The sequence below is a fragment of the Planococcus sp. BI3 genome (assembly GCF_056680115.1).
This window is the reverse complement of record NZ_CM155266.1, coordinates 3,654,267-3,769,609: the sequence shown is the minus strand read 5'-3', so window position 1 is coordinate 3,769,609 and position 115,343 is coordinate 3,654,267. Positions and strand designations below refer to the sequence as shown.

At 45.4% G+C, this 115,343-nt stretch carries 95 protein-coding genes (2 of these 95 cut by a window edge); 23 read left to right on the top strand and 72 right to left on the bottom strand.

Annotation, left to right across the window (positions count from 1 at the left end):
- Positions 1 to 2,672, top strand: partial view of an efflux RND transporter permease subunit gene (locus tag AC1MEO_RS18540; protein ID WP_480333263.1) — the 3' portion only. 493 nt of this gene lie to the left of the window's left edge; 2,672 of the gene's 3,165 nt are visible here — the last part of the coding sequence; the start codon falls outside the window, past its left edge; the stop codon is at positions 2,670 to 2,672.
- 186 nt (positions 2,673 to 2,858) lie between these two features.
- On the opposite strand, the gene AC1MEO_RS18535 is transcribed toward AC1MEO_RS18540, so the two are convergent.
- From AC1MEO_RS18535 to AC1MEO_RS18510, 6 genes are all read right to left on the bottom strand, one after another.
- Positions 2,859 to 2,942 (bottom strand): hypothetical protein, encoded by an 84-nt coding sequence (locus AC1MEO_RS18535; RefSeq protein WP_480336138.1) that lies wholly within the window; start codon positions 2,940 to 2,942, stop codon positions 2,859 to 2,861.
- Between the two features lie 74 nt (positions 2,943 to 3,016).
- The gene (locus tag AC1MEO_RS18530) at positions 3,017 to 3,247 is read right to left on the bottom strand and encodes a DUF1028 domain-containing protein (RefSeq protein WP_480333261.1); all 231 of its coding nucleotides are present in this window, start codon (positions 3,245 to 3,247) and stop codon (positions 3,017 to 3,019) included.
- A 71-nt stretch (positions 3,248 to 3,318) separates the two neighbouring features.
- Positions 3,319 to 4,137, bottom strand: a complete 819-nt coding sequence (gene tagH, locus AC1MEO_RS18525; RefSeq protein ID WP_480333259.1) for a teichoic acids export ABC transporter ATP-binding subunit TagH — start codon at positions 4,135 to 4,137, stop codon at positions 3,319 to 3,321.
- 18 nt (positions 4,138 to 4,155) lie between these two features.
- Positions 4,156 to 4,962 carry an ABC transporter permease gene (locus tag AC1MEO_RS18520; protein WP_480333257.1) on the bottom strand — a complete coding sequence of 269 codons (807 nt, stop codon included), beginning with the start codon at positions 4,960 to 4,962 and terminating at the stop codon, positions 4,156 to 4,158.
- A gap of 117 nt (positions 4,963 to 5,079) precedes the next feature.
- Positions 5,080 to 7,437: a CDP-glycerol glycerophosphotransferase family protein gene (locus AC1MEO_RS18515; protein ID WP_480333255.1), complete on the bottom strand. Its 2,358-nt coding sequence runs from the start codon at positions 7,435 to 7,437 to the stop codon at positions 5,080 to 5,082.
- Between the two features lie 230 nt (positions 7,438 to 7,667).
- Positions 7,668 to 8,792, bottom strand: coding sequence for a CDP-glycerol glycerophosphotransferase family protein (locus AC1MEO_RS18510; RefSeq protein ID WP_480333253.1), 1,125 nt, complete (start codon positions 8,790 to 8,792; stop codon positions 7,668 to 7,670).
- A gap of 325 nt (positions 8,793 to 9,117) precedes the next feature.
- Between AC1MEO_RS18510 and tagD the strand changes: the two genes are divergently transcribed.
- From tagD to AC1MEO_RS18495, 3 genes are all read left to right on the top strand, one after another.
- Entirely contained in the window at positions 9,118 to 9,510 is a 393-nt protein-coding gene (gene tagD / locus AC1MEO_RS18505) for a glycerol-3-phosphate cytidylyltransferase (protein ID WP_480333251.1), read from the top strand.
- 126 nt (positions 9,511 to 9,636) lie between these two features.
- The gene (locus tag AC1MEO_RS18500) at positions 9,637 to 10,680 is read left to right on the top strand and encodes a CDP-glycerol glycerophosphotransferase family protein (RefSeq protein ID WP_480336137.1); all 1,044 of its coding nucleotides are present in this window, start codon (positions 9,637 to 9,639) and stop codon (positions 10,678 to 10,680) included.
- 266 nt (positions 10,681 to 10,946) lie between these two features.
- Entirely contained in the window at positions 10,947 to 11,963 is a 1,017-nt protein-coding gene (locus AC1MEO_RS18495) for a LysM peptidoglycan-binding domain-containing protein (protein ID WP_480333249.1), read from the top strand.
- 80 nt (positions 11,964 to 12,043) lie between these two features.
- On the opposite strand, the gene AC1MEO_RS18490 is transcribed toward AC1MEO_RS18495, so the two are convergent.
- Both AC1MEO_RS18490 and galU (AC1MEO_RS18485) read right to left on the bottom strand, forming a co-directional pair.
- Positions 12,044 to 12,601, bottom strand: a complete 558-nt coding sequence (locus AC1MEO_RS18490; protein ID WP_480333247.1) for a DUF4126 domain-containing protein — start codon at positions 12,599 to 12,601, stop codon at positions 12,044 to 12,046.
- Positions 12,602 to 12,737: 136 nt separating this feature from the next.
- Positions 12,738 to 13,619, bottom strand: coding sequence for a UTP--glucose-1-phosphate uridylyltransferase GalU (galU, locus tag AC1MEO_RS18485; protein ID WP_480333245.1), 882 nt, complete (start codon positions 13,617 to 13,619; stop codon positions 12,738 to 12,740).
- 231 nt (positions 13,620 to 13,850) lie between these two features.
- On the opposite strand from galU (AC1MEO_RS18485), the gene AC1MEO_RS18480 reads away from it, so the two are divergent.
- Positions 13,851 to 15,041 (top strand): processed acidic surface protein, encoded by a 1,191-nt coding sequence (locus AC1MEO_RS18480; RefSeq protein ID WP_480333243.1) that lies wholly within the window; start codon positions 13,851 to 13,853, stop codon positions 15,039 to 15,041.
- Positions 15,038 to 15,712: a class D sortase gene (locus tag AC1MEO_RS18475; RefSeq protein ID WP_480333241.1), complete on the top strand. Its 675-nt coding sequence runs from the start codon at positions 15,038 to 15,040 to the stop codon at positions 15,710 to 15,712. Before AC1MEO_RS18480 ends, AC1MEO_RS18475 begins: the two co-directional genes overlap by 4 nt.
- 30 nt (positions 15,713 to 15,742) lie before the next feature.
- Here the strand turns inward: AC1MEO_RS18475 and AC1MEO_RS18470 are convergent, their stop codons facing one another.
- From AC1MEO_RS18470 to AC1MEO_RS18430, 9 genes are all read right to left on the bottom strand, one after another.
- Positions 15,743 to 17,290: a glycosyltransferase family 2 protein gene (locus AC1MEO_RS18470; RefSeq protein WP_480333239.1), complete on the bottom strand. Its 1,548-nt coding sequence runs from the start codon at positions 17,288 to 17,290 to the stop codon at positions 15,743 to 15,745.
- A gap of 12 nt (positions 17,291 to 17,302) precedes the next feature.
- Entirely contained in the window at positions 17,303 to 19,975 is a 2,673-nt protein-coding gene (locus tag AC1MEO_RS18465) for a bifunctional glycosyltransferase/CDP-glycerol:glycerophosphate glycerophosphotransferase (protein WP_480333237.1), read from the bottom strand.
- Entirely contained in the window at positions 19,965 to 21,140 is a 1,176-nt protein-coding gene (locus AC1MEO_RS18460) for a glycosyltransferase (RefSeq protein WP_480333234.1), read from the bottom strand. The genes AC1MEO_RS18465 and AC1MEO_RS18460 overlap by 11 nt, the downstream gene beginning before the upstream one ends.
- A gap of 42 nt (positions 21,141 to 21,182) precedes the next feature.
- Positions 21,183 to 22,796: an ABC transporter ATP-binding protein gene (locus AC1MEO_RS18455; protein WP_480333232.1), complete on the bottom strand. Its 1,614-nt coding sequence runs from the start codon at positions 22,794 to 22,796 to the stop codon at positions 21,183 to 21,185.
- Positions 22,797 to 22,822: 26 nt separating this feature from the next.
- Positions 22,823 to 23,614: an ABC transporter permease gene (locus AC1MEO_RS18450; RefSeq protein ID WP_480333230.1), complete on the bottom strand. Its 792-nt coding sequence runs from the start codon at positions 23,612 to 23,614 to the stop codon at positions 22,823 to 22,825.
- 36 nt (positions 23,615 to 23,650) lie between these two features.
- Positions 23,651 to 24,664 (bottom strand): UDP-glucose 4-epimerase GalE, encoded by a 1,014-nt coding sequence (gene galE, locus AC1MEO_RS18445; protein ID WP_480333228.1) that lies wholly within the window; start codon positions 24,662 to 24,664, stop codon positions 23,651 to 23,653.
- A gap of 185 nt (positions 24,665 to 24,849) precedes the next feature.
- Positions 24,850 to 26,304, bottom strand: a complete 1,455-nt coding sequence (locus tag AC1MEO_RS18440; protein ID WP_480333226.1) for a trypsin-like peptidase domain-containing protein — start codon at positions 26,302 to 26,304, stop codon at positions 24,850 to 24,852.
- 356 nt (positions 26,305 to 26,660) lie between these two features.
- Positions 26,661 to 27,068, bottom strand: coding sequence for a hypothetical protein (locus tag AC1MEO_RS18435; RefSeq protein WP_480333224.1), 408 nt, complete (start codon positions 27,066 to 27,068; stop codon positions 26,661 to 26,663).
- 116 nt (positions 27,069 to 27,184) lie between these two features.
- On the bottom strand, positions 27,185 to 28,315 hold the full coding sequence (locus AC1MEO_RS18430; protein ID WP_480333222.1) for an IscS subfamily cysteine desulfurase: 1,131 nt from the start codon (positions 28,313 to 28,315) through the stop codon (positions 27,185 to 27,187).
- Between the two features lie 98 nt (positions 28,316 to 28,413).
- Between AC1MEO_RS18430 and nadB the strand changes: the two genes are divergently transcribed.
- From nadB to nadA, 3 genes are read left to right on the top strand one after another with little or no spacing between them, the layout of a single operon-like run.
- Positions 28,414 to 29,952, top strand: coding sequence for an L-aspartate oxidase (nadB, locus tag AC1MEO_RS18425; protein WP_480333220.1), 1,539 nt, complete (start codon positions 28,414 to 28,416; stop codon positions 29,950 to 29,952).
- Complete coding sequence (gene nadC, locus AC1MEO_RS18420) at positions 29,949 to 30,803, top strand: carboxylating nicotinate-nucleotide diphosphorylase (RefSeq protein ID WP_480333218.1); 855 nt, start codon at positions 29,949 to 29,951, stop codon at positions 30,801 to 30,803. Before nadB ends, nadC begins: the two co-directional genes overlap by 4 nt.
- Positions 30,800 to 31,894, top strand: coding sequence for a quinolinate synthase NadA (gene nadA, locus AC1MEO_RS18415; protein WP_480333216.1), 1,095 nt, complete (start codon positions 30,800 to 30,802; stop codon positions 31,892 to 31,894). Before nadC ends, nadA begins: the two co-directional genes overlap by 4 nt.
- 196 nt (positions 31,895 to 32,090) lie before the next feature.
- Here the strand turns inward: nadA and AC1MEO_RS18410 are convergent, their stop codons facing one another.
- Positions 32,091 to 32,642 carry a divergent PAP2 family protein gene (locus AC1MEO_RS18410; protein WP_480333214.1) on the bottom strand — a complete coding sequence of 184 codons (552 nt, stop codon included), beginning with the start codon at positions 32,640 to 32,642 and terminating at the stop codon, positions 32,091 to 32,093.
- Between the two features lie 273 nt (positions 32,643 to 32,915).
- On the opposite strand from AC1MEO_RS18410, the gene AC1MEO_RS18405 reads away from it, so the two are divergent.
- Both AC1MEO_RS18405 and AC1MEO_RS18400 read left to right on the top strand, forming a co-directional pair.
- Positions 32,916 to 35,609: a YfhO family protein gene (locus AC1MEO_RS18405; RefSeq protein WP_480333212.1), complete on the top strand. Its 2,694-nt coding sequence runs from the start codon at positions 32,916 to 32,918 to the stop codon at positions 35,607 to 35,609.
- Positions 35,610 to 35,656: 47 nt separating this feature from the next.
- On the top strand, positions 35,657 to 36,091 hold the full coding sequence (locus AC1MEO_RS18400) for a GtrA family protein (protein WP_480333210.1): 435 nt from the start codon (positions 35,657 to 35,659) through the stop codon (positions 36,089 to 36,091).
- A gap of 162 nt (positions 36,092 to 36,253) precedes the next feature.
- Here the strand turns inward: AC1MEO_RS18400 and AC1MEO_RS18395 are convergent, their stop codons facing one another.
- From AC1MEO_RS18395 to AC1MEO_RS18370, 6 genes are all read right to left on the bottom strand, one after another.
- A complete protein-coding gene (locus AC1MEO_RS18395; protein WP_480333208.1) occupies positions 36,254 to 37,402 on the bottom strand; it encodes a S8 family peptidase in 1,149 nt (382 codons plus the stop codon).
- Between the two features lie 148 nt (positions 37,403 to 37,550).
- Positions 37,551 to 39,227, bottom strand: coding sequence for a glycerol-3-phosphate dehydrogenase/oxidase (locus AC1MEO_RS18390; RefSeq protein ID WP_480333206.1), 1,677 nt, complete (start codon positions 39,225 to 39,227; stop codon positions 37,551 to 37,553).
- Positions 39,228 to 39,776: 549 nt separating this feature from the next.
- Positions 39,777 to 41,279 (bottom strand): glycerol kinase GlpK, encoded by a 1,503-nt coding sequence (gene glpK, locus AC1MEO_RS18385; RefSeq protein WP_480333204.1) that lies wholly within the window; start codon positions 41,277 to 41,279, stop codon positions 39,777 to 39,779.
- A gap of 22 nt (positions 41,280 to 41,301) precedes the next feature.
- Positions 41,302 to 42,135, bottom strand: coding sequence for an MIP/aquaporin family protein (locus AC1MEO_RS18380; RefSeq protein ID WP_480333201.1), 834 nt, complete (start codon positions 42,133 to 42,135; stop codon positions 41,302 to 41,304).
- A 181-nt stretch (positions 42,136 to 42,316) separates the two neighbouring features.
- The gene (locus AC1MEO_RS18375) at positions 42,317 to 42,862 is read right to left on the bottom strand and encodes a glycerol-3-phosphate responsive antiterminator (RefSeq protein WP_480333199.1); all 546 of its coding nucleotides are present in this window, start codon (positions 42,860 to 42,862) and stop codon (positions 42,317 to 42,319) included.
- A gap of 32 nt (positions 42,863 to 42,894) precedes the next feature.
- On the bottom strand, positions 42,895 to 43,170 hold the full coding sequence (locus tag AC1MEO_RS18370; protein WP_480333197.1) for a YciI family protein: 276 nt from the start codon (positions 43,168 to 43,170) through the stop codon (positions 42,895 to 42,897).
- A gap of 307 nt (positions 43,171 to 43,477) precedes the next feature.
- On the opposite strand from AC1MEO_RS18370, the gene AC1MEO_RS18365 reads away from it, so the two are divergent.
- On the top strand, positions 43,478 to 44,185 hold the full coding sequence (locus AC1MEO_RS18365; RefSeq protein WP_480333195.1) for an MBL fold metallo-hydrolase: 708 nt from the start codon (positions 43,478 to 43,480) through the stop codon (positions 44,183 to 44,185).
- A 60-nt stretch (positions 44,186 to 44,245) separates the two neighbouring features.
- Here AC1MEO_RS18365 and AC1MEO_RS18360 read toward each other — a convergent pair whose 3' ends face one another.
- The 3 genes from AC1MEO_RS18360 to AC1MEO_RS18350 form a co-directional block, all read right to left on the bottom strand.
- The gene (locus tag AC1MEO_RS18360) at positions 44,246 to 44,791 is read right to left on the bottom strand and encodes a GNAT family N-acetyltransferase (RefSeq protein ID WP_480333193.1); all 546 of its coding nucleotides are present in this window, start codon (positions 44,789 to 44,791) and stop codon (positions 44,246 to 44,248) included.
- Positions 44,792 to 44,850: 59 nt separating this feature from the next.
- Positions 44,851 to 45,495 (bottom strand): flavin reductase family protein, encoded by a 645-nt coding sequence (locus tag AC1MEO_RS18355; protein ID WP_480333191.1) that lies wholly within the window; start codon positions 45,493 to 45,495, stop codon positions 44,851 to 44,853.
- Positions 45,496 to 45,739: 244 nt separating this feature from the next.
- Complete coding sequence (locus tag AC1MEO_RS18350; RefSeq protein ID WP_480333189.1) at positions 45,740 to 46,723, bottom strand: glycosyltransferase family 2 protein; 984 nt, start codon at positions 46,721 to 46,723, stop codon at positions 45,740 to 45,742.
- Between the two features lie 173 nt (positions 46,724 to 46,896).
- Here AC1MEO_RS18350 and AC1MEO_RS18345 point away from each other — a divergent pair, with 173 nt between their 5' ends.
- The 3 genes from AC1MEO_RS18345 to AC1MEO_RS18335 all read left to right on the top strand — a co-directional run bounded on the left by AC1MEO_RS18345 (position 46,897) and on the right by AC1MEO_RS18335 (position 50,310).
- Positions 46,897 to 48,432, top strand: coding sequence for a glucosyltransferase domain-containing protein (locus tag AC1MEO_RS18345; protein WP_480333187.1), 1,536 nt, complete (start codon positions 46,897 to 46,899; stop codon positions 48,430 to 48,432).
- A 259-nt stretch (positions 48,433 to 48,691) separates the two neighbouring features.
- Positions 48,692 to 49,867, top strand: a complete 1,176-nt coding sequence (locus tag AC1MEO_RS18340) for a DUF2157 domain-containing protein (RefSeq protein ID WP_480333185.1) — start codon at positions 48,692 to 48,694, stop codon at positions 49,865 to 49,867.
- Positions 49,864 to 50,310, top strand: coding sequence for a GDYXXLXY domain-containing protein (locus tag AC1MEO_RS18335; RefSeq protein ID WP_480333183.1), 447 nt, complete (start codon positions 49,864 to 49,866; stop codon positions 50,308 to 50,310). The genes AC1MEO_RS18340 and AC1MEO_RS18335 overlap by 4 nt, the downstream gene beginning before the upstream one ends.
- A gap of 64 nt (positions 50,311 to 50,374) precedes the next feature.
- Here AC1MEO_RS18335 and AC1MEO_RS18330 read toward each other — a convergent pair whose 3' ends face one another.
- The 23 genes from AC1MEO_RS18330 to AC1MEO_RS18220 form a co-directional block, all read right to left on the bottom strand.
- Positions 50,375 to 51,079 carry a CpsD/CapB family tyrosine-protein kinase gene (locus AC1MEO_RS18330; RefSeq protein ID WP_480333181.1) on the bottom strand — a complete coding sequence of 235 codons (705 nt, stop codon included), beginning with the start codon at positions 51,077 to 51,079 and terminating at the stop codon, positions 50,375 to 50,377.
- Between the two features lie 4 nt (positions 51,080 to 51,083).
- Entirely contained in the window at positions 51,084 to 51,809 is a 726-nt protein-coding gene (locus tag AC1MEO_RS18325; protein WP_480333179.1) for a YveK family protein, read from the bottom strand.
- A gap of 265 nt (positions 51,810 to 52,074) precedes the next feature.
- A complete protein-coding gene (locus AC1MEO_RS18320; protein WP_480333177.1) occupies positions 52,075 to 52,788 on the bottom strand; it encodes a sugar transferase in 714 nt (237 codons plus the stop codon).
- Positions 52,789 to 52,807: 19 nt separating this feature from the next.
- Positions 52,808 to 54,133 carry a UDP-glucose dehydrogenase family protein gene (locus AC1MEO_RS18315; RefSeq protein WP_480333175.1) on the bottom strand — a complete coding sequence of 442 codons (1,326 nt, stop codon included), beginning with the start codon at positions 54,131 to 54,133 and terminating at the stop codon, positions 52,808 to 52,810.
- A 15-nt stretch (positions 54,134 to 54,148) separates the two neighbouring features.
- A complete protein-coding gene (gene galU / locus AC1MEO_RS18310; RefSeq protein WP_480333173.1) occupies positions 54,149 to 55,039 on the bottom strand; it encodes a UTP--glucose-1-phosphate uridylyltransferase GalU in 891 nt (296 codons plus the stop codon).
- 241 nt (positions 55,040 to 55,280) lie between these two features.
- Positions 55,281 to 56,261, bottom strand: coding sequence for a mannose-6-phosphate isomerase, class I (gene manA / locus AC1MEO_RS18305; RefSeq protein WP_480333171.1), 981 nt, complete (start codon positions 56,259 to 56,261; stop codon positions 55,281 to 55,283).
- A 63-nt stretch (positions 56,262 to 56,324) separates the two neighbouring features.
- A complete protein-coding gene (locus tag AC1MEO_RS18300) occupies positions 56,325 to 57,710 on the bottom strand; it encodes a sugar phosphate nucleotidyltransferase (protein ID WP_480333169.1) in 1,386 nt (461 codons plus the stop codon).
- Between the two features lie 444 nt (positions 57,711 to 58,154).
- Complete coding sequence (locus tag AC1MEO_RS18295) at positions 58,155 to 59,444, bottom strand: glycosyltransferase family 4 protein (protein ID WP_480333167.1); 1,290 nt, start codon at positions 59,442 to 59,444, stop codon at positions 58,155 to 58,157.
- Positions 59,445 to 59,493: 49 nt separating this feature from the next.
- Positions 59,494 to 60,603 (bottom strand): glycosyltransferase family 4 protein, encoded by a 1,110-nt coding sequence (locus AC1MEO_RS18290; RefSeq protein WP_480333165.1) that lies wholly within the window; start codon positions 60,601 to 60,603, stop codon positions 59,494 to 59,496.
- Between the two features lie 83 nt (positions 60,604 to 60,686).
- The gene (locus tag AC1MEO_RS18285) at positions 60,687 to 62,063 is read right to left on the bottom strand and encodes a hypothetical protein (protein WP_480333163.1); all 1,377 of its coding nucleotides are present in this window, start codon (positions 62,061 to 62,063) and stop codon (positions 60,687 to 60,689) included.
- A gap of 69 nt (positions 62,064 to 62,132) precedes the next feature.
- Positions 62,133 to 63,104, bottom strand: a complete 972-nt coding sequence (locus tag AC1MEO_RS18280) for a glycosyltransferase family 2 protein (protein ID WP_480333161.1) — start codon at positions 63,102 to 63,104, stop codon at positions 62,133 to 62,135.
- A gap of 37 nt (positions 63,105 to 63,141) precedes the next feature.
- Positions 63,142 to 64,206 carry a GDP-mannose 4,6-dehydratase gene (gmd, locus tag AC1MEO_RS18275; RefSeq protein WP_480333159.1) on the bottom strand — a complete coding sequence of 355 codons (1,065 nt, stop codon included), beginning with the start codon at positions 64,204 to 64,206 and terminating at the stop codon, positions 63,142 to 63,144.
- Between the two features lie 11 nt (positions 64,207 to 64,217).
- Positions 64,218 to 65,168: a GDP-L-fucose synthase gene (fcl, locus tag AC1MEO_RS18270; protein ID WP_480333157.1), complete on the bottom strand. Its 951-nt coding sequence runs from the start codon at positions 65,166 to 65,168 to the stop codon at positions 64,218 to 64,220.
- Positions 65,169 to 65,489: 321 nt separating this feature from the next.
- Entirely contained in the window at positions 65,490 to 66,965 is a 1,476-nt protein-coding gene (locus tag AC1MEO_RS18265) for an MOP flippase family protein (RefSeq protein WP_480333155.1), read from the bottom strand.
- A 25-nt stretch (positions 66,966 to 66,990) separates the two neighbouring features.
- Positions 66,991 to 69,108 (bottom strand): protein kinase family protein, encoded by a 2,118-nt coding sequence (locus AC1MEO_RS18260; RefSeq protein WP_480333153.1) that lies wholly within the window; start codon positions 69,106 to 69,108, stop codon positions 66,991 to 66,993.
- A 46-nt stretch (positions 69,109 to 69,154) separates the two neighbouring features.
- On the bottom strand, positions 69,155 to 70,171 hold the full coding sequence (gene rfbB / locus AC1MEO_RS18255; protein ID WP_480333151.1) for a dTDP-glucose 4,6-dehydratase: 1,017 nt from the start codon (positions 70,169 to 70,171) through the stop codon (positions 69,155 to 69,157).
- 13 nt (positions 70,172 to 70,184) lie between these two features.
- A complete protein-coding gene (rfbA, locus tag AC1MEO_RS18250) occupies positions 70,185 to 71,075 on the bottom strand; it encodes a glucose-1-phosphate thymidylyltransferase RfbA (protein WP_480333149.1) in 891 nt (296 codons plus the stop codon).
- A 17-nt stretch (positions 71,076 to 71,092) separates the two neighbouring features.
- Positions 71,093 to 72,244, bottom strand: a complete 1,152-nt coding sequence (locus tag AC1MEO_RS18245; RefSeq protein ID WP_480333147.1) for a DegT/DnrJ/EryC1/StrS family aminotransferase — start codon at positions 72,242 to 72,244, stop codon at positions 71,093 to 71,095.
- Between the two features lie 38 nt (positions 72,245 to 72,282).
- Complete coding sequence (locus tag AC1MEO_RS18240) at positions 72,283 to 73,761, bottom strand: lipopolysaccharide biosynthesis protein (protein WP_480333145.1); 1,479 nt, start codon at positions 73,759 to 73,761, stop codon at positions 72,283 to 72,285.
- 830 nt (positions 73,762 to 74,591) lie between these two features.
- A complete protein-coding gene (gene tnpB, locus AC1MEO_RS18235) occupies positions 74,592 to 75,689 on the bottom strand; it encodes an IS200/IS605 family element RNA-guided endonuclease TnpB (protein ID WP_480333143.1) in 1,098 nt (365 codons plus the stop codon).
- On the bottom strand, positions 75,673 to 75,939 hold the full coding sequence (gene tnpA, locus AC1MEO_RS18230) for an IS200/IS605 family transposase (protein ID WP_480331836.1): 267 nt from the start codon (positions 75,937 to 75,939) through the stop codon (positions 75,673 to 75,675). The genes tnpB and tnpA overlap by 17 nt, the downstream gene beginning before the upstream one ends.
- 103 nt (positions 75,940 to 76,042) lie before the next feature.
- A complete protein-coding gene (locus AC1MEO_RS18225; protein WP_480333141.1) occupies positions 76,043 to 76,954 on the bottom strand; it encodes a glycosyltransferase family 2 protein in 912 nt (303 codons plus the stop codon).
- A 198-nt stretch (positions 76,955 to 77,152) separates the two neighbouring features.
- A complete protein-coding gene (locus tag AC1MEO_RS18220; protein ID WP_480333139.1) occupies positions 77,153 to 78,277 on the bottom strand; it encodes a right-handed parallel beta-helix repeat-containing protein in 1,125 nt (374 codons plus the stop codon).
- A 385-nt stretch (positions 78,278 to 78,662) separates the two neighbouring features.
- On the opposite strand from AC1MEO_RS18220, the gene AC1MEO_RS18215 reads away from it, so the two are divergent.
- Entirely contained in the window at positions 78,663 to 79,649 is a 987-nt protein-coding gene (locus AC1MEO_RS18215) for a peptidoglycan bridge formation glycyltransferase FemA/FemB family protein (protein ID WP_480333137.1), read from the top strand.
- Positions 79,650 to 79,683: 34 nt separating this feature from the next.
- Here AC1MEO_RS18215 and AC1MEO_RS18210 read toward each other — a convergent pair whose 3' ends face one another.
- From AC1MEO_RS18210 to AC1MEO_RS18180, 7 genes are all read right to left on the bottom strand, one after another.
- Positions 79,684 to 81,150, bottom strand: coding sequence for a lipopolysaccharide biosynthesis protein (locus AC1MEO_RS18210; protein ID WP_480333135.1), 1,467 nt, complete (start codon positions 81,148 to 81,150; stop codon positions 79,684 to 79,686).
- A 38-nt stretch (positions 81,151 to 81,188) separates the two neighbouring features.
- Entirely contained in the window at positions 81,189 to 82,154 is a 966-nt protein-coding gene (locus AC1MEO_RS18205; RefSeq protein WP_480333133.1) for a glycosyltransferase family 2 protein, read from the bottom strand.
- 738 nt (positions 82,155 to 82,892) lie between these two features.
- Positions 82,893 to 83,858 carry a UDP-glucose 4-epimerase GalE gene (galE, locus tag AC1MEO_RS18200; RefSeq protein ID WP_480333131.1) on the bottom strand — a complete coding sequence of 322 codons (966 nt, stop codon included), beginning with the start codon at positions 83,856 to 83,858 and terminating at the stop codon, positions 82,893 to 82,895.
- Positions 83,859 to 84,027: 169 nt separating this feature from the next.
- A complete protein-coding gene (locus AC1MEO_RS18195) occupies positions 84,028 to 85,152 on the bottom strand; it encodes a right-handed parallel beta-helix repeat-containing protein (protein ID WP_480333129.1) in 1,125 nt (374 codons plus the stop codon).
- A gap of 135 nt (positions 85,153 to 85,287) precedes the next feature.
- Complete coding sequence (locus AC1MEO_RS18190; RefSeq protein WP_480333127.1) at positions 85,288 to 85,521, bottom strand: hypothetical protein; 234 nt, start codon at positions 85,519 to 85,521, stop codon at positions 85,288 to 85,290.
- Positions 85,522 to 85,701: 180 nt separating this feature from the next.
- Positions 85,702 to 86,190 (bottom strand): VanZ family protein, encoded by a 489-nt coding sequence (locus AC1MEO_RS18185; protein WP_480333125.1) that lies wholly within the window; start codon positions 86,188 to 86,190, stop codon positions 85,702 to 85,704.
- A 176-nt stretch (positions 86,191 to 86,366) separates the two neighbouring features.
- Positions 86,367 to 87,389, bottom strand: coding sequence for a GNAT family N-acetyltransferase (locus AC1MEO_RS18180; RefSeq protein WP_480333123.1), 1,023 nt, complete (start codon positions 87,387 to 87,389; stop codon positions 86,367 to 86,369).
- A gap of 538 nt (positions 87,390 to 87,927) precedes the next feature.
- Between AC1MEO_RS18180 and AC1MEO_RS18175 the strand changes: the two genes are divergently transcribed.
- Positions 87,928 to 88,875 (top strand): polysaccharide deacetylase family protein, encoded by a 948-nt coding sequence (locus AC1MEO_RS18175; protein WP_480333121.1) that lies wholly within the window; start codon positions 87,928 to 87,930, stop codon positions 88,873 to 88,875.
- A 34-nt stretch (positions 88,876 to 88,909) separates the two neighbouring features.
- On the opposite strand, the gene AC1MEO_RS18170 is transcribed toward AC1MEO_RS18175, so the two are convergent.
- A complete protein-coding gene (locus tag AC1MEO_RS18170) occupies positions 88,910 to 91,027 on the bottom strand; it encodes an LTA synthase family protein (protein WP_480333119.1) in 2,118 nt (705 codons plus the stop codon).
- Between the two features lie 262 nt (positions 91,028 to 91,289).
- Complete coding sequence (gene galU, locus AC1MEO_RS18165) at positions 91,290 to 92,171, bottom strand: UTP--glucose-1-phosphate uridylyltransferase GalU (protein WP_480333117.1); 882 nt, start codon at positions 92,169 to 92,171, stop codon at positions 91,290 to 91,292.
- Between the two features lie 301 nt (positions 92,172 to 92,472).
- On the opposite strand from galU (AC1MEO_RS18165), the gene AC1MEO_RS18160 reads away from it, so the two are divergent.
- Positions 92,473 to 94,857: an EAL domain-containing protein gene (locus AC1MEO_RS18160; protein WP_480333115.1), complete on the top strand. Its 2,385-nt coding sequence runs from the start codon at positions 92,473 to 92,475 to the stop codon at positions 94,855 to 94,857.
- 42 nt (positions 94,858 to 94,899) lie between these two features.
- Here the strand turns inward: AC1MEO_RS18160 and AC1MEO_RS18155 are convergent, their stop codons facing one another.
- On the bottom strand, positions 94,900 to 96,093 hold the full coding sequence (locus AC1MEO_RS18155; RefSeq protein ID WP_480333113.1) for a cation:proton antiporter: 1,194 nt from the start codon (positions 96,091 to 96,093) through the stop codon (positions 94,900 to 94,902).
- A 208-nt stretch (positions 96,094 to 96,301) separates the two neighbouring features.
- Positions 96,302 to 96,676: a helix-turn-helix domain-containing protein gene (locus AC1MEO_RS18150; RefSeq protein WP_480333111.1), complete on the bottom strand. Its 375-nt coding sequence runs from the start codon at positions 96,674 to 96,676 to the stop codon at positions 96,302 to 96,304.
- Positions 96,677 to 96,885: 209 nt separating this feature from the next.
- Here AC1MEO_RS18150 and AC1MEO_RS18145 point away from each other — a divergent pair, with 209 nt between their 5' ends.
- Entirely contained in the window at positions 96,886 to 97,644 is a 759-nt protein-coding gene (locus AC1MEO_RS18145; protein ID WP_480333109.1) for an SGNH/GDSL hydrolase family protein, read from the top strand.
- Positions 97,645 to 97,716: 72 nt separating this feature from the next.
- On the opposite strand, the gene AC1MEO_RS18140 is transcribed toward AC1MEO_RS18145, so the two are convergent.
- Both AC1MEO_RS18140 and AC1MEO_RS18135 read right to left on the bottom strand, forming a co-directional pair.
- Positions 97,717 to 98,691, bottom strand: a complete 975-nt coding sequence (locus AC1MEO_RS18140) for a N(5)-(carboxyethyl)ornithine synthase (protein WP_480333107.1) — start codon at positions 98,689 to 98,691, stop codon at positions 97,717 to 97,719.
- A 492-nt stretch (positions 98,692 to 99,183) separates the two neighbouring features.
- A complete protein-coding gene (locus AC1MEO_RS18135) occupies positions 99,184 to 99,567 on the bottom strand; it encodes a VOC family protein (RefSeq protein ID WP_480333105.1) in 384 nt (127 codons plus the stop codon).
- Between the two features lie 174 nt (positions 99,568 to 99,741).
- Between AC1MEO_RS18135 and AC1MEO_RS18130 the strand changes: the two genes are divergently transcribed.
- A complete protein-coding gene (locus AC1MEO_RS18130; RefSeq protein ID WP_480333103.1) occupies positions 99,742 to 101,358 on the top strand; it encodes an aryl-sulfate sulfotransferase in 1,617 nt (538 codons plus the stop codon).
- A 62-nt stretch (positions 101,359 to 101,420) separates the two neighbouring features.
- Here the strand turns inward: AC1MEO_RS18130 and AC1MEO_RS18125 are convergent, their stop codons facing one another.
- The 3 genes from AC1MEO_RS18125 to AC1MEO_RS18115 all read right to left on the bottom strand — a co-directional run bounded on the left by AC1MEO_RS18125 (position 101,421) and on the right by AC1MEO_RS18115 (position 104,940).
- Complete coding sequence (locus tag AC1MEO_RS18125; RefSeq protein WP_480333101.1) at positions 101,421 to 102,374, bottom strand: hypothetical protein; 954 nt, start codon at positions 102,372 to 102,374, stop codon at positions 101,421 to 101,423.
- A 341-nt stretch (positions 102,375 to 102,715) separates the two neighbouring features.
- A complete protein-coding gene (locus AC1MEO_RS18120; RefSeq protein ID WP_480333099.1) occupies positions 102,716 to 103,366 on the bottom strand; it encodes a DUF4352 domain-containing protein in 651 nt (216 codons plus the stop codon).
- A 155-nt stretch (positions 103,367 to 103,521) separates the two neighbouring features.
- A complete protein-coding gene (locus tag AC1MEO_RS18115) occupies positions 103,522 to 104,940 on the bottom strand; it encodes a TcaA 3rd/4th domain-containing protein (RefSeq protein ID WP_480333098.1) in 1,419 nt (472 codons plus the stop codon).
- A gap of 158 nt (positions 104,941 to 105,098) precedes the next feature.
- On the opposite strand from AC1MEO_RS18115, the gene AC1MEO_RS18110 reads away from it, so the two are divergent.
- From AC1MEO_RS18110 to AC1MEO_RS18100, 3 genes are all read left to right on the top strand, one after another.
- Positions 105,099 to 105,611, top strand: a complete 513-nt coding sequence (locus AC1MEO_RS18110; protein ID WP_480333096.1) for a zinc ribbon domain-containing protein — start codon at positions 105,099 to 105,101, stop codon at positions 105,609 to 105,611.
- A complete protein-coding gene (locus AC1MEO_RS18105; protein WP_480333094.1) occupies positions 105,601 to 107,175 on the top strand; it encodes a zinc ribbon domain-containing protein in 1,575 nt (524 codons plus the stop codon). Before AC1MEO_RS18110 ends, AC1MEO_RS18105 begins: the two co-directional genes overlap by 11 nt.
- A 100-nt stretch (positions 107,176 to 107,275) precedes the next feature.
- Entirely contained in the window at positions 107,276 to 108,676 is a 1,401-nt protein-coding gene (locus AC1MEO_RS18100; RefSeq protein WP_480333092.1) for a TcaA 3rd/4th domain-containing protein, read from the top strand.
- Positions 108,677 to 108,775: 99 nt separating this feature from the next.
- Here the strand turns inward: AC1MEO_RS18100 and AC1MEO_RS18095 are convergent, their stop codons facing one another.
- The 6 genes from AC1MEO_RS18095 to AC1MEO_RS18070 all read right to left on the bottom strand — a co-directional run.
- Positions 108,776 to 110,056, bottom strand: a complete 1,281-nt coding sequence (locus tag AC1MEO_RS18095) for a trypsin-like peptidase domain-containing protein (RefSeq protein WP_480333090.1) — start codon at positions 110,054 to 110,056, stop codon at positions 108,776 to 108,778.
- Positions 110,057 to 110,397: 341 nt separating this feature from the next.
- Entirely contained in the window at positions 110,398 to 111,339 is a 942-nt protein-coding gene (locus AC1MEO_RS18090; protein ID WP_480333088.1) for an acetamidase/formamidase family protein, read from the bottom strand.
- Positions 111,340 to 111,673: 334 nt separating this feature from the next.
- Positions 111,674 to 113,092 (bottom strand): amidase, encoded by a 1,419-nt coding sequence (locus tag AC1MEO_RS18085; RefSeq protein ID WP_480333086.1) that lies wholly within the window; start codon positions 113,090 to 113,092, stop codon positions 111,674 to 111,676.
- Positions 113,089 to 113,268 carry a hypothetical protein gene (locus tag AC1MEO_RS18080; RefSeq protein ID WP_480333084.1) on the bottom strand — a complete coding sequence of 60 codons (180 nt, stop codon included), beginning with the start codon at positions 113,266 to 113,268 and terminating at the stop codon, positions 113,089 to 113,091. Before AC1MEO_RS18080 ends, AC1MEO_RS18085 begins: the two co-directional genes overlap by 4 nt.
- 411 nt (positions 113,269 to 113,679) lie before the next feature.
- Entirely contained in the window at positions 113,680 to 114,462 is a 783-nt protein-coding gene (locus AC1MEO_RS18075) for an ABC transporter ATP-binding protein (RefSeq protein ID WP_480336136.1), read from the bottom strand.
- A gap of 2 nt (positions 114,463 to 114,464) precedes the next feature.
- On the bottom strand, positions 114,465 to 115,343 hold the 3' portion of the coding sequence (locus tag AC1MEO_RS18070) for a DNA/RNA non-specific endonuclease (protein WP_480333082.1). 858 nt of this gene lie beyond the right edge of the window; the window shows 879 of its 1,737 coding nt (coding positions 859–1,737); its start codon lies beyond the right edge, outside the window; its stop codon occupies positions 114,465 to 114,467.

Here is a 115,343-nt window from a genome sequence, read left to right as displayed (position 1 = left end):
AAGGCGTACCTGGTTTGTCCGATGCTCAGGTTTCCGGACAGCGTGTACAAAAAGTCACCATGGCCTTTGATCAGGAAGCTTTGGCACAATACGGCTTGACTGAAGAAACGATCCAACAATTGATTCAGGGATCGAATCTGACCTTCCCATTAGGGTTGACGGATTTCGGCGGAGAACTTAAAAACCTGGTCATCGATGGCGATATCACCACTGTCGATGACTTGAAAAATCTGCAGATTCCAGCTGTTCCTCAAGCGGTATCGGCCGCACCAGATGCCGCTGCTGGCACTGAAGCACCTGGAGCTGGAGCGCCTGTTACCGAAACACCGGCTGCTGAAATGCCCGCTGCTGCGCCGACCGCCATTCCTACCGTTGCATTAAGCGAATTGGCTGAGATTGAAGTAGTCAGCGAAGCGGAATCAATTTCACGCACAAACGGTGAAGAATCAATCGGTATTTCAATCGTCAAATCACCCGACGCCAATACGGTTGAAGTGGTCAATGGCGTCAAAGATATCGTTGCAGATGTAGAAGAAGAATACGGCTTGACCTTTGCATCTACTTTTGACCAAGGTGAACCTATCGAGAAATCGGTGGAGACCATGCTCAGCAAAGCACTATTCGGTATTTTATTTGCCGTCGTCATCATTTTGCTGTTCCTGCGCAGCTTTAAGACGACCTTGATTTCGATCATCTCCATTCCCTTGTCATTATTGATGGCGATTTTCCTGTTGAACCAACTGGACATCACCTTGAACATCATGACACTCGGCGCATTGACGGTCGCCATCGGCCGCGTCATCGATGACTCGATCGTCGTCATCGAAAACATTTACCGCCGCATGGCATTGCCTGGTGAGAAATTGCGCGGCAAAGAATTGATCCGTGAAGCCACACGCGAAATGTTCCTGCCGATCTTCTCATCCACCGTTGTCACCATCGCGGTATTCCTGCCGCTTGCACTTGTCAGCGGACAAATTGGCGAATTATTCCTGCCGTTCGCTTTGGCAGTCGTCTTTGCATTATCAGCGTCGTTATTGGTCGCTGTAACCATCGTTCCAATGATGGCGCATTTGATGTACCGCAAGCAATTGCAGAACCTGGGTACTGCTAAATCCAGCCAAAAAGAACATAAGCCAGGCAAAATGGCTGCCGGCTACAAACGAATTTTGGAATGGTCATTAAACCATAAGATCATCACGTTCGGAGGAGCTTCTGTAGTCCTCGCGGCAAGTTTGTTCCTGATTCCCGTTATCGGCGTCAGCTTCCTGCCTGAAGAAGAACAAAAAATGGTCATGGCCACTTATAGCCCGGAACCTGGCCAGACGCGTGAAGATGTGGAAGCCATCGCACTTGATGCAGAAGCTTCCATCGATGGACGAGACGGCGTTACCTCATACCAATATTCTCTTGGCGGAGGAAATCCGATGGCCGCAATGGGCGGCGGCGGAGATAATTCCGCATTGTTCTACATTGAGTATAATGACGACTTTGAAGCGTTCAGTGACGAAAGCGCGAAACTGATTGAAGACTTGAACGGCTCCACTGAATCTGGAGAATGGGCAAGCCTGGACTTCGCAGCAATGGGCGCAAGCGGCCTGGAAATGTTCGTCTACGGCGACAATGTTGAAGACATCCAAACCGCAATTGATGAAATCCAGCCATTCATGGAAGATAACGATGGCCTGGAAAATACCGAATCCAGTTTAACTGAAGCCTATGACCAATTCACGTTAATGGCCAACCAGGAAAGCTTGAGCGAAAACGGGTTGACCGCAGCTCAAATCGGCATGGCATTAAGCGGAGTCGGTGAAGCACCTGTTTTAACGACCGTTACGAATGAAGACAAAGAACTTAATGTCTATATCGAAACAGAAGAAACCGAATATGCTGGAATTGAAGACGTAACAGCTATAGAAATTCCAACAGCACTTGGAACGACTGTTACGGTTGGGGATGTCATGGAAGTGGAAGAAGGCAAATCGCCGGATACCATCAACCGCAGAGATGGGCAGATGTTTGCTTCTCTAACTGCAGACGTCCTCGGCAACAACGCCGCTGAAATCACGGCTGAAATTGATGAACAGGTGGCAGAACTTGACCTGCCGGCCGGTGTCACGACAGACCACGGCGGCGTGACCGAACAGATCAATGAATCGTTCACGCAGCTTGGCCTGGCCATGCTTGCAGCCATTGCGATCGTTTACTTTGTACTGGTTGTCACTTTCGGCGGCGCACTCGCTCCGTTCTCCATCCTGTTTTCATTGCCATTCACCGTCATCGGTGTTCTGGTAGCTTTATGGATCACGGGAGAAGCATTGAGTGTCAACGCATTGATCGGCGTCTTGATGCTGATCGGCATCGTGGTCACCAATGCCATTGTTCTGATTGACCGCGTCATCCACATGGAGAAAGCCGGATTGACGACACGTGAAGCCCTTCTTGAAGGCGGCGTGACACGTCTGCGTCCGATCCTGATGACGGCACTTGCAACAATCGGTGCGCTGATCCCACTTGCCATCGGCGTTGAAGGCGGAGGCGGCGGATTAATCTCCCAAGGCCTCGGCATCACGGTTATCGGCGGGTTGATCAGCTCGACTCTATTAACATTGGTCATCGTGCCGATCGTTTATGAAGTTGTGGCGAAATTCCGCAAGAAACAAGTAAACTAAGTTTTATTCTGAAAGAAATCCAGGCAGCCCATTGGTGGGTTGCCTGTTTTTTTTTATGTATTTTTTGCTGACCGCACCCCAAATGGCCAAAACCGCACCTCGTTTGCCCATAACCGCACCTCAAACACTAAAGACCGCACCTCACATAAAAAGAAGGCCGGTTCATCAACTGAACCGGCCTTCTTTTTATTGTTTTTTCAAATAGTCCAGTACTGTTTCATCGATGAATGCGTCTTCTGACCAATGATCATCAAAATTTTCACGCAGCACAAAGGTTTTCAGGGCTTCTTTCACTTCCCCGTCGTAACTGCAGCCAGCTTTTCTTCTGATGGCGCGGCATACATTTAATGCAGCTCGTATAGCCGCTGCAATTCCTCTACCCGCTCCGGATGGTCATCGACGCGCAAATCGACTTTGACGTCGTTATAGCCGCCATATCCAGCGCCTTCCTGCAGGATATAAACAGCGGCTGACTGTTTGCCTCTGCTGTCGCCTCCCGCGTGCTGAGCAGCGGAAATGGCTTTTAGCATGCGTTCGGCAAGTGGACCCTCCGACTCTTCAAAGACCTTGCTCATTTCTGTAATTTATTTCAGGAAAAAATTCTTACTTGGCAGATCATTTGCAAAAAAAAAAAATCTACAGACCCCTAAAGGACTTCTGCAGATTCTACATTTTTCTTTGATTGCCGATCGAGTGCGCCGGTCCGGTATTTCTTTTTGTCTGTCTTCGATAACGCTTTGTATTCTTCCAAGAAAGATTCATATTTGGCTATGACTTCTTTGGTGGCTCCATACTCTTTGACTACGCCGAACTCCAGCCATAAAATCTGGTCGCAGAACTTTTTCATCTGCGAAATCGAATGGCTCACAAAGAACATGGTCTTCCCTTTTTCCTTGAACTCCATCATCTTGGCCAGGCTTTTTTCTGAAAATGCCTTATCCCCTACTGACAAGGCTTCGTCCACAATAAGTATATCCGGATTGACACGGACTGAAATGGAAAAGCCCAAACGTGATTTCATTCCGCTGGAATATGTTTTCACTGGCTGATCAATGAACTTTTCAAGTTCAGCAAATTCAATGATTTCCTCTTCCATAGCAGCAATTTCCTTTTTTGAAAATCCGAGCATCAATAATTTGAGCTCGATGTTCTCACGTCCGGATAACTTGCCATCCAAACCGGCATTCACCGCAATTAAAGCAACATTCCCATCACTGGTTACATGGCCGTTCGTTGTCGGAATAACACCGGCGATAATGTTTGCCAAGGTAGATTTCCCTGATCCGTTGATGCCGACTAGTCCCACAATCGAGCCCTTTTCCACATCGAAGGAGACATTCTGCAAAGCGAAGAAATCCTCTCCGTAATCTTTATAGGGGACCAGCAAATCAAGAATTCGTTCAGATTGTTTTTTATATAATTTATAGCGTTTAGAGACATTTTTGACTTCCACAGAATTAATCAAGAGTTTCACTTCCAATTTTTATAAAAAGTCAATAAATTGACTTCTAAATTTCACGTGAAGATAAGCACCTACTAGGAACGTTAAAGCGACTACGCCAATAAAATACATAGTATAAACTGGATTTTCAAGAAAATACCAGCCTTCCCCAAGCAGCGAGTAACGGTATCCTTCGATTATATAATAAAACGGATTAAGCTTCAGAAAGGTTTGCCATGATTCAGGCAGCAAAGTCGGCGGCCATAAAATAGGCGACAAATACAACAGCATACGCATAACCGACTGCAACAGCATCTGAACGTCTCTGATGATGGTCGACAACGTAGACGTAATCAAGGCAAAACTGAACAGGAACACCAGAAGACCGATGATATAAATCGGCAACTGCAGGTAGTAGATGGAAATCGGGAATCCGATAAACTGCAGTATCACCATTCCAATAGCTAATAATATCAGATGAGGGTAAAACTGTGCAAAGATTGTATAATTCGGTATGACACTCATTGGGAAATTCATCTTGGACAGCATCCTGATTTTACTGTAAATAGACTTGGATGATTTCATGACACTGTTATTGATAAAGAACCACACCAGAATTCCGGCGAACATCCACTGGAAATAAGGAATATCGCCGATAGCTTCCCGCTGGCGGATCCCGAAACCGAAAACAAACCAGTAGATGAGAATTTGGATTGTCGGATTGATGATTTCCCAGGCTGCACCGAGGTAATTGCCTCTTGTTAAACTGCGCAACTCATAAACAGATAATCTTTTAACCAAATAAAAGAATTCTACTTGCTCTTTAAAAACTTTTATAGCTGATTGCATTCTGATTCCTCACTAACTTTTCCCTGAATACTTATAAAAGCCTCTGTTTGATTCTCTAAAAGCTTATGAAATAAACAACCGGTATGATAAATTGTCGAGTTAGACAAAGAAAAATTCTTATAAAATATTATCTTGTTTAAGAGAATCTACTATACGGATTGTGTTTTTTCTATCCATAAAAGTATTTATCTGTTGATATTTTTCAAGAATTTCATCTTCTACTTTGTAATTTTGACTAATAACAAGCTTTACTTTTTCCATTAAATTACCGAGCGTATAAACAATTGCACCAGGTGCATTTTCATCATTAACCGGTGGAATTGCTTTATATTGATTGATTAGATACTCTTTTTCTTCCCAATAGAAAATAGGATATGCTCCTCTGAAAGTCGCATCATAAATTGCTGAAGAATAATCAGTGATGAAAATAATTGAGTCCTTTAAAGCCTCTGAAGGATTGTTGCTTATAATATGCTGGTATTCCTTCATGTTTTCATAAATGTGTTCTGAAAATTTGTTATGAGGGACTATCAACAGTTTGTCGAGTAACCCATTTTCTTTAAAAGCTTCAATTACCCGCATGATTTGAGTATAGTATGTTGTCTGCTCGATTAATCCTCTATAGATCAATCCTTCTTCCCAATAACGATAGGTAGGCATAAAGGCAATTTTATCAGCTGTTATATTGAGTTTTGCATAATCAAACGTTGCTAATCCTGTAAGTATTAAATCGTCTCTGTCGTAACCCATTTTGTAAAATTCTCCGGCTTCAAGTTCTGAACTAATGACAGATTTACGCATATTGAAAACATTTTTGTCTTTATGGAAACCAAAAGCCATTGGATTGTCGACAGGTTTTGCAAACATTATACCATGTTGAAGGAATGTCAAAGGAATGGAGTTAATTTTTTCCCGAATCACATCAATGTACAACCGATCATTCAATAGGTGGTTTGATAATTCACTGGAAATTAGATTTGAGGCCATAAAAGTCAAATAATAATGACGGAAACTATGTTTTTCCACGATCGCCTTTTTATATTTCTTTTTGAGTTCTTGATAATTTTCCGCGTCTTTGCTTAAGATAAAGTAGTTTTGTGAGTTTAGCTTCTTTTCTTTCATTACTTGTTCGAAAACTCTTATTCCAGATTCATCAGCTTTCATGCTTTTCTTTTCAAAATATAAATTTACGTTCACTTTTTTTCTAGGAACTATTTTCGAAAGAGCATTAGCCATAAAAATCAAGTTTTTATTTAAGAATGTATATTCTTCAGATTTGGATAGTATTGTCGAGGTTACATCTCCGCGCAGATTTGTTCTTATCACATTCACTTGATCTCCAACTACCTTGAAGCCCAAAGTCTTCTTTCTCGTTGGCCGAACGTTTAATTTCAAGTTATGTAAAATCGATTTTTCATCCCCAACATATAAGTTGGTGTGAATACGGTTATTGACATTCAGGTGTGAGATAGGAACTTTAAAAAAACCATATCTTCTAGCAAGCTTAAAATTTAAGGGACGAACAAATTTAGCTAATGGTGTTCCTTCAGTGCCGACATATAAGTGGTCATAAACACCACTTGCTTTATAGGCATAATGGGTGCTTCTGCCAAAAAGATATAGGTTCTTACCGAAGAATCTGGCTTTCATATTCGGATGAAAACTTGAAACTTTAGTTGGTCTTGCTTGCGTCAAATAAATGCCATTCGTTTTATTGTGCAAATAATACTTAATGCCATTTACTTTTAAAATTCCAAGAAGGTGTTTGTCTCTGTACTTTTTCAATTTTGTTTTATCCGCAATTTTAATGCTTTTTCCTGCTAATTTTTTAAGGTTAACATTTCCAATTATATCTTCTATTTCAAAACTCAAGGTAGTTGGACTGGACAAACCATACTCCAAGTTCAGTTCATTAAGGAGTACTGAAAAGATTACTTTCCTTGTAACGATCTCTTTTCTGAACAAATCATAAATCACAAAAATGTGAAATTGATCATACTGGACTTTTCCAATGGTCAAAAACCGATATTCTACGGTCGTTAAGCCTAGATCCGTTTGGATAACATGCGAAGCTGCATCGAAAGTAGCTAAATCATGAATGCTTGAAATGTGTTTTCCGGCTTGATCATAAAGTGAAAAAGTTGTATCGCTCGTTTGTTTAAAAGTTAATAGATCCGAAAAGTTTTCAAAACTCATTAGCATTGAAGTTTCACGCGGAAGAAAATCAGAACTATCTTCTTCAATGAAGCTCGATGCATATACTTTATTATCTTTTACATACACAATAATACATTCTTCTGAAATTTGATTGGTAAATAAAACTTGATTTTCGGCTTCGTATGAACCTAGCACATTTGGATTTTGATTTACTAATGGCAACTGTAAGTAATAGATATCTTCAGTTTCCATCATGAAAAACTCGATTTTTTCATCAGTTTCTTCTACTATCTGTAATCTAGAATTAAATACTTTCACTTTTATACCTTCTTTATCAATTATATTTGAATACAAGTTCATGCGTTCCATCGGTGAAATCACAATTAGACTGGCACAAATCTCACATTAAGTAAGATTAAACCAGCCTACTACAAGTTCATATTTTATATTTATTTCACATTGAATAATACCATAGCTCAGCACCGCTAATAAAGTTGGAGTTCAAAATGGTTTTCCGATTTCCATGTAAAAGGAAACGAATTTCTAAGCTACTTTATAAATGCTTTTACTACTCGCTCGGTTGCCTGTCCATCCTCTAAAGAAGAAAAGCGGTTTTTAAATTCCGCAAAGTTCGAGCTTAACTGGACATTGGTATCCATCATTGCCTGGATTGCCTGGAAAAGTTCAGTTTCTGTTTGTACAATAGGTCCGGGTGCATCTTTTTCAATATCGATGTAAAAGCCACGCAGCTGATCACGATAGTTTTCCAAATCATACATAAAGAAAATAATCGGCCGGTTTAAAATCGCATAATCGAAAAAGACCGAAGAGTAATCCGTTATCAGCAAATCTGAAGCCAAGTAGAGATCCCGTATATCCGGATAAAGCGATACATCATATACCATACCCTCATATGCCGAGAAATCAAAGTTTTCAGCAACCAAATAATGCATGCGGGACAGCAGCACCCAGTCGTCCCCGAATTCTTTTTTCCAGTTTTCCAAATCAAACTGGAATTCAAACTTATACTTTCCTTTTTGATAAAACTCATTATCTCTCCAAGTAGGAGCATAAAGCATGACTTTTTTATCTTCAGCAATCCCTAAATCTTTCTTTAAATTGCTGATCAATGCACCTGAATGGCTGGTCAAAACATCATTACGGGGATATCCGGATTCAATGACTTTTCCATTATAGTGGAAGGCATGCTTAAAAATTTCAGTTGAATAGGGATTCGGAGAAATCAAGTAGTCCCATTTCGCAGATTCCAATATGAAATTCTTTTTATAAGAATCTGTTTTTGTATTAGGCATATGAATTTCTTCAATATCCAAGCCAAGTTTTTTTAAGGGAGTTCCGTGCCAGGTTTGAAGGTAAACAGTACCTTTTGGTTTTGGCATCCATCTGGGCAATCTGACATTATTGACCCAATACTCAGCTCTTGGAAATGTCCAAAACCATGGTATGGTGAACCTGCGGATATGGGGTACATTGAATTCTTCAAAAAGTTTAATCGCGCTCTTATCGACGCTCCAGAGAAGCTTGAAGTCCGGATAATGTTCTTTCATGTACTCATAAATAGCACGTGGGTTGTCACTGAATTGTTTGGCATGAAAACTTTCAAACACGACCAATTTTTTCTTTTTCGGAAGTTTTCCCAATATTACAAACACCGCTCGGAAAACCCTTCTTGTATAACTGCTATTTTTAAGTCCTTTGATTTTTTGGACAAAATTCATTTTTTCACCTTACTTCTTTCTTTAAAAGCGGATATGGCATGAACCCATTACAATAAATGGTATCTTACCCCTTTTTATTTTATACTGATAAAGAGCAATAGCCCAAGTATCTTCAAATAGCATCTTTTCTTTGGCAAAGGCGTCTAATACCTCATACGTACCCTATATTTCCAATAGCTATTACACATGATAACATATAAGATGATATCATAGCATATTGCGAATTAAATCGAAAATAAGCATTTTGGAGTGGATAGACATGAAGAAAGTAATAACATACGGGACCTTTGACTTAATTCATCACGGCCATATAAATATATTGAAGCGAGCAAAAGAACAAGGGGATTATTTGATCGTCGGCTTATCATCAGATGAGTTTAATTCTATCAAGGGCAAAGCTGCCTATCACTCTTATGAAGAACGGAAACTTATACTTGAAGCGATAAAATACGTTGACGAAGTGATTCCTGAACACAATTGGGGACAAAAAGTTTCGGATATCCAAAAAAATAATGTAGATCTATTTATAATGGGCTCCGATTGGGAAGGCAAATTTGATGAATTGATGCATTATTGTGATGTTGTTTACTTGCCTCGAACAGAAGGTATTTCAACTACAAAAATCAAAACAGACCTTTACAACAGCCAATGATTAAAGAATTCGGAATTTCCACCTATCTATTTCTATTTAAAATCTTCTTTGCCCTATTTAAACTTTTTCCACTAAGGAACAAAACCGTCTTTCTTTCTTTCTTCTTTTGGTGATAATGCATATTTTATTGCGAGAGAGTTATCGAAGGCAGAACAACATCAAATCATTTTCATCAATCAGGCCAAATGCAAAATTGATTTCACCACCATCCCTACCGACAACAAAAAGATTTATAGCTTTGAGACATCCAATATCCTGGACACGTTTTTATCGATTTATCATTTGGCTACTGCAAAATACGTCTTTGTCGATAATTACGCTGGCGTTCTTTCAGTCATTAAATTCCGGCACAACGTTAAATGCGTCCAATTATGGCATGCAGCAGGAGCTACTAAAAAGTTCGGCTGGAGCGATCCGGAAACTTCGGCAAGAAGTGAACGGGCAAAACTCAGATTTCAGCAGGTATATGACCGTTTTCAATACATCCCTGTCGGCTCACAGCAAATGGCAGACATCTTTTCTGAATCTTTCCATGTCGACCAAAGCCACTTCATCTATACCGGAGTGCCTCAAACCGATTTCTATTTTGATCCGGCCGCAAAAGAAAAAGCTTATTCCAGATTATGCGGCTTGTACCCGATTATAGACGGAAAAAAAGTAGTCTTGTATGCACCTACTTTCCGTAAAAGTTCTTTGCAAAGTATGAAAATCCAGTTAGACGTGGAAGAATTTTTGAATAAATTGGACGATCAGTATGTGTTATTGATCAGGCTGCATCCATCTGTGCAGGAAGCCACCAATTTCACTAAACACCCGCGTGTCCTGCTGGCCAATAATTATCCGCATCTTAACGAGCTGCTCATGGTCAGCGATATCCTGATCACTGATTACTCCTCAATTCCCGTAGAATTTTCATTGCTCGGGAAAAAAATGATATTCTTCACTTATGATCTTGTGGAGTATAAAAAAACCCAAGGCATCTGGGCAGAGAACAGCCTTTATTTTCCAGGTCCCATTGTGAAGACTACCAGCGAAGTAATTCAGCATATTTTGGACACTTCGATTGACCATGAAAAAATCGATCAATTCCGCAATCACTGGAATACATATTCAGCAGGCCAAAGCACATGCCAGCTCATTACCGTCATTTACGATCCAAAAGATCTATAGAAGAAAAGCCAGCGCTCCGGCAATCCGGTTTGCTGGCTTTTCATTTTTCGTGATCAGATTGGCCGTTCGGGTCTCTCATCTCAAAAACCTTCTTATTTTTTTAATTTTCAGTTTTCAATAGAGCGAATTGCTTATGCGCGTGGTATAATAGGATTATAAAATTTGCAAATCTACCTTCTTTGACTCCAAGACGCTTGACCCTTTCCTTAATAGCTCCCATACATACGCGGGCTTGGCCCTGCGCACTAAAAAAAGGGGTGAGAAAGGTGCTTTCTAAATGGATTAAAGTCTCAGCAGCCGTATTATTGATCCTGTTTACCGTGCTATCCTTTTCTGGCCAGTCACAAGCAGCGAGTTCCACTTTTATTACAAAAGGCAATACGACCAGCAAAGTGGTCGCTTTGACGTTCGATGATGGTTCAGACGGTACTAACATCAATAAAATTCTGGATATCCTGTCTGCCAATAACGTGAAAGCGACATTTTTTTTAACGGGTTCCGGTGCCAAAAACCATCCTACCTGGATCAAAAACATCTCAGCCAAAGGCCATCAGCTCGGCAACCACTCTTATTCGCATCCTGACTTCACCAAACTGACTGCTGCAAAAATCAAGAGTGAACTTGATACCACGGAAGCCACAATCAAAGGATTAACTGGAAAAACGACCAAACCAATTTTTAGAGCGCCATTCGGTGCATCCAATGCAGCCGTCTTGAAGGCAGTCGGTGACGCCGGATATACCCATACGATTCAGTGGAATATCGACACTGTTGACTGGAAAGGCGTCTCTTCCACACAAATCACTGACAAAGTCCTAAATAACATTGTGCCCGGATCCATTGTTTTGATGCATACTGGCGCAGGAGCATCCGGAACTCCAGGTGCGTTGCCTGGTATGATCAGCAAATTGAAAGCTAAGGGATATAAATTCGTCACTGTTTCTGAGTTATTGAAATTGCCACCCCCAGCAAGTGGCACCAAATATACAGTTAAAGCCGGAGATACACTGTATAGCATTGCCAAGAAATACAATGTCACCGTTGCAGCGATCGCTAAAGCCAACAACATCACCAATTATAATCTGATTCGTGTCGGGCAGGTATTGACGATTCCGGTCAAAGCCACTCCTCCTGCTGTTGTCAAATACACCGTTAAGGCTGGGGACACCCTTTACAGCATTGCACGCACCTACAATACCACCGTTGCCAAAATTGCTGCGGCCAATAAGATTACCAATGTCAATGCGATTAGCGTAGGACAAGTGCTGGTGATTCCAAGATAGCAGGAAAACTGACATGATGAATGCCGTTGATTAAAGAGCAACCAAAAAGGAGCCGGGATCTATTCTTCCGGCTCCTTTTTCTATATGGCTTTTGGTTTGTACAGAAATCTGCGGTATAACTTAAAGATTAGAAATGCCATAGCCAACAAGAAGAAAATGGCCAGGATGGGTGCGATAAATATCAGAATCGGAACCATTGTCGCCGTAGCATCTTCTGCTGCAGAAACTGCCGGACTCATCAAAGCAGTTTCGCTCACACCTTTTACTGCGGTGATAGTCGCATGTGAAGCGGTGGCTGCTCCCCCTCCGCCAATGATGGCGATGCTCCATTCCAGAAAAGGATTCATATCTCCGATAAACGAAGCGGTTAGCAGGATGCCGGCCAAAGCGGCAATCGGCGTCGAAATCATTTTCATGAAAGAGCCTAAACCAGGAACATAATTGACCGCAATTTCAAAAAGTGTGGCTACAGCAAAGGCGATAATTGCTGGTGTGCTGCCGATCCAACTGAAACCTTCTGAAAGGGTCAACCAGTCTACATGTACGAATATTCCCGTTATCAGCAGTGGCGTAAAAATCCTAAAGCCTACGGTTGCACTTAACGCCAGTCCGATACATATCGCAAGAATGGTTTCCATTGCGTTGACCTCCCTTGCCTCAGTTTTCTTTCATTATACATGAGACAAATCTTGCCTGTTACTTATACAGCAGTCCACCCGGCATAGGAGATGAAACCTTCGTCTATCTTTCAGCGTTCTTTCCATTTGCCTCTTCCTAAGCATCCTTGACTTTTTCCTCACGCAAAATCTTTTCAAACAGCTTTAACAATGGTTCCTTCAGCTCGGGGCGCTTTAAAGCGAAATCTATCGTCGTTTCGATAAATCCATACTTTTCTCCCACATCATACCTGCGCCCTTCAAATTCAAAAGCGTAAACCTTTTGTAGTTTATTTAATTTTTGGATAGCATCTGTAAGCTGGATTTCCCCGCCTGTTCCAAACTGGTGTTCACCTAAAAAACCGAATATTTCCGGAGTCAAAATGTAGCGCCCCATAATCGCATAATTGGAAGGTGCTGTTCCCAATCCTGGTTTTTCCACAAAATTTCTTACTTTCATCAACTGGCCATCCATCGACAACGGATCGATGATTCCATATCGCTCCGTTTCTTCCATTGGAACCTGTTGGACACCAATAATCGAACTTCTTGTTTTATCAAATTGCTTCATCAGCTGAGCAAGGCATGGCTCTTCGTTCACCACGATATCATCACCCAACAATACAGCAAAGGCTTCGTCACCGATAAAGTGGCGGGCTGACCAAATCGCGTGGCCCAAACCAAGCGGATGCTTTTGGCGGATATAGTAAATCTCTAACTTTGACGTTTCAAGAATAGTTTCCAGCATGTCCAGTTTCCCTTTTGCCAGCAACATGGCCTCCAGTTCATGTGCGTGGTCAAAATGATCTTCAATCGCCCGTTTTCCTTTCCCGGTGACAATAATGATGCTTTCAATGCCCGATGCAATAGCTTCCTCCACAATGTATTGGATCGTAGGTTTGTCCACGATTGGCAGCATCTCTTTTGGCATGGCTTTAGTCGCCGGAAGAAATCGTGTTCCAAGCCCAGCAGCTGGAATGATTGCTTTTCTGATGGACATCAGTGGCTCCTCCTTTTGCAGCTCTCTTTTATTATTCATCATAACACTTATCAGAACTTTCTGATAAGTGTTATGAAATATCTCTCATTATCGAATAGGTTCTATTAATAAAACAACAGTTCGATTCCCTTTAAAATTCAATTTATATGAATACTTATACCTATTCAAATCTATTGTATCCAAGACTATAATAATTTAGATATTCCAATTATTATACACAGGGGGAAGAAAATGAAACGTTTAGCAGTATTTTTATTAGTTTTAGGATTTGTATTTAGCACCATGCCACTTTCTGCATTCGCCGTTAAATCGGATGATGCTGAATTCCAGCAGTTTTTAACCGACATCAACTGGGAAAAACAAGCTTATCTTGACTACCTGAAAAGCAAAGACTGGTCTTTAGAAGAATTTGATACGGTCGACGAATTAGGTACTCCGCTAACAGAAGAAGGCATTCAGGCTTTACAGGTCCGCCTTGAACTGAGCCGTATGGACTTGAATGAATTGCTTTATTATAATGGTGATCTTGAGTATGGCGAGGATGTTCTGGAAGGTACTTCCTTGATTTTCATCGAAGATATTGAAGACTATATTGAATTTTACTTGGAAGACGATATAAGTACTCCAATTGATGCTACTAACTTGCAGGAGCTTATGGAAGAGTATGGCTTCTCTTCTGAAAAAGAGTTGGAGGCATTTTTGCAGGAGTATGATGATTCCATATCACAGTACGAATATATAGAGGATTTAGAATCCACCATTATTTTCTATCAAGACATGGGCGACCTTGAAATCGATATCGACGGACTCTTCACTGACCTGGGTTTGACTGAAGAAGAAGTTGAAAGACTGATTGCGCACATGGAAACATTGGATTATGAAGATCCTGCTTTCGAACAAAAACTGACACAATTAAGCGATCGTATGATGGCAGTCGGCGATTTTGAAACTGCTGATGAACTGACGGCAAAACAGGTTGCTGAAATTATGGATATATACAACGACATGATCGATTTACTTGAACTGAAAACTGCTTATTACTTTGTAAAGGATGGCCAGAAGACGTCTGTTTCGTTGGCTACTTTGATGACGCTGGAATCGACTGAAGGCGCTGACCTATTGATTGAAATTTACAACCTGAAAGATGTATTCCTGGCTGACATCCTATTGACTGCCGATATGTTCAGATCTGATTTAATTATAGGTACTGGAAAGGATTTAGGCACAGTAGAAAAAGTCATCTCAGCGCCAACAGTGGTACAACCGCCAGTTGCAACTGCTCCGGCCAACAACCAAACTGTGAAAGGCGGAAAATTGCCGGCTACAGCTTCTGATTTTGCAGCAAATGCAATTTTTGGATTGGCTTTGCTTCTAACCGGCATTGCTCTATTCCGCCGCGTTAGAGCTGCAGCAAATCAATGACGGAGAATAGACACGAAAAAAGAAGAAGCAAAAAACCGCTTCTTCTTTCATTATCCATCGTCTTCATCGTCCTTGGCCTATGGTTCAGCACTACCAGCGCCGCCACTTTCGTAAAAGGCTATATGCTCTATAAAACAGGCAATGTCGAAGCGAAGGATTTCAGCAGCAAACCTGATCTGCAACCGATTGAAATCGCCTTAGACACTGAGGAAACCGAAGAAACGGAAATCATTGAACCAGAAATCCATTCCGAGTATCCCGAAACGCCTGAAATCGGCGACCTGATGGGCGAGCTGATTATCCCGAAGCTTGAAGCCAGTCTGCCGATCATACATGGCACGAATGAAGAAGAACTGGAAAAAGGCGTCGGGCATTTCGCTCAAAGTGTAATGCCTGGCGAAAATGACAACTCCGTATTATCCGGGCATCGCGATACCGTATTCCGCGAGCTTGGCGAGGTTGGCAAAGGTGATACATTGATTGTCAAAACGCATTCAGGAACCTTCACCTATAAAGTCCGCCAAGTGCGGATCGTGGACGAAGACGACCGGACCGTCATTGTTCCGAAACCAAGAGCCACCTTAACGGTTTCGACCTGCTACCCGTTTGATTTTGTCGGATATGCTCCGGATCGTTATATTTTGGTTGCTGACCTGGTTGCCAGCGAGTAAACACTTCCCTTATGGAAGTGTTTTTTTGTTTCACGCTTTTCCTAATGGCAAGACCTTCTTGATCAGAGACTTTAAGTGCTGAGGTTTTGAAATGGTTGTACTTAAGTTGCCGAAATTAGTGCGATAAAGGACCATTCTCTGACGGCCAAGCTTAAGGGATTCTCTGGTATCAGCTGTGGAATGGAGCCTTACCCTGCTCCTCGGCGAATGAGGGAATTGAGACAACTTAAAATAGAAATCATAGGTTGTGTCCTTGCCTGTCCCCATCATCAGATCTGTATCCAGTTCCATCAAAAACGATTGTTCCTCGTATGGATAAATTCCGCCTTTATCAGCTTTGTCCAGTTCCAGCATTGCTACGGGAAGGTCCTTGTTATTCTTTCTGTCTCTTACATAAAAATTTCCGGTAAGAGGTTTTGTGGCCTTTGGAATCCATAACTTTCCGGACAGCAGCCACTTATTTTTACGCTTGGTGATGGTTTCCACAATCACTTTCGGCTTATTGAATTTCGTGACATCATATTCTCCATCACTTCCTTGAAAAACAAACCGACTGCTTTCCTGCTTCACAATTGGAGATTTTTCCGTATTCGTCAACAGCTGGGAGACACCCATCAAATCCTGGTCTTTTTCAGCCATCATCAATTGGTACAGCAGTTTTTCTTTATCAGGCAGTCTTTCGGAAATAGGGGATGGAATGTCTTTTAGGTAAGACAAAACCAGATCTTTCCACCGCTCCCTTTCCTGTTCAGTGATTAAGGCAAACTTGAGGACATGCAATCGGATGACATCCAACAGACTTTTAAGATCATGCTCATCGATTATTTGTTTTGGCCTGTTGGTCGCTATCAGCCATTGCCGGTTTTCAGCCAGCGCTTCAAGGCGGTGTGCCGTGTTCTCCAGCTTCATTTGCTGCTGGGTGATGGACGGCATGAATTCTTCTTCCCGAATCCGCCATTTGTAGACTACCTCATCAATGACTTGAATTTTCTTTGCCAGGACAGCCGCTTTCAAGGTCACGGATAAATCCTCATAATATTTACCTTCTTTGAACACTATGTTATTTTCTGTAAGCAATTTTCTTTTCCATAGTTTATTGCAGGCAATGCTATCCTGTAAAAGTTCCGGGCTATCCTGCAGCGTCGTTAAGTCTTTCTCCTTGTACAAGCCAAATTCCACATGGCGGGGCGGGGCGTATTGCCTCTCTTTGTCGAAGCGGACCACTTTGCCTACCGCGTAGTCGGCATCACTTTTTTCTGCCGCTTCCACCAATGAACGGATGGCGTTCGGAGGAATAATGTCATCCGAATCCAAAAAGAAAATGTAATGGCCGCTGCTCAAAGTGACTCCACGATTGCGTGTGTAGCCTAAGCCGCCATTGTCCTGCGAATATACGGAAAAGCGCCCATCCTTTTGAGCATATTCCTGAAGCGTTTCTTCGCTTAAATCGGTGGAACCATCATTGATTGCCACTACTTCAAGATTTTTATAGGTTTGCGCGACAACCGATTCCAAGCAAGCTTCCAAATACGGAATTGCGTTATACACAGGAATAACGACCGAAACAAGAATTGCCATATCCTTCCCCCTTTACTTTTTCTTGAAAACACTCTCGATCACTTTAGCGGAAGCTTTTCCATCTTCGAGGCTTCCGAATTCCTCAACAAACCGGTCTAAATCAGCCTTATACCCATCGAGCTTTTCAGGATGCTTTATATAGCTGAGCAAGTCATCGATCGTTTCACAGACAGGACCGGGTGCTTTTTCAGCAAAATCAAAATACATACCGCGCCGTGTAATATACTCACCCAAATCATAGCAATACAGCAGAATCGGCCTTTTCAGCAACGCATAATCAAACATGACAGATGAATAATCCGTAATCAGAAGATCTGCCAGCAGGTACAGTTCCTGAATATCCTGGTAATTGGAGGCATCCAGTACATTCGGCGGCAATTCAAATTGCGCAATTTTATCTGACAGCAAATAATGAAGCCGAAGGACCAGCACCGTATCGTCTTCTATCTCTTTGCTTATCTGCTGGACATCATCCAGCACCCGTTGAAACGAATTGGGATCCCAATCCCTGAATGTCGGTGCAAAAAGGATGACTCGTTTTCCGGACGGAATGCCTAAGTTCATGCGTGCCTTTTCTTTGATTTCAGGCGGCTGGCTGATCAGCAGATCGTTTCTCGGATAACCCGTCTCCAGAATCTCGCCGCCATACCTGAAGCCTCTTTTCAGCACTTTACTGGTGTACCGGTTAGGGGAAACCAAGTAATCCCATGCATCGGTCTGCTTTTTTAACCGGGCCAATTCCTGTATGGCCGGCAGTTTCTTTTGGTCGTAGCCCATTCTTTTCAGCGGCGTTCCGTGCCAGGTCTGGATATAGACTTGCTTCTCTTTTTTTTCTGCGAGATGTGCCATGCCCTGGTTATCAACCCAGAACTTGGCGCGATTCAGGTAATACAAATGCTTCAAGCTATTTCTCTTCACTTTTTTAGCTGGCCCGGGCATCTCTATTGTTTCTGGCTCTTGGAAAGACCAGATGTATTTATAGTTCATGTTTGATTCCATTAATTGTTCATAAATATATTTAGGGCTGTCGCTGTATTGCTTGCCCATATGGCTTTCAAATATGACCCAATTCGAGCGGATCGGCAATCTGGGAATCCATCGCTTTGCCCATTTCTGGAAAGCCGATTCCTTGACCTGTGTCCTGCCAGCAGTTTGGTTTTTTCTTCTTTGTTTTAACTTCCATTTGATCTGATCGGCAGTTTTCACTGGCTGAACCCTGATCGAGAAGGAATTCTGTTGATTGATGTAAATGCTTTTCGATAAATTGCCTGTCTCGACTTCAATATTCGGCAAGTCGGCTATTTCCGATTTTTTCACCAGGATTTTGTGGAGATTGCCCATATGATTCACGTAGAGCGAAAGGTAATAGTTTCCTTCTGTCATATTCTCTACATGGAAAGTGAATATGCCATCCCCTGACTCTTCTGAAACGAGTGTCGCTCCTGTCTGCCGGTTCCGCAGCATCCAAAAAGATGTGACGCTGTCAGGATCAATCGAATTGACGTTCACTGTAGCCTGGAAGGAAAATCGCTTTTCATCCAGATGGATATCAGAAATTTGGTAGGCAATTTCCGGACGCTGTATTTTCAAGAACTTTTCATGGTGATTGACTAGAGCCGAAGCCTTGAAATAGTACTGGCTGCCAGTTGCCTGAATCCGGTTGGCTGTTGTTTCGAATCCGTTGATGTATGCAATATAATCATCAAATGCGGCGCGATCTCCTATGTACAGCAAATAGTAGAGAATCCGATCTTTTTCGGCCAGATTCAAAAAAGCATACTCATCCATCGTTTCATGCAGGTAATCATAGATCAGCGCGTGGAACTTTTCTTTGTACTCCTCATCAAAAAGCAGGTAGTCGTTGGTATAGAGCTTCAGGTCGTGCCGGAGAAATTTATTGTTTTTTTCTTTCTGATAAATCGAAGCTCCACTGTCTTTTAGGAATTGATCGAAATAGCGATGCGCAATAATGCGGTTTTGAAAATTTTCAAACTCAAATCGCCGGTTGGTGATGGATTTCACGTCACTGTTTTCCACTACCCGCCAATAATAGATTGGCTCGGGAATGATGCTGAAGGATTCAGCAAGAAAATAAGCTTTTCCCGTAAAGACGATGTCTTCATAGTGGATGCCTTCTGGAAACCGCAGATGATGGGCATCCAAAAACGACCGTTTATAGATTTTATTGACGGACAGACTGTCAAACAGCATGCCCATAAACTCACGGATGTTCAAATTGACTCGTTCGGTTGAATACAGTTGTTTGTGGTACCAGATTTCGTAATTGTTTGTCCGGATCACCTGTCCAGCTACAAAATCCGAATCGGTCCGTTCGATTGCCTCCACCATTTTTTCACAGGCCGTTACGGTGTACCAATCGTCCCCGTCCAAGAACATCAAGTATTCTCCCGTAGAATTGGCGATTCCGGTATTTCGGGGAGTGCTGCAGCCCCCGCTGTTTTCCGGCAAGTGAATCGCTTTAAAGTTGGCTTTTCCTTCCACAAATCGATCGATCAGCTCTCCTGTCCGGTCGCTTGAGAAATCATTGACCACTACTACCTCAAAATCGGTATAAGTCTGTTCCTGCAAAGACTGCAGGGCTTCTTCGATATACAATTCATTGTTGAAGGCGATAACGACGACAGAGAGCTTCGGCCGTCTTGCTGATTGCTGGTCATTGCCCATTCTCTCCGCCTCCCAACTCTTCAAACAGGCCATACCATTGCTGCTTGATGACCTGTTTATCAAATTTCATACTATTTTCATAAGCCTTGCTGCTATACGAATAAAACAGCTCCGGATGATGAGCCAGGCGTTTCATATGCCGCCCCAGCAACTGGACATCTCCCACAGGCGCAATCAAGCTGTCCTCGTATTCGGTCAGGATTTCACGTATGCCCGGAGCACAGTCAGTGGAAATGCATGGCAATCCGCACGACTGTGCTTCAATCAAAGACATGGGAAGGCCTTCCGCTTTGGATGACAGGACAAAAAAACTTGCTTCTCTCAAAGAAGCTTCCATGTCTTCAGTCTGTCCTTCCAGAAAGACCCGCTCTTCCAAGTCGAAAATACGGATAAGGTTCTGCAGCGAGTCCTCTGCTTGCCCTTCCCCGTAAATATGCAGCGTCCATCCAGGAATCTGCTCTGCCACTGATGCAAAGGACTCGATCAACACATCAAAACCTTTTCCAGAGACCAATCTTCCGGAGGAAACAATTTTTTTATGCTGATACAAAACTTCTGGGGGAGTAAAATGACGGAATGGTGCGGGGTTGTACATCACTCCTGTATTCGTGAATCCGGCTTCTTTAAAATGCTCTTCATCCTTTTGGGTCAAAAGCAAAAATTTAGAGACCTGGCGGTAGTGGCTCAATATCCGTTTGTAGCGCTGTGAGCTTTTAGCAGCTGCCACACTTTCATGGCTTTGACCGATTATTTTAATATTTTTCTTATACAAAACCGGCAGCATCCACTGCATCCCGTAAACCTGGATTGCAATGACAAATACCTCTTCATCGCCAAAAGCTTCAAAAAATTTTTTCACTTCATTGCGCTGCTTCTGAAGCCGGTAGCGTCGATTCAATTCCTTCGAAACCTTGACCAGCCTCTTTTGCTTCAAATTCGAGGACAGCTCAATCGGCGCAGGCGGGCGATAATTGTCCTTGTGAATGAGCGTAACCGGGACTTCTTCCGAAAAATAGCTGGGCGCCTTTTTCTGTTTATTGACACTCAAAATAGAGACATTATGCCCGTCCGCCATGAATTCCTCCGTTAGAATAGAAGCCACACGTTGAGCGCCGCCGTGGTTATTGAATTCATTGATTAAAAAAACAATATTCTTTCGTTCCATATGATTACCCCTTGTGAATAGATTAGCGTTCAGCGGTTTATGCTAATGCTTAGCCTTTTTCTCGATCCGCAGGTATTTGTTGGCGGTTTGGATATCGACTGTATAGGCTTCTGTAGAATAGGGCTGTGATGGATATCCGTTCGGTTTTGATGCCCAGACGAGATTCAATAGCTGATGATGCGGTTCTTTTTCCATCCGGTAGCTTAAATGGCTTTCATAGCTTCCATCTTTAAGCGCCGCCAAGTCGATCACCACTTTGAAGCGTGAAAAATTATAGACTTTTCCTTGTGGATTATATACTGGATTTTCTGTAATTTCTTCCGTTTCAATTACTTGGGCAGGAAACGCATAACGCTCAAAACTGATCAAATCCGTCAAGCAAAAATCCAGTGAAACATCTTCTGGCGATTTGGTTTCATAGCCCCGCACAAATGCTACGCCGTCGATATAGAGCAGTTCACCCTCCACCCAGATCCGGTTGACCTGCTGTTCCACTTTTTCAATGTTTTCGATGGCCAATTGCAAATTATTTCGCTGAACACCAAACTGATAGCGGAAATGGCTGATGCCGTCCGGTGACCGCTCCGTGATGCTGGCATTTCCGGACCAAATGGAAAACTCGACCACTCCTCCATCCTTCAATTCCTCCTGCAGCCAAAAACTGAACTTGCCTGGTTTAAAGAACAATGGAAATTCCTTTTCACTGAAATGGACCGTAAACCCTTTGCCTAACGAGCTGAGATCCTTCCTGACAGTTTCACCGGTTCGGTTGTCCCGAATGGCCAGCTGGAAGTGATTATGGACATTCACCCGCTGCTGACTCTGTACAAATCCCGTCAACTGAATCCCAAAGCCATCTTCTCCTGTTCCATATATCACTTGTTCGATTGCATGCTCGTATTGAATTTCTGCCTGTATGGATTCAATCTTCTTCCGGCCGCTCATAAATTCCCCGTACATGGAGCCCACAAACTTGGCATCGCCGTATGTAATAAGTTCGCCTTGGTGAATCCAGGCTGCTTTTGAACAAAACGATTCGACGGCATGTTTATCATGGCTGACAAAAATAATCGTTTTGCCCTGCAGTTTGAAATCATTCATTTTTTCCATACATTTTTTCTGAAACGACGCATCCCCTACAGCCAGTGCTTCATCGACAATTAAAATATCGGGATCCACATTGACTGAAATGGCAAACCCAAGCTTAGCTTTCATTCCCGACGAGTAATTCTTAACAGGTTGGCCGATAAATTCCCCGAGCTCCGAAAACTCGATGATATCATCAATTTTTGACAGCATGTCCTGTTTGGTAAAGCCCAGCAACGTGCCTTTCATGAAGATATTGTCATAACCGCTCAATTCCGAATCGATTCCTGAGCTGACATCAAGAAAGACAAGCGAGCCATGAACATCTACTTTCCCTGAAGTCGGCTCAGTTATGCCTGTAATGATTTTCAGTAAAGTTGATTTGCCGGATCCATTCTTTCCTAAAATACCGATCGATTCGCCTTTCGGGAAATCGAGTGTCACCCCGAGCAATGCAAAAAAATCTTTATGCAGCTTTTTGCGTGTGACGACTTCTTTGATCGGTCCCCAGGGATCTTTGTACAAACTGTATTTTTTTGTGATATCTCTGACGCTCACTGCTATATCCATCACGATCCACCTTTCAGAAATAAAGCCTAAAGCGCATCAAGGAATATGGGCTTCATTCGCTTATGCAAGTAATTTCCCAAAAGGAAGAAGACAACTACCAAGATCCAAAAATAGAGTGTATACACCGGCTGTTCCCAGAACCCAGTGTCATAGAAAAACGAATCCCGGTAGCCCTGGACGATGTAATGGAAAGGATTGAGTTTGATGATCCAGTCATACATACCAAGATTTTCGGCCGACCAAAAAATCGGGGTCATCCAAAAAAGGAAAACCAGAATCGTGTCAAGAAATCGGCCGAAATCTTTGCTGACGGCAACTAGCGGCGCTGTTATCGACCCTATTCCAAGGAGCAGCATGACGGCAGCAAAATCATAGTAAAGAAGCTGGAGATTATAGAGAGAGACGGTTTGAAGTGATAAAGCCGTCACAATGAAAACCACTGCCAGCAGGATCACGTGGATATAGTACGAAAACAGGATTTGCACTGCGGGCAAGATGGCAATTGGAAAAGGTGTATTCTTGATGATCGATCTTTTGCTTCGAAACGACTTCTGTGTAAGCCGGAAACCATCATTCAACAAGAACCAGGCTGCCATTCCAATAGCCAGCCAGGCAAAGTAAGGAACTCCATTCACCGGTCCTCCGGCTCTTGCGCCTACACTGAAGACAAACCAAAAAACGGCAATTCGCATCAATGGATTGACCAGTCCCCAGACAAATCCTAAAAGGGTACCTGCATATTCTCTTTTTATTTCCTGAATGGAAAGTGACTGGATCATTTTTCGGCGTTTCCACATTTCCTTATAGATATCAAACATTACTCTACCCCTCTGCACCCTGCATAAAATAATTCCTTATTGATGGAACCCCTCGGGATTTTGAATCTGCCAATTCCAGGAGTCTCGGCACATCTCTTTCAAGTTTTTCTCTGCCTGCCAACCGAGCAGGGTTTTCGCTTTTTCAGGGTTGGCGTAACAAACTCCAATATCGCCAGGCCTTCTGTCTGTAACTTTATAAGGAATTTTTTTGCCTGTCACTTCATTGAAATTACGGACAATATCCAATACACTGTAGCCGGTGCCAGTTCCAAGGTTAAAGGTTTCAACTCCCGCATGCGTTTCCAGGTATTCCAGCGCTTTGATATGTCCTTTCACTAAATCCATGACATGGATGTAATCACGTACACCCGTACCATCTTCGGTATCGTAATCCCCTCCGAACACCTCCAGCTCCTGACGTTTGCCGATCGCAACTTGAGTGATGAACGGAATCAGGTTACTAGGTATCCCCCTTGGATCTTCGCCCAATCTCCCGCTTGGATGTGCTCCAATGGGATTGAAGTAACGCAAAATCGCAATTCGGAAAGACGGGTTTGAAACAGCCAAATCCTGTAGAATCTCTTCAATCATCAATTTCGTCCGTCCGTAGGGATTAGTAGCTGATAACACAAATGATTCTTCAATCGGCACCCGTTCCGGCTGGCCATAAACCGTTGCCGATGAACTGAACACCAGTTTTTCCACTTTGTGCTTCAGCATAACTTCACACAATGTCAACGTACCGCTGATATTGTTATTATAGTAGTTGAGCGGCATCTGGACCGATTGCCCCACCGCTTTGTAGCCCGCAAAATGCATCACTGCCGAAATGTCATACTGAGAAAATACAGCATCCAACGCTTCATAATCCAGCAAATCCACTTGATGAAACGCAAATTCTTTTCCGGTTATTTCTTTTATGCGGTTTATCGAAGCCAGCTGGCTATTTGATAGATTGTCCACCACCACTACTTTATAATCATTTTCAAGCAGCTCGACCGTTGCGTGGCTGCCGATAAATCCCGCTCCTCCAGTTACTAGCACCGCCATATACATCCCTCTTTTAAAAGTTTTTTATAAATTGGAATATTTAGATAATTGTATTCAATTTTATTATACTCCATAGAATAGCTTTTGCCACAAAAACATGCGACTTTATTATTCTTTTCAGCATAAAAAAAGCCATCGATCCGAATTAAGAGATTCGGATCGATGGCTTTCGTATTAACTGCTCCCTATTCCTTATTAACAATATCTGAAACATAGTAAAAACCATATTCATCCATTACGATGGTATAGGTTTTATTGCGTTCCTGAACAGACCATTCTCCAGCTGGATCTTTAAGGTCAAAGGCTTCTTCGGTGTGGACGATTGCATGGTCGTCGAAGATTTCAATGCCCGAGATTTCCAGCTTCGTAAAGTTGAATTCCATGCCTTTGCCTGCAATGTCTGTAATGTACTCAGAAATGCCATTATAGATATCGCTTTGATAGACCAGAAGATTCTGGACGTAGAAAAAGTCCTCTTCTTTCAGTGATGTTTCGTAATAATAACGGAAGTCACCAATAAATTCACTTAAATTAGTTTCATCAAACTTCATTTCCAAATCAACATCGTATTCATAATCTTCATCTTCATAGCCGCTGAAGTCATCATACACTTTGAACAAGGCTGCGACTTCTTCTGCTGACATCGGAGCAGCAACCCATTGCGACAATTGTCCATGCATCGAATACATCGGAATTGAAAATCCGATCGAATCGCCTTCTTCAATGACCAATGAATTGATGCCGATCACTTTGCCGGTTGTTGCATCCACTAACGGACCGCCGCTGCTGCCCGGTGCAATTTTTGCGTCAATCTGATAAATATCCTCGTAGGTGAATTCCTGGTAGAAATCACGGTCAATGCCTGTCAAATAGCCCATTGTTGCAGTGTTTTCCATACCTGCCGGGCTGCCCAGCGCAATCACTTCCGTCCCAACATCTGTTGCTGCCATTTCAACTTCCAATGGCGCGATGCCTTCAAATGCTTCCACATGGATCAAGGCAATATCGGATGTATCGGAAATGCCGACAACCGTACCCGGATGATCCTGGCCGTTGATGTTGCGAACCACTACATCTGTAAATCCAGCTACAGCATGGGCGTTGGTCACAACCATTCCCGTATTGGAGAACAGGAATCCTGAGCCTTGCCCACCTTCAGTCAGAATGGTATAGACTTTTTGTTGTGATTCCTTGATGATTGCTGTTTTTTCTTTTTTCTTAGGCTCTACTTTTTCAGTTTGTTCAGAAGGCGGCACAACGTTTTCCACTTTTGTTACAGTGCCTGCTGCTTCTTCTTCAGCTGGAACCGTTTCTTCAGGTTCTTCCACCTTTTCAACTATTCCCGGTTCAATTGCCGGTTCTTCTTCGGGTTCTTCTTCAACTTCTGGTGCTTCTGGCTCTGGTTCTGGCTCTTTTTCAGCTGTCTGTTCTTCTTTTGGCGGCTCAACCGGTTCTGCTTCATCTTGCATTAATTGCGCAGAACCAATTCCTACACCCAATAGGGTTAAAGCCAATACGATTGCGTAGATAAAATTGCGCTTTTTCTGCCTCTTATTTCTTCTTTGCATGAGTGAATGGCCGCATTCTTTACAGACTGCTGCGCCTTCCTCATTTTCTTTTCCACATTTATTACACGTCATGGCTATACCTCCTGATGGACTAGCATAAATCCCATTAATTTCTTCCATTATAAACCTTATAACGTCAAACAACTACTCAGGGTTGCAAGTTGTCACGAAGTCTTCCTATTTGTAATAAATCTTTCTATTCAGAAGATGATTTTATCATAGATAGCAGATTTACAGCTAATGAAAGGAGCGGAATGTAAACTATCATTAAATTTGCAGTATTATTGTTTATTTCAAATTATTATAATAGAATCAATAAAATTCTATATTTTGGAATTTCCAGCACCACTCTTTAACACATACAGGGCAATTTAAAAAGCAGGGAATGTCTACTCGACACTCCCTGCTTTATTTTACTCCGTTGAGATTTATTGCTGCTCCACGTCGATTCCAACCATCCTCTCCTGAACCGTCAACAGGTTCTTAAAGTTTTCGGTTAGGATGGGCGACTCTGCTTCTATTTCCTGCGACACTGTGTTGAGTTCCTGAATCAAGCTGTCCAATGTAGACTGATACTGCTGGTACTGCTCAAAACTGATGGTTTCTTCACCATCGAGCTCAGCGATCAATGCCTGAAGATCCTCTTCCAGCTCGGCTAATTGCTTTTCGTAGGGGCCTAACCTTTCCAAAACTCCCGCTCCCGGTTCGTAGGATGGCTGTTGTTCTTCAGATGCCGGGGCTGTCAGTGCCATATAGGCTTGTGTGTCCACTTGTGTCGTCAAAACAAATCCAAGGGCGAGAACAGGAACAGACATTTTCAAAAGCGAAGTCTTCAAATGATCTTCCTCCTTCAAAATGATTAGGCGCTACAGTCAGCTTATACCATCTTTTGAACGCCGTATCCTTTTCTCCAGAGTCTTTAGAATTTCTTAATCTGCCCTTTACAATGGGTTCACTGCGGAGCAAAATTCGCCATCGATATTCCGATCACCTTCAGAAAAGCGTCGATATGCTCTTTTGTGGTGCTTGTTGAAAATGAAATCCGGATGAATTTCCGTGCGGCATCCTGTTCAATCCCGATGGCGCTCATAGCGGACAGCGCTTCCCCGGCGCCGATTTTGCAGGCAGTTCCTGTTGAAATCGCAATCTGCTGGCGGTTGCATTCGAGCATCATCCACTGGCCTTCAACATGCGGCAACAGCAGCCCTTGGATAAAAGGCGACTTCTTCGCTGGATTTCCCGTTAACCTAACCTCTTCCAGAAGCCTTTCCATCAAATGACGCTGCAATTCTTCAGCATGCCAGGCCGCTTCCCGCTGCTCGGCTACTGCTTCTTTTCCGGCAATCGTTGCAGATACGATTCCTGGCACATCCACCGTTCCAGCACGGAACCCCTCTTGATGCACCGTTCCTTCATAAACGGATTCCCAGTGGACGCCTGGATCTATCCAGACGATCCCCACCCCTTTCGGCCCACCGATTTTGTGTCCAGAACAGACGGCGGAGGTGACACCCAGCTGCGCCAGATCCACCGGGATTTTCCCGACAGCCTGGACAATATCACAATGCAGCGGCACGCCTTTCTCTTTTGCATAGGCGGCGCATTCCGCTACTGGCTGGATGGCAGCCATTTCCGAATTGACCAGCTGAATCACGATCAACGCCGTTTGGTCGGTGACCAGTTTCCGGTACTGTTCAAAATCAAGGACGCCGTCCGCATCAACCGGTACATAATGGATCCGATAGCCGTCCTTCTCCAATTCATGCAAAGCTGTCAGAACAGAAGCGTGCTCGAGTGCTGTCGTGACGATTTCCCGTTTGCCATCGCCTCTTCCCCGCAGCAGCGAGCGGATCGCCAATTGGTTGCCTTCGGAGGCGTTGCCTGTAAAATACATGCCCCCGCTCCGGACATTCAGCAAGCCTCCCCACATTCTGCGGCATGCCTCCAGCAGATTGCCAGCAGCCGAACCCGCATCATGCAGGCTCTGGGTATTTCCAAAAACCTGTTTGGCAGTCTCTGCATAAGCATCGATTGCCGTTTGGCGCATCGGAGCAGTTGCAGCATAGTCCAAATAAATCATCATTTAGCATCAATTCCTTTACAAACGGATTTTAATCTTGTAATCACTCTATCTTTATGTCATTAATAGTGTCAAGACACATGTAAAGGTAGTGTAAACTTATGGTTGATATTTGTATCATCGGCGGAGGAGCTGCTGGCCTGATGCTCGCTCATTCCCTTCCATCGTCCCTATCCGTCGCTGTCCTCACAAAAGAAAATCCATTTTCGGGCAATACAGCTCTTGCCCAAGGCGGCATCGCCGCAAGCATCGGTCCTGATGATTATTCGGCGTCCCACGCGGCGGATACGCTTGCTGCTTCCGCGAACCATGCCGATGCGGAGCGGGTCGGCATGATGGTGCAGGAAGGCCGACACCTGATCGAAAAGCTGATGTCCCAAGGCCTGCCTTTTGACGCCGATGCTGACGGCTCTCCCTTGCTCGGACAGGAAGCTGCGCATTCCACCAGAAGAATCGTTCATGCAGGCGGCGACCAGAGCGGCAAGATGCTGCTGCAGCATTTATTGGTCCAGACGGAAAACCGGGTGACACGCGTTCCGTTCAGTTCCGTGCTGGAACTTTTGATGAACGATGGTGAATGTGTGGGTGTCTGCATAGAAGATGCTTTCGGCAAACGCTCGGTCATTCAGGCACAGCATACTGTATTGGCGACTGGCGGCATCGGCCAACTTTACAGCCAGACCTCCAACTCCACTGTCGCCACGGGTGATGGCCTGTCTCTTGCTTTTCACGCCGGTGCCGTGCTGGAAGATTTGGAATTCGTCCAGTTCCACCCTACAGTCTTCACCTTGAACGGCCAATCATGCGGATTGATTTCCGAGGCGGTTCGCGGGGAAGGTGCATGGCTCGTCAATTCGGCCGGACAGCGCATCATGGCGGGCATTCACCCGCTCATGGAATTGGCGCCGCGGGATATTGTCGCCCGTGCCACCGAGCGGCATTGGCAGCAGCGTGGCCCGGTATTTCTTGATGCCCGCCACATTGAGCAGTTTAAAATGAAATTCCCTTCTATCTATAGGAATTGTATGAACCACCAGATAAATCCTGAAATCCACCCCATCCCTGTTCGGCCAGGAGCGCATTTCCATATGGGAGGCGTCCGGACGAACGAATGGGGAGAAACAAACATTCCCCGCCTTTATGCCATCGGCGAAGTCGCTTCTACCGGTGTACACGGCGCAAACCGGCTCGCCAGCAATTCTTTGCTTGAAGGTCTGGTATTTGCCAAACGCCTGGCGGACAAAATACAGAGCTGCAGCTTCAGCCATAAGGAAACGGTTTTCCGGTTGGCTGAACCGACAAAGAGCTTCACCCTTCCTTGTGACCTGCAGTTGCGTATGACCCAGCAAGTGGGCATCTTAAGGGATGTCGAGGAATTAAAGAACTTTACTGCTGATTTCCCGTTATTGCGATTCGAGCTGCAGCAGTATTCAGCACAACAAATCAAGAGGATTCACCGTTATACAGCCAGCAGCCTGATTGCCAAAGCTGCGCTGATCCGAAACGAAAGCCGCGGTGCCCATTTCCGCAGCGACGCTCCAGAGCCTTCCGAAGACTGGACCGGAAAAACGGTTGGACTGTCGACAAATGGCAGTACGATCGGCAAACGTCAATTACAGCAAAAGGAGACGATTTCATGAATCGCTTAAAAGCGGAAGATGCCATCAGAAGTTTTTTATTGGAAGATATCGGAGACCGCGACGTGTCTTCTGTTTTATTCACCGAAGAAGATCGAGGCGAGGCGGTCGTCCGCTTGAAACAGGACGGGGTTGTTGCTGGGCTTGATTGTTTCAAATGGGGCTATCACTTGCTCGATCCGAGTATCAAAGTGGAATCCTTGAAAAGGGACGGGGATTTCGTGAAGTCCGGAGAAGCGATTGTCCGGGTTCAGGGGCCCGTTGCGGTTTTGCTTGCGGGTGAGCGGGTGCTGCTGAATCTGGTGCAGCGCATGAGTGCCATTGCGACTTTGGCCGCTCAATGTGTCGAAGCTCTGGGCTCAACCCATACCCGCATCGTCGACACCCGGAAGACCACGCCAGGGTTGCGGATGTTCGAGAAATACGCAGTTCGTGCCGGCGGCGGATTCAACCACCGGAACGGCTTGTATGACGCGGTCATGCTGAAGGATAATCATATCGCAGCAGCCGGTTCCATCACGCAGGCAGTTCGGAGGGTCCGTGCCGCGCTGGGCCATATGACCATGATTGAAGTGGAAGTCGAGAGCTTCGCAGAGTTGCAGGAAGCGATTGCGGCACGCCCGGACGTCATCATGTTCGACAATCAAACACCGGAAACTATGCAAGCTTGGGTGCAGCTTGTTCCAAAACCGATCCGCACGGAAGCTTCCGGTGGCATCGACTTGAACAACCTGGCAGCTTACCGCCACACGGGAGTCGACGTGATTTCCATCGGAGCGTTGACCCATAGCGTGCACAATCTGGACATCAGCATGAACCTGGCCATTTCACAGAAGGAGGCAATTCACCAATGACTTTATTCCTGAATGAATTACAGCAGACCGACGCAATGCCGGAATCGTACTTGAAAGCGACGACTGAAGAGCTGCACGAACGCGCGAAACGCGCACGCGCTGAGCTCGGCGACCGCTTGTATATCCTTGGCCACCATTACCAGAAAGACGAAGTCATCCGCTACGCTGACGTCACCGGCGACTCGCTTCAATTGTCGCAGATTGCCGGGCAGCAGACGGCGGATTACATCGTGTTCTGCGGCGTTCATTTCATGGCGGAAACTGCGGATATCCTGACGGAAAAAGATCAGGCGGTCATCCTCCCGGACATGCGCGCCGGCTGCTCGATGGCGGATATGGCCAATATCGACCAGACCGAACGCGCCTGGACACAGCTGCAGGAGCTGTTCGGCGATACCATCGTGCCGTTGACTTACGTCAATTCCACCGCGGCCATCAAAGCTTTTGTCGGGCGCAACGGCGGCGCCACCGTCACTTCTTCCAATGCCGAGCCGATGGTGCGCTGGGCATTGACGCAAAAAGAGCGCATGCTGTTTTTGCCGGATCAGCATCTCGGCCGGAACACGGCGGTCAAACTCGGCATCCCGCTCGAGCAGATGGCCATTTGGGATCCCATCAAGCAAAAGCTCGAAGCGCAATGTCCGGTGGAAGATGTGCGTGTCATCCTATGGAAAGGCCATTGTTCCGTCCATATGAATTTCCTGCCGAAGCACATCGACAATCTTCGGACGAATCAACCCGATCGCCGCATCCTGGTCCATCCGGAATGCACCTATGAAGTGGTCAGCCAATCGGATTTCGCCGGCTCGACCAAATACATCATCGACATGATCGAGGCGGCCGAACCCGGAACGAAATGGGCGATCGGCACCGAGATGAATTTGGTCAACCGTTTGATTGCGGATCATCCCGATCTCGACATCGTGTCGCTCAATCCCTATATGTGCCCGTGCCTGACGATGAACCGCATCGATTTGCCGCACCTGACATGGGCGATGGAAGAATTGTTAGAGGGGCGCGTCATCAACCGCATCCAGGTTGACCCGCAAACTTCCATCGAAGCGAAACTGGCGTTGGAAAAGATGATGTGATTGGAGGAAGGCTGCGCGCCTTCCTTTTTTATTTGGCGAGGTGCGGTCTTTGGGCGTTGAGGTGCGGTTATCGGGGCGCGAGGTGCGGTCTTTGCCCTTTGAGGTGCGGTTATGCCCACTTGAGGTGCGGTCGCGCTTTTCGCACCGCACAATCTGGACAAAAAAATACAGCCATCCCAAAGGAATGGCTGTATTTTTAATGGGATCGTGTTAATCGACGGCTGCGGCCGTCGTATGGCAATTGTGCTCTTGAGCGTCCTTCTTTTTCTTCAATTTCACGCACGCGGTTTTCAATCGCCGCCGAAACCAATCCCATGATGGTGCCGAAAGCTGCACCTGCAACCACTTCAACAGGCTGATGTCCAAGTAATTCCTTTAATTCTTTTTCACGTTGAACAAATTCAAAACTCGGGAATTCTCCGGAGAATTTCACGAAGCTGTCTTCTAAATCGTTGACCAGCCGTGCGATTTCACCTGTATGACGGCGTATGCCCTGTGCATCGTACATGACGATGACGCCGAATACGATAGCCAATGCTGTCTCTGTATGACGTGCGCCTTTATTGGCAGCTACATAGGATGCCAGTGCTGACACGCCTGCCGAGTGGGAGCTTGGCATGCCGCCTGTCGTAAAGGCCTGCCTCCAATCCCATTCCCCTGTCACTGTTTTATGGGTGACAATCTTCAAAGCTTGCGCCACTCCAATTGCACTTAATGAGGTAATCATTCCCCGGTTCATCTTTCTCATCTGCTCATCCTCCAGTTTCAGCCTGGCAACCATACAGTTGCCGTTCAATATACTTCTTTACCCATTATCGCAGGAGAATATGTAAGTATGTGCTAAAATACCGGAATTATTTCTTTGGAACAATCCCAATGGATCCATGTCCTTTAACCTCCAGAATATAATACCGCTCTTTCTCCCGGCAAGTGCAGATAAATGAGCGAGTTTCCTGTATATTTATAGCTAATCCAGTGATCATCCATTTTCTACTAAACATCTAAATGAGGTGTCGTTTTCGTGACAAAAAAATTCGATTACTATTTGATCCTGTTAGCCTTTGTGGTTGTCTTCATGGGAAGTTTGATTTTTTACAGGATTCCGGCCAACGGCTTTTTCTTCATTTCCTTGGCTGGCGATACATTCAACCAATATGTCCACTTCTTCAATTTGTTCCATGATCTTGTCAGAAGCGGAGAAATGCCGTTCTGGTCTTGGAGCTATGGTCCTGGCGGCAGTTTTTGGAATGATTTCGGCTACTATATGCTTGGCGACATCTTTATCTGGCCATTGCTGCTCCTGCCAAAAGCCTGGTTTCCAGCAGCATTCATCCCCGTGACGCTCTTCAAGATTTTCTTGATCTGCTTGGGCACTTACCTGCTATTGAAAAAGCTTGGCATCAATAAGAACATCGCTCTAGTGGCAGGCATCACAAACGGATTTGCCTTGTTCAATTTCGATCATTTCTATACCCATTACTTCTTTATGAACGCGACCGTGTATTTTCCATTCATCCTATTAGGATATGAGCGTTTCTTATCACAAAAAAAGCCGGCTCTGTTGTTCGCAGTCCTCGTCCTGGCAAGCATCAGCAATTTTTATTTCCTGTTTATGATTACCCTTGGCCTGTTTTTCTATAGCATATTCCGGTATTTCATTGCGGGGCATACTGAAAAAAATGCTAAAGCGTTCCTATTTTTCCATCTCCGCCTATCGGTTCTGTACTTATTGGCTCTCGGCACTGCCATGATTATTTTTCTGCCTTCAGTTTTCAGCCTGTGGCAATCCAATGCGCTTCACCGGACCGGACAGCCGATCATTGATTTATTCCTGGGCCCCGATGAGGTGATCCGAAAATTGTTATGGCAAGGCGGCATCAATTTCCTACCCCTTATGGTGCTTCCTCTCCTCTTAATCAATGGCTTTAAAAAACAGTTTTGGATTTATGGAATTGCAGCTGTTTTGCTGGTTGCTGCATTGATGGTGCAAAACATTCATTCACTGATCGCCGGGTTCAGTGCCCCCTTCGAATTCAGAGCCTTTTTCATCTTTAATCTGTTCTTTATACTTCTGGGGGCCCGTGTTTTGAATGACCTCAACTTTAAACAGGCAAAAAACAGTGTTTTGCTGATCTTTCTATCAGTTCTTTTCTATTTCTGGCTGGCTGCAAATCCATTCACCCATTACGCGGATTGGATCAACTTGCTGCCTCCAGCATTTGCCCTACTGTTTGTCGCTGGGCAGTTCTTCATTAAGCAACAGATTAAAATTTTCTTGCTGGGGCTCGCTGCGATGGCTGTAATCGCCTATAGTTTCCTGCTGCCACATAGCTTGGTGACCGATTTGATTGCGAAATCGACTGGCGAAGATTCCGCTGAGACGCATAAAGGTGTCTGGGGAGTGCTGCCGTTGATGAATGCGGAACATTACAAGACCTATTTTGATAACGAAGAAATAAAAGAGGGGCTTGCAACACTCCAGGGAGATACGGACCTGTACCGGGTCAACGTCAATTATCCGGGTATTCTTGGGAGTAATGCTTCCATGAGCTTTGGCTACCGATCTTACATCGCCTATCAATCCCTATTGGATTGGAACCTTCAGAAATTTGAAATGGATTTTTTAGCGACTGCCGGCAACCGGCGGCTGAACGTCATCAATGGCTTCGCTTCCAATACCTTTTTAACCACTCTGCTGAACAATAAATACACTGTCTCTTTTGCTGGCCCATACAATACATACGGCTATGAGACAGTCTATGAAGAGGGACAGACAATTATCGAAGAAAATCAATTCTTCCTGCCAATCGGGTTTTTATACGAATCGGCCATGCCGCTATCTGCGCTTGGCGAGCCTTCAGATCCGTTGCTTGATGAGCAGATCCTGAGAAATGCAGTACTGCCGGAAAACCAGTTTGAAGCATCAGGCCTGACACCGGACACATCAATCGCCGCTAAAACGATCGGCTCTTTAAGGGATGCCGTTTTTGATGATAATACCCGTATAGAATTCCGCTCCGATGGCATTTGGGCAGCTTCTGAAACGCCAATTGAGGTGACCATTCCAGTCCAGCCTCACCTCCTTTCAGAGTTGACTGTCTATGCCGATATCCTTCCCGATACAGAGAATAATGGGCTGACCGTACAAGCCAGCAATAATCGCGGAGCCAGCTATGTCCTCCAAAAGAACATGCGCTCCAACCGCTACGTGATTGACCAATACAATTACTTGGAAGCGAAAAACCAAGTGCTGTTCCGCTTCGGCATGGATTCCGGTACCGACACCATTCAATTGACCATCCAGCCTGGAGAGTTCTTATTGAAGGATATTCAAGTGAATGCTGTGGAATACAAAATATACGAAGAAATCGTCAGCGGATATCAGGAAAACAGCCTGCAGGATATCGACTTTGGCAATAATTACATAACCGGCCGTTATGCCGCTGAAGAAGACGCTGTTTTATTTTTATCGATTCCTTATTCAAAGGGCTGGAAAGCGAGCATTGACGGGCAGCCAGCCGACACTTTCCCGGTCCACTCAGCCTATACCGGCATACTTGCCCCTTCCGGTAATCACGCTGTTGCGCTAAAATATAGACCGGAAGGATTCGCAGCCGGTTTATTCATTTCCCTGCTGAGTTTTCTAACCGCCGTTTTCCTGTATATCCATGAGCGCGGCTTATCAAATAAAAAAAGCTCCACTATGCAGCAATGAACTTTTGCTGATTATCAAACTACTTATAAGAAAGAATGGGGAATTCCATGAAGAAATTGTTATCAAAAGACTGGCGCAGCATTCTCATGTACCTGATCATGGGTGGGTGGACAACTGTCGTCAATATCGTCGTCTACTGGATCTGCGAAGAGCAGTTCAATCTGGATTACCGCATTTCAACAACCATCGCCTGGCTGTTCGCCGTCGTTTTCGCTTATCTTGTCAATAAACGCTATGTCTTTAAAAGTGTCACCACCAATTGGCGCGACCGTTTTGCAGAAATGAGTTCTTTTTTCGGATTTCGCGTCCTGTCTTTTTTCATGGATTTGGGCACCATGATGGTGTTGGTCGGATTGCTGAGCATGAACGGCACCGTCTCCAAAATTTTGGCCAATGTCATTGTGCTGGTTGCCAATTACATCTTCAGCAAGAAATTTATTTTCAAGGACCGCAATGCCCCCGTCGCGGAAAAAGTCCACTAATACAAAAAAGCCGGATCAGGAACTATCCTGATCCGGCTTTTTCAGCGTTCCATAAGGCCTCTCCATGCCTCTAAGCAGCCTGAAGAGATAACGAACATCCAGAACTGCAGATAGACCCCACGAAGAAAGTTCCCGCAGCTTTTCACTTGTTCCTACTGTGAATTATTTCAAGGCTTTTTTGGCATTGACGCGGCCGTGGCCGTAAACATCGTCCCTGCCTGCTTTCCCTAAATCATCCGAAGAAGAATACAGCCGTTTTTCGATTTCCTTGTTGCTCAGGGACGGCTTTTGGGCTTTGATCAATGCCGCTACTCCCGAGACGATCGGTGCTGCCATGGATGTCCCGCTCAATGGGCCAAACTGATTGTATGGCAATGTGGAATAGACATCCACTCCTGGAGCTGTAAGATCAACGGCCGGCCCTTTATTGGAAAACAGGGCACTGACGTCTTTGCTGGTTACCGCCCCTACCGCTATGACATTGTTCAAAGAAGATGGATAATGAGCGTTGCGCGTTCCGCCATTTCCGGCGGCAGCCACAATGACTATGCCCCGTTTATGCGCTTTTTGGATCACCTGATTTAAAGCTTCACTATAGAAATACGACCCCAGACTCATATTGATGATGTCGACATCCGCCGCAATGGCATATTCAATGCCATGAATCAAATCAGAGGTGTAGCCGTATCCCCCATTGTCAATGACATCGATTGGCATAATCTTTGTCGCCGGCGCTACTCCTGCCCCCCAAATACCGTTGTCCGCTGAAGCGGCAATCAAGCCCGCAACATGTGTACCATGTTTGCCAGGACTAATGGTTCCCTTTTTTTTGCTTAGAGCATCGTATGGGGCAATAAACTGGTTTTTTAATTCCGGATGCGTCACATCCATCCCATCATCAATTACCGCTACGACGACTTTCTTCGAACCCCGAGTCTGTTTCCAGGCGGTACTCGTCTGAATCTGTTTATGATGGTATTGCCGAGCAACCAATTCTGGATCTTTCGATTTGGAGGCGGCAAGTTCAATCTGGTAATCCGGCTCGACAAATTCGATATCGTCCCGTTTTTTCAACTCTGCCATATAAGCATCCATGGATTCGCCTTCTGGCACTTCCAATGCCGCCATCTCCGCATTTCCGTTTTCATCAGTTGCCGCAACTTCCGCCGCCGTGAATCCCGCTTGTGCCTCTTCCTTAAACTTCACAATCACCCGCTGCGGATCTGTTTCTGCAAAGGCTTTATTGCCATTAACCATGGAGGTCGTGAACATCAACAGCAAAACTGTAAAAAGACAGATGATTTTTTTCATAGCCATTCTCCATCCCGTTTTATAGTCTGAATATTATGTGAAATAAGATATTTTTATTAATTATAAACCTATAAGTTTTATTTTCCAAGCCCATATGAAAAAAATCCCATCTGCCATCTACTTAATGATGGCAAACAGGATCTTTATTTCAGTTTAAACTTTGAGAAGAAATTTCCACAGGATGAACGGCTTCGTACAGCAAGCCATCCAATTCAGCGCGGTAATCCGCAGCCTGTTGTCCGGTCCATCCAAGTGTGCTGCCCATATAAGCGTTAACTGCTTCTTTATGCGCATGCACCCAGTGGATATCAAAGAACAACGCGCCGGTACGGCGAATAAAGAAGTCGATCGGCTTATAGGCCGCTTCGTATTCCATTGAGTAACGCAGCATCGCGTAGACCAGCGGATCGAGTCCGGCACGTGCCGCTTCTTCCAGCCCGGTCGTGTAGAAGTGCAGAACTTTATCAACATTCGCGCCGTAACGGTTGACCAGCATCTGCATGGCGTCCTCGGTCAGCCCCATGCTTGCGGCTTGATGGATGCGGTCAGCCATAAAGGTTTCAAAGCCTTTCGAGCCGCCCACTTCGCCTCCGGAAATCGGCAGGCGTTTGGTCGAGCTTTTCGGATAGTTGATGCCTTCTTCTTTCTTCAATTGTTCTGCCACCAAGTTGATGATGCTTTCGCCCATTTTACGGTAGCCGGTCAATTTGCCGCCTGCAATCGAAATCAACCCGGAATCCGATACGAAGATTTCATCTTTCCGTGAAATCTCGGACGGATCTTTGCCTTCTTCGTGAATCAACGGACGCAAGCCAGCCCAGCTGGATTCGATATCCGCTTCAGTAATTTTCACTTCCGGGAACATGAAGTCGATCGCTTTCAGGACATAATTGCGGTCCTCCAGCGTCATGGTTGGATGCGCAATGTCCTGTTTATAGACCGTATCTGTCGTCCCCACATAGACTTTGCCTTGGCGCGGAATCGCAAACGCCATGCGGCCATCCGGCATATCGAAATAGATTGCCTGTTTCAACGGGAAACGGCGGCCATCAAAAACCAGGTGAATCCCTTTTGTCAGCTGAAGGGTTTTGCCGAATTTCGAGTGGTCTTTGTCGCGCAATGTATCGACCCATGGCCCTGCCGCATTGACGATTTTTTTCGCGAACAATTCATGGATGGTGCCGTCGATCTGGTCTTCCAATTGAACACCGACTGTTTTGCCATTGTCATAGATGAAGCTTTTCACTTTCGTATAGTTCATTGCAATAGCGCCTTTTTCAACAGCTTTTTTCATGACTTCCATTGTCAGCCGCGCATCGTCGGTTTTGTACTCCACATAATAGCCGCCGCCTTTGATGTCTTTTTTCTTCAATAAAGGCTCACGGCGCAAGGTTTCTTCCTTGCTCAGCATTTTGCGGCGTTCGCCTTTTTTGACGCCCGCCAAAAAGTCATAGACGCGCAAGCCGACGTTGGTGCTTAAGGGGCCAAATGTGCCGCCTTTATAAAACGGCAGCAGCATCCATTCTGGAGTTGTCACATGCGGTCCGTTTTCATAGACGATTTCACGTTCCTTGCCGACTTCGGCCACCATTTTCACTTCGAATTGCTTCAGGTAACGCAAACCGCCGTGAACCAATTTAGTGGAGCGGCTGCTTGTGCCTGCCGCGAAATCCTGCATTTCCACAACGGCTACATTCATGCCGCGCACACTTGCATCCAGCGCGATGCCGGCTCCTGTAATGCCGCCGCCAATAACCAGGACATCCAGTTGTGTCTGTTTCATCTGTTCATAACGTTCTTTTCTATTTAAGCTTGAAAATTTCATGATTTTATCTGCTCCTTTTTTGTTTGGGTTGAAGAAATCGCTCCAGGCAGACGCTTTCCTGCGGGCGAAGCACTGAGCCTCCTCGGGCTTACGCCCTGTGGGGTCTCATCACTCCGCTTTCCCGCGGGAGTCGCCGCCTTCCGCTCTTTCTTTTAAATTTCAGGCTGATTCTCATTTTCAAACTTCTATTTACTGCTTAACTAATCAGCTATTGCTAATTACTTCGGAAACGCTTCTTTTAAAATTATTTACTCTTTTTTCTCCATACAGATAGAGAAAATGTATCTTAAAAAATATTAAGTTAATTCTTAGCTCCGGCGCGTCTACGGGCTAGGCGGAGCAAGGAGACGGACGCTCTTCCCGGCTTCTGGTGTGAGCCATGCCTAGAGCGGCCGAAGCGATGTGTAAAAATATCTTCTTAATCTAACCTGTATAGCCATTTCCCCATATAAAAAGAGAGAACAAGGCACAGCTGCAGAATTTATTCTGCAAAACTGGCTTGGTCTCTCATAGTCTCCGGCCGGATATCTCTCGTTATTAACTTGTAGGTTATTTCAGTGGTTTGAATGAACGTGTTGCGGTTACCGCGTTTTTCCAGCCTTCGTAAAGCTTTTCGCTTTTTTCAGCCGGCATGTCGCGTGTAAAGGTTTTGTCGATCTGCCATTGCTTGGCGATCTCTTCTTTGTCTTTCCAGAATCCGACTGCGAGGCCGGCTAAGTAAGCTGCGCCTAATGCTGTCGTTTCCTGGATCATCGGACGTTCCACGGGAACATCCAGAATGTCGCTTTGGAACTGCATCAGCCAATCATTGCCGACCGCTCCGCCATCAACGCGCAAGGTTTTCAATTCGATCCCTGCATCTTCTATCATAACATCAACGACGTCTTTTGTCTGGTATGCGAGCGCCTCAAGCGTTGCACGGATGAAATGGGCTTTTGTTGTGCCGCGTGTCAGGCCGAAAACGGCGCCGCGTGCATCAGTATCCCAGTATGGCGTTCCAAGGCCAACAAAAGCTGGCACCATGTAGACGCCTTCTGTTGATTCGACTTGCATTGCATATTCTTCACTTTCCGGTGCATTTTCTATGATCTGCAGGCCGTCTCGCAGCCATTGGATCGCTGAACCGGCGACGAAGATGCTGCCTTCCAGCGCGTATTCGACTTTGCCGTCAACGCCCCAAGCAAGCGTCGTCAATAATCCATGCTCAGATACGACGCCTTTTTCTCCTGTATTCATCAGCATAAAGCAGCCTGTGCCGTAAGTATTTTTCGCCATGCCTTTTTCAAAGCAGGCCTGGCCGAAGAGTGCTGCCTGCTGGTCACCGGCCATGCCGGCAATCGGTACTTCGTGGCCGAAGAAATGATAGTTGATGGTGTTGGCATAGACTTCGGATGACTGCCGCACTTCAGGCAACATGCTCTTCGGCACTGTCAGGATGTCCAACAGCTCCTGATCCCATTCCAAATCGTAGATATTGTACATCAAGGTGCGGGATGCGTTGCTGTAATCGGTCACATGGACTGCGCCGCCTGATAGTTTATAGACCAGCCATGAATCGATTGTGCCGAACATCAAATCGCCGTTGTCCGCTCCTTCACGTGCGCCTTCGACATTGTCCAGGATCCACTTTACTTTTGTTCCGGAAAAATAAGCATCGATCAACAAGCCTGTTTTCTTGCGGAACAATTCGTTCAAGCCTTGTTCTTTCAAGTCGTTGCAGATGCCGTCTGTTTGGCGTGACTGCCAGACAATCGCTTTGTAGATTGGCTTGCCTGTGTTGCGGTCCCAAACAACGGTCGTTTCACGTTGGTTGGTGATGCCGATGCCGGCAATTTGGCTCGGATCGACGTCCGATTTGCGCAGCACTTCTGCGATGCAAGCTAAAACAGAAGTCCAGATTTCATTGGCATCATGCTCTACCCAGCCCGGTTTCGGAAAAAACTGCTCAAATTCCTGCTGGGCCGTTTCGACGATTTCACCTTTATGATTCAGTAATACGGCACGTGAACTGGTCGTGCCCTGGTCTATGGATAAAATATAATCTTTACTCAAAGCGATCTCCTCCAATAATGGGTTATGAAACGATTTCTTCTTCTAATTTATCAGCGGTTGTCCGCTCTTTTCTCAATTCTACACTTGCCGCACCGAATAAAACCAGAAACAAGGCAACACTCATGCTCCAAAACGGCAAACCGTATGCACCGGTGAACATTGCTTTGTAGAATAAGGCGCCGTAAACACCGCCGAAGATCGGTCCGACAATCGGCACCCAGGCGTACGACCAGTCTGAACTGCCTTTTCCGGGAATCGGCAGCAAGGCGTGTGCGATCCGCGGTCCGAGGTCACGTGCGGGATTGATGGCGTAACCGGTTGTGCCACCAAGCGACATTCCGATTGCCATAATCAATGCCCCGACTATCAATGGATTCAAGCCTTCTGTAAATTCATTGGCGCCGATAAACAGCAGTCCCATCACCAATACAGCAGTTCCGATGATTTCACTGACCAAATTGGAAAAAGGCCGGCGGATTGCAGGAATTGTTGCGAATACAGCAAGTTTTGTTTCTGCATCCTTGGTCCGTTCCCAATGGGGCAGGTAATTGAAGAAGACAATTGCTGCGCCGATGATGGCACCAAGAATCTGTGCTGCGATGTAAACTGGCACTTTAGCCCAAGGAAAATCGCCGACTGCAGCAAACCCAAGCGTCACCGCAGGATTTAAATGCGCTCCTGAAAAACTGCCGACTGCATAAACACCCATTGTGACGGCCAATCCCCAGGCAATTGTAATGAGCACCCACCCGTTATTTTCCGCTTTGGAATCCTTCAATACCACGCCTGCTACTACACCTGCGCCAAAGATGATCAAAATCATCGTGCCGATCACTTCTGCCAAAAATTCCGTCATTGTAAAGAACCCCTTTGTATTTCGTCTTTGAACAGCTTTTGGAAAAACGCAAAAAGACCCACGCTGAACCGAGTCACTCCTCTTTGAGAAGTGCTCATTTCAGTGTGGGTCTCCATTTCTCCAACACAGTTCTTAACTTGTAAATACTAAGTTACCAGTTTGTGAAAACGCTGTCAACGTTTTATAATTCCCAAAGTTCCGGCTGCGATGTTGAAATCGCTTTTGCCCCACCGTCGTAGGCCAACTGGATATCTTCTTTTGTGCGGATCAACCCGCCCGCAATTACCGGAATACCGGTTTTATCGAAAACTTCCTTGATGACTGACGGAATGATCCCTGGCAAAATTTCGATGTAATCCGGCTTTACCTGGTTGATCAGCTTGATGTTATGCTCGAGCGCCTGGCTGTCCAGCAGAAAGAGACGCTGGATCGTCAGCAAGTTATTTTTCTTCGCCAGCGCAATGACATTGCTGCGCGTTGAAACGATGCCGTCGGGTTTGACTTCCCGGATGAGATACTCGAATCCGTAGGCATCCGTCTTCAGTCCCTGAATCAAATCCACATGCAGGATAACTTTCTTGTTGGCTTTTTTCGCTGCCTGCACCAATTGTTTCAGCTGTGCCAAGCGGATTTCCAAAAAGATGATGTATTCGTGGTCACTGTTCAGCAAGCGTTCAAATTCTTTCATATTGCGTAAAACCGGCAAAACGCCGTTTAACTCATGCACCGAGTTTCCTCCTCAACTAATTTCCAGAAGCATTATGTAACATTATCCGCCCAAACCGCTTCCCATTCAAAAATTTCGTGTTTTCGTGCACCTTCGACAACATACGGATCCGTCTTTACCAGCGCTTCACAAGCTTCGAACGATTCAGCTTTATAAATGACCAATCCGCCCGAGCCATCCGCAAACTTGCCGTTCGCTGCGACCCGTCCACTGTTGCGCATTTTTTCCAGAAACGCCAGATGCTGCGGCCGAAACTCCCGGCTCTTGTCAGCGTCTTTCATCGGCAATAATACCGCGAAATATTTCATGACAACGCCCCCTTTCTTTTATTATAAGGAGGAGCATGGAAAAAGTCTTTGATTGCCATGAATTCTTCGTAAATCATCGCGGGTTTTTCCAGTCCATTGGATATACAGTCCATATGCATTAGAATACAGTCCAAACTTCTGGAATACTGTCTAACCCCATTGAAATACTGTCGAAACTGGAGAAATACTGTCCCTGGCGAATAAAACCCATTCCAACAGCATAAATATCGCCTATACCCCGATTCTAAACTTTCCAAAGCGGGTAAACGGGTACTAATATACATTATCTTGAAGGAGCTGATTGGCTGTGCGGATGACGAAAAAAGGACCTGTTTACCAATTGACGTTCATGCCCCGATTTTTCCCGGTTAATTGCTATGTGATTGATGAAGAGACCGGATTGACTTTAGTGGATGCTGCGCTGAGCACCAATGCGAAACAGATTTTATTGTCGATCAAAGTCATGAAAAAACCGCTTACCCAGATCATCATCACCCATGCGCATCTCGATCATATCGGTGCACTCGACGCCATCAAACGCGAATGGCCGGATGCTGTCGTCAGCATATCATCGCGTGATGCGCGTCTTTTGGCCGGCGACACCAGCTTGCTGCCCGGCGAGCCTGATACACCGATCAAAGGCGGGGTTCCCAAAAACATCAAGACGCAGCCGGATCGGTTGTTGGAAGAAGGCGACCGGGTCGGCTCGCTGCAAGTGTTCCACACACCCGGCCACACCCCCGGTTCGATTTCGTTATTGGACACGCGCAATCACTCCCTCCTTGCTGGAGACGCTTTTCAGACACACGGCGGCATTGCCGTATCCGGGACATTCAAAGCCTTGTTTCCATTTCCGGCGATTGCCACCTGGAACAAGCGGATTGCCCTCGAAAGCGCTCGGAAAATCCGCGAGCTGAATCCACAGCTGTTGGCGGTCGGCCATGGAAAAATGGTTGACAAGCCAATGGACGCCATCGATTTTGCCATCTTTGAAAGCGAAAAAAATATTCACTAGAATAGCTTTTATCCTACACAAACCGTTTGCCGGAAAAATTCTCCCGGCAAACGGTTTCATTTATTTCACTTCTTGACGCCCGACACGCATCAGCATGACCGGCCTCGGCTCATCCAGTACTTCGTCGACTTGCCGCGTCTTACGGAATCCTGTTTTTTCATAGGCACGGATGGCCACGGTATTCCGGACATCCGGATCGGTAACACAAGATTGGATTTTTGAATCCTTAAAGATGATTTCTTTCAGAAATTTGTGAAGCACTTTGGATCCCAAGCCTTTATTTCGATAGTTTTTGGCACCAATCAGCACATCCAGTCCGGCGGCTTTATGCAGTTCCTCGTATTTTTCGCAGCCTGGGTAATCGCTCCAATGGTAGGTCTGAATATATCCGATTGGCGTTTCTTCATAATAGATGATGTAGGGTTTTGTTGGGTCCTTGCCCTTGATGCTGTCTGTGAACTCCTGCACAAATTGCCCATACGTGCCTCCATTCAAATAACCCCAAAATCGGGTGGTAGGCGGTTCTTTTGTAATCCAGTCATAAAGCTGCGGCAAATGTTCCCGCCGCAATCGGCGAAAGCTGATTTTCCCTATATCCAAGCCCATCAAAACACCCCTTTCTTATTTTATTCCAACGAATAAACAAAAATGGCACTGACGCTGAATTACTGGTTGCGGGATTTGTCCACAGGTGCTTTCAGGATTTCATCCAACTGTTCAATCGGCAATGAAAAAATCGTCTCCACCGGCGCGTAATTCCCGGCAAGCCGGCCAATCGGCGCCAGCTTTTCCAGGTTGATGCGGCCATTTTCATAGAGCTCGTCTTTGACATGGAATTTAACCAGCTTGCCGATCACCAGATGGTCGTCCCCCAATTGAATGATATCGTGCAATTTGCATTCCATATTGATGGGTGCTTCCAAAACACGCGGCACAGAAACTTCAATCGATTCCGCAGCCGTCAAGCCTGCATAGTCGAATTCATCAATTTCCCTGGCTACATGTTCGCCGCTTTTTGCCATTTCATTAGCCAAGGCGGCAGTCACGATATTGATGACGAATTCTTTGTTTTCCCGGACGTTCTGCAGGGTGTCTTTGACGGTTCCCGTGCGCTCCTCCACACCTTCTCCAACAGAAAATGCCAGCATCGGCGGATTCCGCGACACGACGGTAAAAAAACTGAAGGGGGCTAAATTCGCAAGGCCATCCGACGATATAGTCGACACCCAGGCAATCGGCCGCGGCACCACACTGCCAATCAATAATTTATAATTTTGTTTTGCTGTCATGTTCAGCGGATCAATGATCATTTTCCAGCCACCCTTTCAATTTGTCAGTCTTAAAGATTCTCTTCTTTTCCTTTTCCCTTTCCGAACCGATATAAATCAGGTTTCGGGATATTCCCAACTTTTCAAATCTCCTGTTACCCTCTTCACTAACGGAAGTTTTGCCAAATTGTGACTGCAATTTCATATTCCGCTGGCTTTAATTAAATGGCCAATAAAAAAACCCGTCAATAAAAGCAAAAAGCTTTTATTGACAGGAGTTTACTTTTTATTTTTTTTGCAAGATTTTTTCTTCAGGAGCATTCTGCGATTCGTACTGACGATAATTGGAATAATACTCTTCAATCAGGTAGACCGGACGGCCTTTGGTTTCAATAAAGATCTTGCCCAAGTATTCACCAATGATTCCCAAAGAAATCAATTGAACACCTCCGAGAAATAGGATGACGGACATCATGGATGGATAACCCGGAATCGAATCATTAAAAATTAATGTGCGGAAGAACAGGAAAAGCATGTACAATAAGGCAAAAATAGAAACGAGGATGCCCAGAAATGAAGAAATTCTGAGTGGCAGCACCGTAGAGGAAGTAATGCCGTCAATTGCCAGATTCACTAGCTTCGGGTAATTCCATTTTGTCGTGCCCGCTGCGCGTGGATCACGATCAAACAGGATTTCTTTCTTATTAAAGCCGATCCAACTGAACATCCCTTTCGTATATCGCTGGGACTCCCGAATTTTCTTCAAGGCTTCAATACATTTCCGGTCCAACAGACGGAAATCTCCTGTATTGTTTTGGATGGGAATATTGGAAACCTTGTCTAAAATATTATAATACGAATTGGACGACCATTTTTTGAACCAGGTTTCGCCGGCACGGCTGTTCCGTTTTGCAAAGACATCGTCGTATCCCTGCTCCCAATAGGAGATCATTTCTGGAATCAGTTCAGGCGGATCCTGTAAATCTGCATCGATGATAATGACCGCATCCCCATTGATATGATCAATCCCGGCCAGCATCGCTACTTCTTTCCCAAAGTTCCGTGAAAGATTAATATAAGCAATCTGCGGGTAAAGCTTTGCCAGATTTTTCAGCATTTCAAGCGTGCGGTCCTTGCTGCCATCATTGACAAACAAAAACTCGAATCGATAATTTTCAATTTGAGTAGTTACCAGCAACAAGCGCTCCAGGAGGGTCTCTATGACTTCTTCTTCATTATAAGCAGGAATGAGGATGGTTATTAATTTCATGCATGGCTCACCTTCCATTCTGGACTGTTTACTGCGAATTATATCATATATCGCTATTAATCCCATAGAGCTTAAAGAAATGCCCTATTTTTCCCAAACAAAGTTTGCTATTATTAGAAATGGAATTTATTAACCAAAATTAACTGGAATTATAGATGAGGAGTTAACCGACAATGCCTGAAGAATTTTTATTGAAATGGAAATCAGCCATAAAACCGCAATGGAAAACCGCTTTTCTGTCAGCCACTATCATCGGATTTTTATGCCATATGTTTGTATTCACCAATATCCTTCCAAATCACGATAGTCTGGTCAATACGCATAGCCCGCAGCTCAAAGCGAATCTTGGCCGTTTTTTCTTATCTCCATTAAGCGGAATCAGCTCTTATTTTGATTTGCCCTGGATCAACGGCACTTTATCCATTTTTTATCTGGCTTTAACGGCTGTACTCCTGGTTGAACTCTTCCAATTGAAAAAAACCTTTTCAATTGTTGCAATCAGTGGTCTGATTGTCACATTCCCAACCATTGCTTCCACCTTTTCTTATATGTTTACGGCAGATGGCTATATGCTCGGCTCCCTGCTGACAGTACTGGCGCTGCTCATTACAAAAAAATATAAATATGGATTCGTTCCTGGCTCACTCATCTTTTATCTCGGGGTCGGTGTTTACCAGGCTAATTTGCCGTTCCTTTCGACCTTGATGATCATCTTCTTGATCACTGAAATCATCGGCAGAAAAATCGACTTCCAACAATTGATAAGTTACCTTCTGCGTTTCTTTGCCTTAGGTACTATCGGGATGGCCTTATATGCCATCAATTTCAAGCTTTATACCAGTTTTTTTGCTGGAAACCTCTCAAGCTATCAGGGCTTGGATTCAGTAGGTGACAGCAGCGGCTCCATTTCAGACCGCTTCGAGCAGGTGACCGATTCCTTTTCTATCTTCTTCTTCCGAGGATTTATTTCGGATCTACCCATCAATCTCTTCGAATGGTTGAATATAGCTGTTTTCTTACTAATCGCCATCGGCTTCATTCTGCTGATAGTTCAGAATCGCATCTTCACAAACATCCCGATGATATTCATAGCCTCCGCTCTGCTGTTGCTTATGCCATTGTCTGCCTATATCCTTTATTTTGTGTCGTCTGATGTTGTTTATCATATGTTGATGGTGCTGGGTCTTGTCAGCTTCTATATGCTGCCGGTACTTTTTTATGAACATCTTACCTTACCGACCATGGCCTCTAAAGCATTTTCGTGGCTGTCTCTGGTGATTGTTTTTGCAGTAGTGTTCAACTTCGCCATCATTTCAAATATTGCCTATTTAAACATGGAGGTAAAATACGAAAAATCAACTGCATTCGTTAACCGCCTGATCAGCAGGGTTGAACAAACCGAAGGCGTGACACCAGAATCCAAACTGGCGTTGATCGGCCGTGTACAATTGGAGTCATCGCTGACTTCCAGGGTGATTCCTGAGAATATACCGAGAATGACAGGTCCTCTAGGGGATAGTATCATTCCACTTCCTTATCATTACAGTGCCATGATGAAAGATCATTTTGGCGTCAATTATCAATTTATTTCCGAACAGGAACGCCAAGAAATTGCAGGATCTGAATGGTTTGCAGAGATGGAGGCATGGCCATCTGCAGATTCGGTTCGCGTCATTGATGATGTTGTCGTTGTGAAGCTGCAGGAATAGGAAAGTACCAGACGCGGATGTGCCTCTCCGCTGTCTGGTACTTTCTTTTTATCTCGCTTTAGCGGGCGGTAAAAGTCAATCGGATCGTGCCGACAGGATATCAGCTGCATTAGTGTTTCCACAGGGCGCGCCGCTTTTCTTTAATAAAGAATTGAGTAAAGTATAAGTGAACGAATTATCTGTTCATTTACTAGTATTTACCTATCCCGAATGATGATTTGGGGATATAATGGAGAAAATAGACGAAGGAGGAGCGACTATGGACACAGAGCAAAAACTGAAGCAATGGCAACAGGCTGGATTGTTGGAGCAAGAAACTGCCGAACGGATTTTGGCGTTCGAGAAGCGTCAGCCTACGCCAAGAAAGCTGCCGCTGCTTTTGATGATTGGTTTGATTTTCCTATCGCTGGCGATCTTCAGTTTTATTGCAGCAAATTGGCAGGCGATACCGGATTTGGCAAAAGTGCTGTTGATGCTGGCTTTGATGTGGCTGTTCTACACTCTTGCTCATTTCTCAGAGAAGAAAGCTTTTGGCTCTCCCCTACTTTTTAGGGTGATTGGGCTTGCGATGTTCGGTGCTGCACTGCTGACAGCTGCCCAGACTTTCCATTTCCCGCTGGCAAATTCCGTTTTGCCCTGGGCGATGTTCATAGCAACGCTCGCTCATTATTTTTACTGGAAGCATCTGATTTATTCTGTTATCGGATTCTTCTTTGGCGCCTCTGTCCTGGTATCATTTATGCCCGACATCGGATGGCTGGAATGGATCCTCTTTATTGCCGTTACAGTGGTGTGGTTCTATTTCAGCAAAGAATTTGCACCTGTGGCTTTCAGTTGGATCCTGCTGTTCGCTTCCGGGTTCATGCTATGGGGACTGGTTGATTATGACAGCTTGGTATGGCCAATCTGGACCTTGTTCGCGCTTGTGCTGCTGCTCCTCGTCGTTCCCGAAAACAAACAGCAGATGATTCGGCCGCTTTACCTAATCACAGCAGGTATGCTGCTTGTGGTGTATTTAGCTGTTCGCGGACAAACCTTCATCGAATTGGTCGATGAAAGCCATGTAGGAGAGGCTATCGCTTTGGCAATTGCTGGTATCGGCGTGCTTATTCTGAGTTTTTTCAAATTTCGCTCTCTCATGTGGATCGCTATTGCCGGCGCTATCGGATTGCTGCTCTTTGATGAAACGGCAATCGGCTTGGCAGTGGTTGCTGAATTGTCGGCACTTGCTTACCTGATTATTGCCCAGCGCCAAAATAAACCATTGGGATTGGGCTTTGTCTACTTCATCATTGTGCAATTTGTCATTTACATCATTTATGCGTGGGAACGGCTCGACATGTCCCTGTTCTTCCTGATTGGTGCTTTACTGTTGTTCCTTCTGTCGGCTGTAGCCTGGTGGATTAATCGCAGGAAAGAAGGTGTCACGCCATGAAACCTTGGCTCTTCCCGATCATTCAAACTGTCGTTGTCGCAATTTTGCTCGTGAGTTACTACGCAGCATCCTGGTTCGGCGAACAATATGTCCTAAGAGCCGAACCTTTCGATCCGTTTGATCCGTTTTATGGTGAATATGTTATGCTGCAATACCCCGATTTGCAGTCGACTTCCATCACGGAAGACGGCCCCGTTTATTTTACTTTAAAAGAAGCGGATGATGGCTACGCCGTTATCGACCGCATTGAAGATAGACGCTTTTTCGGCGCTATTGAAGGATCCGTTTACGACGGCAGCGTCACTGCTCCCCAACTGCAGCAATTTTATGTAGAACAGGGATTGGGACCGGAACTTGAATTAGCGCGTGATCTGCAAGTGACGATCGACGTCTCCAGCTGGGGCACCATCCGCCCGGTTGACTTGCAGGAACGATCCGAATAAAACCTATAAAAAAAGTTCAATCAGCCGCTGATTGAACTTTTTTTATAGGCTTTATTGCCCTTCATTAGCTATCCGCGCCATCATACTGCGCATAGGCAGCGTCTTTTTCAACCTTGGCATTATTGATTACGACTCCAATCAAGCGGGTTTTCTTCGAAGCCGTAATCGCTTCTTTCGCTTTGATCGCATGCTCTTTTTCTGTCTTCCCTGAATCCACCACCAGAATGGTGCCTTCGCATTTATTTGCTAAAATCACACTGTCGGTGACCGCTAAAACCGGAGGTGTATCAAAGATCAGCAAATCATACGAATCCAGCGCCTGCTCGAACAGCAGATCCATATTATTCGAACTCAACAATTCTGCCGGATTTGGTGGAATGGGACCGCAAGGCAATAAATCTAGATTTTCGATTTCAGCTGATTGAATCGCCACTTTCAATGCAATTTGGCGAGCCAGTACATTCGATAACCCTCTGGAATTATTGAGTTTGAATGTCTCGTGCATGGTGGGTTTTCTCATATCTGCATCAATGAATAATACGCGTTTGCCTTCCTGAGCAAAGACAACCGCTAAATTTGAGGCTGTAGTCGACTTGCCTTCTGAATGGGAGGCTGAAGTGATGGCCAACGACCGGGTTTCTCCATCTGGAGAAGTAAAGTGGATATTCGTCCGCAGCGTCCTGAACTGCTCAGACACGCGCGATCTAGGATTGGTAAAGGCAATCAACTTCCTGTTCTTCACTTCAGCTTTGTCCTTCTTTTTCACCATTTATTTACGCCTCCCTGCGTTTAAAGGCAATCGGTTCATTTGCCGGGATGTCTTCTTCTTCATTCATCGGCGAGATGGCCCCCAAGACCGGAAGCCCCAATACATCCTGAATATCCTTCTCGTCTCTGAGAGTCGTATCCAAATACTGCAAAATCATGGCGATGATTGTACCCGCCAGAAGACCGGCAATTGCACTCAACATAATATTCAGTGGAGGGTTTGGCGATACCGGTGATTGGTTTTCCATGACAACAGCCGGCGACAAAATCGATACATTGTCGACATTCATCAACTCGATAATTTCTGTTTGAAAAACTTCCGCAGTTTGATTCGCGATTTCAACAGCTATTGCAAGGTCTGCATCTTCTACTACGATATTCAGCAGCTGCGAGCTTTCCGCAATTTCTACAGTCACTTTGTTCTGCAGCTCTTCATAAGACATTTCCAATCCCAACTGGCTGATGACTTGTTCAAGTATGACCGGACTTGTAATGATTTCACTGTATGTCCCGACCAACTGCAAATCCGTTTCGATGGTTTGGGTGTCAGGTCCTGTTTCAATCTGCTGCTGGCTGATCAGGAGCTGGGTAGACGTTTGATAGATTGGTGTCATCAAGTAATAGGATATCAATGCTGTGATGATCATGAATACAATGGCAATGGCCAGTATCAAGCGAATCCGACTTTTTAGGATCCCATAAACTTCACGCAGGCTGATGGTTTCTATCATTTCGCCATCCCTCCTTTCAAGTAGAAATTCATGAGCGACTTTAAGTGGCAGCTCCGGCCAGGTTATACTGTCCAACTCATTCAAATTTCTTTTTCTGCTCAAAATGTGGGACATCAATGTGAATGATTGATGTCCCACATTTTGAGCCTATTGCCCATTGTCATCGGCGATGGACTTATGTAAATCCCATACGCTGAATGCCCATATCTCAACCACTGAATGCTTGAAGCAGAAATGATTCGCCTTACAAATTCCGTGCTTTCCATCAATAGGCGTCTTTAGAACCGAACAGCACCAGGACGGTTTTGAAGATCAGTTTAATATCCATCATCGTATTTCGATTGCGGATATAATCCAAATCCATTTCAACCCATTCCTGAAAGCTGATATTGCTTCTTCCGTTGACTTGCCAAAAACAAGTCAAACCTGGAGTTACGCTGATGCGTTGCTTTTCATAATTTGTGTATTGGGCTACTTCGTCGGGCAAAGCGGGTCTCGGGCCTACAATGCTCATGTCCCCTTTCAACACATTTACCAGTTGAGGCAATTCATCGATGCTTGTTTTTCTGATGAATTTCCCTATATTCGTAATTCTCGGATCACTTTTGATTTTAAAAACTGGTCCTGAGGCTTCATTCTGCTGCAGCAAAGAGGCTTTCAGATCTTCCGCATTGCAGACCATCGACCGGAACTTATACATGTCAAAGGTTTTGCCATGCTTCCCAACTCTTTTTTGTTTGAAGAATACCGGTCCAGTGGGATCTTCCATTTTAATCATCAGGCTGACAAGCAAGAGCAAAGGAATCAATAGGATGATTCCCACTACCGAACCGGCAATATCCAGAAAGCGCTTGGTATATAAATAACTATTGCTGGTATTTGTTTTTACGCTTTCAAATACCCTTTCGCTGTATCTTGTATTTACATCCATTTTTTCTTTTTCAGGAGCAGACACTGACATTTGAATCACCACTTTCATCTTAAATTCCCGTTATAGATCAGATGGATGCTGCTCCAACCAGTTTGGCCGCAGCGGGTCTGCCGATTGAATGGTATTCGATCCCATTGTTTTCCATTGCTTTTAATGCGAAGCAATTTCTCCCATCAATAACGAGTGGTTTCTTCATGTTGCTGAACACCGTCAGCTCGACATACTTGATTTCATCCCAATCGGTTAAGATCAATGCAGCATCACTGCCCTCAACCGCGCTTTCAATTGACTCAGCATATTGAACCCGTGGATTCAGGATGGATTTGGCATTAACCATCGCAATCGGATCATATGCCACAACTTCTGCTCCCTGCTTGATCAATTCTTCGGTGACCAGGATCGAAGCCGATTCCCGCATATCGTCTGTGTTCGGTTTAAAAGCGAGCCCCAACACAGCAATTCTTTTACCTGAAATGTCAGGAATACAGTCGTTTAATTTGCTGATCAATATCTTTTGCTGCTTTTTATTGACATTGACCACGCCTTTCAGCAATTCAAACTCATATTCAACATTCCCAGCGATTTGTATCAAGGCTTTTGTATCTTTTGGAAAGCAGGATCCACCGTAGCCGATTCCCGCTTTTAGAAATTGGCTGCCGATTCGTTGATCCATTCCCATGCCTGTTGATACGTTCTCTACATTGGCCCCCAATAGTTCGCAGATATTGGAGATTTCATTGATAAAGCTGATTTTGGTTGCCAAAAATGCATTTGACGCATACTTGATCATTTCAGCACTTTTGATATCCGTTTTAAAAATAGGTACTCCAAATGGCTCGTTAATCTGTTCAATTACGTTGAAAGCATGTTCACTTTCTGCACCGATCACGATTCGGTCTCCATGAAACGAATCATAGATGGCAGAGCCTTCTTTCAAAAATTCAGGATTTGAGACGACTTCAACCTGCAGATCCTGTTTTAAATGGGTTTGGATGATCTTTTTAATCATGCCATTCGTGCCTACAGGAACCGTGCTTTTTGTGACAACAATGACGTCCCGCTCGACATTTTCTGCAATGTCCTGGGCGGCCTGCGCGACAAAACATAAATCAGCAGAGCCGTCTTTGTTTTCCGGTGTTCCCACGGCAATATAGATAACGTCCGCCTGATGCAGCCCGTCCCGGTGAACGGTTGTAAAACTCAAGCGCTGTTCATTGATATTTTTTGTCATCAATTCACTCAAGCCAGGCTCGTAGATAGGAGAGATGCCCTGCTTCATTTTTGCGACTTTGTCTTCGTTGACATCAATGCAGACTACCTGATGGCCGATTTCAGACAAACTCACACCTGTTACCAATCCGACATATCCAGTTCCGATTACAGCTATCTTCATAGGGATGCCTCCAAGTTAAAATAGTTTTGCGGCTGATTTTCCAGCCATCAATTCCTTGATGATGCTTTCTACATCTTTGCCAAACTCTGGGCTATCTAAAGCAAATTCGATAGTTGTCTGGAGGAATCCAAGCATTTCTCCTACATCATAGCGTTTGCCTTCAAAATCATACGCGTAGACATTCTGCACTTCATTCAGCTTTTGGATGGCATCTGTCAACTGGATTTCCCCACCGGCTCCGGCACTTTGGGTACCCAGAAAATCAAAAATTGCTGGATCCAGAATATACCGCCCCATAATTGCCAGATTCGAAGGAGCTGCTCCGGGTTTCGGCTTTTCGACAAAATTGCTGACCTGGTAGCAGCGTCCATAGACCGCACTTGGTTCAATAATGCCGTACCGATGCGTTTCATGATCAGGAACCCGCTGGACACCGATGATGGATGATTGCATCCTGTCGTATTGATCAATCAATTGCTTTAAGCACGGTTTCTCGGCTTTTACGATATCATCCCCCAACAACACCGCAAACGGTTCGTTTCCGATAAACTTGCGTGCACTCCAAACCGCATGGCCTAAGCCCTTCGGCTCTTTTTGGCGAATATAGTGGATTTCCACATTTGAGGTGCGCTGGACCTTTTCGAGAAGTTCGAATTTCCCTTTTTTGAACAAGTTGTCCTCCAGTTCAAAATTCTTGTCAAAATGGTCTTCAATGGCTCGCTTTCCTTTCCCCGTAACAATGATGATATCTTCGATGCCTGAAGCAATCGCTTCTTCCACAATATATTGGATCGTCGGTTTATCTACGATTGGCAGCATTTCTTTCGGCATAGCCTTTGTTACCGGAAGAAATCGGGTACCCAGGCCAGCCGCAGGGATAATTGCCTTCGTCACTTTTTTCGCCATTAAATCCACCCGCCTTTTGAATTTTTGGAGTCATCGGTTCCTATCGTTCCGATGGGGTTAAGCCGTTTTCCATTAAAAAAAGGCTTTTTTTGCTCGTGCCATTAAATATTTCCCCATTGTAACATCGATAGTCCTAAATATATAGTTTGATTATTAAGTATTTTTTAATTCATCGGAATAAATAGTCTTTTAAGCCTACTGATAATCACCCAAAAAGAACACATACCCCTTTTTATATATTTTAATATTCTGATAATTTAGCGCGTAATGGAGTATGCGAAACGATCATCTCTAAATCTCCGTCGATAAAATAATTCCCGATAGTCGCCGGTACAATAAAGTTGTCGCCTTTTTTGACTGTCGATACACTTTCCTCCGTTACAATCTGCCCCGAGCCATTGATCACGCTGACTAATAGGAAGCCGGCCGACAATGGCATCTCGACTTTCCCTCCAAGCATCCAATGGTAGACGGTAAAATATTCTCCTTCTATCAAACGGGTCGACTCCAAATTATTCAACTGTTCCTTTAAACTGGGCTGTGCGACTTGTTGGTGTGGACAAGTCATCACCGCAATCGCTTCTTCCAGATGCAATTCGCGCTTATTGCCTTCGGGATCGACACGGTCATAATCATAAAGGCGGAACGTAATATCGGAACTTTGCTGCGTTTCCAAAATCACAATGCCTTTACCGATGGAATGCAGAGTTCCACTTGGAACATAGACAAAATCGCCTTTTTTCACTTTGATGCTTTGAAACAACTTTTGCCATTCCCCTCTGTTCACCAGCTGCTGAAACTCTTCGCGTGACTGCGCCTGATGCCCGATGATGATTTCAGCATCCTCTTCACAATCCAGAATATACCAGCATTCCGTTTTGCCGAACGGCTTATGCGCAAGCCCTTTCGCATAATGGTCATCCGGATGGACCTGCACAGATAATTGGTCATTGGCATCCAGAATTTTCACCAATAACGGAAAATCGTTGTCGGTCGTTTCAAAACCGAACAGTTGAGGGTAGTTCCGCCAAACCTCTGATAAGCTTTTCCCCTGCAATTCGCCATTCATGACGATGGACGGTCCATTTTCATGCGCGGAAATAACCCATGCCTCCCCTGTAGTTTGAGAAGGAATATCGTAATCAAATAATTCCTGAAGCTTCCCTCCGCCCCAAATTCGCTCTTGAAAAACGGGCTTTAAAAAAACGGGTTCCCTGTACATGAACTCTCCTCCCATCATATAAATGGCCAACAGCTGATGTTTATACAGTTTCTTCCACATCCATTATCCGTGGTGAGCATTTAAATTCACTTTACAAATCGCTTCAATTTCTTCCCATTCATTGGAAGTGCGGAAGATGTCTTCTTCAATCAACTCGCTGCCGGTTTGAACTTCAATAATTTCCATATTGGTGGTCGCTTTCAGCGTATGTCTGGCCCCCAACGGAATGTGGATGACATCACCGGTTCTGACATGGCTCAATTTGTCATTGAAGACAAAAATACCTTCACCTTTAACAATGGTCCAAACCTCACTGCGCTTGTAATGCAACTGATAGCTGAGATTTTTTCCAGCATTTATACCGAGGCGCTTGATCAAAACTTCGTTGCCTTCCGCATATCTCGTATATTCCAGCACCCGGTACCAGCCCCATCTGCGTTCTTCGTACATCGGCCGGCTGTTGAAACCTTCGACATATTCCTTCACTTTTGTACTGGCATCCTTGTCGGTCACCAGAATCCCGTCCGGACTCGCTGCCACCACCACATTATCCAAGCCCAGCAAAGTAATCGGGATATCCAGTTCATTGACGATATGGGAATTCTCCACTCCCTTGCCGATGATTCCTTTCCCGGTAACTTGAACTGCCATCTCTTCTGTCAGCGTATTCCAAGTTCCCAAGTCCTTCCAGTAACCGTCATATGGCAAGGAGACAATATGGGCAGCGCGTTCAACCACTTCGTAATCAAAGCTGTTTTTCGGCATGCGGTGGTAGTTTCTCAACAACTGGGAATATTCGATCGGCATCCCTCTTTCTTTCAGCAGATTGATGATATAGCCCAATCTGAAAGCGAAGACCCCACAATTCCACAGGGCATTCTGGCCGATCAATTCTTCTGCCTGCTGCTCCGTCGGTTTCTCTTTAAAGTAATCAACCGTCAAATAGGAGTCATCTGAATTTTCTTCTGGAATGATATAGCCATATTTCGCAGAAGGATAAGTCGGTTTCACACCCATCAAGGCCAAGTCTGCACCAGAATCAAGCAAAGCCTTCTCTAACTCCTGGACACGCCTGAAAAACTGGTTCTCAACATAAGGATCCACCGGCAGCATGCCAACCACTTCATCCAACCCACATTTCTGAACCGAATAAAGATAGACCGCAGCCAAAGCGATTGCAGGAAATGTATCTCTTCTTTCCGGTTCGGTGACCACATGCACATCCTGCCCCAATTGCGTTTTGATCATGTCCACTTGTGAGCTGCTGGTCGCAATAATGGAATTCTCAGCCATCCCCGTGTCTTCGATCTGCTTCCAGACACGCTGGACCATCGAAACCTTATTGCCATCCTCGTCACTCAATACTTTCAGGAATTGCTTTGACCGTGCATCATTAGAAAGCGGCCATAGACGTTTCCCTGACCCTCCTGACAACAATACTAATCTCATAGTAAGTCCTCCTTCTCTATCTGCGACACTAACCAGATGCTAACTCTTTGTACTGACCAATTTCAAAATAGAATTAGCATAAGGAACCTATAGGTAATTTATACCTGTACCGAAAACTAAATAATCACATTTTCCGATAAATTAGGAAAGCTATAACCGTATTATATATATAAATACCTAATAATTCAATATAATTTTCTAATTAATTAGAAATATCAGATATATTTACCCATTCTATATCCCGGAATCTATTAAATCAAGGCTTATTAATTATTTTATTATTCCTATTTTTTAGAAATTTACGACATTTATTTTCACAAAGAACTACAATATTCTTCTTTAATCTGGATTTCTTCCGTCACGGGAAGAAATCCAGGCATGCAAAAGAACCGCTTCCATGGAATCAGTCGATTCCACGGAAGCGGTTCTTTAAGCACGGTAAATCTATGGACGGCTCTCAGCCTGACGGGAAGTCTCGATTTTTGGAGCCCCTGCCACTGCCTGCAGCACATCACGGTATTTATTGATGGAAAGATCTCGCGTCAGATTCGCTTCGAGATAAGTACGCCCTTTCAAGCCCATCACTTTCAGCTCCTCCGGCTCCAAAGTCCGCAAGTAATTGATTGCATGGATGACGCCTTGGTAATCTTGAGGTTCAATGACAACACCCGCTCCACTCTCAAAGATCAGGCGCTGCACTTCACTGCCCTGTTCGAGGACACCAAGAACCGGTTTGCCCGCTGCCATGACGCCATAAATTTTGCTCGGCACCGAAACGCCTTTGATGCCTTTTTGATTGACCACTAAATGAACATCCGCTGCATTCAAGGAATACTTAAGGAATTCTTTTGGCTGATACGGCAGGAACTTGACGTTCTGCAGATTATTTTCTTCTGCATATGCTTCGATCCGCTGCTTGACCGCGCCTTCCCCGATAAACAGGAAGACGATATCAGGCTCGTCCACGAACTCTTTGGACACTTCGATCAGGTTCTCCAGGTCATAATAGAGCCCCAGATTTCCTGAATACATAACGATGAACTTGTCCTGCAGCCCATGCGTTTTCAGGAACTCACGGATAGCCGGTTCATCTTTATCAAGCGGAACAATGGCATGTTCATCTGTCCAATTGCTGATGACGGTGTGGTTCGGCACTTTTTTATCCACATAGCGGCCTTTCAAAGTTTCAGCCATATCTTCACCCACCACCAACACCTGATCTGCGTAGCTGCAGTTCAATTTATCGACAGCTTTGGCGATTTTGAAGACGGTTTGGTTGTTGGTATACGCCACGGCTTCGGCCTGCTCGGGATTAAAGTCGTGGATGCTGTAAATATGCCGCGAACGCTTCAGCAGCTTGCCGATGGTTCCGATCAATCCGCCCAATACCGGGGGCTGGGAAATCGTAAAAATGACATCCGTCCCTTTTTCCTTCAGCAACGCAATATTCGCCAATAAAAAATAAGAGGAGATGTATTTCATCCGGCTGACCTTGGAGTTTTTATTGACCTCGGGCAGTTTGATCCGAACGACTTTAATGCTCTCCAAATAATCCTCTTCGAAAAGCTTTTTGCTGTCGTGGCTTTCGCCGGCATATCCCGGCTGTGCGGCAATGACGGTAATATCGAAATCATTTTGAAGGCGCCCTGTCAATTCGGTCATTAACTGGCTGGTCGCCGCAAGGTCTGGATAAAAGTAATTTATGACAAAGGTAATCTTTTTTTTGCGCAGCATATAGGCCTTCCTTTCCCAGAGAAGGCGTAGGAAAATACGCCATCTCCATTTAAAGTTCGTCGAAAATAGCTATCAAAGAATCGGTATATTTGTCTTCCGTATAAAACTCTTCGAACGTTTCCCGGCTCATTCTCCCAAGGCGCATCCGTTCTGCATCATCGGTCACCAGATTCTTAATGGCATCTTTGACGCCTTCCACAGTCGGTTCGATGACGACGCCGCAATCTCGGATCAACTCCGCAATGATTCCCCGATCAGATGAAATGATCGGCAGGCCTGCAGCCATCCCCTCAATAATAGACATCGGCTGGCCTTCTACTTTATATTTGGTCGGCAGTGCCATCATATCCGATTCAAGGAAAAAGCGTTTTTTCTCTTCTCCCTGCTTGAGGCCGTGGTATTGAATGCGCTGGTCCATTTCATTTGCTGTAATATAGCGTTTCACTTCCTGGAACTCACTTTCATTCTGGATGCCGCCGACCAGGTCAAGACGGAGGTCATGCCCCTCCTGAATCAACGCCGTGGTTGCTTTGATCAGTTCGACATACCCTTTTTCGAACATCAGGTTGCTCAAATACAGAAGGGAAATTGCCCCCTTCTTCTTGCCTTGGCCCACTTCGCTCTTGAGAATGAAATCTGCAGGTATGCCATTGGACACCACTTCCACGCGCTTGACATGGCCGCGGTAATTAGGAGCTAATTTTCCGCCCAGCACAATGCCGACATCGATTTTCCGCAGTGCATCGACGATGAATTTCTGCGTGATGCCGGAAGCAGCATCAATAGTTCCACCCAGGTTATTGCCATGCAGATGGGTCACCACTTTGCCGCGCCCGAGCACTTTACAGGCCTGGATCATCATACAATCCCGCAGCAAGCCCATTTTTGTTTGGGAGATGGAAATGTACAAGATCGGATTTTTCATGGCCAGCGACAGGAATCCGGAGTAAAGAATGGCAAACGAATCCGTAAAAAGTTTATCGAAAGAAAGAGCTCCGGGATGTTCAAAATCTTTTCGGCTCAAATTAATTTTTTTCACCTTGTACTGCTGGTGAAGTTTCTCGGATTTATATAAGGATTGAAGGGCGATGCTTTCTCCCAATATGGGAGGGGGCAAAGGCCCGACAAAAATCAGATTCCCTTTTTTTGTTCCAGACATACGGACGCACCTCTCATTAATCTGACATCTTGCCCAAGAACTTTTCCGGCCAAGGAGCAACTTCTTATATGAACTGCCCTCCATTAATGGGGATCAGTTGATTTCAACGCCGGCTTGTCCACCAACTCTTTTTCGAATGACGCAATGACCAGGTAGAGGATGATAAAAATCGGCATGATGATGATCAGCGGCTTAATATAGTAGATATAGCCGTACCAGAACACCCTGGCGACGGTCAGAACGATCCAATAATAACCAAGCGCCATCCCAAAATTGCCGAAGAACTTCTTCAATAGGAAAGCAGGGACGAATAGAACCGCATAGGTCACAAACGGAGCCACTACCAACCCGATGATCTCGAAGTTCAAATAGTATTCACCATAGACGAACAACCCATAATTGGTATGGATGAGCGAAGCGACAAGATGGGCCGCCTGCGGACTCTGTGCTTCAATCCCAAAGAAAGAGGGAATCAGCTGCGGAATATAATCGATGAGCGTGTAATAATTGCCGTACGTGTGCGTCACTTCAATCGCAGCTGCTGTGGAATAAACAAGATCCTGAACAGTCGGATAGTTGATGAGAATGGATACGGAGTCCCAAATGGCTCCCACATCGAAAATCAGACCCGTATGCCGGACTAACCCCAAATAGGAAAAGACCAACAACCCTCCGGCAATCAACGCCACATTTTTTAATGAGAATTTCGACTTGATGGCACCCGCTCCTTTGGTGGCTGTCAAAAGCAGATACAAAATCAGCAGCAGACCTAAAATATCGACTCTGGCATAATGGGACAGGAGCCAAAAAGGCACAAATACGAGCGCGAATTTTCGGATCGCACTGTTTTTGACTCCCATCAGGACAAAGAAATAAGAAATGACGACAACCGAGTTCCAGGCGTTTCCAGGCAACAGGCTCGGCGACAGGTCATGATAGGATTTTCCTGGAAGATCCGGCAAATAGATGATGGCAGAGACAATAGCCAAGGAACTGAAAAACCAGGTCGCCAATAAACTGTGAACCGTTCCTGAATAAAACGCCAGAATTTTGGCATCGTAATTGCGGTAGGTTTTATTGGTCACCCAAAGAAGAATTGACCAGATGTAATAGAAAAACAAAGCGCCGAATGCCAGGGTATAAAAATGCTTTTCAATCAAATGTGTGCGGTCATTGAACAAGGGCTGCACTTCTCCAATCGGACCGAAGCCCAATATACTGACAACCGGCAAAAACAACAGCACCAATGAAAAAGAGGCAAATCCCACCTTGAAGATATACATGTCCATAATGAATTTGAAGGAAAAGACAATTAAAATGAATAGGTTCCATGGATCTTCGGTATTGAAAACCTGGCCTGCGCGAAGTAAATAATAAATTACTGAAATCCCAGTTAATAGGTTGACGATGATGAACAGGACTTTTTCAAATCGATCATCGGCCTCAATATGCTTTTCCATCGTCTCATTCCTTTATTCATGATTTCCTTCCCCAACAAGCAACGCTTGCCAATCTGCTGCCTTCCCTTTTCAGGAAGGCGTAGTCACAGATAACAGGTGGGATTTCCTGTTGTTTTTTTTGGATTGCGCATAGAGATAAAATAAGATCTTCATATGCAAAAATGTGGAGAGATAATAGAAGAGAAACTTCAAGGACAACCGATTGCCTTTGAAGCCTTCTCCGAGAATTTTTCTGGACAGACGGATTGTCTCTTTGTTTTGGCCGATAATCCCAGTCCGGAAAATGACTTTCCAAATCGTAAGGATAAAACGGTGGAACGTTGATTTCCGTTGCTTTACAGCCAGCCCTTTGTACTTTTCAAAAATGCTCAGATGGCCGTTAAGCACCGATTTTTTATTGGTGGTGATGCGCTCACCGCTATGGTGATAAAACAGCACCATGCTTTCTTTGACAAAATCGAATTTCGTCACCTGCGCCAGTCTTATGTATAAATCCCAATCCTGACAACTCGGCAACCCGGAATCAAAACCCTCTACCTGATCCAACACTTCTTTTTTAATTAATACAGATGACGTCGTATCGATGCAATTGGACTCGAACAGCTTCGGCAATATGTCCCCCCTGTATTCCGGGACTATTTTTCGGGTAGGCTGATTGTTTTCATTGACTACCTGCACACCCGTATAGATCACGCCCACATCCGGCTGATTTTCAAACAGCTTTAATTGTTTTTCCAATTTATCCGGAAGCCATTGATCATCCGAATCCAAAAAGCCGATAAATCTCCCCGTAGCCCTTTTGATGCCGGTGTTTCTGGCTTCCGATCCACCTTTATTGGTATCGTGCTTGAGGAAGATGATCCGGTCATCCTTCATCTGGCTCACCACTTCCGCCGTATCATCTGTTGAAAAATCATCGATGATGATGATTTCGAAGTTCTGATGGCTTTGGTTTTTCAAGCTTTTCACCGCTTTTTTCAGCAGCTCCGAACGATTATGCGTCGGAATAATGACACTTACTTTATCATTTAAAGTCACCATTAAATTCCCCCCCAACCCGATAACAAACCTGCCGTAATTAACGCTCTATGATGGCAGCCTTTTCTTCCTTCAATAAATTGCAGTCGTGCGTGACCATGATTTCAACAAGTTCCTCAAACGATGTAGAAGTCGGATTCCATCCAAGCAGATTTTTGGCTTTTGACGGATCGCCCAAGAGCAGCTCGACCTCTGCCAAGCGGAAATATTCCGGATTTACTTCGACGACAACTCTACCCGTTTTCACGTCAACACCTTTTTCGTCAATTCCTTCACCCTGCCATTCCACTTCAACCCCGGCATATTTGAAGGCCAGTGTCGCAAATTCGCGGACGGTATGCATTTCCCCGGTGGCAATGACAAAATCTTCCGGCGTTTCGTGCTGCAAGATCAACCACATGCACTCTACGTAATCTTTGGCATACCCCCAGTCCCGCTTAGCATCCAGATTGCCCAAAAGAATTTTATCCTGTTTGCCGTTAGCGATGCGCGCGACCGCCATTGTGATTTTGCGTGTAACGAAGGTTTCGCCGCGGCGTTCTGATTCATGGTTGAACAGGATGCCGTTGACCGCAAACATATCATAGGACTCACGGTAGTTTTTGGTGATCCAATAGCCATATAATTTCGCTACGCCATATGGAGAACGCGGATAAAATGGCGTCGTTTCCCTTTGCGGCACCTCCTGGACTTTGCCGTACAATTCAGAAGTCGAAGCCTGGTAAATGCGCGTCTTTTTCTCCAGCCCCAGGATGCGGACCGCTTCCAGAATGCGCAAAGTCCCGATGCCATCAACATCCGCCGTATATTCAGGAGTCTCGAACGACACCTTCACATGAGACATCGCCGCCAGATTATAGATTTCATCCGGTTTGATTTCACTGATCAGCCGGATGATATTAGAGGTATCGGTCATATCCCCATAATGGATATAAAAATTCTCACTCGACTTTAATTCTTCAATATACAAATGCTCAATGCGCCCGGTATTGAAGCTTGAGCTCCGGCGAATGATGCCGTGCACTTCATAGCCTTTCTCCAATAAGAAATCCGATAGAAACGAACCATCCTGTCCGTTGACTCCTGTAATCAATGCCTTTTTCATGGTTTTCCTCCTCAATTCGTCAACATTGTATTTTTTCCGATATGTTCCAAAAACCATTCATAAGCCATTTCCAAGCCATCATCCAACGGGGTTTTTGCTTCCCACCCGAGGCTTGTCAGCCGGCTGATATCCACCAACTTCCGAGGTGCACCATCTGGTTTTGAGGTATTAAAGACGATTTCACCCTCATAACCGATCGTTTTCCCGATTTTTTCTGCCAGCTCTTTTATGGAGATATCTTTACCCATGCCGATATTCACCAACTCGTTGCCACTGTATGTGTTCATCAGATAAATTGCTGCATCTGCCAAATCATCGGAATAAAGGAATTCCCGTTTTGGTGTACCCGTCCCCCATACTTCAACTGTCGGCGAACCGTTCAATTTGGCTTCATGGAATTTCCGGATCAATGCCGGCAAAACATGCGAGCTATTTAAATCGAAATTGTCATGCGGACCATACAGATTGGTCGGCATAATGGAAATGAAATTCGTGCCGTATTGCCGGTTGTAGGACTGGCACATCTTGATGCCCGCAATTTTAGCGATAGCATAAGGTTCATTTGTCGGTTCAAGTTCTCCGGTCAATAACGAATCCTCTCTCATCGGCTGCGCAGCCAGCTTCGGATAGATGCACGTACTGCCGAGAAACAACAGTTTTTTAGCATCGTTCCGGTAGGCGGCATCAATGACATTTGTCTGGATCAATAAATTATCCCGGATGAAATCTGCCGGATAATCGTTATTCGCCACAATCCCACCGACTTTGGCTGCTGCCAGAAAAACATATTCCGGCCGTTCTTCCCGAAAGAATGAGTAGACCTGGTCACCCCTTGTCAGATCCAGCTCTTGACTGGTCCGGAATACAAGATTGGTATAGCCATTGGCCTGTAAATTCCTTATAATCGCAGAACCTACAAGGCCCCGATGTCCAGCTACGTAAATTTTCGAGTCTAAATTCATAAGTACCCCACCTTTTTTTCAGCTTCTGCCATGGATGCTGGTGTCTTTTTTTACACAAATGTGTAAACAAGAGAAGTATAAAACCAATAATCACCCTTATACCCAAGACTATATGCTTACTAAATGATTTTATTTTCCCATTCTAACATACAATAGTCTAAATATTACAGATTATTTTGATTATTTGATTTTTTATATAATTTAAGTGGGTAAGTTTAATAAATTCCAGTTCGCCATCACTAATGAGAAATTCGATCCTAACGGCAGGCGGCAACCCTCCTAAGCTGGAGAGTTGAAGGAACACTGCTTTTGCATCGTTCCTCACCCTTCTTTAACCGCTGTTCTTTTTTGAAGAAAACCCTTCATTTCCGTTACCAGTTCGCGCTGGTTCAGAAGCATCAGTCCCGCATAGATCACCCCTCCGATGATTGTATCGATAATAATGATGCCGACCGGCCCAACTCCCGTTAACTGAGTATTGATGATAAATAAAGGAGCCAGCATGATCGCTGAGTGGACCATCGGCTTGGCGATCGACATCGTCAATTCGCCTAAGCTGTCGCCAATGATATGGCGAATCCGCACAAAATAGCTGACATAGAACAGCGCCAACCTCAACAGGCCGACCGCCAGTGCCACGACGACGATTTCACCCGATAAGCTGGCAAGAAAAACGACGACTGGAATGATGGCCAGTTGAACCAATTGCCAATAAAAACTCCATCTCACTTTCCCGACAGCAATAAACAGGCTGCCGCTCGGATTTCCCAATGCCTTGAACAAGCCATAAAGGCAAAGGATTTGGATGATGATGATGCTCTCCGACCAATCCGCACCCAGCAAAAGCGGTACAGCATAAGGAGCCAGTACAATCACTCCCGCGAGCAGCGGCGCGTTAAAGCTGGTCAGCATATTGGTTATCAGCAGATAAGCCCTGCGCAATTTGGCGCTGTCCAGCTGGATTTTCGAGAATACTGGAAACGCCACCCGGTTGATCATGGAATTCAGTTTTTGGACCGGCTGCATAATCAGGTTCATGGCCATGCTGTAATAGCCGAGTGCCACGGACCCCAACGTGATTCCGACGATCACCTGATCGATTTTCGTGGTGAAATAATTGATGCTCGTGGAGCCAAGGCGGTACATGCCGAAAGACACGAATCCTTTGATGGCTCCCCAGGAGAAAACGAGCTGCGGCCTGGTTTCCGGGTTCCGGTACCCGCCGATCACCCATGGAACGCTTCTGAACAGCGACATGACGATATGTCCATAGACCAGCGACCAGGCACCGAGACCCGTGAAGGCAGCCAGGTAAATGGTCAGCAAGACACCGATTGCCGTCGCCATAATTTCATTTTTGGTGATTTGGGCGAATTCCAGTTTTTTAGTGGCGAGCGTCTGGAACTGCAGACCGAACGGCAAGATCAGAAAGCTGATGCCGACCACTTGGATCATCGGCGTCAGACTGGCTTCATCAAACAACAGCGCAATCACCGGAGCCGCCGCCAAAAGAATAAAGAACAGCACCACCCCGACAAAAATCGAAAACCAGTACAGGCTGGACAGCTCTAGCTTGGTGATCTTCTCTTTTTGGATAATGGCGTCCGTGATCCCCATTTCCAGGAACAATTGCGAAAACTGGATGACAATCTGCACCATCGCGATCAGGCCGAAGACAGCCGGCCCCAGCACCCGGCCCAAAATCAGCAGCTGGCCGATTTGCAGGATGCTGGTCACGAGCATTGATATTGACGTGAGCTTAACGCTGCTCACCGCTTGGTTTTTCAAAGATGCCATAGGCCATTCCTCTAATCAGGTTTAATTAATATAAAATCTTTCTCCACATGTTCCTGCGCTGCTTTGGAAAGATCCCGTAAGGCCTGTCTTCTGGAAAGTCTTCCGGAAATCCATTCAGGTCAAACGATTCGCGGACAGTTGACGGCCGTTCCTCGTATTGATACAGGAACTCGAAATCGATGACCTTCAGCCCTTCCGATGTCAGCAGGATATTCCCTGGATGGAAATCGATCAGCGCATACCCTTTGTTATAGAAAAATTCATTGATGGTGAAAATTTCCTGTTTATGCTTGCGTTTCAGGATCTGCTTTTTGATGTGCCAACTTTCCGTCACTTTATGGGTCTTCAGGTACGGCACAATGATGTAATTCTCTCCGCTGTCGATCAGCCGGGGAATAAATTTACATTCCTTGCTCAACTCTCCGTAAACGAATTTCTCACGCTCCAAAAACCGTTCCTTGCCGGCTTTATAGGTTTTCTTCACCGCTTTTGTCCCTTGGTATTCAATGACTTCAACTTTGGCTCGCCGTTTTTTCTCCGATACATCCGCAATGACCCTTTCAGGCGTCCGGTACGCTCTGTCCCAGTCTGTGACAATGGTTTTGATCTCCCCGATAAGGTCTGGAGCGACTGCAGAGATGTAATCCAAGGCCTCAATTTGGTCGTCTGCACTATGCAGCGGATTGGCGCGTTCTTCTTTCGATAAAGAGAAATTGATCTCCGAGCGCAGCTGCTCTTTCAGCAGATAATGTTCATTCGAGACATGCGGGTATTTTTTTTTCATTTTTGCCGCCAGCGGTTTGGGATGGTAATCATACATGACCAGCAAAGTGGACGGCTTGCCGCCGCTCACCGGCCACGGCCCCTGCCCCCAATTGCCGCCCCGCATGCTTTGGGCAGCGTTTCGCTTCTGTTCTTCATCAAGCGGGACTGCCCGGATGAGACAAAGCCCGTTGCGTTCAAACCAGTCAATGATCCTAGGGGTCAACTGCCGTTCTTCCGCCCATTCCCGGACGACAAAAACCATCAATTCCCCGTCTTTTTCAAAATTATGCTCACTCGATTTGATGATGGACTCGAGCCAATTGCCGCTGACGCCGATCAGTTTCCGGATGGTATCCGTCGAAGGCGCCCACCCTTCCTCTTCCAAAACGTGATGGAACGATTCCAGGCTGATTTCTTCGAGTGCCGTACCGGTTTCACTGGCCAACTGCTGGAGGATGCCGGGATAATCATGGTCTTGTGGAATCTTCTTGACGCCGCCGCCTGATTTTGCCGGAATGCCGGATTTCTCCCCTTTGTGGTAAACCGCGTGGTACATCAGACTGAGAAAATGATGGCGTTTGGATGGAACAAAATATTTACTGTTCCACAATTCCCGTTGGTCCAATATCGTTTCAGCAATATACGGCGGATAGTAGGCGATATTCTTGAAATTGCTGCCCGGCAGGCCGCCCACGCTGTAAATATCAAACGGCAGGATGCCTACCTTTTCATTCAATAGCTCCCGGACCTTTTCGATATGGTCATCTGAGATCAACAGATCCACGTCTTCGCCGAGATCCAGAAAAGGCAGTTCATCAAACCAGCGCAAAATCACATAATCGAGTTTCCGTTCATTGAGAAGCCCAAAAAAGTTTTGGAGCCCAAGCTCAGGCGACAGGTATTGCCGAGCCGCCTTTTCTTTTTGGTGCCCCCGCTTGAAGACGATGCCGGTCTGCACTTTTCCGGAACTGTCGGAAAAGGTTTCAAATCGGAAATCCCATTTTTTCTTGCGTGCCAGCTTATATGCCCAAAGAGGCAAAAAGCTGGCACGATCGACGATTTTAGACGGAATGAACAGGATCAGATCCGCTGAAGAATGGAAAGCATTTTTCAGATCCATGAAATCTGCTTTATTGATGACCAGCACTTCCGCATTGTTTTTATAGGTCAATGTTTTTTCATTCGCGTAATACAATTCGGAATCCTGGCTGCCATCTGGCACACTGGTACAGATTCCGAGGAAATTGCTGTAGCCGAACGCTGCCAGCTGTTTTTTCAACGTACTGGTTTCAGCATTGTATTCCAATATTTTCACTGTTTGGTTTTCAGGATATAAAGCCCTTATATATTCACTGATTGCCAATCCATTTGCTCTCATACTAATTCCCCCTTGTCCACCGGCATACAAAACAGGACACACTCCCCTATTTTTGCGCGTATTGCTTGTCGAAATACTGTTGGTATTCGCCGCTGATGATCTGTTCCCACCAGTCTTTGTTTTCCAGAAACCAGTCGACTGTCTGGGCGATTCCGGTTTCGAAATCATAGACCGGTCGCCAGCCCAACCCTTCGATTTTTGTCGGATCGATAGCATACCGTTTATCATGCCCCAGGCGATCTTCAACAAACTCGATCAAGTCTTCCGTTTTGCCCAAAGCTTGGATGATGGTTCTCACCACTTTTAAATTGGTCTTCTCGTTATGGCCGCCGATATTGTAGACTTCGCCGTCCTTTCCGCTGTGCATGACCAGATCGATTGCTGAACAATGGTCCAGCACATGCAGCCAGTCACGGACGTTTTTTCCATCGCCGTAGACCGGCACCTTCTGGTCGTTCAGCACCCGCGAAATCGTCAACGGAATCAGCTTTTCCGGAAAATGATAAGGCCCGTAGTTATTGGAGCACCGTGTGATATTGACCGGCAAGCCGTAAGTTTCGTAATAGGCCCGGACCAAAAGATCCGAGGATGCTTTACTTGCGCTATAAGGGCTGTTCGGCTGCAGCGGCGTTTCTTCCGTAAAGAAGGTTGCCGGATCGAAACTCAGCTCCCCGTAGACTTCATCGGTTGAGACGTGGACGAATTTCTTGATCTTCGCCCGTTTGGCAGCGTCCAACAACACCTGTGTCCCCAGTACGTTCGTCCGGATAAAAATCTCTGGATCCGTAATCGACCGGTCCACATGGCTTTCAGCTGCAAAATGGACGACATAATCGAAATCCACCTGCTCAAACAATTTGTTGACCGCCTGCCGGTCGGCGATGTCGATATGGACAAAGCTGTAATTCTCCTTGTTTTCAATCTTCCGGTGTTTCGTCAGGTCGCCTGCATATGTCAGCAGATCCAAGTTATAAATATGGTAATGCGGATATTTTTCGGCCATGTATTGGACAAAATTCCCTCCAATAAATCCCGCTCCGCCAGTTACAAGTAGTTTTTCCATCGGGGCGCCCCTTTTATGATTTATTGTGTAATAAGGTTTTTTCAGAAGCGATGTCCAGCAGATATTGGCCATAATCCGTCTTTTTCAAAGACTGTGCCAGCTCGATCAATTGGGCTTGGCTAATATAGCCTTTCCGGAAAGCGATTTCTTCCAGGCAGGCGACGTACAGGCCTTGTCTTTTTTGAATGGCTTCCACAAAATTGGATGCTTCCAACAAAGCTTCGTGGGTTCCGGTATCCAGCCACGCCAGTCCACGCCCCATAATATTCACCTGCAGCTCGCCCCGCTTCATGTATTCATCGACGACGGAAGTGATCTCTTTTTCCCCCCGCGCAGAAGGAGCCACCCCTTTGGCGATTTCAACGACTTTATTATCGAAGAAATAAAGGCCTGGAATTGCATAAGAGGATTTCGGTTGCTCCGGTTTTTCTTCAATGGAAAGGACATTCATTTCATCATCCACTTCCACGACACCATACGCTCTCGGATCTGCCACATGACAGCCGAAAATGATGCTGCCTTTTGTCAGTTCCGCCGATTCCTGCAGCCGGCTCCCGAAATCCGATCCGTAAAAGACATTGTCGCCGAGCACCAGCGCGACAGGCGAGTCGCCGATAAAACTCTCCCCGATCGTAAAGGCTTCAGCCAATCCGTTTGGTTCTTCCTGGATGGCATATTCCAGTTTGATGCCGAGTTTTTGGCCGTTGCCCAGCAGGCTCAAAAATCCCGAAATGTCTCTTGGCGTCGAAATGATGAGAATTTCTTTGATGCCTGCAAGCATCAGGACCGACAGCGGATAATAGATCATCGGCTTATCGTAGACAGGCAGCATTTGTTTTGAAATCGATTTGGTCAGCGGGTAAAGGCGCGTCCCCGTTCCACCAGCTAAAATAATACCCTTCATTATAAATCCCTCATTTCTTAAATTTGAGATAGACTCTTCTGAGTTACATGCAGCTCCCGGATGATTCCGCAGATTGCTTCAACGGAAGCCGTTGGCAGGTCTCCGTAATAAGGCATCGCCAATACTTGCTGGACAGCCCGTTTCGCATGCGGCAGATTTTCAGGACGCGCTGACGGCAGTTCGCTGTACCATTCAAAATCACTGCATAAAGGATAGAAATACTTTCTGGCGAAGATATTGTATTTCTGGAGTTCCTGATGAACAGTGTCTCTCGACTGCCCGAACACTGCTTCATTGATTTCAATGACAAAATACTGATAGCTGCTGGATTCATCCGCAAGCGTTGTCAAAATCCGGATGCCGTCAATATCCGCTAAATTTTCTTCGTAGGCTTTTTTGACGGCGTGGCGCTTTCTGCGTTCTTCCCCTACTACCTTCAGAACTTCCAGCCCGACTCCCGCCTGGACCTCATTCAGCTTGGCGTTCAAACCGGACAGCACCACACTTTCGCTATTGGCGATCCCGAAATTCTTCAACAGGTTCAGTTGTTTGTCGAGTGCCGGGTCGCTATAAGTCAACGCCCCGCCTTCTATCGTATTGAACAGCTTGGTCGCATGAAAACTGAACATCGTCAGATCGCCAAAGCTGCTGACGGGCACGCCGTTTATCTTGGATCCGAAAGCATGAGCCGCGTCATAAATCACTTTCAGCCCATGCTTATCTGCAATCGCCTGGATCCTTTTCACATCGCATGGATTGCCGAATACATGGACACCCAGAATGGCACTGGTCTTTTCGGTGATCAATGCTTCGATCTTGTCGGCATCGATATTAAAGGTCACAGGATCGATGTCACAAAATACCGGCGTCAAATTATTCCAATCAAGTGCCTGGACAGTAGCGGGAAATGTAAACGGCGTCGTGATGACTTCACCGGTCAGCTTCAAGGCTTTCAAGCCCAGCAGCAGAGCCATCGTTCCGTTGGAGAACATAGAGATATGATCGACTTCCAAATAGTCTTTGAGTTGCCCGCTTAATTCGTCATGCTGCGCTCCAAAATTCGTCAACTGCTTGCTGTTCCACACTTTTTCCATGCGTTCCGTGACAGCCGTAATGTCCGGCAACAAAGGACGCGTGACATAGATCGGTTGTTCAAAAGCTTTAGCCATTACATTCCCTCCCAAGATATAGAACTGTTTTCCGCGAATCAACCCGTCTTAGCGGGTTTTATCTTTTTTATCATCGGTACCAGCAAATCGTAGACGGTATCAAATTCCTTGATTTTCAACAGTTTGCAAATGAGGATATAGAGCACGATGCCCAGGCCGATCTGCAGGATCAGCGTCAACAGCTCAGAAAAAGGCAGGAGCTTGCCGACGCCGTAAACCACAGCCCCCATTCCGACTGAAATCGCATAAATCGGCAGAAGATCCAACACCTGCTCTTTGACTCCGTACGAAATCTCCCGCCCTGAAAAATAAATATTGATGAAGAGGGAAATATACGAATCCAGGACAATCGTGATCACTAAAATGGTGATTCCCCAGTCCATCCAAATGACGGCCAGGATCAATATCGTCGGTATGATTGTCTTGATGATCTCCAGGTAGAGGAATAGATCTGAACGCCCCTTTACCTGGAGGATGTTCAAATTCAGTGCATGGATCGGATACAGCATGCCAGCAATGCACAAGAGCTGGAAATAAGGAATCATCGTTGCCCATTTTTCACCGAAGATCAGGAGAATCAGCGGTTCTGCTACTGCTGCGACACCGATCATGATCGGGAAAATCAGAAACCCTGAGAGTTTGATGACTTTCTTGAAGCTTTGCTTCAGCCGCTCTTCCTGGTCCTGGATTTCACTCAACACCGGGTACGTCACCCGCTGGATCGTCGCCGTCAATGTCTGTGTCGCCACATCGCTGAATTTTGCAGCATTCGTGTAATAACCCAGGGAGGTCGCCGAATATTGCTTTCCGATGATCACGTAATAGATATTGTCATAGGCCGTATCGATCAATCCCGAGACCAGCAGCTTCCAGCCGAATCCGAACAAACGCTTGAACGACGCTGTACTGAAAACCAGGGAAGGCAGCCATCTTCTATAGAAAACCAGCAGGATCGCCTGAACCCCATTCAATGCCAGCATGCGGACGGCCAGGCTCCATACGCCAAAGCCCAAAAGCGCCATTGCCACCGCAACAATCCCCGACACGATACTTGCCGCCATATTGACTTTCGCCTGAACTTTGAAATCCACTTCCTTGGTGAACATCGCCCTCGGAATAATCGAGAACGCATTGATGATGACGCCGAGTGCCAACACCCTGACAAGAGCCGTTAATTGATCCTCTTCAAAAAAGGCGCTGATGGACGGCGCCGACAAGAACAGCACGCCATAAATGAAAACGGACACTACCAGGTTGAAATAGAACACAGTTGAATAATCAGTTTGATCCGCTTTTTGGTCCCGAATCAGCGCTTGCGTGAAACCACTGTCGACCAATGAATTTGAAAGAGCAACAAACACCAGGATCATTCCGATAACTCCAAAATCTTCGGGCAACAGGAGCCTTGCCAAGATGATCTGAATGATGAACTGGATCCCCTGGTTGCCCATCATGTCCCCGAAACTCCATAGCAGACCGCTGATTGTCTTTTTCTTCAATGAATTTCCCTGTTTCATCTGCCGGCTCCTAACAAAAAAACTTTAATCCAAATTGACTACACGAATTACCTAAATGTTCAGAAAGTTCAATTCAATCATTAAATAATCATCTAAAATAGGTAAATGACATCCGTTTTACTCTAAATTTCCTAACCTCCATTTCAGATACACTACTTTATGCTTATTTATATCTCTTGATTTACATTCTAACATACCATAAGTCATAAATAACAGATAATTTAGATTATTTTTTTATATTTATTATGCAAATTATTCCACTCTTTTTTTCAATTCGGAAATCCTCCAATTATCAAGCATCTTTTTTTGAGTAGGATTCTTTATTTAATTGGTATATCCTTCCTATTTTCCGGAAGAACCATATGAGTGAGAATCCTCAGGCTTACTTATAGGAGTTGAACTAAAATAACTACAGCAGCCGATATTCCGAAAAACAGCTCCGAAGACATTAGCCGCAGCTTGCGAGGAGCATGATTTTTAAAGCTGCGCTATGGATAGGGATGGAGTCTCCATTGGTTTGCTCTATATCGTTAGAGATTTCTCTAGCGCCGGCGCGGCTTATTGATGATGATCTTTTAGTTCAACTCCTATAGATCAATTTTGTTGATCTCCAGACACGCAAAAAAGAGGAGATGGATTCAACTCACTCCAACTCCTCTTTATTCGATTGATATTCTAAATCCACAATAAGGTCTTGTGAACTACTCACGACTAAAGCCGCGAGCTTCCTACAAACATCGTCCTTGCCTGCGTCTGTTGTAACGAGCAGCGCATGCAGCGGAAATGATTACGGTAGGCTCAAAAGACGGTTCCCGCCTCCTACTTGAATCTTATAACGCCAGTGCCAATAAATTCTGACTGGCATTGATGTCCCGGTCATGGTGTGTTCCACAAAGTGTACATGTCCACGAACGAATCGCCAGGGGTTTCCTGGAACCTCTATCCCCACAGGCCGAACAGATTTGGCTGGATGGGTACCATCTGTCGGCTTTAATCAGCGTACGCCCCAGCCACAACGCCTTGTATGCGAGCTGGCGCGTGAATTCAGACCAACTGACACTCGCAATGGCTTTGGCCAACCGGCGATTCCGCATCAGGTTTTTGCTGGAAAGCGTCTCGATGGCGATCACTTGGTTTTCGTGAACGATCCGGTGAGACAACTTATGCAGAAAGTCTTTGCGCTGATTGGCAATCTTTTCGTGTTTTTTTGCAACGACCACTCGCGCCTTGTCCCGGTTTTTGCTGCCACGTTGTTTGCGCGACAACCGTTGCTGGGCGCGTTTTAATTTCTTTTCCGCTTTTTGCAGATGCCGGGGGTTGGCTATTTTTTCTGAAATCCCCGCATCGTTTGTGGTGATCGCGAAGTCGGTTAGCCCTAAATCGATGCCGATTTTATGCGGAGCCGGAATCCACAACAGGTCGTCTTGCTCGACAAGCACGGAAATATAATAATGACCGCTGGGTTTCATGCGCACCGTACAGGACTTGATGGTGCCCGTAAACTTCCGGTGCTGCGTGAATTTGACGAATCCGATTTTGGGCAATTTGATGCGTTTGCCTTCGATTCGAATCGACCCTTTTTGATTGTTTGTTTTGTAACTGGCTTTTGACCGATGTTTGGATTTATACACCGGGAAGTTCGCGCCTTGTTTGAAGAACTTCTGGTACGCCGCGTCTAAATTGAGTTTCGCATTGGCCAGCGCCAGATTGTCGATTTCTTTCAGCCACGGGAAGTCCTGTTTGAACGATGTGTACATACGTGGCTTAATTGACCGCAACAGTTGCGGGTCGTGCTTGTATTTTTCGTAATGGTCTTTCCGGTCAGCCAGCATCTGGTTGTAGAGAAACCGCACGCTGCCGAACGTTTTCGCAAAATACGTTTGTTGCGACGCCGTTGGATACAGCCGATAGCTATAGGCTTTCAGCATGCGGTTTCCCCTCATTTCCAGTTGATTTGTTCGTCTGTTGTGGCGTACAACTGATAAGCATATGAACAGGGTCTTTATCTGTTTCGAGTGAGAGAATTTCAATTTTTTGTTCATCCGCAATCTCCCGAAGAACCTCTTTGGTGTCGCGTTCGACGTCGCCGATTAAGACGGCATTCCGGTATTTAACACACCATACGATGTGATAATGTAAAGAGTAGACATAACCCCTACCTTTAGTAGCTTTTGTCATCTCGTTCACCTCTACATGTAGTGGAACGTATGCAGAGCAAAAAATCAAAAAAGAGCATTCGCTAACTCACGACTAAAGTCACGAGAGTGCGCTCACAAGTTCTTCAAATGGTGATCCGTTTGAAGATCCGCTTGTAGAATTCAGGTTTCATGTAGAACTGCCGGTAGCCTTTTTTCAAGGTTTCCTTTATCCTCAGCTGCTTCAATAGAATGTAAAAGCGATCCCGTTTTTTGGTCCGATTGATGACCTTATCGTATTTGAAATGAGTGAAGACATTTATTTCATCGAGCAAGGTTGCGACATCCTGTAGGTGTTTTTGCTTCGCGGAGATGTCAGTGAGCTGCATATCCGTCCAGGAGCCTTTGACTTCCACCCGGTATGCAGCCATATTTCGGTCCATGTAATAAACCGTCCCGTTCAGTGCTCCACAGATGACCAGTGGATAGTCGCCGATTGTGGCATTCAGGTAAAACTCCGGCATCTTGGGAATTTTTTCGCGGGAATACATGATCGAATTGGTGGCGAACAGTTCCCCTCCCCCTTCGATCACTTCTTCTACGGAATAGATTTTATCCTTATGGCTCGGCCGAATAGCAGCGACTGTTTTCTTAGTTACAGCAGAGACCTTTTCTGCAGCATGTACGCACATGCTGCATTCGGGATGCGCCTCCATATAGTCCACTTGCTTCTGCAGTTTTTCCGGATCGGTCCAGTAATCATCACCTTCACAAACCGCAGTATACTTCCCTAACGCACGTTCACCATTGAACAATTCAAAAGGGATATCTTTTGAATACTGATTTTCCGTCTGGTAGATCGGTTTGACGACATCCGGATACTTCCGTTCATAGCTTCTGATGATTTCTGCTGTCCGGTCAGTGGATGCATCGTCATGAACCAGGATTTCATAGGCAAAATCCGTTTTCTGCATCAGCATGCTGTCCAATGCCTCGGCTATATAATCTTCATGATTATAACTGTTGCACTCAATACTCACCATTATTTCTTTTGCCATAGGTTACAGACTCCTCTACAGTGAAGTAAGTTTTCGTCGTCAGCTATAATGTACAAATTCATATACCTCTGACTGGTTCAGCTAAACAGACTTCCAGTGAATTTCTTATATATTTTTCATCTTAGCATAAAAAATAAATAAAAATTGATTATTCAGATAAATTGACAAAAAATTTACACTATTTCAAAACTCTGCGCATTATTCATCGACGACAATAAAATTTTCTTGCTGATATTTCACTCTCAACTTGTCGTCGCGCAAGATCAGGTTATTTTCCTCAACGGTGTTCCCTTGGACTATATGGCCGTCTCCAACATTGATATAAATTCCCCGCTCCGAGTTTTCCCGGGGGCTGATAGCCAGATTATTGAGGATACTGATATTATGGCTCGGCGTCATGAGATTCTTGCCGCCATCTCCTGGCCGCACCGCAATATTGTACTCGTTGTCATAGGTCAGGTTGCCTTTAATTACATTGGACTCCGCACCATTTTTAATATCAATTCCATAATAGAAACCGGTCACCGTATTTTTTTCAATGAAGCTGTTCTTTTCGCTTTCCACCGTAATGCCCTGCTGATCGGTAAAGCCTTCACGATCTTCCACCACAATGCAGCCTTTGACCAGATTTTGCTTGCCCCCACCAAATAAGGAAAGGTGGCCATCTCCTGAGTTTCTCACGACGCAGGATTCGATTGTATTGTAATCCGATGCAAAGTTGATGATGCCGGAACCATAGTTAAATTCACTTGTCACATTTCGGATGATGTTGTCATTGGCATGATGCAAGTGAATGCCTTGGGAATAATTTTTCGTATAAACATTTTCAACCGAACTTTTCTGGCTGTCCTGAAGAAAAATGGCAATATTAGAAACCAACGATCCATTTTCAGGCAGCTTATCCCCCATCAAAAACCCACCCTTCAGATGGACCTCTGCTGTATCCGCAATCCAAAACACGCCATATTCGTCCTCAGCCTGTGTTTTGAATATTGCCTGATCCATGATGATGGTGATCGGTTTGGCTATCTTCAAGGCAAAATAACTGTCCCCATATCCGGTAGTGGCCTTTAAGTCAGGATTTTTAGTCAATTTATAAATACCGGGCGGAATATGGAGCGTTCCGCCGATTGGAGTTTCATCAATAGCCCGCTGCATCGCTTGTGTGTCGTCTGCCATCCCATCACCTTCTGCTCCGAATAGTACGTTCTCGCCAATCTCCGTTTCCGCAAAGAAAGAATTTTGACCAATGATAAGAACAGCCGCCAACCCAAAAGTACCCAGTATGCCAAGAAGCCAGATAACAGTTTTCCTGTTGGCCATCAACATCTCTCCTCTAACCTAAGCTCTTAAGTGAAAAGCCATTACCCTATTAAACGCTGATTATTTCTAGTATAAGATAATTATTCTTAAAATGCACATATTTCTGAATACTTCTATCGTAAAAAAGTTTTCATTTACCTCGAAAATATACCCTATTACCTAATAACCCTCCCCTATTATTGACTAAAGAAATAGTTTTACCACTCGCATTTACCTATAACATTCGTTATAATCGTTTTAACGGCCTATTTAATTGAAAATTTAGTCTTATTAAAAAAGAAAATAAATTCTATTTAACCGGAGCATAGGGCTTGGCCTGCCTGAACTGCCGGAGAAGAGCTGGATTTATAATGTATCTTAAAATATGAAGAAATGAGGTTTTATTTTGAGGGATTTATTTTTTGCAAAAGACTACGCCAAACTTTATGAAGAAATTGAAGGGGGGAGCTGTGAAGCTTTCGAGTTTGAACATGCCATCGGATCCGTCTATCATCAATTTATCAAAAGAGAGATTCCTGTCCTCCTGGAGAGCGGGCCTTATTTTGACCTTCTCACGCCATATGGCTACGGAGGCCCCGTCATCACTGAGTTAAAGGACAAGGCGCGCAAGGATGAGCTGGCCAGCCTTTTCTGCCAGGCTTTTCAGGCGTATTGCCAGGAGCACAATATCGTCAGTGAGTTCGTCCGTTTCCATCCCCTGGCCGGCAATGCCCAGGATTTCGATTCCTGCTACCAGGTCCTTTTCAGGCGACATACTACAGGCGTCACTCTAAAAGGCTTTGAAGATCCGGTGCAGGAAGAATTTTCAGGCTCGACCCGCAAGAGGATCCGCAAAGCATTAAAAGATGGGGTAACCTATCGGATCACAATAAACCCTTCCGACTTGGATCATTTCCAGGACATCTATACCAAAACGATGACGCGCGTCGGCGCCGAAGATTTTTACTTCTTCGACGATGCCTACTTCTCGAAAATCCTTGATAATTTAGGCGATCAACTGATACTGGTCGAGGCCATCTACGACTCCCAAGTGATTGGCGCAGAGGTTCATTTCCATACTGGCCCAGTCATCCACACGCACCTGTCAGCCACCGTGGATGGATTTGGCCATTTATCACCTGTATACGTCATGACTTATGCCATTGTGCTATGGGCCAAAGAACACGCCGTGGAATATATCCATTCCGGCGGCGGCGTCAACCCCGGCCCCGATGACTCGCTGTACCAATTCAAAAAGAGATTTGGCAAGAATACCGAATTCGACTATTATGTTGGCAATAAAATCTGGAATGAGGACATCTATCAGCAATTGGTGGAGGTGACAAATTCCAATTCAGAAAGCGGACTTTTCCCGGCCTATCGGTGGCCGTAATAAACGACAAAAAACGGTAAGCAGACAATCCTGCTTACCGTTTTTTCAATGAAAGAAGGGGCTTTACCAGCCCATACACCGTCTTCAGCTCAGTGATCTTTGCCATCCGGCAAGCAACAATGTAGAAAAAGATTCCAGCTGCAACCTGCAGCTGCAATCGTACTATTGTGCCCGTATCCAGCCAGACGCCAAGTCCCCACACCACGGCGCCCATAGCAAAGGACAGCAGGTAAATCGGCAGCAGGTCCCGCACTTTTTCCTTGGCGGGATAAGCCACTTCCCGCTTCGAGAAATGGCTGTTGACGAAAAATTCCAAGTAGGTGTTCACGATAGCTGCACCGATTAACCCGATGACGCCAAGTTTCAGCCACACTGCCAGAAATAAAAGAATCGTCAACGAGATTTTATTGATGATTTCCAACAGCAGGTACAGGTCCGACCGGCCTTTTACTTGGAGTATGCTCAAATCGAGCGCCAAAATCGGGTACAGCATCCCTGCAATGGACAGCAACTGAAAATACGGGACCATAGGCAGCCATTTTTCTCCAAATACCAGCAACACCAAGGGCTCGCCAACAGCAGCCATCCCCACCATTACCGGGAAAATAAGAAAAGCAGCGAGTTTTGTAATTTTTTTATAGGACTGCTTTAAGCGCTCGTGCTCGTCCTGGATGCTGCTGAGCACCGGGTAGGTCACGCGCAGGATGGTAGCCGCCAAATTCTGCGAGACAATTTCGCTGAAGCGGGAGGCGTTCGTATAATAGCCCAACTGCGCCGCAGAATACTGCCTGCCAATAATCAGGAAATAGACGTTGGTATAGAAGGTATCGATCAAACCCGACACAAGAAGCTTCCAGCCAAAACCGAACAAACGTTTGAAAGATGAAACACTGAAAACCAATGAAGGCACCCATTTTTTCGTTAAAGCAAACAGCAAAGACTGAATTGCGTTCATCGATAATTGCCGCAGAACCAAACTCCAGACTCCGTATCCTCCCACTGCCAATCCGACCGCAAAAATTCCCGATACGATACTGGCGCTCAAATTGATGGTTGCCTGCGCCTTGAAATTCACTTCTTTGGCGAACATCGCTTTTGGAATGACTGCCAGTGCATTGATGACAATCCCGATGGACAGCACCCGAATCAGCGACACCAGCTGCGGTTCGCCGAAAAAGCCGCTGATGCTCGGCGCTGCCGCATAGAGAATCCCATATATCAGCACGGATACGAACAGATTAAAGTAAAAGACGGTTGAATAATCGGTCTGGGTTGCATTGCGTTCACGGATCAAGGCCTGCGTAAATCCACTGTCAACCAATGAATTGGACAATGTGATAAACACCAGAATCATGCCGATCAAGCCGAAATGTTCCGGCAGCAACAGGCGTGCCAGAATAATCTGGATGAGGAATTGGATGCCCTGGTTGCCGACCAAGTCACCAAAGCTCCAAAACAGACCGCCAATTGTCTTTTTTTTCAATGATGGTTGTGGTTCCATTTAACGGTCTCCTATCTCCAGTCCCTTCTTGAGTTGCATTAGTGGATCAATTTCCATTTTGCTTTTCGGATGCTGTCTGTAATATTCGGGAAAAAGCGCTTCATTTCCAGCAGCATGCGCTTTTTGATGCTGAGCTCCAAATAGATTTTTCGGTATTCACCGCATTTGGCTTCTCTGAATTTCCCTTGTTCCAATAAGAGCGAGAACTGATAGCCTCGTTTCGCCTTTTCCAATGCGTCATTATATTGGAATTTAGTGTATTCATTGATTTCATCGAACATTTTTTCCATGTCATGATAATGGTTGATACGCTTCATACTGGTCGCAAGCTCCCGTTCCGTCCAGGATCCTTTGACCCCGACACGGTAGGCGGACATATTGTCATCCAAATAATCCACCGTTCCGCGAAGTGCAGCTAAAATGACCAACGGGTAATCCCCCACTACCGCATTCAGGTAGAACGGGGCCAATGTAAAAATTTTTTCTTTTGAGTACACCATGGAATTTGTCGCAATCAAATCGCCGCCACCTTCTATTACACGTTCGACAGAAAAAATGGCATTGGCATGTTCCGGCCTCACAGTGGACAGAACTTTCTTTTTATCTGACAGCACACGATCGGCTGCGTGGACAGTCATGCTGCAGAAAGGATGCGTTTCCATATAGTCTACTTGCTTCTGCAACTTATAGGGATCTGTCCAGTAATCATCGCCTTCGCAGACAGCAATGTATTTTCCATTAGCCCGGTTGTGGTTGAACAATTCCACGCGGACTCCTTTTGAGTATTGATTTTGGGTTTGATAGATTGGTTTGATTAAAGAGGGATAGTTGTTTTCGTACTGTTTGATCACTCGGGGGCTATGATCGGTTGAGGCATCGTCGTATATTAGGATTTCAAATTCAAAATTCGTTTTCTGCATCAGAAAGCTATCAATCGCTTCCGCAAGATAATCTCCGTGATTGTAGCTTGTGCAAACAATGCTGACCATCGGTTTCGTTGTCATGATTTTCACTCCTCTGTATTGGGGTAAGGGCATTACCGATGCCAAAAGGGAATTGCTAGTGAATAAAAGGATAAAAATAGAAATTTTCGTTTTAAAGCAGTACTTTATGCTTATATTTACCTCCTTTTCATCATTCTATCACAAAGGTAATCCAAGAATATAGATAATTCGAATTATTTAAAAAATATTAATATGGCCTTCATAAATTTACTGATATATAAGTTGAACTAATGATTTATATTAGCCGATACTCCGCAAAACAGCTCTGCTTTCGGGCCCGCAGGATGCGGGTCATGCAGGTGGCGCGACAGGACGGCGCGATGCCAGCTGCCAAGGGCTCCCGCCGAATCCTCCTCGTCCGCTGCGCTCCCTGCGGTGTATCGGTCGAATCGCTAAGCCGCAGGAGTCTTCGCTGTTTTGCTCCATATCTATGAGAGTTCTCCAGCGCCGGTGCGGCTCAGGATGAGGTGGGGCACTAAGGTGAGTGTTCTTCTCGGCTTATCGCATGAACCAAGGTACGCCAGAAGAATTTGGTCCACCTTGGTGGCAGAGCTTGCGGAGAATCATTGTTCTCTTCTCTTCCATAACCGCCGAATTAGCCTATAAATGTTACTCTTTTAGTTCAACTTATATATTCATTTTTTTAATAAATTCTTTCTAATATAATGATTGCAGCAGAGCAGAAATGATTATAAAAATCCCTTGAGCAACTTATGCGCTCAAGGGATTTCGTTCCTTCTATTTCGAATGCCATGCCCAGGCACTGGAGATGATGGCCTGCAAATCATAAGCAGGCTTCCAGCCTAATGCCCCCCTAATTTTTTCGGAGGATGCAACCAAAGTCGCCGGATCTCCAGCACGCCGCGGTGCATATTCGATGATTGCCTGTTTGCCTGAAATCTGTTGGCAGGTGTCGATGATTTCATTGACTGAATAGCCCGCCCCGTTGCCCAGGTTATAGGTTTCGTTGGCGACTTTTCCAGCCGCCATCGCTTCATAGGACAGGATATGCGCCCGTGCCAAATCCGTCACATGGATATAGTCCCGAACACAGGTGCCATCTGCGGTATCGTAATCCGTGCCGAATACCGAAATCTTTGCGCGCTGTCCGAGAAGATGCTGCAGCACGATGGGAATCAAATGCGATTCCGGATCGTGGCTTTCCCCGATTTCCCCAGATTCATGCGCGCCTGCTGCATTGAAATAACGCAGCACGACGTATTGGAAATCATGGACATGGGCGATGTCGGCCAATATCTGCTCGACCATCAGCTTCGAGCGGCCATAAGGATTGATTGGATTCGTCGCCGTCTCTTCCGTGATCATCTCGGTGTCCGGTATGCCGTAAGCAGCGGCCGTCGATGAAAAGATAAAGCGCTTGATGCCATGTTCAACCATTTTATCCAGCAGCACCAAAGTTGCACTGACATTATTGCGGTAATACTTCAGTGGATTTTCGACGGATTCACCGACCAGGCTGTTGGCCGCAAAATGGAAGACCGCGTCGATGCGGTGCGTTGTGAAGATGCTGTCCAGAACCGCCCGGTCGCCCAGATCCCCTTTAATAAACGTCGCCCGCTCATCAATCAAATGCTCGAAACCGGTCGTCAAATTATCGAGCACCACTACCTCATATGTATTCACTAATTCCTTGACGGTATGGCTGCCGATATACCCGGCGCCTCCGCAAACTAATATGGCCATAACTCCTTTTTCCTCCTTTGCCTAATAAAAGATGCTAATACTGCTAATTGTACCATTAGCGGAAAAATTACTAGAGGGTTTATTCGAATGAAATGGGCTGACCGCACCCCGCTCCACAATAAAACACGTTTCCTGCTGGAGCCGACAAAGGCGCTGGCAGGAAACGTGCTCACTCTTCTTCTGTTACAAAATAATTTTGGTTTTCGTAGACTGCCATCTCTTCTTCCGGCATGACCAGGTTTCCGAAGTTCAGGGTATTGCCGATGACCACATGCCCGTCTCCCGCTCCGACATAGATGCCATAGGAGGATTTATCCCGCGGATCAACGGCCATATTGTTCAGGATCTGGGTGTCGTAGCTTGGCAGTTGCAGATTCTCACCGCCGTCGCCGCCCCGCACCGCAATATTGTATTCATTGTCGAACACTATATTTGATTCGATGATATTCGATTCCGACGCATTTTTGACGTCGATGCCGTAATAAAATCCGCTGACCGTATTTTTTTCAATCAGGCTGTCGGTTTCACTTTCCACTGTGATGCCCTGTTGGTCAGTGTACCCTTCGCGGTCTTCCGTAACCAGGCAATTGACCACGTGATTATCTCCGCCACCTCCATACAAAGACACATGGCCATCACCGGAATTCCTCACGACGCATGAATCGATGACATTATGCCTGGAGTCGAAACTGATGATGCCCGATGCGTAATTGAATTCCGAAGTCACTTTCCGGACAATATTGTAATCCGAATGATTGAGATGGACACCCTGGGAATAATTTTTCATGTAGGTGCCTTCGATCGAGCTATTGTCGGTATAAAGAAACAAAACCGCAATATGGGAAGTCAGCGATCCATCTTCCGGCAGCCGCTCCCCCATCAAAACGCCGTCCTTTAAATGGACATCTTCCGTTTTATCGATCCAAAACACACCATATTCGTCATCCGTATCCGTCTGGAAGATTACCTCCTCCATTAGAATGGTGATCGGTTTTGAAATCTTTAAGGCGAAATAGCTGTCACCATAGCCAGTGACTGCTTTATGATCAGGATTTTTGCTGAGTTTGTAGACGCCTGGCGGTATTTCCAGCGTTCCTCCGGCCGGAGTTTCGTCAATGGCGGTTTGAAGCTCTTCCGTTTTATCGGCTGCTTCCTCTGTATTGGCGTTCTGGCTTTCTCTGTCGCTTTCCTCTCCATCTTCCCGGGTCGGCTTTTCGACCATTAAAAAGAAATAACTGAATCCGGCAATACCCAAAAGCAGCAATAGGACGATTCCAATTGTTTTTGCTTTCATGCCAACCACCTCCTTTAGTGCGAAATACTCTTAGTTCCTATCATACATAAACTAGGCTGAAAATAACAGTTTTGTAACTGAAAATTCAAATAATAAAGAAAAATAGGGCATTAAGAACCAAAAAACACCACATACTCAGAGTTGCTCTGAAGGATGCGGTGTTTTGTTTTCCTTATTCTTTTTTGGCTGTTCGATCGGCTCATTCTTCGGTTCTTCCACTGCTCTAGTTTCTGTTTCGTTATCATTGCTGCGCGCCAGCAATTCTTCACGGTGGCTGCTAGCAGCATCTTCCCTTTTTGAGCTGGATTTGGCCAAAGAAAAAACAATGGCCATGACGAACATAAAGCCGCCTGTAATCAATGCCCACATACAATCCACCTCTTCTTATATAATCCTCTTGCTATCATTTACATTCTGCTCCTTAACCTCACCATTGCTCTTTTTGATTTATCCAATCGTACGTTAAGTTCCTGGTGTTTACTAGATCTAATTGTACCAGAAAATTGAATCCATCCCTACCAATAGATTCAAAAATAACAGAAGTATTTATTACAATTCCGTCTTTCCGCATTCTTTCTTGTCTTTTTTGTTCCAGAGTCGCCACAGCTTATCGGCAACCGCATAAACCACGACGCCCAAACCTGCACCAGCACTATCAATCAAAACATCTTTAACTTCACCGCTCCGTCCGTCGATGAACAATTGATGGATTTCATCAGTCGCCGCAAACAGCACAGCCATGCCGAACCCCAGTCCAAGCTGCTTCCCCCCGCGGAAACCGCTGCTTCTCCAGGCATTCAAACTTAGCAGGCTCAACAGGAAATAGGCAATGAAATGCGCATTCTTCCGAACAAAAGTATGGAAGCTTTCAATATCGAACTCCAGATTCGGCGCCACTTGATCCATAAAACTCAACAATGCTGCCACGACCCCTGAACTTAAATCGCTTGAAGCAGAACCCGGTTGATGGGAAAGATAAAAAATGACGGCCATCCAGGAAAAGGCCGCGATCCATGAAATACGGTTATATGCAGTCATCTGACAAATCCTTTACTGTTAAAATCAGTTGCTATCCATAAATTCAATTATAGCATCCGGCTTCAAAAGCGAAAGCTGACTTTTTTCTTTGTTGAATGATAAAAAGTGGATATCCTCTAAAATAATTTTCAAACGCAAAAAAAGCCCGCCACGGAGCAGCAGACTTTTCCCATACTTCAGCTATTATTGATGCCAACCTGTTCACGCACTGCGGCGGCGGTGGAGCGATAGGCCGGGAATGAGTCGGCTATCATTTCCGCTCCAACGGTTTTGCACAGCAAATCGTAAATTTTTTGGTTCCAGATTTTACAGCTGACATGGAACGTGAATTCCGTATTTTTGCCGAATTGCTTTTTAAAAAGATACAAAGGATCGTCGACTTTCCCAGTCACGCCTCCACCCTCGTGGATCAGTTCCATCTCCTGCTCTTTGCCCCACATCACCAACGCATAACGCATCACAAAAGCGGCAGACAACCGGTGGTATTCTTCCACGGTACCAGACAAATGGATATGGATGGTTTTGCCGTAGACCAGATTCAGCCCCATCGCAATGATCTTTCCTTCATAAAGCACTTCAGTAAGGACAATCTTCTCACGGAAATAAGCCAAAAGCTTATCAAAGTATTCATCATCAAAATAATAGACAGAAGCAGCATCTTTCCTTTTCATGGTCGAATAGTAAATGCCTTTAAACTCTTCCAGATTGGCAGGGTTTGCCGTGACGCGATATTGTACGCCCGCCTCCAAAGCTTTGCGGATGCTCTTTTGCTTTGACTTGGAGAATTCAGATGCTACCGGATTCTCATAATCCTTCAAGTTGGTGCCTGTCGTATGGCGGCGGAACGTCAAGTCATAGCAACTGCTGAAATCCTGGGCGTTGGTGAACAAAGGATGGAACCGCACAAACTCACAGACAATGTTCTCTGTTCGGCAATATTCCCCGAAAGCATCATGGAAGGCTTGCACCAGCTGGAGTTTATGCTCTTCTTCGCAATCCGTGATGCGCGGCCCTCCATAGCCATACGGCGTGCTTATATCATAATAAGGTTCCTCGTTGATGCACACCGGGATCAGCCGCTTGATGAACAAATGGCTGATTTTTCCCAACGGATGACTGAATTCAAAAACTTCGCATGTTCCTTGCTCGATTTGTTCGTACAGCCTTCCGTAATTCTGCTCAAAATAAATATCCTCCACCTTGAAGATGCCTCCTTGTACCGAAGCCTTTTTGAAAGCTCTGGCAGTCTGCTTGCACTCTAATTTCCATCTGTTTACAATTTTCATTCTTTATTTAGCTAGTTTATCATACTCCTACAAAATATCCACCGATAAAACAGATTTTTTAGATTATTTAGATCGCATCACTTTTATCGCATACAGAAAATGGCCTAATCATTTTTTCAAATGCAAGATTTTGTAATTCCCCACTATTTTATGTGCCATAAGGTTCTGCAATGAAATACATAAACGAACACAAATACCTAATTTCCGATTGACACTGTCCCGTTATTATCAGATACTCAATTAACAGGACTAATTAACCACAGGAAGGATTAGGTACATATATGTATATAGGTATTGCCAAATGAAAAATATTGGATTTACTTTATATGTTTTATTTCTAATCGGCCTCTGTTTTTCGTTCTTCAGCATTAGAGCGGAGGCGAGCTCTGCAATCAGGCCTTATACGGACAGCCCTTTGATCGGATACGATATTTTACAAGGCTTTGAGAGTATGAAAAAGAATACAGCTGCAGCCAATGGCACATCCGTAACTTTAGAAACCCCATCGATCCCTTTCAAGGGCGGGACATTTATTCCATTGCGTTTTATTTCGGAGTATTATGGATTTAAAGTCGGCTGGGACCCCAAGTCCAGAATTGTTTTCAAAACCGCTTCCAAAATCAAACAAATAAGCAGCGAAGTGCCAGCTGTGGAGGTTCCGATTTTGATGTACCATACCTTGATAACCAACCGAAATGATTCCATCAGTATTGATCCAGCACAATTCAAAGAACAGATGCTGGCTTTGAAATCAGCCGGATATACCAGCATCACCGAAAACGATTTGCTGTCTCATCTGGAGCAAGGGGCTGCCCTTCCGAAAAACCCTGTGCTTATCACCTTTGATGATGGTTACATCAGCACTTACACAGAGGCTTTTCCAGTACTGAAGAAACTGGAGATGAAGGCGAGCATTTATGTTATCACCAGCCGGATTTTCGAGACTCACGGATTCACGGCCGGGGAATATGAAAAGATTTCCTGGCAACAGGCGCGGGAAATGTCAGGAACCATGAGCATTCAGAGCCATACCTGGGATTCCCATCTAAAACAAAAGAACTTTCAAGGCCAAAAGCGCGGGTTGATTGCGGGCCGTCTGCAGTTGGCGGAGGGACTGGAAACCCAGGAGGCATTCGAAAAACGGGTCTATGCGGATTTCACGGCATCAAAGGACGCCATCGAAAAGAACACAGGCGCAGAAGTTACAGCCCTCAGCTATCCCTATGGCGATTACACGGCCGATACCATCCGCTTAGCGGAAAAGGCAGGCTATAAAATGGCTTTCACGGTCCGCGACGGCGTGAATCATCAAAACTCCTCTCCTTTTGAATTAATGCGCATCACAGTGAGCGGAGAGTATTCGGGAAAAGAATTAATTGAAACAATTGAATCGCATTAAAAAAGCAGCGGCCTCATAATGATGGCCGCTGCTTTTACTGTTTGCTTGTTTCTACAGTTTCTTCTATTGAAAATACATCGGTTTGCCTCAGCACAGCTCCTCTTGAATTATAGACGACCACTTGAATCTCAGCGTCCTTCTCCACCTGCTGTTTTGGGAGGGTAAAAACCGCTAACCCCTGGCCGCCCGTCTGCCATTCAGCCGTTTGCGCTTCTCCGTTCACCAGAACTTCGGAAAATTTAGGGGCGCCTTCAATATAGAGTTCATACGACTCCGGCGTCTCCACCATCTTCTGTGCATTCATTTCCGGATAAAGACCCAGATGGTAGTCCGGAGATGGCGTTCTGACAAGCTCCGGCATCAAGTATTCCGCATAGCGTTTGCCGTGAAGCAAATCGTATTGGATCATCTGCAGATCGTTCATCTGCTGCGTCTGTTCACCCATCTGTGCTTGCCACTGGTTATATGGAATCACCGCATCTCCCCGCTCGCGCATGTCATCCAGAATGGCTGTTACTGTATTGCCCTCGACTCCGGCCATTTCAAGCGCCAATGCACTAAACTGGTTTGGCGTCACGTCCAACTCTGCGGGTTTATTGCCATCAGACTTCCAAATGAAATAAGGGACTTTATGGGTTGCGATAAAATCGTCGTAATCCCCGAGCAGATCGTTGGCTACTTGAGTTCCACTCTCACCATATACTGCTTCGTTATCCGGGAAAGACGGGTAATGGTCTCCGAAGAACACCAGGATGGCCGACTCGTCACGCGCTTCAATTTCCGCTACCATCCGGCCGAGTTCTGCATCGATACTGTGCATTTTCTCCGTAAAGTTATTCAAATACTGACGGGTCTCGTCAGGCAGCGTGCCCGTATTCAGGAATTCCGATTGCTCAGTCTTGTGATACGGCATATGGCCTTCAGCCGCCACTGCGTGAATAAAATCCAACTCTTCGGTTCTATCTAAAGTGGCGATGACCGAATCCGTGATATGGCGATCTTTCGGAAAACCTTTTCCAGCATCATTGGAATGATCCAAGTCCATGAATTCTCCTGAGATAAACCGGTTAAAGCCTAATTGGCGATACACCGATTCGCGCTGATAGAACCAGCCGTAATAGGAATGAATCGCCGTCGTTTCATAGTCTGCTTCCCTGAACGCATAAGCCGCAGAAGGCAAAGGCTGCGTAACATACAATTGATACGGCACAAAATTGGCCGGCATGAACTGCATGCTGAAACCGGTCAGAGCTTCAAATTCCACATTAGCCGTGCCACCACCAAATTCAGAGGAGTACATTCCGCCGTGCAGCGATTCTCCGTATAACCGACGGAAGTTCGGAATGGGATCTTTGGCAAAATGTTCTTCTCCGAACGAATACGGATCGATGAACGATTCACTCATCAAGAAGATGACATTCGATTTTTCTTCATCGTTGCCAGCAGCCGGCTCGTATTTTTCTGCAATAGCCTTCATTTTTTTGGCAGAAAAACCTTCAGGCGGTTCTATATTGGATTGCTTGGCCAGCATCAGGAAATTACCGAAGACACCATTGCGCATCAGCGCCAGCTCCAGCTTCCACCACGTATTTTCGAACTGCGCTCGATCCATTGGAGAAGCAGGCTTATCCGTCCACAGCATGGCCAGGAACAGGATGGAAATTAAGGAAACACCCATTTTTGCGATCCAATTTTCCTTCATTTTGGGCATCCCTAAAAAAATGGCTGCTGTCAGCACAATAAATCCTACACCGATACCGACCAGCAACGGGATATTCAAGCCAACCGGCTGTTCCAGCCCGCCAAGTTCATTCAGCAGAGCGAAATCCCCTATAGATATTGGTGAACTGCGCAACTCCATTTTGACTTTATTGGCATAAGCGAAAACAATCAGCAGGCTGCTCATCAGCAAGCTGGTGAACATGAACCACTTCCGCGGCAGGATATAGAACAGATTGAATAACGCAAGCAGCAGCAAAGCGTTGACTGCAAAGCGTTTTGGAAAGTCCGCCACCCATTCCTGCAACGGCAGGGTTACTACCTCTCGAATCAGCCGCTCACTGACATAAAGCGTCACGAATGGCAGGCCGATCATGAAAAACATCATCACCAGCCAGACTGCTATTTTTTGGATTTTTATAGGTTTTTTCACTTTAGACACTCATTTCTTTTAGTGGCGATCGGGATAATGAGCCACAAATAGATGGATGGTTTTATTTTGAGGAGAGCAGACCCATTCCATCTGCAGCGATTTCTTCTTTCCATCCTATTATATAATGCGACAAGAAAAAAGGATTCCCGTTTTTACTTTACTCAGTGTATCATTATTTGCCTCTGCCGATAAACTGCTTGGAATCCGAAAAAACCGCTTCGCCGGATTGGCTGAAGCGGATTGGCTTTGTCAAGGGATATACTCACTTTTCGTTGATATACGACTCCTTCAACTTTTCCTCGAAAAGCTTCAGCAGCCGATCTTTCAACTCAGGGCGTTTCAAGGCAAATTCAATGGTCGTTTCAATAAATCCATATTTCTCACCGACATCAAAGCGGCGCCCCTCAAATTCATAGGCATACACAGACTGGACTTCATTCAACATCTGAATAGCATCTGTCAATTGGATTTCCCCGCCTGCGCCAAGCTGGTGCTGACCCAAAAATTCGAAAATTTCAGGCGTCAGGATGTAACGGCCCATGATGGCATAATTTGATGGCGCTGTTCCCGCTGCCGGTTTTTCGACAAAGTTATCGACTTTGATCAATTTTCCATCGATGGAAACGGGGTTGATGATGCCATAGCGGTGGGTTTCATCTTCCGGCACCTGCTGGACGCCGATGACACTTTTGCCGGTCAACTCATTTTGTTTCATTAATTGAGACAGGCAAGGTTCTTCGTTTTCCACGATATCATCCCCCAGCAAGACCGCAAACGGTTCATTGCCGATAAATCGGCGTGCTGACCAGATGGCATGGCCAAGGCCAAGCGGTTCTTTTTGGCGGATGTAATGGATTTCCACATTGGACGTTTCCAAAACGGAATCCAGCATATCAATCTTGCCTTTTCTCATAAGAGTTTCTTCGAGTTCAAAGGCATGGTCGAAATGATCTTCAATGGCACGTTTGCCTTTACCGGTGACGATGATGATGTCTTCAATTCCAGAGGCGATGGCTTCCTCCACTATGTATTGGATCGTTGGTTTATCGACAATCGGCAGCATTTCTTTTGGCATGGCTTTCGTGGCTGGCAGAAACCGTGTGCCCAATCCTGCAGCCGGAATGATTGCTTTTTTAACTTGCATTTCTTCACCTTCCTATTCGCATATTCTAATCTGTTATTGTTTAATAATAACATTTTTTTGGGGTAAAGCTAATTTTCAAAAAACTTTCTATTTCTTCTGCCTCAATTGCTGGAAAAAACTTATAAAAGCTAATATAGGTAATTGGTCACAAAAATATTATCTGAAATTTAGAATTACAAATAAACTTCTATTAAGATGCTAAAATACACTTAACATTAGTCCAGGTTTATATTATCTTTTTCCCAATTCACCATATAAAACGCCTATTTTAGATAGTGCACAGAAAGGCAGCGTGAACCAAATGAACACATTACCATTATCCTATGACCCAATTTTAATCGCCCTTTCTGTAGCTGTGGTTTTCATCTCTGCATTTATCGCTTTAAGCATTAGCCGAATGCTGTTTGCCACAAGCGGAATAGCACGGGTAAAATGGATCTTGCTTGGTTCCCTCATTATGGGGCTTGGCATTTGGTCGATGCACTTTATCGGGATGCTCGCTTCCCATCTGTCAGTGGAAATAAACTATGATCCCCTGCTGGTCATCGCTTCAATCCTCCCGGCCATAGCTGCGAGCGGGATTGTTTTTGCCATCATCAGCAGGCAGCGGGTCCGAAAAACTGAAGTTCTGGCCGGCGCCATCCTCATTACAACAGGCATCATCTCTATGCATTATATCGGGATGGCGGCGATGCAGATGCAGGCGACGGTTCAATATGACCCCTTATTAGTGATGCTGTCTGTGCTTTTTGCATTGGCCGCTTCTCTCTCAGCAATGTTCCTGCTTTTTTATTCACGGGATCGCCATGGATTCTTCTGGCTAAAAGTTGTCAGTGCCGCATTGATGGCCTCTGGTGCTTCCGGCATGCATTATATTGGCATGGCTGCTGCCCGTTTTGAGGCTGCCGACCATCACATGCCAGCAGCCGCCAATTCGATGGACAATAATTACATCGCCTTTAATTTAGGCATCGGCATGGTACTTATACTAATGATCGCTATCCTGAGCATCCGCAGCGAAACGAAAGTGAAATCCCTGTCCGATGAGTACGGACGCCAATTCCTGTCCATTATCGAATCCGCCAAGGATGCCATCGTAGTTACAGACGCCCAGGGAATTGTCGTGCAATGGAATAATAGCGCAGATGGACTGTTCGGCTACAGCAAAGACGAAATCATCCACCAGGATGTCCGCCTGATCTTCCCCCGGACGCACCCAGACTCACGGCAGCATGAAACTATTGACACGGTTGGCAAAACCATTGAACTGACCGGATTAAAGCAAAACGGCAGCCAATTTCCAGTTGAGTTATCTACAGGAATGTGGCAAACGGCGAAAGGCACTTATTATAGCCTCATCATCCGGGACATCACTGAGCGCAGAGTGGCCGAGGAAAAAATCAGCAATCTCGTTTACCTGGATTCGCTGACAGGACTGCCAAACCGCCGATTATTTAATGACCGTCTCCATTCCTCAATTGATCAGGCGGTGGAAAACAACTCTGTCCTGACAGTTCTTTACCTCGACCTTGACCAGTTCAAGCTGGTCAATGACACATACGGCCATCAGACCGGCGATCTGCTGCTGATTGAAGTGGCAGCGCGCATCGAGTCCTGCATTGTCAAAACCGACACCCTGGCGCGGCTTGGCGGCGATGAATTCATTGTGCTGCTGCCACACGCTGACTATGCGAAAGCAGAAACCACCGCACAGAAAATCCTGGAAGCCTTGAACATTCCTTTCCTATTAAATAACGAAACCGTCTTCACTACCCCGTCAATCGGCGCAAGCCTTTTTCCGGCAGACGGCAAAGATCCCGAAACGCTGGTGAAAAATGCCGACATCGCCATGTACCGCGTCAAAGAAGAAGGCAAAAATGACTTCCAGTTTTTCACTTCCGAGATGAACGACTTGATTTCCCGAAAATCAAAAATCGCCATGAGCATCCGCAAAGGCTTGGAGCTTGGCGAATTCACGGTTCGCTATCAACCACAGATCCACATTACAACCGAAAAGATCATTGGAGTAGAAGCACTGGTCCGGTGGAAGCATCCTAAATTGGGGCATATTTCACCGGCTGAATTTATTCCTATCGCAGAAGAAAACGGCATGATCCACTATATTGGTGAATTTGTTCTCCGCACTGCCTGCAGACAGAACAAAGCCTGGCAGGACGCTGGATTAGATTCGTTCCGCGTAGCCGTCAATATTTCAGCCAAGCAGTTTTCGCAGGGCAATATTGCTGAAGTGGTGACTTCGGCTTTGGATGATACAGGACTGGCTCCTGAATTTCTCGAGCTGGAATTGACCGAAAGCATCATCCAAGGCACCAAATACGCCATTTTAAAAATGCAGGAATTGAAATCCATGGGCATCCACCTATCGATTGATGATTTCGGCACCGGCTATTCTTCCCTCAGCTATTTAAAGCTGTTCCCGGTCGATACCTTGAAAATCGACCAGCATTTCATCCGCAATATCCAAACTGACCCGAAGGATGCGGCGTTGGTCGATACAATTATTCAAATGGCCCATAACCTGGAGTTGAATGTCATCGCAGAAGGCGTAGAAACCCAAGAGCAGTTGGCATTCCTAAAATCGAAAAATTGCAACCAGGCGCAGGGCTACCTTTTCCAAAAACCCTTGCTTCCTGAAATGATTGAACAATTGTATATGAAGGTGTAATGACAGCCCCTGCAGGAACTTCAACTTCCGCAGGGGCTGTTTTCATTTGTTTTCCAGCAGTTTTGATAACGGATAGATGCCCAAGCCCTGAACCAGCAGCGACAGGATGACTACGGAAAAGCTGATTGAAATCAGTTCGTCTGCCGCTCCTCCCTGCGCCATCGCTCCCAGCTGCAGCAATAGAAACACGGACACTGAGCCGCGGATGCCGGACCAGGAAATGAGCAGCGCCTTTTTCCAGATCACTTCATGCTCCCCTCCAGACAGCAGCCTGAAAGTGCCGCCGACAATAAAGAACCGGATGGCGATGCTGGCGAACAAAATCACAATAGCCAGGAGCCAATTGTCCCAAGCCAAGTGTTCCGTTGCTTCGATGCCGATCAGCAAAAACAGCAGCGACAGCAGCGATGGTTCGACTACGCTCCAAAAACCGTACAGCGACTCACGGTAATGATCTTCTTTATTGGTGTGGGAAAATTCCCAAGACAGCAATATGCCTGCGGACACGGTCGCCAGGACACCCGAAAAACCGAAGCTTTCAGCCAGCTGGAAAGCCCCATAAGCCAGTATGATGCTGAGCATGACCTGATAATCCCGGTGATGGGTGATATGGACAGCCTTACTCAGCAGCCACCCGACAACGACGCCAAGAATCACCCCTCCTGCTGAAACATAGATGAATTCACCGAATAGGGACAGCACATCGAGCGAGCCGGATTCAAAAAACATGCCGGACAGGACCGTGAACAGAACGATACTCGTTCCGTCATTGATCATGGATTCCCCATCGACAATGTCAGCGATGCTCTTGTCCGGTGATGATTTTTTCAGAATCGAGACGACCGAAGCCGGATCAGTAGGTGCCAGAATCGCCGCAATGACTAAAGCGCCTGCCAGCGAAACGGAAAAGAACCAGCCACCGATCCAGTAGACGGACAGTCCGACAAGTGCAACGGTCAATCCCAGACCCACCGTACTCAGCAAACCGATGATGCCAGCATTGTTCCGCAAAGCCTTTGTTGAAAACTGATAAGCCGAGACAAATAAAAGACCCGACAAAAAAACGTCATAGATCATTGTTTCTGTCACTTCTACGCCGCTGAAATAAGGTATGAATGATAAGCCGATGCCGATCAGCACAAGCACGACCGGCACGGGAAAATTCTCCTGTTTTTTATCTATCGTGAACACTAAATAACCGATGCACAATAATATCGTAACGACTGCTGCCGACATGCCACTCCCCCAAGCTGGTAAACTTTTTATAAAATCAACTATTTCCCTATTCAAATGGCAGCTGTTGGATAGGCGTGAGCTGGCTTCAAAGCCATCTCTGCAATTGATGAAAAAACGGGCAGCCGGATATTTTACCAGCTGCCCGTTTTTCATTTATTCTATTCACCAAAAGGCTGGAGATGAAAATCCCGTCCTCTGGTGCGGCTCTTTATTCAGCGGCTCTTTTTTTCATTTGTGTATCTTCTTCTTCTTTTAGCCGGCGCTTGATCTGCAGATAGGATGTCACTTCCGCCAACTCTTCTTTATTTACTGGCTGGTCATCCACCACCAGGTTGACTGAAGCCAAGTCGGTAATTTGCTGAAGGTCGAGTTTGTTCACTATCTGATTCCGCTCCAGCAGAAAGTCTACGGATACTTTATAGTAATCGGCCAGCAATTCCAAATGAGAAACACTAACTTGCTTTTTGCCGCTTTCGTACCCCCAAATAACAGTTTTTGCAAACCCCAATGCGCTGGCCAGATCATCGACACTCAACTGGTTTTCTTCCCTCAGGCTCTTCAATTTATCCCCTATTAGTTTCATTTCAAGCGCCCCCTTAATTTCCATGGCCATTATATAGTCTATTATATTATTCCCCCTATTTCTGCTTTAAAACTGGCTAAATCGCTCTATTCCGCATTTGAGTCTGAATACTCATAAAAATTCTGAAATTTTAGATAAATCAAATCATCTTTGTGGTAAAATATAATTAATTTCAAAAATGAAAGGTAGGTATAAGGATGCTTAAAATAATGATTTACATACTGACTATTTTGCTTGTTTTCATTATCATCCTCGGTGAAAAAAACTTTGAAACGATCGAATTATCGGAAAAAACAGCCCTCTTGCCTGAAACGGAGAGCATTCAAGCAGAAGCTGCCCCTGAATCCATTAATTTTTCTGAAAAGCTGGCTGCGGGAACTCCGGTGACCATCGTATTTCTTGGTGACTACGTAACCTCGCCTGATTCGTTGCCTGATGGCAATCCCAATCATGTGGCGCTTTTGGCGGACTGGTTCGGCAGTAAATACCCGGACCAGGTGACCGTTGTCAACGCCGGCATGAATGCCAACACCCTCTCCCATATGAAAGACCGTTTGGCCAGCGACGTCCTGAACCATGCCCCTGATTTGGTGGTGATTTCTGCCGGGTTGAATGATGCGCTTGGCGGCTGGAAGATCCCTGTCGAGGAGTACACGAAGGACTATCAGTGGATAGTCGACAAAATCACTGCTGCCGGTGAAACGGAAGTGCTGATTCGAACGCCGAATCCAACAACCTCTGTCAACGAAAACATTAAGATGCTTTCTTATATGCAGGCAAGCCGCAAGCTGGCAGAAAAAGACGGCGTCCATTTTTTTGATTTCTACCAAGTGATGGCCGATGAAATCCATGCCAAGAGGATCTCCCAAAGCAGCCTGATGCAAAACTCCTTATATCCGAATACGGAAGGGCAAGCTTACCTTTTTGATAAGTTTAAAGTGTTTTTGATGATGGAGTTGATGGAGTAGTACTGGATAAAGCTAAAAAAGAGTCTCCTCCAGCGAAATCAATGATTTCACTGGAGAAGACTCTTTATTTTATTATTTCACCAACAGGTTTCTGGCTTCTCTGAACTCTTTGATATGGTGGTCGATGATATGGCCGTTTTCAATGACCACAGCATTTTGGATCATCTCAGTCCAATTGCCTTCGACAAAGTTATCGACCATCGGCGAGAATCCTTCGCTCAGCACTTTCGTGACTGTGTGCGGGAACATCGCCGGCGTGTTGTCTACGGTGTAATGGATGATGCCATCCACTGTATAGACGGGTTCATCAATGGTAGACGGACGGGATGTCTCGATCTCCATGTTCGGGTCACAGCTGACATCGACGATCATCGCGCCTTTTTTCAAGCGTTTCAGATCTTCCTTATAGATGATGCGGTCTGTGCGGGTTGTATCCCACATGACGCAGTTGACGAGCACATCGTAATGGCCCATGTTCTTGATGAACAAAGACTCCAGCTTACGGCCATAGACATCCACATCGGCGCCTAAACCGTGAAGGATGCGCAGCACGCCTTTGGTCGTGTGGCCGTTTCCAAGAACCGCCACTTTCGTTTCATACGGCATTTTACCGCAATACTGGTAAGCCTGGATAATCGCAGCTTCCCCAGCAACTTCACGGTTGCGGTAGAAAATATAGCGGCCGTCTTCGAACATTTCTTCCCAGGCAACTACTGTGTGGTTTCCTGCAAGTACGGAATCCGTAAATGTGATGTCCTGAACTGCATGAGCCCAGCCGACCAAAATTTTCCCGGGCGTCAATTGATCGAAATAATCCGCATTGCCCAGCTTCACGTCGACAATTGCATCACATTTCAGCACTTCGTCACGTGAAACGAATTGAGCACCGGAAACTTCGTATTCTGCATCGGAATAGCCAAGTGCATCGCCATAACCGATTTCAAAAAATAATTGCTCGATATTCTTGATATTCGGCATGTCCTTCGGCAGAAGCGCTCTTCTTTTTTCATTGTTTTTATGGCTGATGACAAATCCTATTGTGTACATAATAAAACCTCCAATTGATGAATGATGTAAAATCCTGACCGGCTGATAATTGACATTTCATACAGAATCGACCGGACAACCTTCATAAATTGTCGAGTGAGTTAATATATTCATATCGTTTCCGTATAGCTGATCTATTCTGCATCATACCATATTTCGGAAAAGATATAAGCAGTTTTTATGGTGGACTCCAAATAAACAGGGTAAGCGTTCACATACGCCTCACACCTTAGTCCGGAAGCGTATTAAGTATGGTGCAGTAGGGCTCTCTTCCGCCAAATAGCCACGCCGCCGCATGAGCATCTCCCAGGCAGTTGGATATACAGTCGGAAACGGACCATATACAGTCCAAACTCATGCAAATACGGGCCAACTGGCGAGAATACGGGCCAAACGGAGCCCAATACCGGCCAAACACCCCAAAACCGCCGGATGCCCAGACATGGGAAAGCGCAGGCTTGCGCTTTCCGCTCTTTCTTTTCGGCAGCTTTCTCAGATCTGGCTCAAGCCGCAGAAAGCGCCGGCCGGGTATTCAATGATGGCATAGCTGCCGGAAGCGACCGCGCCTTCCGGTTCCTGGTGCACGATGCCGCCGCGGTCTCGGCACATTTGGAGGCTTTGCTTTAAATCGGAAACGGCAAAGTAGACGATCCAAAGCTGCGGAAGGCCTTCATTGGCACCTGCCTGGTGGCAAATGCCGGCTGCCGGTTTGCCGTCCGGCGTGTTCATCATGTAATCGTTATAATCCCCCATCCGAAAATCGCTGTGCTGCCAGCCGATGACCTGCTTATAAAAATCACGGACCCCTTCAGCGTGATGGACGGTCAAATCTGCAGAAATGATGGAGCCGGGCTGCACATTGTTTTCTTCTGCCATTGGAAACACTCCCTTTTTTTGACTTCAAGAATGATTCGCCACAAAGATTTCAAAACCCTTTAAATCCCAACGAATAAAATAATAAAAATCCATCATTAAATTGAATTAACTTCTTTATTTATGGTAAAGTTACTATGATTTACAGATTACCATCATTTACTGGAGGATTACTATATGACACAAAAAATTTGGCTGCCTACGGTTTTTCTGCTGGTTGCGGCTTTGCTTGCCGGCTGCACGGAGAAAGTGAAAATTGAAGATCACGGAGAAATCGAAGTGCCCGTGCAGGAGCTGACATTCCTCGATACCCGTGTGAGCGCTTCGAGTTCTGCCTATGATTTGAAAGTCGTCGATGAGCTTGAACAAGAACTTGATGCTTTAAAAGATATGGAAAACTACGCCATTGAAGAGCCGCTGGCTGTGATGAATCCGTTCGGAACGAATACAACGGGGCTCTATCTTTATTTTCAGGCAGCGGATTCCGGTACTTTGACTTACACGATTTCTGCAGAAGGCACAGCTGATTTCACACGTACTGCAAAAGACGCTAACGCCGCGGCCACTGTCGCCGAATATCAGTTGATCGGCTTGGTGCCTGGCACAGAAAATCAGGTTTCCGTCTCTTATCTCAATGAAGAAGGGACGCGCGGCGATGAGTATTCATTCAAAGTAGACGCGCCTGAAACCACTTCCGGCTACCCAATCACCATGGAGCAGACGGCGGCATCCGGCAACACCGAGCTCGCTGATGGTTTATTCGCGCTGATGGGCATCAACAATTACAATGGCTATACTTTCCTTTTTGATAATGCCGGCATCTTGCGGGCAGAAATCATTTCCGAGGATTACCGCATGGACCGGATGGTGGCTTTCGAGGATTCAATGGTCTTCACCACCACTGACCAAAAGCTGGCGCGGATGAACCCGCTCGGCAAAATCACCGACACCTATGAACTCAATGGCTATGTCATGCACCATGATTTCGTCATCAACGATGAGGGCCAGGTGCTGGCATTGGTGTCTGATCCCGCGAAAGACACTGTCGAAGACCTGGTGCTGAGCATCGACCTCGACACCGGCGAACAAAAGCTGCTGATTGATTTCAATGAATTGCTGAGCGGCTATAAAGGAATGACAAAGCCAGTGGAAACGGATGGGAAAAGTGTCTGGGACTGGATCCATTTTAATTCCATCGATGTGGTGGGCAACTCTGTCATCCTCAGCGCACGGGAAAACTCGACGATCATCAAAGTCGATGATATTTATACACAACCGTCCATTAATTACCTGATCGGCATCCACGATGTCTGGACAGGCACCGAAGGCGAAGAGCTGCGGCTCCAGAAGTCCAGCGAATTCCCGAGCCAAGCGGGCCAGCATTCTGTCACCTATGTGGCGGACGACAGCCTGCCGGAAGGCCAATACTACCTGTATATGTACAATAATAATTACTGGTGGTACGAAAGCCGGCCCGATTATGACGGCGCGGTCATCCGCGAAACCAGCCAGACGTTCGAAGCCAATGACCAGGACCGCTCTAAATTCACCAAGTACCTGATCGACGAAAACAACCGCAGCTACGACCGGGTCCAGGAATTTGACGTCCCCTACTCCTCCATCGTCAGCAATGCCCAAGTGACCGGCGACTCTATCGTCGTCAACAGCGGCATGGCGAAGACCCTGGAAGAATACAGCACGGAAGGCGATTTGCTTGCCCAATTCCATTATGAAGCGAGCACGTTTTCTTACCGGGTATTCAAAGAGAATTTTGAAGGCTATTGGTTTGAATAAAGAGAAACATAAAAAGAGAAGAAGCCGATGCGCTTCTTCTCTTTTTCATTTGGGAGGGAAATTCAACTCAATTGCTCTTTCACCATTTCCACTAAATAAGCCATATCCTCTATGCCATAGCGCTGATCACAGGGCAAGGGCAGGATGTTGGCGGCGTATTGGTATTCAATACTTTCTTCCGGACAGTCGTCGATGACATTCGGCCAAAGCAGCGGAATGTAGATGTTCTGTTCGGCCAGCCTGTTCCTGATTGCGATGCCGTCTTCCACCAGGAAAGGATAGGCGAAAGCCCCTTCCGGCACAGTCAGATTCAAGGGATTTTCTGCACCCAGCTGCTTTTCCAGATACGCATAGTTTTCATTCCGTATGCGGCAGGCCCGTTCGTAATCGATGGCCCCCAGCAGATTGTGTGTCAATTTCGACATGGTCCGGAGCGGCACGTCACTCAACATCTCATTGCTGGAACGAAAATCAGCATAATAATCGCTGGCGCTCCCTTCATAGCGGCCGAGAATATGCGCCATGCGATCTTTCGAAACGTCCTGGTCGAGATCTTCATAGAGCACCGCATCGGTCGCCAAATAAGCTCCATCCGGCACACCAAAAAATTTCCGGCAAGAGTAGATCGTGTCAATGCCCGGCAGCGGCTTCTGGAAAAAAGCCTGGATGTGATCCAAAATCAACTGGCCGTAATGCTCCTTGAGGGCCAAGGTTTTTCCCTGCGTAAACTGCCCATACAAATTCACGATATACAGGTATTCATCCGCCTCCAGCAGTTTGTCAAAAATAGGCTGAAATTCCTGATCGACATGATAATATTCAAATTCGTAGTTATGCTTCCGCAATAGATCGCTGACCGAGTCGCACAAGTAATAAGGAATATGCAATTTCTTGATTTTGCGTGCTTTCAATAGATACAATAGCGCGTTGCTGCCGCTGTTAAGCGCCAGCAAACCGCTGTGAAATTCCTCGCTGCGCAAATCCTCCATGCCAAAATATCCGCCGATTTCTTTCATTTCCTATCTCCTTCAAGCAGCCAGATCCCAGCTGCAAACTGGTCGACCGCACCTTAATTGTTGGGAACCGCACCTCAAACGTTGAAGAGCGCACCTCAAATAGACAAGTCCACTTTGATTCCTTATAAACGTGATTCTATTTTATCATTTAATTTGCAAATAATACAGATAATTTAGAAAACTAATATGAAATTTTCTGGGAAATCATTAGGAAAATAAAATCTAAAAAAAAGATGCCCCCACTCAAAGTTCGGGAGGCCATCTCATCAGCACAAAAATTGCACCTTATGCTTTTATTTAATTGATCATTCAAGTGCGTAGTATAGATTTCAGTCTACTGGTTACTTAAGCTGAATTTTGGTATCTCCAATTTGGATATACCATTTACCTTGTGCAAACTTCTCTTTTGATACTTCATAAACTTCTGTATCGGTTACACTGATATCCGGGTTGAGGTCAGATAAAACTTTTGAGTCGTCAATTTCAGTTTCAACTGCGTATGCACCGCTTGCATCAACATCCGATGAATATTGAGTCTCCTTTTCATCCACCAAACTCACAGTTGGATAACTGAACATGCCAATCGGCTCATCAGAAATATTCTTCATTGTGTATTGAATTGCTACCAACGTTCCGCCTTCTGAAGCTTTCTTCCCGAATAACTCTGGGTCTCCGATTGTATCCATTTCTTCAAAAACGGTAACAGCCACTTCTACGTTATCTACTGTGACAGATTCCCCGACTTTATAATTTTTTTCCTCAGCAACTTCTGTTGCTTCAGCTTCAACATCAGCTCCTGTTGCAGCTTGTTCTTGTTCGTCATTTCCTCCACCTAAAGTACTAAAAATTCCCAACAATAAAATAACTCCAATTGTTGTCATGATTTTATGTCTCATAAACCAATTACGCTGATCTTTCCCGCAACTAGGGCATTTTTTAACTCCTTTTGCAATTTCCTTCTCACACGCTTTACAGGGCACTAATTTGGCCATACTAATAATCTCCTCTTTTTTAACAACTATCCTTAATATTAATTCAAAAGACTTATTATGTCTACAAAAATTTGTAAATAATCTGTGATATTTTATTTATTTCATTTTCTAAAAAAGAGCCCAAGAAAATCCTTGTGCTCTTTCATCAACTTCTTTTACATCTCTACTTTATCTGAAGAAATTTGATTTATATCTTGAATATAATACTGGCCGTTTTGCAATATCACAGTGTAAGCCTTCGTTTTATTGTATTTTAGACGGTCTTCATAAGAATCGAAATAGAACATTTCTGCGGTTGTCACTACAAAAGTGCTTTCGTCTATGATTTCTATACCTGTTGTTGTATTAGACTGAAAATCATAGTAATAGGATTCATCCATTGCAGAATGTCTGTTGATATCAGTCAAATAGTCTTCCTGTATTTTGCTGCCGGTAGGAAAATAAGCAGCAATATAAGAAAAATCCGCATAATTTAAAGCTGATTCAAACGAGTAGCGGAACTCATCTACAAAAGAAGAAATAGCTTGGCCATGTTCGTCGACAAGTTCTTCAAGCTGCTTTTCTTCAAACTGTTGTTTTCGTTCTGCTGTCACTTTTTCCTGAACATGCGCAAAGCGGATATGTGCCGCATCAGTCTCAATTGCTAATGGCTCCCCTTTTACTTTTTCACCTTTATCATCTTTGGTTTCAGCAGTGATTTCCATCGTTCCATCCATCGGAACAGGACCAAAAGACTTTACTTCAGAAACCATTTTTTCAGTGGACTTCCCATCAATCCATAAGATCGCTTCCGGTACGTCCGAAGTGACTTTTACCATGCCTGCATCAACTTCAGGAGTGAAATTATAACTGTTTTTGCCATTCCCCACTACTTCTGTTGAACCCTTTTCTTTAATTTCACCATACTCACTGGCTAGTTTAACGTTCCACTCATAACTGCCAGGCAAGAAATCTCCGACTTTGACGATTTCCCCTTTATCACCTCTAACAGTTACATCTGCCATCGTGATCGTCGTACCGTCAAGTGGCATCTCCATTTCAACTGTTACCGGATGAATTAAAAAACTCACTTCATTATATAAACCGAATAAAACGGGCTTTTCCAGAACCGAGATTAATTTATTGCCTTCAGAATCTAGGATAATATTGGTGAGTCCTTCCTCCTTTAACCGATTAGCTTCTGATTTGATCTGATCACGAATGCTTTCCCAGCCTTCTTCTTCTACGAAAGAATAAAACCCTTCCTCACTTTTCGAAGTTTTCTCTGACACCTCGAAGTAACTTAATAACTTACTTTTATCTCCTGCGCTATATGACTGGTTCATTTTAGCCAGTGTATTGGAAACATCGTATTTAGACTGAAAAAACAAATGGCTGCCTATCAATCCCAATAAAATTACCAACGCTGAAGCTACAAGAGCGATTCTTGTTTTCTTCCGTTTAGGTGGATTGTTTTTTTTCTCTTTCTGTAATTTTCCATTTTCAGAAGGAGCTTCTTCTAGACGGCTTCCACAGCCTACACAAAACTTTTCTGTACCTTTTCTTTCTTCGCCGCAGTTAGAACAATTTTTCACGTTACTTCCCTCATTCTTTTTTACTAAATATACCATATGAATAGTTTTTTATGAACACGAAATTTACAAAAATAATAAAACAATAGTTCTATATATTAAATTCATATGATATTATTTAACTAATAAATAACTATTCTTTTACAAATGGAGGAATTTCGGTGAATGAGTTTCAAAACAAAGTAGGTGGCAGCTTGAACAAGATTCAAGATTCGCTGCAACAAGGCAAGCAAAAACTTCAAACGGTCCAGGAAATCAGCCAAATTGAACAATCATTAAGTGCTTTACGGCAAAAGCGTCAAGAGCTTATCGTATTAATGGGCAATAAAGTGCATAAAAAACTAAGGTTAAATGAAATTACAGACACCGACTTCCAGGAAATATCCACTAATATTGAAGCCATCGATAAAAATATTTATCAGCAGGCGAGAGCAGTAGATCAATTAAAAACCTCCTCCCAAAATATTTATATTTGTACTTCCTGCAATTCGGAAGTCAATCCTTCCGATAAATTCTGTGGATCTTGTGGAACCCCCGTAGTTATTATGGAAACAGCCGAAGAAGAACTAAAAAGTTGCCAAGAATGCGAGGAAGAAATACCTCATTCCGCTTTATTTTGTCCGTGTTGTGGAAATCCAACTGTAGCTATTCAGGAGGGCTCGTATGTTTTGTAAAGAATGCGGTTCCAAGCACCCTGGATTCATTAACTATTGCCCAAATGATGGACAAGCACTAATAGCTGCTTTCCCTTCTGCTGTACACCATAAAAGCGAAGGATTTTGTGCCGGTTGCGGAAATCCCATAACATCTGCAGCACAATATTGCCACCATTGTGGAGAATCCAACAGCACATCAAAAGTTGGAACAGCCAAAAAAATTCAACAACCACAAACACCTGTCAACTCAGCAATTATGCACAATACTAAAATCCAATCGTTCACTCTAGCATCATTTACTTCAATCTTAATGGCTCTCGGCATCTCTATATTGTTAGTAGTTGTTGCCGCATTCCTTTTAAAGACCGAAGCAGAAACCGCTATGATAGAAATTTCAGATGGCGAGATCACTAGAGGCCAGTTCAATTCTTTCGAAAATTATATTGCCAGTGAATTTGAAAGTGAATATGAAGTAAATTTAGACCTTCCGAGCATTTATAACATTTTCACTTACATTTCATTTATGCACGGGGTAGATTTCGAATTGACTGGAGAAGCTTTCGAGAAAGAAAGTGACTTTTTCCAGTATGGCATTGATATCAATGCCCAAAATTTTTCCGCTCCACTGTTATTGATCACATTTATAATGTTGATGCTTAGTGGCGTTGTATTAGGCTTTTATACGAAGAAAGATAATGTCCCAATTTGGCAATCGATTTTAGGTTTTAGCTTTCTTTACGGTATATTCGTAACCATTTCCTCCTTTATTGCTGGATTCAAATACGATAACGATTTTGAAAGTGTGTATGCCGATGTTTCTTTAAGTTTTGCAGGAAAGTTTCCTCTATTTGAATCTTTCTTTTCCGGATTACTTTTAGCTGCTGCTATTGCAGGTTCTTCGGCTTTGTTTATGGTTTACAGAAAACAGACTTTTAACTATTTGAGAACAAAAGCTTCTTATGTACAATATTTAGCTTTCAGCATCTTTTTGATTCTCGGCGGACTCTTCTCAATGGTAGCCATTTCTCTAACCGCACTGAGTACCTCCCCTGCTGCCGAAGATCTTTTTGAGTATTTCGAGTTGAATGGAATAGCCTTATTTGGGTCCTTCAGTATGTGGATATGGGATTTAGCTCATTTCCTGCCCATCAACTTGAGTATGCGGGAGTTTGGAGAAACAGAATCCTACACTTTCCATTTACTAGAGTCTTTATCAGATAATCAGAGTGATATTATCAACTTGTTTTTTATAACGGATTCATTTCCAATATGGGTAAAATTGAGCTTCTTATTGCCAGCAGCTTTACTGGCCATGACTGGGTATTACCTGTATACGACTCACCGCATGAAGATCAGCGAGTTACTTAAATTCAGCGCTTTTTACGGCGTGCTTATGGTAATCGTCAAGCTGTTTACCAGTTTGAAATTGTTTATATCAAGCACAAGTTTTGGCGAATCAGATGAAGCCTTGAGTATTCAAGTCCATTCGGATTTAATTTCTGTCTTTCTGATTTCCGCTTTGTACGCCCTTGTTTTCTTTAGTGCAGGAGGATTTTTAAAGCGGTATTTGACTGAGTCATAATCATATAGCTTTATAGACAAAAGCGGACATCCCAGGAATCTCTTTTGGGAAGCCCGCTTTTCTTTTTTATATTAAATAGACCGTAGTGGAGGGAAGTAAGATGAAGAACTGTTCTCATTGTGGAGCGAAAAGAGATTCCACTGACAAATTTTGTTTGAATTGTGGGTTTGAACACGAAGAAGGGTACCAGCCTTCCACATTGAATAAGGCTGGCAGCACAAAGAAAGTTCCCAGGAAAAAGATCGCCATCCTTATTTCTGCAATTGCTCTTGTTATCATTTTAGTAAGTACACATATTTTTTTAGAAGTGAAATATGATTCTTCTAAACTATTGAGCGAAATGAACCAAGCTTATACTCAAGGTGAATACAGTCAATTTCTTTCTTATTTCACCTTTGACGACAATGTAGTGAGTGATCCTGAAGGCTTCTACTCTTTTGTTGAGGAAGAAGGCTGGAAAGAAATACGGGACCAGGTGAAATCAGAAGTAGAGCTTCTCGAAAATGACGGCTTATCCAACATTATTACAGACTCAGCAGGCAATAAATTTATTACCGTAACCCAGGACCCTGTCTTATTCGGCTTATATAGTGAATTCTCCCTTTTGCTTCATCCTGTTACTGTTGAAGCAACCACTCTTCTAGATGAAACGACCATTGAAGTAAATGACAAGATCGTCACTGGAAATCAAGATGAGAAAATTGAAATTGGAAAGTTCATTCCCGGAAATTATAAATGGAAAGCAACTGCTGCCAGCTCTTATTCTCCCATTGAAAATACGGCTACCGCAGAAATACGAGGAGATGGATCTAATCTCTATAAACTAAATCCCACTCTCGAAGCTGGTATGACTACGATTACTTCTGACGTAGCAGATGCCATTCTCTGGATTGATGGGAAATCTACAGAAAAAACCGTATCAGAAATGAAAAACTTTGGACCGGTTCCTTTCAACAAAACGGTGGAAATTTCTGCTGAATCAAAAGATGAAGACGGCATTATTGTAAAAGCAGACCCCATAATGGTTGAAGGAGAAACTGCACATATTGCCTTTGATTTTGTCCAACAAAATCTTGCTGAAGAGAAAAGTGAAAAGCTGGAAGCCAAACAGCTGAAAAAGTTGCTGGATACCCATGAAATGATGTTACATGATTTAATCGCTTCATTCCGGTATGAATTTGAAACTGCTTTGAACTATGGGGAATTTTCTTATATTTCTTCATTCTTCCCTTCTGCGAGCCCTATTCAAGCGGAATATATCGCAAAAATGGAAGAGCATTATAATACAGTAGAATATTATAATTACGACTTTATTTCTTCTGTAGTGACTGATATTCAGGCCATAGATTCGACTACTATGCTGGTGGATACTGCCGAGGTTTTCCTTTATACCATTGAAGAGAATGACTACAGGTATCATAAAACGAAAAGATATACGGTGAATGTCCAAAACGGTTACTACATTACAAATATTGAGGAATTATCTACCGATATCGAATAACAATAGCTTATTCTAAAAAGACTCAGTCCATTATTGCTGACTGAGTCTTTTTAAATTATAGACATTAAGCTACTTGATTACATCAATCAAAACCGGCGATTATTCACCTTCAATATCGCCAATATAATAATCACCATATTCATCCACTACCACCGTATAAGTTTTATAGCGTTCTTCAAATGTCCATTCACCTGACGTATTCATAAAATCAAAAGACTCATACGTTCGGACGAGTGCGTATTCTGCATAAGTATCTATCTCTAATACAGTAAAATCTTCAAAATCGAAAATCATTCCGCTGCCGGTCACTTGATCTATATAATTTGAAATTCCATAATAGATGGGACTGTCATAAAGAAGCATATCTTCAACATAATAAAACTCTTCTTCAGATAAAGCCATTTCATAATAAGAACGGTAATCGCTAAGAAACTCCACTACTTCCTCTTCAGTAATTGAAGAGCCGGAACCATATGATCCGCTGTTTCCTTCCTCGTTTGTGTGCTTTTCAGCACTGGTTTCATAGTCAGTGTAAACACCAAACAATGCTGAAACTTCATTCGCAGACATTGGACGGTTGTCCCAATCCAACAACGAATCATAAACAGAATGTAGAGGAATAGAAAAGCCAATTGCATTGCCTTCATTGTAAAGCAGCGAATTGATGCCGATCACCTTGCCGTTTTCCGCATTAATCAACGGGCCTCCACTACTGCCTGGAGCTATTTGAGCATCAATTTGGTAAACATCTTCATATTGAAACTCAAACGTAATGTCCCGGTTAATTCCAGTAAGATAGCCTATCGATGCAGAGTTTTCAAAACCATTTGGGCTTCCCAACGCGATGACTTCGGTTCCAACGTCAGTAACGTCCATCTCCGTGATCAATGGCTCCAAATCATTGAAAGCATCCACTTTCAGCAAAGCAATGTCTTCTACATCTGATATTCCAACTACTTGGCCGTTATATTCTTGCCCTTCACTGTCCCGGATTGTAACGTCAGTATAGCCAGCCACTACATGCGCGTTAGTGACCACCATTCCGTTTTCTTTAAACAAAAAGCCCGAGCCAAAACTATCATCCGTAATAATAGTATATACTTTTTTCTGCGCTTCTTTTATTATCTCTTTTTTACTTGTACTCTTTCCCTTTACTTCCGCTTTTTGTTCATTAGTATTGCCTTCTCCCTCTTTCCCTGAGAGATAGTGCTGCAGGCTGAATCCGCCTCCGCCAGCAACCATAAGAGAGACAAACAAAATTAAAATATTTCTTTTGCTTGAACTGCTGCTCTTCCCGCGCTTTACATCTAGCTGGTTGCCACAATCCTTACAAAATTTTGCTTCTTCTTTATTGGTTGTTCCACAATTTGTACACTTCAAACCAACAGCCCCTCGCCATTCACCATAAACTTATTATATGTTTTGCTATACAAAATAACTAGTCAATATTATCTACTTATTGGATTTTTCTTCTATATTTTATATTAGATATTAGTTTTTATTTTATTGCCGCTGGGGGCTTAATGATGTGATGAAATGACAATTGCTGTCTTGTTAAAGATCCGAACATGCAGAGATGGTTCTGCCTCCCTTTACAAAAAAAGTTTTTCCGTTTCGGCATAGATCAACGTTAAACAAAAATCGTTCTTCTGCGTTAATCTGAACCCATAATAGCCAGTAAATCTAAAAAAACGCCGCCAAATTCGGCAGCGTTTCATCATTTATCCACCCTCTTGAAATACGGCAAGCGGCAGCAAGGCACTCACGATATACTGGCCGGCGTCGACGATTTCGGAGATTTTAAGGTCGACGCATAGGCTGCATAGCAGGTAGGCATCTTTCGGCTCAAGGCCATAATTCTCCGAAATGTGGTCCACCATGGCGCGGATGGAATCGCGCGCCGCTTCCATCAGGTCAGGTCCGACGCCGGTTGTTCCGTAAAAGCCTTTGTGGTCGACTTTCGGCGTCAACGCCCCAGCTGTCTGAAACTGCGGGGCCGGAATTGACTTGCCTTTGATGAGGCGGAATTTCAGCGAGGCCTGCATCGGGCATTCGAGTGCGGTCACGCAAACTTCCCCGTCGCCTTGCGCGGCGTGGGCGTCTCCGCAGCTGAACATGGCACCCGCCACCTGCACCGGCAAATACAGCTTGGTGCCGACCGTCAATTGCCGCGTGTCCATATTGCCGCCGAAAGTTCCAGGCGGCATGATGGCTTGCCCTTCAGCGTTAGCCGGACCAACACCCATCGTGCCAAGGAACGGGGCGATCGGCACTTTGATGGTGTCGCTGAAGTGGATGGATTCGCCGTCGCTTAAATCGAAAGTTCTTAAGTAAGCATCCGGAAACTCTTCCGGCAAGAGGCCGAGTCCTGGCAAAATCGCCATCCACCCCCAGCTTCCCGGGGTCAAATTAAGGATTTCCACTTCCAGCGTGTCACCCGGTTCTGCTCCCCGGATCTCCACCGGTCCTGCGAGCGGATAAACTTTTGCCCAGTCGAGCGTGGCGATGTCTTCTGTTTTGGAATCCTTATTGAATTGATTGTCCGCCACTTCCCGCGTGGAAAAGTCCACCTGGTCCCCGCTGTCGATGGTCAGCACCGGCTGTGGGTCCTTATCCCACGTGTAATGCACGCGGTCTTCCGGAAATTTATGCGTATTGGCCAAATTGGTCACCCTTTCCTGTTGAAATAGCAATAAAATCGATGTGATTCTTCCAGTTAATTGGATATACAGTCCGAATCGGGCCAAATACGGGCCAACCGGCAGCAAATACTGTCCGTTCGGCTGAAATACAGTCCAAACTCCGCATAATACCGGCCGTAGCTTGAAAAACCCATTGAATGCCCAAGACCAGGAAAGCGCAAGCCTGCGCTTTCCACTTCAGAATCGTATTTATTATGCTGCGGAACGCATTTTATTCGCCGTGAATCGTATTTCACTTGCTATGAATCGCATTGGGCACGCTGTGGATCGTATTCCACACCCAACGAGTCGTATTTTAGCCAAGCACTTTCAAACTTGGCTTTTGGCCTTTCATCAGCTCGAGCTTTTCGATTGCATAGGCGACGTTGAGGATTTTTTCCTCCTGGAAGGCCGGACCCATGATCTGCAGGCCGACCGGCAATCCGTCGCGGACGCCGCATGGGATGCTGATGGCAGGCAAGCCGGTGAGATTTCCGGGTCCGGTAAAGCGGATGACTTCGTCCAAAAAGCTCAGCGCCTGGCCGTTGATGTCGACGGTGCTGTCGCCGATCGGCGGTGACAGGAACGGCAAGGTCGGCGTAATGAGGACGTCCACTTTTTCAAACGCCGCTGCAAAATCGAGATCCAGCTTGCGGCGGATCTGTTGCGCCTGCACGTAATCAACGCCGGACATCAGCTCGCCCACTTCCAATAGGAAACGGACGTCTTCGCCGAAATTCTCTGGCTGCTTGACCAAATTATCGTGATGGATGGCGCTCGCTTCTGTGGTGATGGTGACGAGTTCCGCAAATTCAGCCTGCGCAAGTGACGGAATCCGGACCGGTTCAATCCGCGCACCGAGTTTCTCCAGCTGCTGGAGCGCATGCTGGACGGCTTCATTGACACGATTGTCGACATTTTTGAAGAAATAGCCTTCCTCGATGCCGATGACCATCCCTTTGACGTCTTCATTCAATCCTCCAGAATAGTTCTGCGTCGGCCGGTCGACGGAAGTCGGATCTTTCGGATCGTAGCCGCCGAGCACTTCCAAAAGCAGCGCGGCGTCAAAGACGGTTTTCGTCATCGGGCCGATGTGGTCGAGGCTCCACGACAGCGGAAAACAGCCGTATTTGCTGATGCGGCCATGCGTCGGCTTCAAGCCGATGATGCCGCAGCTCGATGCCGGAATCCGGATCGAACCGCCGGTGTCCGTGCCGAGCGAAGCAATCGTCATGTTCGCCGCCACCGCCGCACCCGATCCGCCGCTCGAGCCGCCTGGAATCTTGCTGAGGTCCCACGGATTTTTGCAGGCGCCGTAATGCGGGTTGGTCGTCGTCGCGCCCCAGGCATACTCGTGCATATTGAGCTTGCCGTGGAACGTCACGCCCGACAGCTTCAGCTTCGACACGACAGTTGCGTCAAAGTCGGCAATAAACCCTTTGTGGATTTTCGATCCCATCGTCGCCGGCTCATCCTTGAAATACAAAATATCCTTGAGCGCCATCGGAATGCCGTGCAGGAAGCCGCGATAATTGCCGCTTTGGATCTCCTGCTCCGCCTGCCTCGCCGACTCCAGCGCCTGTTCTTTCTGCACGCCAATAAACGCGTTTATTTCTCCGTTTAAAGCGTCGACGTTCGCCAAAACTGCTTCTGTCAATTCAACAGGCGACACCTGTTTGTCGCGCAGTTTTGGCGCCAGTTCCCCGATCGATTGCGCCGCTAATTCTTCATTCATGGCCGCTCACCTCCTGGTACATGCGTCAGCGCCATATCGAAATCCTTCAGCTGTGAATTGTCCACCGTGTCGCGCAATTGCTGCACCGCCTGCATCTGCTGCGCCAACATTTCCTGATGCGCTTCGGGTACCTGAATCCCCCGCTCTTCTAAAATCCTGTGAATGCCTTGTGCCATAGCAAGTCCTCCCATTCAGATAGTTTGGTAAGGTGTGAGAATCTGGGTTGTCTACCGACAGTTTATCACAGTTCACAGACAGTTCAGTTAATTTAGAGGCGATTTTCAGCAGAATAAAACCCTGTCCGGCAAGAAGGTGTCTTGTCAGGCAGGGGTCATGACGTGAAAAGCCGTGTAAAATCATATTTTTATCGTTGTGAATCGTATTTCGCTCCTTGTGAGTCGTATTCTGCCTCTAATAGAACGTATTCTAGCCCCTGCGAGTCGTATTGCCGCCCACTCCTTCCAGTTAAATGGATATTCCATCCAAAATCCCTTAGATGCCCAAACCCAGAAAAGCGCAAGCCTGCGCTTTCCGCTAAGTCTTTCCGGTTCCAAGCGGTTTTCGCTTGGGACCCCGCCCTTAGCCATTCATTTCCGGACCTTCGACAGCAGCGGACGCCCGTTGCTCCAGACGAGGTTGACCGGCAAATCGAAAAATTCCGAGAGGCGTTCGCTGGTGAGCAGCTCGGCGGTGTCGCCGGAAGCGAAGACGCTGCCTGCTTTCAAGAGCAAGGTTTTATTAAACTCGGGCAAAATTTCTTCTATATGATGGGTGACGTAGATGATGGTCGGACCGTCCGGCTTTTGGGCAATGGCGGCAATCGATTCGAGCAGTTCTTCGCGGGCAATAAAATCGAGTCCCGCCGTCGGCTCATCCAGAATCAGCAGCTCCGGGTCGGCCATCAAGGCACGTCCGATCAGCACGCGCTGCTTTTCGCCTTGCGACAGCGTGTGGTAATTCCGGTTGGCATAGCCGAGGCAGCCGAGTTCGCGGAGGATGTCGACGCCTTTTTGGTCGATCTTTTCCGTCGTTTCCTGGTAGAGGCCGAGCGAGGCGAACGCTCCGCTCAAGACCACTTCGTAGGCATTGTCGTAGATCGGCAATTTCTGCTGCACCGACGCTGATACGAAACCGATCTGGCTGCGCAGCTTTTCCGCCAAATAGGTCTTGCCGAACTCCATTCCGAGCACGGTGACCTTCCCTTCTGTCGGGAAAAAGTAGGCGTTGACCAAGTCCAAGAGCGATGTTTTGCCGGCGCCGTTCAAGCCGTACAGCACCCAATGCTCGCCTTGACGGACCTGCCAATCGACGTCATTCAAGACGATTTTTTCGTCTCGTCTTCGCGTGACGCCTTCGAGTTCCAAAATCATTTTCATAAACGGATGTCCTCTCTTCGCTGAATGCGTGCTGCGGGTCCTGCCGCCAGTGGATCGGCTTCCTTGAGCCCGCCGAAATCAAGCCCCGTGAGCTCTTCAATCCGCGCGACCGGCACTTGGTAAGTCTCGAATTGACCGTAGACGAATTCCAAATTCCCGCCAATCAAATCTTCCTGCGTCTGCAAATAAGCGGTGGCAGATAGAGAGGTGCCGTCTTTGAGCATCACCGCCACTTTCCAGAACTGGTCCGGAATCTGGGCGTCGCGGTAAGCCACGTCGTCGTTTCGGAAAACCGGGCCGGTGAACACCGAAACTTTCATGCCGGATTCGCGGGCGTTGTCGAGCAAGTAATCCTCCAGATCCAGCCAGGCTTTTTGATTGAAATTCTTATGCTGCGGCGAGCAGTTGGTGAAATGGAACGTGTGTTCATTGGCCTTTACCGCGTCAATGCCCCAGTTCGGATCGCGCCGGCGCACCAAATGGCCGCGGTCGATGTCGTTTGATTGGTAAAATTCCGGACCGATTTGGTAGGCTCGGTCAATCCGCGGATCGAAATACCAGCGGTCGTTGCCCCGTTTGACATCCACCAGCTGGTTGCCATCGATATTGACCGCCGTGTAGAACGCAAGCCGGCGCGATTTGCTCATGGCGATGGAGAAATGGGTGTAATCAAGGACGGTTTTGCCATCAGTGGCCTGTGCTGCATCTTCCATTAACGCCGCGCTTAAAACCGGCAGCGGCACATTGGACCCAGTGCCGAGGAATGCCGGATCGTAGCCGGAAGCGTCCTCGTACCAATCCGCCTCCAGAATCCCGACTTCCATGGGCTCTGCCGCTGCCCCCGGCATGGCGACTGCCAATAATTGGTCCAGCAA

Bases quoted from the DNA above. Each gene is read 5' to 3' on its own strand.
- AC1MEO_RS18295 (WP_480333167.1), bottom strand. From the start codon at position 59,444: ATGCTGCGCAAAAAAAAGATTACCTTTGTCATAAATTACTTTTATCCA.
- manA (WP_480333171.1), bottom strand. From the start codon at position 56,261: ATGTACAGGGAACCCGTTTTTTTAAAGCCCGTTTTTCAAGAGCGAATT.
- AC1MEO_RS18080 (WP_480333084.1), bottom strand. From the start codon at position 113,268: ATGGCACAAGGCATTCACAGGATTTTAGAAGAGCGGGGGATTCAGGTA.
- galU (WP_480333173.1), bottom strand. From the start codon at position 55,039: ATGGCGAAAAAAGTGACGAAGGCAATTATCCCTGCGGCTGGCCTGGGT.
- AC1MEO_RS18145 (WP_480333109.1), top strand. From the start codon at position 96,886: ATGATTTACATACTGACTATTTTGCTTGTTTTCATTATCATCCTCGGT.
- fcl (WP_480333157.1), bottom strand. From the start codon at position 65,168: ATGAATTTAGACTCGAAAATTTACGTAGCTGGACATCGGGGCCTTGTA.
- AC1MEO_RS18135 (WP_480333105.1), bottom strand. From the start codon at position 99,567: ATGGCAGAAGAAAACAATGTGCAGCCCGGCTCCATCATTTCTGCAGAT.
- AC1MEO_RS18530 (WP_480333261.1), bottom strand. From the start codon at position 3,247: ATGAGCAAGGTCTTTGAAGAGTCGGAGGGTCCACTTGCCGAACGCATG.
- AC1MEO_RS18350 (WP_480333189.1), bottom strand. From the start codon at position 46,723: ATGAAATTAATAACCATCCTCATTCCTGCTTATAATGAAGAAGAAGTC.
- AC1MEO_RS18155 (WP_480333113.1), bottom strand. From the start codon at position 96,093: ATGTCGGCAGCAGTCGTTACGATATTATTGTGCATCGGTTATTTAGTG.
- AC1MEO_RS18325 (WP_480333179.1), bottom strand. From the start codon at position 51,809: ATGATAGAAACCATCAGCCTGCGTGAAGTTTATGGGATCCTAAAAAGT.
- AC1MEO_RS18285 (WP_480333163.1), bottom strand. From the start codon at position 62,063: ATGGAAAAGCATATTGAGGCCGATGATCGATTTGAAAAAGTCCTGTTC.
- AC1MEO_RS18475 (WP_480333241.1), top strand. From the start codon at position 15,038: ATGACGGAGAATAGACACGAAAAAAGAAGAAGCAAAAAACCGCTTCTT.
- AC1MEO_RS18190 (WP_480333127.1), bottom strand. From the start codon at position 85,521: ATGTGGGCATTGATTACAGGCGGCTTTATGTTCGTCATGGCCATTGTT.
- AC1MEO_RS18120 (WP_480333099.1), bottom strand. From the start codon at position 103,366: ATGGCCAAATTAGTGCCCTGTAAAGCGTGTGAGAAGGAAATTGCAAAA.
- AC1MEO_RS18205 (WP_480333133.1), bottom strand. From the start codon at position 82,154: ATGACAACGAAACCGATGGTCAGCATTGTTTGCACAAGCTACAATCAC.
- AC1MEO_RS18490 (WP_480333247.1), bottom strand. From the start codon at position 12,601: ATGGAAACCATTCTTGCGATATGTATCGGACTGGCGTTAAGTGCAACC.
- tagD (WP_480333251.1), top strand. From the start codon at position 9,118: ATGAAGAAAGTAATAACATACGGGACCTTTGACTTAATTCATCACGGC.
- gmd (WP_480333159.1), bottom strand. From the start codon at position 64,206: ATGAAAAAGGCATTGATTACAGGAGTCAACGGACAGGATGGTTCGTTT.
- AC1MEO_RS18150 (WP_480333111.1), bottom strand. From the start codon at position 96,676: ATGAAACTAATAGGGGATAAATTGAAGAGCCTGAGGGAAGAAAACCAG.
- AC1MEO_RS18100 (WP_480333092.1), top strand. From the start codon at position 107,276: ATGAAGAACTGTTCTCATTGTGGAGCGAAAAGAGATTCCACTGACAAA.
- AC1MEO_RS18430 (WP_480333222.1), bottom strand. From the start codon at position 28,315: ATGATGATTTATTTGGACTATGCTGCAACTGCTCCGATGCGCCAAACG.
- AC1MEO_RS18400 (WP_480333210.1), top strand. From the start codon at position 35,657: ATGAAGAAATTGTTATCAAAAGACTGGCGCAGCATTCTCATGTACCTG.
- galU (WP_480333117.1), bottom strand. From the start codon at position 92,171: ATGCAAGTTAAAAAAGCAATCATTCCGGCTGCAGGATTGGGCACACGG.
- AC1MEO_RS18360 (WP_480333193.1), bottom strand. From the start codon at position 44,791: ATGGGCTTGGATATAGGGAAAATCAGCTTTCGCCGATTGCGGCGGGAA.
- AC1MEO_RS18480 (WP_480333243.1), top strand. From the start codon at position 13,851: ATGAAACGTTTAGCAGTATTTTTATTAGTTTTAGGATTTGTATTTAGC.
- AC1MEO_RS18470 (WP_480333239.1), bottom strand. From the start codon at position 17,290: ATGGCAATTCTTGTTTCGGTCGTTATTCCTGTGTATAACGCAATTCCG.
- AC1MEO_RS18290 (WP_480333165.1), bottom strand. From the start codon at position 60,603: ATGTCTGGAACAAAAAAAGGGAATCTGATTTTTGTCGGGCCTTTGCCC.
- rfbA (WP_480333149.1), bottom strand. From the start codon at position 71,075: ATGAAGGGTATTATTTTAGCTGGTGGAACGGGGACGCGCCTTTACCCG.
- AC1MEO_RS18465 (WP_480333237.1), bottom strand. From the start codon at position 19,975: ATGGGCAATGACCAGCAATCAGCAAGACGGCCGAAGCTCTCTGTCGTC.
- AC1MEO_RS18185 (WP_480333125.1), bottom strand. From the start codon at position 86,190: ATGACTGCATATAACCGTATTTCATGGATCGCGGCCTTTTCCTGGATG.
- AC1MEO_RS18105 (WP_480333094.1), top strand. From the start codon at position 105,601: ATGTTTTGTAAAGAATGCGGTTCCAAGCACCCTGGATTCATTAACTAT.
- tnpA (WP_480331836.1), bottom strand. From the start codon at position 75,939: ATGACAAAAGCTACTAAAGGTAGGGGTTATGTCTACTCTTTACATTAT.
- AC1MEO_RS18380 (WP_480333201.1), bottom strand. From the start codon at position 42,135: ATGACGGAATTTTTGGCAGAAGTGATCGGCACGATGATTTTGATCATC.
- AC1MEO_RS18195 (WP_480333129.1), bottom strand. From the start codon at position 85,152: ATGAAAGCAAAAACAATTGGAATCGTCCTATTGCTGCTTTTGGGTATT.
- galE (WP_480333131.1), bottom strand. From the start codon at position 83,858: ATGGCCATATTAGTTTGCGGAGGCGCCGGGTATATCGGCAGCCATACC.
- AC1MEO_RS18140 (WP_480333107.1), bottom strand. From the start codon at position 98,691: ATGTACACAATAGGATTTGTCATCAGCCATAAAAACAATGAAAAAAGA.
- AC1MEO_RS18265 (WP_480333155.1), bottom strand. From the start codon at position 66,965: ATGGCATCTTTGAAAAACCAAGCGGTGAGCAGCGTTAAGCTCACGTCA.
- AC1MEO_RS18160 (WP_480333115.1), top strand. From the start codon at position 92,473: ATGAACACATTACCATTATCCTATGACCCAATTTTAATCGCCCTTTCT.
- AC1MEO_RS18130 (WP_480333103.1), top strand. From the start codon at position 99,742: ATGACACAAAAAATTTGGCTGCCTACGGTTTTTCTGCTGGTTGCGGCT.
- AC1MEO_RS18300 (WP_480333169.1), bottom strand. From the start codon at position 57,710: ATGAGATTAGTATTGTTGTCAGGAGGGTCAGGGAAACGTCTATGGCCG.
- nadA (WP_480333216.1), top strand. From the start codon at position 30,800: ATGACTTTATTCCTGAATGAATTACAGCAGACCGACGCAATGCCGGAA.
- AC1MEO_RS18390 (WP_480333206.1), bottom strand. From the start codon at position 39,227: ATGAAATTTTCAAGCTTAAATAGAAAAGAACGTTATGAACAGATGAAA.
- AC1MEO_RS18315 (WP_480333175.1), bottom strand. From the start codon at position 54,133: ATGAAGATAGCTGTAATCGGAACTGGATATGTCGGATTGGTAACAGGT.
- AC1MEO_RS18175 (WP_480333121.1), top strand. From the start codon at position 87,928: ATGAAAAAGAATACAGCTGCAGCCAATGGCACATCCGTAACTTTAGAA.
- nadB (WP_480333220.1), top strand. From the start codon at position 28,414: ATGGTTGATATTTGTATCATCGGCGGAGGAGCTGCTGGCCTGATGCTC.
- AC1MEO_RS18260 (WP_480333153.1), bottom strand. From the start codon at position 69,108: ATGAGAGCAAATGGATTGGCAATCAGTGAATATATAAGGGCTTTATAT.
- AC1MEO_RS18125 (WP_480333101.1), bottom strand. From the start codon at position 102,374: ATGAAAGAAATCGGCGGATATTTTGGCATGGAGGATTTGCGCAGCGAG.
- AC1MEO_RS18330 (WP_480333181.1), bottom strand. From the start codon at position 51,079: ATGGTGAAAAAGAAGGACAAAGCTGAAGTGAAGAACAGGAAGTTGATT.
- AC1MEO_RS18460 (WP_480333234.1), bottom strand. From the start codon at position 21,140: ATGGAACGAAAGAATATTGTTTTTTTAATCAATGAATTCAATAACCAC.
- AC1MEO_RS18335 (WP_480333183.1), top strand. From the start codon at position 49,864: ATGAAACCTTGGCTCTTCCCGATCATTCAAACTGTCGTTGTCGCAATT.
- tnpB (WP_480333143.1), bottom strand. From the start codon at position 75,689: ATGCTGAAAGCCTATAGCTATCGGCTGTATCCAACGGCGTCGCAACAA.
- AC1MEO_RS18345 (WP_480333187.1), top strand. From the start codon at position 46,897: ATGCCTGAAGAATTTTTATTGAAATGGAAATCAGCCATAAAACCGCAA.
- AC1MEO_RS18340 (WP_480333185.1), top strand. From the start codon at position 48,692: ATGGACACAGAGCAAAAACTGAAGCAATGGCAACAGGCTGGATTGTTG.
- AC1MEO_RS18520 (WP_480333257.1), bottom strand. From the start codon at position 4,962: ATGCAATCAGCTATAAAAGTTTTTAAAGAGCAAGTAGAATTCTTTTAT.
- rfbB (WP_480333151.1), bottom strand. From the start codon at position 70,171: ATGGAAAAACTACTTGTAACTGGCGGAGCGGGATTTATTGGAGGGAAT.
- AC1MEO_RS18455 (WP_480333232.1), bottom strand. From the start codon at position 22,796: ATGGATATAGCAGTGAGCGTCAGAGATATCACAAAAAAATACAGTTTG.
- AC1MEO_RS18355 (WP_480333191.1), bottom strand. From the start codon at position 45,495: ATGATCATTGATCCGCTGAACATGACAGCAAAACAAAATTATAAATTA.
- AC1MEO_RS18245 (WP_480333147.1), bottom strand. From the start codon at position 72,244: ATGGCTAAAGCTTTTGAACAACCGATCTATGTCACGCGTCCTTTGTTG.
- galE (WP_480333228.1), bottom strand. From the start codon at position 24,664: ATGGCGGTGCTAGTAACTGGAGGAGCGGGATTTATCGGCAGCCACGCA.
- AC1MEO_RS18395 (WP_480333208.1), bottom strand. From the start codon at position 37,402: ATGAAAAAAATCATCTGTCTTTTTACAGTTTTGCTGTTGATGTTCACG.
- AC1MEO_RS18440 (WP_480333226.1), bottom strand. From the start codon at position 26,304: ATGACGTGTAATAAATGTGGAAAAGAAAATGAGGAAGGCGCAGCAGTC.
- nadC (WP_480333218.1), top strand. From the start codon at position 29,949: ATGAATCGCTTAAAAGCGGAAGATGCCATCAGAAGTTTTTTATTGGAA.
- AC1MEO_RS18225 (WP_480333141.1), bottom strand. From the start codon at position 76,954: ATGGCAAAAGAAATAATGGTGAGTATTGAGTGCAACAGTTATAATCAT.
- AC1MEO_RS18210 (WP_480333135.1), bottom strand. From the start codon at position 81,150: ATGGAACCACAACCATCATTGAAAAAAAAGACAATTGGCGGTCTGTTT.
- AC1MEO_RS18075 (WP_480336136.1), bottom strand. From the start codon at position 114,462: ATGATTTTGGAACTCGAAGGCGTCACGCGAAGACGAGACGAAAAAATC.
- AC1MEO_RS18450 (WP_480333230.1), bottom strand. From the start codon at position 23,614: ATGTTTGATATCTATAAGGAAATGTGGAAACGCCGAAAAATGATCCAG.
- AC1MEO_RS18280 (WP_480333161.1), bottom strand. From the start codon at position 63,104: ATGGTGACTTTAAATGATAAAGTAAGTGTCATTATTCCGACGCATAAT.
- AC1MEO_RS18240 (WP_480333145.1), bottom strand. From the start codon at position 73,761: ATGAAACAGGGAAATTCATTGAAGAAAAAGACAATCAGCGGTCTGCTA.
- AC1MEO_RS18220 (WP_480333139.1), bottom strand. From the start codon at position 78,277: ATGGCCAACAGGAAAACTGTTATCTGGCTTCTTGGCATACTGGGTACT.
- AC1MEO_RS18410 (WP_480333214.1), bottom strand. From the start codon at position 32,642: ATGAGAAAGATGAACCGGGGAATGATTACCTCATTAAGTGCAATTGGA.
- AC1MEO_RS18085 (WP_480333086.1), bottom strand. From the start codon at position 113,092: ATGAATGAAGAATTAGCGGCGCAATCGATCGGGGAACTGGCGCCAAAA.
- galU (WP_480333245.1), bottom strand. From the start codon at position 13,619: ATGTCCATCAGAAAAGCAATCATTCCAGCTGCTGGGCTTGGAACACGA.
- AC1MEO_RS18370 (WP_480333197.1), bottom strand. From the start codon at position 43,170: ATGAAATATTTCGCGGTATTATTGCCGATGAAAGACGCTGACAAGAGC.
- AC1MEO_RS18320 (WP_480333177.1), bottom strand. From the start codon at position 52,788: ATGAAAGTGGTGATTCAAATGTCAGTGTCTGCTCCTGAAAAAGAAAAA.